Origin of the sequence: Alteromonas halophila (assembly GCF_014651815.1) — a bacterium.
GTDB classification, from domain to species: domain Bacteria; phylum Pseudomonadota; class Gammaproteobacteria; order Enterobacterales; family Alteromonadaceae; genus Alteromonas; species Alteromonas halophila.
Map to the genome: position 1 here is coordinate 57672 of NZ_BMXP01000002.1, position 115343 is coordinate 173014.

103 protein-coding genes and 1 pseudogene (2 of these 104 cut by a window edge) are annotated in these 115343 nt (G+C 51.4%); 55 read left to right on the top strand and 49 right to left on the bottom strand.

All coding sequences use genetic code 11. The annotated features are described in order from the left end of the window. From IE054_RS04280 to IE054_RS04335, 12 genes are all read left to right on the top strand, one after another. Window positions 1–1118, top strand: the 3' portion of a protein-coding gene (locus IE054_RS04280; RefSeq protein ID WP_189403851.1) for a tryptophan halogenase family protein. It extends 457 nt beyond the left edge of the window; 1118 of the gene's 1575 nt are visible here — the last part of the coding sequence; the start codon falls outside the window, past its left edge; it ends in the stop codon at window positions 1116–1118. A gap of 11 nt (window positions 1119–1129) precedes the next feature. Next, window positions 1130–1840, top strand: coding sequence for a SapC family protein (locus IE054_RS04285; RefSeq protein WP_189403852.1), 711 nt, complete (start codon window positions 1130–1132; stop codon window positions 1838–1840). Between the two features lies 1 nt (window position 1841). Continuing rightward, window positions 1842–2849 (top strand): cupin-like domain-containing protein, encoded by a 1008-nt coding sequence (locus IE054_RS04290; protein ID WP_189403853.1) that lies wholly within the window; start codon window positions 1842–1844, stop codon window positions 2847–2849. Between the two features lie 15 nt (window positions 2850–2864). Then, window positions 2865–4349 carry a tryptophan halogenase family protein gene (locus IE054_RS04295; protein ID WP_189403854.1) on the top strand — a complete coding sequence of 495 codons (1485 nt, stop codon included), beginning with the start codon at window positions 2865–2867 and terminating at the stop codon, window positions 4347–4349. Window positions 4350–4768: 419 nt separating this feature from the next. Continuing rightward, on the top strand, window positions 4769–6106 hold the full coding sequence (locus IE054_RS04300; protein ID WP_189403855.1) for a GH1 family beta-glucosidase: 1338 nt from the start codon (window positions 4769–4771) through the stop codon (window positions 6104–6106). Between the two features lie 24 nt (window positions 6107–6130). Continuing rightward, entirely contained in the window at window positions 6131–7465 is a 1335-nt protein-coding gene (locus tag IE054_RS04305; RefSeq protein WP_189403856.1) for a glycoside-pentoside-hexuronide (GPH):cation symporter, read from the top strand. Between the two features lie 48 nt (window positions 7466–7513). After that, on the top strand, window positions 7514–8515 hold the full coding sequence (locus tag IE054_RS04310; protein WP_189403857.1) for a LacI family DNA-binding transcriptional regulator: 1002 nt from the start codon (window positions 7514–7516) through the stop codon (window positions 8513–8515). 72 nt (window positions 8516–8587) lie between these two features. Next, window positions 8588–9679 carry a methyl-accepting chemotaxis protein gene (locus tag IE054_RS04315; protein WP_189403858.1) on the top strand — a complete coding sequence of 364 codons (1092 nt, stop codon included), beginning with the start codon at window positions 8588–8590 and terminating at the stop codon, window positions 9677–9679. Between the two features lie 170 nt (window positions 9680–9849). Beyond that, on the top strand, window positions 9850–11436 hold the full coding sequence (locus IE054_RS04320; protein ID WP_189403859.1) for a methyl-accepting chemotaxis protein: 1587 nt from the start codon (window positions 9850–9852) through the stop codon (window positions 11434–11436). A gap of 354 nt (window positions 11437–11790) precedes the next feature. Next, window positions 11791–12069 (top strand): peptidylprolyl isomerase, encoded by a 279-nt coding sequence (locus tag IE054_RS04325; RefSeq protein WP_189403860.1) that lies wholly within the window; start codon window positions 11791–11793, stop codon window positions 12067–12069. 188 nt (window positions 12070–12257) lie between these two features. Continuing rightward, complete coding sequence (locus IE054_RS04330; protein WP_189403861.1) at window positions 12258–12500, top strand: type II toxin-antitoxin system ParD family antitoxin; 243 nt, start codon at window positions 12258–12260, stop codon at window positions 12498–12500. Continuing rightward, entirely contained in the window at window positions 12497–12799 is a 303-nt protein-coding gene (locus tag IE054_RS04335) for a type II toxin-antitoxin system RelE/ParE family toxin (RefSeq protein WP_189403862.1), read from the top strand. The genes IE054_RS04330 and IE054_RS04335 overlap by 4 nt, the downstream gene beginning before the upstream one ends. 116 nt (window positions 12800–12915) lie before the next feature. Here IE054_RS04335 and IE054_RS04340 read toward each other — a convergent pair whose 3' ends face one another. From IE054_RS04340 to IE054_RS04350, 3 genes are all read right to left on the bottom strand, one after another. Next, on the bottom strand, window positions 12916–14223 hold the full coding sequence (locus IE054_RS04340; protein ID WP_189403863.1) for an ABC transporter permease: 1308 nt from the start codon (window positions 14221–14223) through the stop codon (window positions 12916–12918). Further along, entirely contained in the window at window positions 14220–14906 is a 687-nt protein-coding gene (locus tag IE054_RS04345; protein ID WP_189403864.1) for an ATP-binding cassette domain-containing protein, read from the bottom strand. The genes IE054_RS04340 and IE054_RS04345 overlap by 4 nt, the downstream gene beginning before the upstream one ends. 118 nt (window positions 14907–15024) lie before the next feature. Next, window positions 15025–15312, bottom strand: coding sequence for a YebG family protein (locus IE054_RS04350; protein WP_189403865.1), 288 nt, complete (start codon window positions 15310–15312; stop codon window positions 15025–15027). Window positions 15313–15416: 104 nt separating this feature from the next. Here IE054_RS04350 and IE054_RS04355 point away from each other — a divergent pair, with 104 nt between their 5' ends. The 4 genes from IE054_RS04355 (at window position 15417) to IE054_RS04370 (ending at window position 21901) form a co-directional block, all read left to right on the top strand. Next, window positions 15417–15833 carry a S24 family peptidase gene (locus tag IE054_RS04355; protein ID WP_229805002.1) on the top strand — a complete coding sequence of 139 codons (417 nt, stop codon included), beginning with the start codon at window positions 15417–15419 and terminating at the stop codon, window positions 15831–15833. Further along, the gene (locus IE054_RS04360) at window positions 15821–17086 is read left to right on the top strand and encodes a Y-family DNA polymerase (RefSeq protein WP_189403866.1); all 1266 of its coding nucleotides are present in this window, start codon (window positions 15821–15823) and stop codon (window positions 17084–17086) included. The genes IE054_RS04355 and IE054_RS04360 overlap by 13 nt, the downstream gene beginning before the upstream one ends. 45 nt (window positions 17087–17131) lie before the next feature. Further along, window positions 17132–17635, top strand: a complete 504-nt coding sequence (locus tag IE054_RS04365) for an HAD family hydrolase (protein ID WP_189403867.1) — start codon at window positions 17132–17134, stop codon at window positions 17633–17635. A gap of 246 nt (window positions 17636–17881) precedes the next feature. Further along, window positions 17882–21901, top strand: a complete 4020-nt coding sequence (locus IE054_RS04370; RefSeq protein WP_189403868.1) for an ATP-binding protein — start codon at window positions 17882–17884, stop codon at window positions 21899–21901. A gap of 30 nt (window positions 21902–21931) precedes the next feature. On the opposite strand, the gene IE054_RS04375 is transcribed toward IE054_RS04370, so the two are convergent. From IE054_RS04375 to IE054_RS04385, 3 genes are read right to left on the bottom strand one after another with little or no spacing between them, the layout of a single operon-like run. Beyond that, window positions 21932–23122 carry a hypothetical protein gene (locus IE054_RS04375; RefSeq protein ID WP_189403869.1) on the bottom strand — a complete coding sequence of 397 codons (1191 nt, stop codon included), beginning with the start codon at window positions 23120–23122 and terminating at the stop codon, window positions 21932–21934. Between the two features lie 15 nt (window positions 23123–23137). Continuing rightward, complete coding sequence (locus IE054_RS04380) at window positions 23138–24301, bottom strand: hypothetical protein (protein WP_189403870.1); 1164 nt, start codon at window positions 24299–24301, stop codon at window positions 23138–23140. A 29-nt stretch (window positions 24302–24330) separates the two neighbouring features. After that, entirely contained in the window at window positions 24331–24936 is a 606-nt protein-coding gene (locus IE054_RS04385; protein ID WP_189403871.1) for a hypothetical protein, read from the bottom strand. A gap of 418 nt (window positions 24937–25354) precedes the next feature. Between IE054_RS04385 and IE054_RS04390 the strand changes: the two genes are divergently transcribed. Further along, complete coding sequence (locus tag IE054_RS04390) at window positions 25355–26107, top strand: NYN domain-containing protein (RefSeq protein ID WP_189403872.1); 753 nt, start codon at window positions 25355–25357, stop codon at window positions 26105–26107. Between the two features lie 128 nt (window positions 26108–26235). Here IE054_RS04390 and IE054_RS04395 read toward each other — a convergent pair whose 3' ends face one another. Beyond that, window positions 26236–27339: a coiled-coil domain-containing protein gene (locus tag IE054_RS04395; protein WP_189403873.1), complete on the bottom strand. Its 1104-nt coding sequence runs from the start codon at window positions 27337–27339 to the stop codon at window positions 26236–26238. Between the two features lie 282 nt (window positions 27340–27621). Here IE054_RS04395 and IE054_RS04400 point away from each other — a divergent pair, with 282 nt between their 5' ends. Further along, the gene (locus IE054_RS04400) at window positions 27622–28380 is read left to right on the top strand and encodes a CBM9 family sugar-binding protein (protein ID WP_189403874.1); all 759 of its coding nucleotides are present in this window, start codon (window positions 27622–27624) and stop codon (window positions 28378–28380) included. A gap of 8 nt (window positions 28381–28388) precedes the next feature. Here the strand turns inward: IE054_RS04400 and IE054_RS04405 are convergent, their stop codons facing one another. Both IE054_RS04405 and IE054_RS04410 read right to left on the bottom strand, forming a co-directional pair. Continuing rightward, on the bottom strand, window positions 28389–29942 hold the full coding sequence (locus IE054_RS04405) for a GGDEF domain-containing protein (protein WP_189403875.1): 1554 nt from the start codon (window positions 29940–29942) through the stop codon (window positions 28389–28391). A gap of 6 nt (window positions 29943–29948) precedes the next feature. Beyond that, the gene (locus tag IE054_RS04410) at window positions 29949–32096 is read right to left on the bottom strand and encodes a GspE/PulE family protein (RefSeq protein ID WP_229805030.1); all 2148 of its coding nucleotides are present in this window, start codon (window positions 32094–32096) and stop codon (window positions 29949–29951) included. A 404-nt stretch (window positions 32097–32500) separates the two neighbouring features. Here IE054_RS04410 and IE054_RS04415 point away from each other — a divergent pair, with 404 nt between their 5' ends. The 15 genes from IE054_RS04415 (at window position 32501) to IE054_RS04485 (ending at window position 42664) form a co-directional block, all read left to right on the top strand. Beyond that, entirely contained in the window at window positions 32501–32962 is a 462-nt protein-coding gene (locus IE054_RS04415) for a MarR family winged helix-turn-helix transcriptional regulator (protein ID WP_189403877.1), read from the top strand. A 264-nt stretch (window positions 32963–33226) separates the two neighbouring features. Continuing rightward, window positions 33227–33652 carry an organic hydroperoxide resistance protein gene (locus IE054_RS04420; protein WP_189403878.1) on the top strand — a complete coding sequence of 142 codons (426 nt, stop codon included), beginning with the start codon at window positions 33227–33229 and terminating at the stop codon, window positions 33650–33652. A gap of 1038 nt (window positions 33653–34690) precedes the next feature. After that, the gene (gene rpsJ, locus IE054_RS04425) at window positions 34691–35002 is read left to right on the top strand and encodes a 30S ribosomal protein S10 (RefSeq protein ID WP_008845776.1); all 312 of its coding nucleotides are present in this window, start codon (window positions 34691–34693) and stop codon (window positions 35000–35002) included. A gap of 18 nt (window positions 35003–35020) precedes the next feature. Further along, window positions 35021–35659 (top strand): 50S ribosomal protein L3, encoded by a 639-nt coding sequence (rplC, locus tag IE054_RS04430; protein ID WP_189403879.1) that lies wholly within the window; start codon window positions 35021–35023, stop codon window positions 35657–35659. An 18-nt stretch (window positions 35660–35677) separates the two neighbouring features. Further along, window positions 35678–36283: a 50S ribosomal protein L4 gene (gene rplD / locus IE054_RS04435; RefSeq protein WP_189403880.1), complete on the top strand. Its 606-nt coding sequence runs from the start codon at window positions 35678–35680 to the stop codon at window positions 36281–36283. Further along, complete coding sequence (gene rplW, locus IE054_RS04440; protein ID WP_189403881.1) at window positions 36280–36579, top strand: 50S ribosomal protein L23; 300 nt, start codon at window positions 36280–36282, stop codon at window positions 36577–36579. The genes rplD and rplW overlap by 4 nt, the downstream gene beginning before the upstream one ends. 14 nt (window positions 36580–36593) lie before the next feature. Then, on the top strand, window positions 36594–37418 hold the full coding sequence (gene rplB / locus IE054_RS04445) for a 50S ribosomal protein L2 (RefSeq protein WP_189403882.1): 825 nt from the start codon (window positions 36594–36596) through the stop codon (window positions 37416–37418). Between the two features lie 15 nt (window positions 37419–37433). Further along, complete coding sequence (gene rpsS / locus IE054_RS04450) at window positions 37434–37709, top strand: 30S ribosomal protein S19 (protein WP_189403883.1); 276 nt, start codon at window positions 37434–37436, stop codon at window positions 37707–37709. An 11-nt stretch (window positions 37710–37720) separates the two neighbouring features. Continuing rightward, window positions 37721–38053, top strand: a complete 333-nt coding sequence (gene rplV / locus IE054_RS04455) for a 50S ribosomal protein L22 (protein WP_189403884.1) — start codon at window positions 37721–37723, stop codon at window positions 38051–38053. Window positions 38054–38062: 9 nt separating this feature from the next. After that, window positions 38063–38764: a 30S ribosomal protein S3 gene (gene rpsC / locus IE054_RS04460; RefSeq protein ID WP_189403885.1), complete on the top strand. Its 702-nt coding sequence runs from the start codon at window positions 38063–38065 to the stop codon at window positions 38762–38764. A gap of 3 nt (window positions 38765–38767) precedes the next feature. After that, window positions 38768–39181: a 50S ribosomal protein L16 gene (gene rplP / locus IE054_RS04465; protein ID WP_189403886.1), complete on the top strand. Its 414-nt coding sequence runs from the start codon at window positions 38768–38770 to the stop codon at window positions 39179–39181. Next, window positions 39181–39372 carry a 50S ribosomal protein L29 gene (rpmC, locus tag IE054_RS04470; RefSeq protein ID WP_189403887.1) on the top strand — a complete coding sequence of 64 codons (192 nt, stop codon included), beginning with the start codon at window positions 39181–39183 and terminating at the stop codon, window positions 39370–39372. The genes rplP and rpmC overlap by 1 nt, the downstream gene beginning before the upstream one ends. Continuing rightward, window positions 39372–39629: a 30S ribosomal protein S17 gene (gene rpsQ, locus IE054_RS04475; protein WP_189403888.1), complete on the top strand. Its 258-nt coding sequence runs from the start codon at window positions 39372–39374 to the stop codon at window positions 39627–39629. Before rpmC ends, rpsQ begins: the two co-directional genes overlap by 1 nt. Window positions 39630–39866: 237 nt before the next feature. Beyond that, the gene (locus tag IE054_RS04480; protein WP_189403889.1) at window positions 39867–41315 is read left to right on the top strand and encodes a capsule assembly Wzi family protein; all 1449 of its coding nucleotides are present in this window, start codon (window positions 39867–39869) and stop codon (window positions 41313–41315) included. Window positions 41316–41338: 23 nt separating this feature from the next. Then, window positions 41339–42664: a 3-deoxy-D-manno-octulosonic acid transferase gene (locus IE054_RS04485; RefSeq protein ID WP_189403890.1), complete on the top strand. Its 1326-nt coding sequence runs from the start codon at window positions 41339–41341 to the stop codon at window positions 42662–42664. A 329-nt stretch (window positions 42665–42993) separates the two neighbouring features. Here the strand turns inward: IE054_RS04485 and IE054_RS04490 are convergent, their stop codons facing one another. Continuing rightward, entirely contained in the window at window positions 42994–44799 is a 1806-nt protein-coding gene (locus IE054_RS04490; RefSeq protein ID WP_189403891.1) for a cation:proton antiporter, read from the bottom strand. Window positions 44800–45012: 213 nt separating this feature from the next. Between IE054_RS04490 and IE054_RS04495 the strand changes: the two genes are divergently transcribed. Beyond that, window positions 45013–45885 carry an SdiA-regulated/phytase-like domain-containing protein gene (locus tag IE054_RS04495; protein ID WP_189403892.1) on the top strand — a complete coding sequence of 291 codons (873 nt, stop codon included), beginning with the start codon at window positions 45013–45015 and terminating at the stop codon, window positions 45883–45885. Between the two features lie 124 nt (window positions 45886–46009). Further along, window positions 46010–46597, top strand: a complete 588-nt coding sequence (locus IE054_RS04500; protein WP_189403893.1) for a hypothetical protein — start codon at window positions 46010–46012, stop codon at window positions 46595–46597. Between the two features lie 61 nt (window positions 46598–46658). On the opposite strand, the gene IE054_RS04505 is transcribed toward IE054_RS04500, so the two are convergent. Further along, complete coding sequence (locus IE054_RS04505) at window positions 46659–48578, bottom strand: methyl-accepting chemotaxis protein (RefSeq protein ID WP_189403894.1); 1920 nt, start codon at window positions 48576–48578, stop codon at window positions 46659–46661. 204 nt (window positions 48579–48782) lie between these two features. Beyond that, on the bottom strand, window positions 48783–50978 hold the full coding sequence (locus IE054_RS04510) for a M3 family metallopeptidase (protein ID WP_189403895.1): 2196 nt from the start codon (window positions 50976–50978) through the stop codon (window positions 48783–48785). Window positions 50979–51291: 313 nt separating this feature from the next. Between IE054_RS04510 and IE054_RS04515 the strand changes: the two genes are divergently transcribed. Next, window positions 51292–51810: a YgjV family protein gene (locus IE054_RS04515; RefSeq protein ID WP_189403896.1), complete on the top strand. Its 519-nt coding sequence runs from the start codon at window positions 51292–51294 to the stop codon at window positions 51808–51810. 74 nt (window positions 51811–51884) lie between these two features. Here the strand turns inward: IE054_RS04515 and IE054_RS04520 are convergent, their stop codons facing one another. The 3 genes from IE054_RS04520 to thpR form a co-directional block, all read right to left on the bottom strand. Continuing rightward, window positions 51885–52121, bottom strand: a complete 237-nt coding sequence (locus IE054_RS04520) for a hypothetical protein (protein ID WP_189403897.1) — start codon at window positions 52119–52121, stop codon at window positions 51885–51887. A gap of 98 nt (window positions 52122–52219) precedes the next feature. Then, a complete protein-coding gene (gene purU / locus IE054_RS04525; protein ID WP_189403898.1) occupies window positions 52220–53074 on the bottom strand; it encodes a formyltetrahydrofolate deformylase in 855 nt (284 codons plus the stop codon). Between the two features lie 315 nt (window positions 53075–53389). Continuing rightward, window positions 53390–54031 carry an RNA 2',3'-cyclic phosphodiesterase gene (gene thpR, locus IE054_RS04530; protein ID WP_189403899.1) on the bottom strand — a complete coding sequence of 214 codons (642 nt, stop codon included), beginning with the start codon at window positions 54029–54031 and terminating at the stop codon, window positions 53390–53392. A 153-nt stretch (window positions 54032–54184) separates the two neighbouring features. On the opposite strand from thpR, the gene hrpB reads away from it, so the two are divergent. Both hrpB and phbB read left to right on the top strand, forming a co-directional pair. Next, window positions 54185–56773, top strand: a complete 2589-nt coding sequence (gene hrpB / locus IE054_RS04535) for an ATP-dependent helicase HrpB (protein WP_229805003.1) — start codon at window positions 54185–54187, stop codon at window positions 56771–56773. A 175-nt stretch (window positions 56774–56948) separates the two neighbouring features. Beyond that, window positions 56949–57671: an acetoacetyl-CoA reductase gene (gene phbB / locus IE054_RS04540; protein ID WP_189403900.1), complete on the top strand. Its 723-nt coding sequence runs from the start codon at window positions 56949–56951 to the stop codon at window positions 57669–57671. Here the strand turns inward: phbB and IE054_RS04545 are convergent. The 7 genes from IE054_RS04545 to IE054_RS04575 all read right to left on the bottom strand — a co-directional run bounded on the left by IE054_RS04545 (window position 57668) and on the right by IE054_RS04575 (window position 64328). Beyond that, entirely contained in the window at window positions 57668–58930 is a 1263-nt protein-coding gene (locus IE054_RS04545; RefSeq protein ID WP_229805004.1) for a lytic murein transglycosylase, read from the bottom strand. The two genes, phbB and IE054_RS04545, sit on opposite strands and share 4 nt — an antisense overlap. Window positions 58931–59219: 289 nt before the next feature. Continuing rightward, window positions 59220–60437 (bottom strand): polyhydroxyalkanoate depolymerase, encoded by a 1218-nt coding sequence (locus IE054_RS04550; RefSeq protein ID WP_189403902.1) that lies wholly within the window; start codon window positions 60435–60437, stop codon window positions 59220–59222. A gap of 102 nt (window positions 60438–60539) precedes the next feature. Then, window positions 60540–60875, bottom strand: a complete 336-nt coding sequence (locus IE054_RS04555) for a phasin family protein (RefSeq protein WP_189403903.1) — start codon at window positions 60873–60875, stop codon at window positions 60540–60542. Window positions 60876–60905: 30 nt separating this feature from the next. Further along, a complete protein-coding gene (gene phaP, locus IE054_RS04560; RefSeq protein ID WP_189403904.1) occupies window positions 60906–61535 on the bottom strand; it encodes a TIGR01841 family phasin in 630 nt (209 codons plus the stop codon). Between the two features lie 184 nt (window positions 61536–61719). Next, entirely contained in the window at window positions 61720–62154 is a 435-nt protein-coding gene (gene phaR, locus IE054_RS04565) for a polyhydroxyalkanoate synthesis repressor PhaR (protein WP_189403905.1), read from the bottom strand. A 132-nt stretch (window positions 62155–62286) separates the two neighbouring features. Next, on the bottom strand, window positions 62287–64059 hold the full coding sequence (locus tag IE054_RS04570) for a PHA/PHB synthase family protein (protein WP_229805005.1): 1773 nt from the start codon (window positions 64057–64059) through the stop codon (window positions 62287–62289). A gap of 23 nt (window positions 64060–64082) precedes the next feature. Then, window positions 64083–64328, bottom strand: a complete 246-nt coding sequence (locus IE054_RS04575) for a DUF6489 family protein (protein WP_189403906.1) — start codon at window positions 64326–64328, stop codon at window positions 64083–64085. 255 nt (window positions 64329–64583) lie between these two features. Between IE054_RS04575 and mrcB the strand changes: the two genes are divergently transcribed. After that, window positions 64584–66893 carry a penicillin-binding protein 1B gene (gene mrcB, locus IE054_RS04580; RefSeq protein ID WP_189403907.1) on the top strand — a complete coding sequence of 770 codons (2310 nt, stop codon included), beginning with the start codon at window positions 64584–64586 and terminating at the stop codon, window positions 66891–66893. An 82-nt stretch (window positions 66894–66975) separates the two neighbouring features. Beyond that, complete coding sequence (locus IE054_RS04585; RefSeq protein WP_189403908.1) at window positions 66976–67596, top strand: flavin reductase family protein; 621 nt, start codon at window positions 66976–66978, stop codon at window positions 67594–67596. A 205-nt stretch (window positions 67597–67801) separates the two neighbouring features. Here the strand turns inward: IE054_RS04585 and IE054_RS17890 are convergent, their stop codons facing one another. From IE054_RS17890 to IE054_RS04595, 3 genes are all read right to left on the bottom strand, one after another. Next, the gene (locus IE054_RS17890; RefSeq protein WP_268245050.1) at window positions 67802–67933 is read right to left on the bottom strand and encodes a hypothetical protein; all 132 of its coding nucleotides are present in this window, start codon (window positions 67931–67933) and stop codon (window positions 67802–67804) included. A 5-nt stretch (window positions 67934–67938) separates the two neighbouring features. Continuing rightward, a complete protein-coding gene (locus IE054_RS04590) occupies window positions 67939–68220 on the bottom strand; it encodes a hypothetical protein (protein ID WP_189403909.1) in 282 nt (93 codons plus the stop codon). 246 nt (window positions 68221–68466) lie between these two features. Next, window positions 68467–69366: a DUF808 domain-containing protein gene (locus tag IE054_RS04595; RefSeq protein ID WP_189403910.1), complete on the bottom strand. Its 900-nt coding sequence runs from the start codon at window positions 69364–69366 to the stop codon at window positions 68467–68469. Window positions 69367–69575: 209 nt separating this feature from the next. Here IE054_RS04595 and IE054_RS04600 point away from each other — a divergent pair, with 209 nt between their 5' ends. Continuing rightward, window positions 69576–69914 carry a tRNA-binding protein gene (locus IE054_RS04600; protein ID WP_189403911.1) on the top strand — a complete coding sequence of 113 codons (339 nt, stop codon included), beginning with the start codon at window positions 69576–69578 and terminating at the stop codon, window positions 69912–69914. Here IE054_RS04600 and IE054_RS04605 read toward each other — a convergent pair. Both IE054_RS04605 and IE054_RS04610 read right to left on the bottom strand, forming a co-directional pair. Further along, complete coding sequence (locus IE054_RS04605) at window positions 69911–71044, bottom strand: serine hydrolase domain-containing protein (RefSeq protein WP_189403912.1); 1134 nt, start codon at window positions 71042–71044, stop codon at window positions 69911–69913. The genes IE054_RS04600 and IE054_RS04605 overlap by 4 nt on opposite strands. 132 nt (window positions 71045–71176) lie before the next feature. After that, window positions 71177–71914 (bottom strand): hypothetical protein, encoded by a 738-nt coding sequence (locus tag IE054_RS04610; RefSeq protein WP_189403913.1) that lies wholly within the window; start codon window positions 71912–71914, stop codon window positions 71177–71179. A 255-nt stretch (window positions 71915–72169) separates the two neighbouring features. On the opposite strand from IE054_RS04610, the gene glnK reads away from it, so the two are divergent. The 4 genes from glnK (at window position 72170) to IE054_RS04630 (ending at window position 76840) form a co-directional block, all read left to right on the top strand. Beyond that, window positions 72170–72508 carry a P-II family nitrogen regulator gene (gene glnK, locus IE054_RS04615; protein ID WP_189403914.1) on the top strand — a complete coding sequence of 113 codons (339 nt, stop codon included), beginning with the start codon at window positions 72170–72172 and terminating at the stop codon, window positions 72506–72508. 33 nt (window positions 72509–72541) lie between these two features. Continuing rightward, window positions 72542–73789, top strand: coding sequence for an ammonium transporter AmtB (gene amtB / locus IE054_RS04620; protein WP_189403915.1), 1248 nt, complete (start codon window positions 72542–72544; stop codon window positions 73787–73789). A gap of 274 nt (window positions 73790–74063) precedes the next feature. Further along, window positions 74064–75752 (top strand): gamma-glutamyltransferase, encoded by a 1689-nt coding sequence (gene ggt / locus IE054_RS04625; RefSeq protein ID WP_189403916.1) that lies wholly within the window; start codon window positions 74064–74066, stop codon window positions 75750–75752. A 170-nt stretch (window positions 75753–75922) separates the two neighbouring features. After that, on the top strand, window positions 75923–76840 hold the full coding sequence (locus tag IE054_RS04630; protein ID WP_189403917.1) for a Dyp-type peroxidase: 918 nt from the start codon (window positions 75923–75925) through the stop codon (window positions 76838–76840). Here IE054_RS04630 and IE054_RS04635 read toward each other — a convergent pair. The 4 genes from IE054_RS04635 to IE054_RS04650 all read right to left on the bottom strand — a co-directional run bounded on the left by IE054_RS04635 (window position 76822) and on the right by IE054_RS04650 (window position 80989). Further along, on the bottom strand, window positions 76822–77907 hold the full coding sequence (locus IE054_RS04635) for an adenylate/guanylate cyclase domain-containing protein (protein ID WP_189403918.1): 1086 nt from the start codon (window positions 77905–77907) through the stop codon (window positions 76822–76824). The genes IE054_RS04630 and IE054_RS04635 overlap by 19 nt on opposite strands. A gap of 24 nt (window positions 77908–77931) precedes the next feature. Further along, window positions 77932–79212 carry a glutamate-1-semialdehyde 2,1-aminomutase gene (hemL, locus tag IE054_RS04640; protein ID WP_189403919.1) on the bottom strand — a complete coding sequence of 427 codons (1281 nt, stop codon included), beginning with the start codon at window positions 79210–79212 and terminating at the stop codon, window positions 77932–77934. A 5-nt stretch (window positions 79213–79217) separates the two neighbouring features. After that, entirely contained in the window at window positions 79218–80231 is a 1014-nt protein-coding gene (locus tag IE054_RS04645) for an aspartate carbamoyltransferase (RefSeq protein ID WP_189403920.1), read from the bottom strand. A gap of 95 nt (window positions 80232–80326) precedes the next feature. Then, window positions 80327–80989 carry a TetR/AcrR family transcriptional regulator gene (locus IE054_RS04650; RefSeq protein ID WP_229805006.1) on the bottom strand — a complete coding sequence of 221 codons (663 nt, stop codon included), beginning with the start codon at window positions 80987–80989 and terminating at the stop codon, window positions 80327–80329. A 112-nt stretch (window positions 80990–81101) separates the two neighbouring features. Between IE054_RS04650 and IE054_RS04655 the strand changes: the two genes are divergently transcribed. The 3 genes from IE054_RS04655 to IE054_RS04665 all read left to right on the top strand — a co-directional run bounded on the left by IE054_RS04655 (window position 81102) and on the right by IE054_RS04665 (window position 86270). Continuing rightward, entirely contained in the window at window positions 81102–82268 is a 1167-nt protein-coding gene (locus tag IE054_RS04655; RefSeq protein ID WP_189403921.1) for an efflux RND transporter periplasmic adaptor subunit, read from the top strand. Further along, on the top strand, window positions 82268–85408 hold the full coding sequence (locus tag IE054_RS04660; RefSeq protein ID WP_189403922.1) for an efflux RND transporter permease subunit: 3141 nt from the start codon (window positions 82268–82270) through the stop codon (window positions 85406–85408). The genes IE054_RS04655 and IE054_RS04660 overlap by 1 nt, the downstream gene beginning before the upstream one ends. A 157-nt stretch (window positions 85409–85565) precedes the next feature. Continuing rightward, window positions 85566–86270 (top strand): DUF2982 domain-containing protein, encoded by a 705-nt coding sequence (locus tag IE054_RS04665; protein WP_189403923.1) that lies wholly within the window; start codon window positions 85566–85568, stop codon window positions 86268–86270. Here the strand turns inward: IE054_RS04665 and IE054_RS04670 are convergent. Beyond that, window positions 86259–89396 carry a hybrid sensor histidine kinase/response regulator gene (locus tag IE054_RS04670; RefSeq protein WP_373293828.1) on the bottom strand — a complete coding sequence of 1046 codons (3138 nt, stop codon included), beginning with the start codon at window positions 89394–89396 and terminating at the stop codon, window positions 86259–86261. The genes IE054_RS04665 and IE054_RS04670 overlap by 12 nt on opposite strands. Window positions 89397–89664: 268 nt before the next feature. Between IE054_RS04670 and parC the strand changes: the two genes are divergently transcribed. Both parC and IE054_RS04680 read left to right on the top strand, forming a co-directional pair. Beyond that, a complete protein-coding gene (parC, locus tag IE054_RS04675; protein WP_189403925.1) occupies window positions 89665–91968 on the top strand; it encodes a DNA topoisomerase IV subunit A in 2304 nt (767 codons plus the stop codon). Between the two features lie 21 nt (window positions 91969–91989). Beyond that, window positions 91990–92529 carry a heme NO-binding domain-containing protein gene (locus IE054_RS04680; RefSeq protein ID WP_189403926.1) on the top strand — a complete coding sequence of 180 codons (540 nt, stop codon included), beginning with the start codon at window positions 91990–91992 and terminating at the stop codon, window positions 92527–92529. A 94-nt stretch (window positions 92530–92623) separates the two neighbouring features. On the opposite strand, the gene IE054_RS04685 is transcribed toward IE054_RS04680, so the two are convergent. From IE054_RS04685 to rpe, 7 genes and pseudogenes are all read right to left on the bottom strand, one after another. Further along, window positions 92624–93430 (bottom strand): DUF1338 domain-containing protein, encoded by an 807-nt coding sequence (locus tag IE054_RS04685; protein ID WP_189403927.1) that lies wholly within the window; start codon window positions 93428–93430, stop codon window positions 92624–92626. A 21-nt stretch (window positions 93431–93451) separates the two neighbouring features. Continuing rightward, window positions 93452–94921, bottom strand: a complete 1470-nt coding sequence (astD, locus tag IE054_RS04690; protein ID WP_189403928.1) for a succinylglutamate-semialdehyde dehydrogenase — start codon at window positions 94919–94921, stop codon at window positions 93452–93454. Between the two features lie 14 nt (window positions 94922–94935). Next, window positions 94936–95973: an arginine N-succinyltransferase gene (gene astA / locus IE054_RS04695; protein ID WP_189403929.1), complete on the bottom strand. Its 1038-nt coding sequence runs from the start codon at window positions 95971–95973 to the stop codon at window positions 94936–94938. Window positions 95974–96001: 28 nt separating this feature from the next. Then, window positions 96002–97207 carry an aspartate aminotransferase family protein gene (locus IE054_RS04700; RefSeq protein WP_189403930.1) on the bottom strand — a complete coding sequence of 402 codons (1206 nt, stop codon included), beginning with the start codon at window positions 97205–97207 and terminating at the stop codon, window positions 96002–96004. Between the two features lie 449 nt (window positions 97208–97656). Then, on the bottom strand, window positions 97657–98253 hold the full coding sequence (locus IE054_RS04705; protein ID WP_189403931.1) for an anthranilate synthase component II: 597 nt from the start codon (window positions 98251–98253) through the stop codon (window positions 97657–97659). A gap of 29 nt (window positions 98254–98282) precedes the next feature. Further along, window positions 98283–99258, bottom strand: a pseudogene (gene trpS / locus IE054_RS04710) (tryptophan--tRNA ligase). 36 nt (window positions 99259–99294) lie between these two features. Continuing rightward, on the bottom strand, window positions 99295–99972 hold the full coding sequence (rpe, locus tag IE054_RS04715; RefSeq protein WP_189403932.1) for a ribulose-phosphate 3-epimerase: 678 nt from the start codon (window positions 99970–99972) through the stop codon (window positions 99295–99297). 351 nt (window positions 99973–100323) lie between these two features. Between rpe and IE054_RS04720 the strand changes: the two genes are divergently transcribed. The 3 genes from IE054_RS04720 (at window position 100324) to IE054_RS04730 (ending at window position 101745) form a co-directional block, all read left to right on the top strand. Continuing rightward, entirely contained in the window at window positions 100324–101055 is a 732-nt protein-coding gene (locus IE054_RS04720) for a TorF family putative porin (protein ID WP_189403933.1), read from the top strand. Window positions 101056–101243: 188 nt separating this feature from the next. Continuing rightward, window positions 101244–101546: a hypothetical protein gene (locus tag IE054_RS04725; RefSeq protein WP_189403934.1), complete on the top strand. Its 303-nt coding sequence runs from the start codon at window positions 101244–101246 to the stop codon at window positions 101544–101546. Beyond that, a complete protein-coding gene (locus IE054_RS04730; protein ID WP_229805007.1) occupies window positions 101524–101745 on the top strand; it encodes a DUF2970 domain-containing protein in 222 nt (73 codons plus the stop codon). The genes IE054_RS04725 and IE054_RS04730 overlap by 23 nt, the downstream gene beginning before the upstream one ends. Here the strand turns inward: IE054_RS04730 and IE054_RS04735 are convergent. From IE054_RS04735 to pilM, 10 genes are all read right to left on the bottom strand, one after another. Next, window positions 101732–102646 (bottom strand): Dam family site-specific DNA-(adenine-N6)-methyltransferase, encoded by a 915-nt coding sequence (locus IE054_RS04735; protein WP_189403935.1) that lies wholly within the window; start codon window positions 102644–102646, stop codon window positions 101732–101734. The genes IE054_RS04730 and IE054_RS04735 overlap by 14 nt on opposite strands. 273 nt (window positions 102647–102919) lie before the next feature. After that, complete coding sequence (gene gloA, locus IE054_RS04740; RefSeq protein ID WP_189403936.1) at window positions 102920–103468, bottom strand: lactoylglutathione lyase; 549 nt, start codon at window positions 103466–103468, stop codon at window positions 102920–102922. A 303-nt stretch (window positions 103469–103771) separates the two neighbouring features. Beyond that, window positions 103772–105241 (bottom strand): SPOR domain-containing protein, encoded by a 1470-nt coding sequence (locus tag IE054_RS04745; protein WP_189403937.1) that lies wholly within the window; start codon window positions 105239–105241, stop codon window positions 103772–103774. Window positions 105242–105267: 26 nt separating this feature from the next. Continuing rightward, window positions 105268–106341, bottom strand: a complete 1074-nt coding sequence (gene aroB / locus IE054_RS04750) for a 3-dehydroquinate synthase (RefSeq protein WP_189403938.1) — start codon at window positions 106339–106341, stop codon at window positions 105268–105270. 19 nt (window positions 106342–106360) lie between these two features. Then, window positions 106361–106879, bottom strand: a complete 519-nt coding sequence (aroK, locus tag IE054_RS04755; protein WP_189403939.1) for a shikimate kinase AroK — start codon at window positions 106877–106879, stop codon at window positions 106361–106363. A gap of 469 nt (window positions 106880–107348) precedes the next feature. Continuing rightward, window positions 107349–109121: a type IV pilus secretin PilQ gene (locus tag IE054_RS04760; RefSeq protein ID WP_189403940.1), complete on the bottom strand. Its 1773-nt coding sequence runs from the start codon at window positions 109119–109121 to the stop codon at window positions 107349–107351. Then, a complete protein-coding gene (locus IE054_RS04765) occupies window positions 109114–109659 on the bottom strand; it encodes a pilus assembly protein PilP (protein ID WP_189403941.1) in 546 nt (181 codons plus the stop codon). Before IE054_RS04765 ends, IE054_RS04760 begins: the two co-directional genes overlap by 8 nt. Further along, entirely contained in the window at window positions 109656–110273 is a 618-nt protein-coding gene (locus IE054_RS04770) for a type IV pilus inner membrane component PilO (protein ID WP_189403942.1), read from the bottom strand. Before IE054_RS04770 ends, IE054_RS04765 begins: the two co-directional genes overlap by 4 nt. Further along, the gene (locus tag IE054_RS04775; protein WP_189403943.1) at window positions 110270–110857 is read right to left on the bottom strand and encodes a PilN domain-containing protein; all 588 of its coding nucleotides are present in this window, start codon (window positions 110855–110857) and stop codon (window positions 110270–110272) included. The genes IE054_RS04770 and IE054_RS04775 overlap by 4 nt, the downstream gene beginning before the upstream one ends. Continuing rightward, window positions 110845–111909, bottom strand: coding sequence for a type IV pilus assembly protein PilM (gene pilM, locus IE054_RS04780; RefSeq protein WP_189403944.1), 1065 nt, complete (start codon window positions 111907–111909; stop codon window positions 110845–110847). The genes IE054_RS04775 and pilM overlap by 13 nt, the downstream gene beginning before the upstream one ends. 143 nt (window positions 111910–112052) lie before the next feature. Here pilM and IE054_RS04785 point away from each other — a divergent pair, with 143 nt between their 5' ends. Together IE054_RS04785 and IE054_RS04790 are read left to right on the top strand one after the other, a co-directional pair. Continuing rightward, the gene (locus tag IE054_RS04785) at window positions 112053–114707 is read left to right on the top strand and encodes a penicillin-binding protein 1A (RefSeq protein ID WP_189403945.1); all 2655 of its coding nucleotides are present in this window, start codon (window positions 112053–112055) and stop codon (window positions 114705–114707) included. An 87-nt stretch (window positions 114708–114794) separates the two neighbouring features. Beyond that, on the top strand, window positions 114795–115343 hold the start of the coding sequence (locus tag IE054_RS04790) for an NAD-dependent malic enzyme (protein ID WP_189403946.1). It continues 1143 nt past the right edge of the window; the window shows 549 of its 1692 coding nt (coding positions 1–549); its start codon is at window positions 114795–114797; its stop codon lies off the right edge, out of view.

The window sequence follows — 115343 nt, forward strand, 5'->3', positions numbered from 1 at the left end:
AACCCCATACGCCAGGATATGCGGCTGTAGCCAATTATGGCTATCATCTGGATGCCAATAAATTTGCTGATTTACTCAAACGTCACTGCACTGAAAACCTGGGCGTCAGGCATATTCGTGAGCACATTGACGCGATTGAGACCGATGAGGCTGACAATATTACGGCGCTGGTGGGTAAACATCAGCGTATCGACGGTGAGTTGTTTGTTGACTGTACCGGCTTTGCCGCCCGTCTCATAGGTCAGCACTATGGTATTGAGCAAACCCCTGTCGAGCAAAGCCTTTGCAATAACTGCGCACTGGCGGTGCAGGCGCCGTATGTATCTGATGAGGTGCCTATTGCTTCGGCCACACTTTCAACGGCGCAGTCGTGCGGCTGGATCTGGGATATTGGCTTACCACACCGCAAAGGCGTGGGGTATGTACACAGTGCAGCACATTGCGACACGGATGAAGCGGCAAAGACCCTGCTTGCTTATCTGAATGCCGATGAGAAGACCGCGTCAGTCCGGGAAGACGCCATTCGTGAAATCCGGTTCACACCGGGTTACCGGCAGAAAACCTGGGTTAATAACTGCGTGGCCGTGGGCACCTCGGCCGGCTTCTTTGAGCCACTGGAAGCCTCAGCGCTGGTGATGATAGAACTGTCGGCAAGCCATATTGCCAGGCAACTGCCCAGCACAATGACAGCCATGGCGGCTACGTCCCGGCACTTTAATCAGGTATTTAATGCCAAATGGCAGCGCATAATTGATTTTCTGAAACTTCATTATGTGCTCAGCAGGCGTGAAGACAGTCAGTACTGGCGCGATATGCGAGACCTGTCATCGGCCTCGTTGCAGTTACAGGACTGGCTGACACAATGGCGCGAGCGCCCAGCATCTCTGAACGATTTTATGTATAACGATGAAATCTTCCCGCTTGCCAGCTATCAGTACATTCTCTACGGTATGCAGTTTACCGGTACACTGCGCCAGCCTGCCTCACGCACAGATGCACAAACAGAACACTTTCTGAAACTTAACGAACAACGAAAACAACAGCAGCGGAGTGGCCTGCCGGAAAACAGAGCCTTTATCAACGCGCTTCACAACGGTGAAGCACTGACAATCCGCTAACAGGAGTCGATATGGCAAACCACGTGTTGCTTAACAATGTTGATCACAAAGCCCTCAGAGTCCGTGATGCCCACGGACCGGATTATGGCGATAACCTGATGTGTGTACCGGTGTTTCCGGTTGAGGCAAGACACGCGCAGGCACACTATCCGCTGATGTTTGCAAAGAACCCGGACGGCGACTATCAGCTGGTAGCCTTGCTGGGCTTTAAGAAGGACGAAAACCTGTTTATTGAAAATGAGCAATGGCTGGCCGATTACAGACCGCTGGTGGTCGAGAAGGGCCCGTTTCTGATTGGCCGTAATCAGCAGGATGAGAGCAAGCTGTCGATTCATATCGATCTGGATGATGCCCGGGTGAATGAGAATGAAGGGCAGGCGATATTTCTGCCACACGGCGGCAACAGCGATTACATCGATAATATTGCCAATGTACTCAGTACCCTGCACCAGAGTCAGGACAAACACCGTGAATTTATTGCGCGCTGCAATGCGTTGTCGCTGATTGAGTCGTTTGTGCTGGATATTGATCTGGAGGATACAGGCACGCACCGGCTGTCTGGGTTTTACACCATTAATGAGGAAGTACTGCGAGGCTTAAACGGCGAGCAAATGGCAGAGTTGCAACAGCATGGCGATCTGGAAGTGATTTACATGATCCTGGCGTCCATGTCGCAGATGCGAAACCTGGTGAAAATGAAAAAAGCCCGTCTGGCGGACTGATATGGTACAGAATGTCCAGCAAGTGACACCACTGCCCGACGACAGCGCGCTGCTATCTTCGCTGCGCAGCTGGCAGTCGCCGCGCGTCCTGCGCGGTCTGGTTGCTGACTGGCCAGTGGTGCAGGCCGCAACCACGTCTAATCAGGCGCTGGTTGATTACCTGGCGCAGTTTGATCAGGGCAAAACGGTGGATTGTCTGGCGTTGCCGCATCAATGTGATGGCAGAATGTTTTATAACGAGGATATGTCAGGCTTTAATTTCAGCCGCCATCGTATGCCCTTTTTGCAGGCACTCAACACATTGCTGGCGCGCGCAGACCAGCCTCAGGCCGACTCACTGTATGTCGGCTCAACCAGTGTGGATGCCTGTCTGCCCGGGTTTACCGGCGACAACCCGATTGCACTGGTTGGCGCCGACCCGCTTGCTACTCTGTGGGTGGGTAACAAAAGCCGTATCGCCGCGCACTATGACGCGCCGGACAACCTTATCTGTGTGGCAGCGGGGAAGCGAAAAGTCACTCTGTTTCCGCCTGAGCAGGTGGACAATCTGTATGTCGGCCCGCTGCATGTGACGCCAGCCGGACAACCGGTCAGTATGGTCGATTTTGCGGCCCCGGACTTTGAGAAATATCCCCGCTTTGCGCAGGCGCTGGAGGCAGCTCTGACGGTAGAGCTTGTGCCTGGTGATGCCTTATATATTCCTTCTATGTGGTGGCACCATATTGAAGGGCAGCACAGCATTAACCTGCTGATTAACTTCTGGTGGCAGGATGCGCCGGGTTACCTGGGTCGCTCTGAAAATGCGCTTTATCATGCGCTGGTGACGATTAATCAGTTGCCACAGCAGCAGCGCATGGCCTGGAAGGCCATGTTTAATCACTATGTGTTTGGCGAGGACAGCGAGCGCTTCAGTCATATTCCAGAAAACCGGCGTGGACCGCTCGGGGATCTCAGTGAAGATACAGTGCGCCAGTTTAAAGCCTGGCTGGTCAATCATTTAAAGCATTAATACGGGGGGTGAAGCATGGCCCAGCAAAACAAACAGAGACAACGCATTGTCATTGCCGGTGGCGGCACCGCAGGCTGGATGGCGGCCGCGGCATTTACCCGTATTTTGGGCCGTCAGGTTGAGGTTACGCTGATTGAAAGCTCAGAGATTGGCACCGTCGGAGTAGGTGAGGCCACCATCCCTACTCTGGTGTTCTTTCATAAACTGCTGAAAGTCAACGAGCAGGAGTTTATGAAAGCCACCAATGCCACCTTTAAACTGGGCATCAATTTTGAAGACTGGAAAGAACTCAATCACGCGTATTTACATGCCTTTGGTGTGACCGGCAAAGACTGCTGGGCCGCGGGCTTTCAGGATTTCTGGTTGCGTGGTCTGAACGAAGGGCTAAGTACTGACTTTGGTGATTACTGTCTGGAACGCAAGGCTGCTGAGGCAGGACGTTTCGCGCATCTGCCCAAAAACGGTCTGAACTACGCCTATCACATAGATGCGACTCGCTACGCGGATTTTTTACGTTCTCTGGCAGAGCACGAGGGACTGCGCCGGATTGACGCTAAAATTACCGACGTATCACTGCGCGAAGCGGATGGCTTTATCGAGAGTCTGACGCTGGATGACGGGCAGGTGATTGAAGGCGATATGTTTATCGACTGCACCGGATTCAGAGGGCTGTTGATTGAAAAAGCGCTGCACACCGGGTACGAGGACTGGTCGCACTGGCTACCCTGCGATAGCGCGGTGGCAGTACAGACCGCATCGACGGGTGATCCTCTGCCATATACCCGATGCACAGCGCATGATGCCGGCTGGCAGTGGCGAATTCCGTTGCAGAACCGGGTGGGCAACGGCATGGTCTTCTGCAGCAACTATAAGTCGGACGACGACGTGATAAATACGCTGCTGCAGCGTGTTGACGGTGAACCACTCAACGACCCGCGGGTTATTCACTTTCGGACCGGTCGCCGGCGCAAGCAGTGGAACCGTAACTGCGTGGCGCTTGGCCTTTCAAGCGGCTTTCTTGAGCCGCTGGAGTCGACCAGCATTCATTTAATTCAGCAGGGAATTGTGCGGTTTTTGCGTATGTTCCCTACAAATGGTGTGGTGCCGGAGGACGTGGCCGAATATAACCGTCAGGTTGATTTTGATATCGAACATATTCGTGACTTCATCATTCTGCACTACCATGTGACTAACCGAAATGACTCACCGTTCTGGCGTCACTGCCGGCAGATGGATGTGCCCGACTCGCTGCGCCACCGCATTGACCTGTTTACCAAGAGCGGACGGGTATTCAGAGAAGGCAGTGAACTGTTTGATGATTCCTGGCAACAGGTGATGATTGGTCAGGGACTGATGCCAGGCAGCTATCATCCTATTGTGGATACCATGAGTCGTCAGGAGCTGGAAATACTGTTAGGGCAGATCCGCGAACAGATTGATCGTACGGTAGACAAACTGCCGCCGCATCAGGACTACCTGAACCGCTTTTGTGGCAGGTAGCGTGGAAACAGGCAGTAGGCTTTGAGCCTGAGTGGCAATAGACTTGTTCGCCCCTTCGCCTGGCAATCATCGAGTGAAAACACCCTTCGCGGTACCAGCGATTAGTGACTGCGTTTGCTGCGTTGAATAAAGGGCAGCAGAGTGTGCCTCAATACGTGTGTGCCCCTTAAGAACACAGTGTAACTGTACGAAAACCCGGCTGCAGCAGGTACGAAAGCGAGCATCTGTGATGCTGCCGGGTAGTTTCTCATGCACACCTGTAAATGTAATGTAAAAAATAAATGAAAGCGCTTACAGGGCGTGATAATATTGCATCCATTATCAGAACCGGTCTTTGTAGGATTGATTTTGTCAGCACGCTGTTTCAGGCGCGATGGCAGGTCCCCGAAAAGATCGTTAAAAGCAGGAATGCGATAGTCATGGAGTTAACCGCTAAACATGATTCCCCGTTCGCCGACCCGTCTTTTACGATGGGGGTCGCGACATCTTCTTTTCAGATTGAAGGCGGTGCAGAGCACCGGGAACCGAGTATCTGGGACACATTCTGTAAAACGCCCGGTAAGATTGCCGATGGCAGCAATGGGCTGGTGGCTTGTGATCATGTGAATCGCTGGTCGCAGGATATCGACATGGTCGTGGCGATGAATGTGGATGCCTACCGATTCTCTGTAAGCTGGCCTCGCGTGATGCGTCGTGATGGTTCGGTTAACCAGCAGGGCCTGGATTTTTATATTGCGCTGTTAGACAAACTTAATGCGAACAATATTAAACCCTATGTCACGCTGTACCACTGGGACCTGCCGCAATATCTTGAGGATGAGGGCGGCTGGCTAAACCGTGATACAGCCTTCGCCTTTGAGCGGTATGTAAATGTTGTGGTGGAGGCCTTTGGTGACCGGGTGGCGAGTTACGCAACGCTTAACGAACCCTATTGCAGCGCCTATCTTGGCTATGAAGTGGGAGTTCATGCCCCCGGCAAAGCCGGTAAGGAGTATGGCAAGAAAGCCATTCATAACCTGCTTCTGGCACACGGGCTGGGAATGCGGGTATTACGAAATAAGGTGCCGCACATTGAAAGCGGCATCGTACTTAACTTTACGCCCTTTTATCCGGCCAGTGACGCGCCTGCGGATGTCGCGGCCACTCAACTGGCGCACATTCATTTTAATGACTGGTATATCCGCCCTATTCTTCACGGGCAATATCCGGCGTTACTGGCAGAATTGCCTGATGCCCACAAACCAGAAATACATGGCGAAGACATGGCCATCATCGCCGCACCGATTGATTTTCTGGGCGTGAATTACTATACCCGCGCACGGGTTAAAGACGACGGCAGCGAGGACCCCTGTCTGTTACCGCCCCCTGACGACTGTGAAAAAACCGCGATGGGCTGGGAAGTCTATCCAAATGGCCTGGAAGATTTGCTTTTACAGCTGCACAGGGATTATACCCTGCCGCCGTTGATCATTACTGAAAATGGTCTGGCCAGTGATGATCATCTGATTGACGGACACGTGGATGACACCGATCGGATCCGCTATTTGCAGTCACATATGGATGCAGTGACCCGTGCGGTAAAACAGGGGGTGCATATCACTGGCTACTTCGTCTGGAGCCTGATGGATAATTTTGAATGGGCGCTGGGCTATGAAAAACGATTCGGTATCGTGTATGTTGATTATAAAACCCAGCAGCGAACGCTAAAGGCAAGTGCGCTGGCACTGACCGACATGCTGGCAAAACGACAACAATAATACGATTACGTACGGGTGAACCCGATGGTGAGCGCACGCGAGAAAATGGCATACGGGCTGGGAGATACCGCCAGTAATTTCATTTTCCAGACAGTCATGCTTTTTTTGACCTTTTACTACACGGACGTGGTTGGCCTGCCCGCCGCAGCCGTTGGCAGTATGTTTTTGGTGGTCAGGATTTTTGATGCGGTGACCGATCCATTGATGGGATCACTGGCTGACCGCACCCGCACCCGCTGGGGCGCATACCGGCCTTACCTGCTGTGGCTGGCGTTACCGTTCGCCTTGTGCAGCATACTGGCATTCACGTCCCCGCCCTCGTTATCTGACGATGGCAAGCTTATCTATGCCTTTGCCACCTACGCGCTGCTTATGCTGATGTACACCGCCATCAACATTCCGTATTCAGCCTTGGGTGGCGTGATGAGCGCCGATGCAGCAGAGCGCGTCTCTATTCAGTCATACCGGTTTGTCTTTGCCATGGGCGGCGGGCTGATTGTGACCCTGTTTATGCTGCCGCTGGTGGAGTATTTCGGTAACGGTGACGAGGCGCTGGGCTATCAGCGCACCATGATGGTCATGAGTGCGATAGGTATGCTGCTGTTCTTATTATGTTTTGCTGGCACCAGAGAGCGGGTCAAGCCCTCCAACGAAACGCCCCGCCCCTATAAACAGCAGCTTCAGGCATTGTGGCAGAACGATCAGTGCCGGGTGCTGTGTGTGGTTGCCATTGTTCTGCTCACAGGCATGGTGCTGCGCAATACGCTGGCGCTGTACTATGTGAAATACGTCCTGCAGCGACCTGAAGACGCAACGCTGTTTGTTACAGCGGGCATGGTGGGCAGTATCATTGGCTGCGCCCTGGCCAACCCGGTGGCCCGCCGGTATTGCAAAATACGCGTTTATACCTTTTTGCAGCTGGCCAGTGCGCTGGTGTGCGTACTCAATTACTTTGTTCCCGCAGATGCCTGGCTGCCTGCTATTTCACTGCACTTTCTGTGGGGCTTGCTGTTACAAATGGCAACACCTTTGCTGTGGGCAAAAATTGCCGATGTGGTAGATTACGGCGAGTTTAAAACCGGTTTGCGTATGACGGGCGTGACCTATTCCACGGTCGTCTTCTTTATCAAGGTAGGGCTTGCCGTTGGAGGGGCGCTGGCAGGCTGGTTGCTGGCTCTGCACGGCTACGAAGCCGGTGTGTACAGTCAGGATGTCGCCTCTGGTATTGTTGCATCCTTTTGTTTTGGGCCAGCCATCGCATCCACAGCTGTTGCGCTTATCATGCGCTGGTATATTCTGGACACCCACACAGTCGATCACATCCAGCAACAGCTGACGCTGGAGAAAAAAGCAGAATAAATGGCAGCGACTGCGTGTAAACGAGCAGTCTGCCAGGGAAATAGAGTAATGGTGACAATAAAACAGGTCAGTGAGCTTGCCGGGGTATCCTCTGCCACGGTGTCGCGCGTGATCAATAATACCGATACGGTAAAAGAAAAGACCCGTCAGCAGGTTTTGCAGGCAATGGCCAAGTTAGGCTACCGGCATAATGTTATCGCTGCCTCACTGGCTTCAAACAAAACCAATACTGTCGGCTATGTGGTGCCCGAACTGCATGGCTCATTTTTCGGCGCTATGATGGCAGGCTCGGAGAAGGTTCTGCGCGATGCCAATAAGCACATGTTTGTGGTTACCGGGCACAGTGATGAGAAGCAGGAGAAAAAAGAAATCGAAGCGCTGCTCAGTCGTCGCTGTGATGCCCTTATCCTGCACGTTGAAGCGGTCAGTGATGAATACCTGATTGATCTTGCCAGCCAGGATGTGCCGTTAGTGGTGGTGAACCGCTATATCGAAAAAATCGGTGCCAACTGTATCAGCCTGGATAACCTGACAGGCGGTTACCTGGCCACCTGCCACCTGCTTGAGCAGGGGCACCGTGACATTGCCTATTTAGCCGGTGCGCTGTTTAAAGCCGATGGTAAAAACCGGCTGGCAGGCCATAAAAAGGCGCTGGCAGAGTACGGGCTTAACTACAATGAAGACCTGATGGTTGAAGGAAACTTTCAGGCGCATTCCGGTGAAGACGGAATTAATACCCTGCACCAACGCGGCATGCACTACACCGCAGTGGCCTGCGCCAACGACGAAATGGCATCAGGTGCAATAAATGCGTTGCGTAACCTGGGCAAGCAGGTGCCTGAAGATGTGTCTGTTATTGGCTTCGATAACATTGACTACGCCAGCTATCTGACCCCCAAACTGACAACCGTCAACTACCCGGTGCGTGATATTGGTGCAATGGCTGCGCGCTGGATCTTGAATCAGGTTTATGGCGATCACCAGATGACTATGAAGCACATTTTAATGCCCGAACTCATCGTGCGAGGCTCGTCGCGGGCGTTAAAATAATTGTGTTGATTATCGAAATGCGGCCGATAAGATTGCTACCGGGTTATTTCAATTAACGAAACTGGAAGTAGTATGTTTGTTACTCGCTCTGCATTTAACGCCAAAGCCAACGCCTATCAGGAGCTTGATAGCCGATTCAAAAGCAGTGAAGAGAGGCTGATCGCACTGGAAGAAGAAATGCGTCTTCTTCAGGAAGAAAATGCCTCACTTAAAGACCAGTTGGCGGCTACCAGCAACGATGCTGTGTTGCAAACAATGCTGGATTCACTGCAGCAGGTGGCGGGTGTGCGCCAAACCGTTGAACAGTTTTATCAGAAAATTGACAACGAAAGTCAGGCCATTACTAACATCAATGAACTCTTCACTCGTTCGGGCGCGGTGCTGCAGTCTATTATTGGTGATATGGAGCGGCTCAATCATCAGATGAGCAATATGAGTGAGCGGATCGGTGGCTTGTCTGACACCGCTGATGACATCAATAAGTTCGTGAATACTATTACCAGCATTTCTGATCAAACTAACCTGCTGGCACTGAATGCCGCAATAGAAGCTGCCAGGGCCGGTGATGCCGGACGGGGGTTCAGTGTGGTTGCCGATGAGGTCCGTTCGCTGGCAACCGAAACCAATCGTTCGGCCAGTGAAGTGGCAGAGCTGGTGCAGGGCATTATTCAGTCCACTCGTTCAGCGGTCGATGTGGTGAGCGACCTGCAAAGCAATAATGAAAAATTATCTGAAGGCGTGGATGAGCTTAACAGCGGGTTCGACCAAATGGTGTCACACAGTAACAGCATGAAGCGCACCATTGAGGCAGGCTCGATGGACATGTTTATTCAGACCGTGAAGCTGGATCATGTTGTCTGGAAGAGCGATGTGTATGCCGTGTTATGTGGGCTGAGTGATAAATCGCCATCGTCGTTCGCCGATCATACCAGTTGCCGTCTGGGCCAGTGGTATCAGAGCAGTCAGGGCGATGCGATCAGCAAGGCCCGGGCGTTTGCCGATATTGAAGCACCGCATAAGCAGGTTCATCAACTGGGTGTAGAAGCAATGCAGGCGGCACAGTCGAAGAATATGGCTGAACGCGATAAACTGCTGCGCCAAATGGAGGAGGCCAGCCATCGTGTGATGGCGGCGCTGGACCGTGTTGCTGAAGAAGCAGCGTAATAATTAATTGTGCGGGTGGGTTACGCACACCCGCATATTGTTGTTCTGTAGCGTAAATCGTCCTCCTCTTGCTTTAAATTCGTAAAATTTCAGCTACCTTTTAAGTTGGTCCCGCGGCTCTGGAGTGCGGCGGGACGTATTGGTATTTATTCAATGGAATGGTCACATCAATGCGAAATAATCAACCTGTAACGCAGCGCGAATATCAATTCCCACCGGAATATCGACTCATCTCCTCTACCGACAGACGAGGCGTGCTTCAGCATTGTAATGATGAGTTTGAGGAAGTCAGTGGCTTTACACGTGACGAACTGATCGGCAAAAACCACAACATTATCCGCCATCCGGATATGCCACCGGCGGTATTTAAAGAAATGTGGTCGACGCTGCAAAGCGGTAAAACCTGGATGGGTCTGGTGAAAAACCGCCGTAAAAATGGGGATCATTACTGGGTATCGGCGTTTGTGACCCCGGTTTTCGAGAATAAAGAAATTATCGGCTTCGAGTCTGTGCGCGTGCCGGCCATGGAAAATTCCAAGAAGCGTGCAGAGGACGTCTACGCCCGCCTGCGGGACGGCAAATCGCCGGTGGCATTATCACGCCGAATGCTGCATACGGCAAAACGGTTACTACCATTCTGGGCTGGTGGTATTCCATTGGTTGCGCTAATTGGTTTTACCGGCGGCAGTGTAGCCGCACTGATTGCTGCAGCCGGACTTGCTGGTATCGCTGGGTGGCAGTTAGTAAACTACAACGCATCATGGTCCTCATTTCTGGAGATTAACCCGGACAGCTACAGTAATCCGGTTGTCGCCGTGACCTATTCCTCTGAACTTGGACCCCGTGCCCAGGCTAAACTGGCGTTTATGAGTGAGCTGGCGAAAACCCGTACCGCGCTGGCCCGCATCAGCGACTCATCAGGGGCGTTATCGCGAATAGCGGTGACTACCCACGAACAGGCCGAGTTCACCAGTGCGGCCATCGTGCAGCAAAATGATGCCACACAGCAAATTGCCTCTGCAGTGACACAAATGTCGCAGGCCATTCAGGAAGTGGCAGAGCGGGTTGAAAGTAACGCTGCCAGCGCCAAAGAAGCGTCGAACAATGTTAAAACCGGTAACCGCAAAGCCAAGCAGGCAATGGTTGCCATTGTTGAGTTAAAAGAAGCGGTTGAATCCATCTCCGAGACCGTGACTGAACTGGCACAATCGACCAATGATATTGGAGAGGCGGCAAGCCTGATCTCGACTATCGCTGAGCAAACCAATCTGCTGGCACTGAATGCCGCCATTGAGGCAGCCCGTGCCGGGGAACAGGGCCGCGGTTTTGCGGTGGTTGCCGATGAGGTTCGCTCGCTGGCATCGAAAACCCGTGAATCAACCGACCGTATCCACCATATTATTCAGGTGCTGGCAGAGCGTTCTGACCGTGCTGTTAAAGTCTCGAGCAGTGGTCTGGAGTCAGCCCGCAAAGGCACAGAAATTGTGGAAGAAACACGCACTGTACTCAATGAAATTGACGATTCAGTTGAAGGTATAGCAGACGCGACGGTAGAGATGTCGTCATCGGTTGAAGAGCAAAGCTCAGTGGCGGAACACATAAACCAGCAAATTGTTGAAATAGCCGACAGCGCCAACGAGACTAAGCGATCGTCTGAGGCATCACTCACCGCCAGTCAGTCACTGCGTGACACAGTGAAAGAACTTCACTCGCTGATAACCCGCTTCAATACCACCAAGCGTATAGGTGACGATTAACAGTGCAGCCCCTGCGCTTATACCTATATGGCCGCGCTGTTAACATTGATGGGCACGATTCTCGGTGGATGGCGATGAACGACTGTACGACAAGGAGAGCTTCCTTTTAACGAGAAGTCGTACAGGCGATTTCCAGGCCGTCTGTACCCCACAGACAAACTCTGTCGTTATCTTCGAATAATCAAAGCACGCCTTTAGTTAAACGTGAGTCAGTCATAATGATTCAACTTAACCGTAGGTAGCGGCCCAGGTAGTTTAATTAACTGACGCCGACGCCTCTCTTACGGTTGTAGTGCTTTGGTGTCGCCGTCGCTTCATTTATACTCTTTAAAACCACAGTCAAAAGAGAATCTCATGCCGCGAGCCAGCGCCTACCACATTCTGGTAAAGACAAAAGAAGAAGCCGAAAACCTTAAGCAACGCTTGGCCAGAGGCGCTAACTTTCAGCAGTTAGCCAAAAAGCATTCTATCTGCCCCTCCCGCAAACGCGGAGGGGATTTAGGAGAATTTAACCGTGGAGATATGGTTAAAGCCTTTGACAATGTTGTATTCAAAAAAGCGCTATTTGAGGTGCATGGCCCGGTAAAAACCAAATTTGGTTATCATTTGATTAAGACTGTTTATCGAACCTAGGTTGTTGAAGTCTATTAAATTCGACGGGCAGCAATAGACAAGGAGCAAACGTTCAACACCCGCATAACGGGCAAAATGCGTAGGCTATAATACCGAGCGAACCGAGTGTTAATGCGTTTGTTATGCGCTATTGACTTAGAATGCGCAAATACCATAATTAGGTATATATTGGTACTTGGAGAAAGTAAATGGCTAAAAATACCAGCATTACCCTTGGTGACCATTTTGATGACTTTATTGCTAGCCAAATTCAAACTGGCCGATATGGTTCAGCTAGCGAAGTAATTCGCTCAGCTCTTCGCTTGCTAGAAACACAGGAGACCAAATTAAACACTTTGCGTCAATTACTAGTAGCAGGTGAAGAAAGCGGTGAGGCTGAATACAACCTTGAGCACCTGATATCAGAACTAGATGGTGAATTAAAAGAGTGAAACCATTTAAGTTAACTGTACTCGCAAAATCCGATTTAAAAGATATCGCGTTATTTACGCAACAGAAATGGGGCCGAGAACAGCGTAATGTATATCTAAAACAGTTCGACGATTCATTTTGGATGCTGTCTGAAAATCCTGATAGCGGCAAAAGCTGCGATGAAATATTAGACGGATACAGAAAATTTCCGCAAGGTAGTCACGTTATTTTCTACAAGCAAACGGGTAGCCAGGAAATTCTGATTATAAGAATTCTTCATAAAAGTATGGATGTAAATCCTTTACGCTTTGGCGCATAACATTTAAATGATGCGGACCCTAAGAACCGCATATTAATGTTTATCATACCGGGCCACCTACCGGCATCCCTTGCTGTGACTGCGTTGGGCAGCAGTAGATGAAGCTGCTAACTTTCCTAAGGGTGCTGTAATCCGCTGTGTAATGCCCGCCGGTAGGCTGCCAGCGCCGGAATAAAGCTTACCAGCCAGGTCGCCAGGATCACGCTGACCACTACGATGGCGGTGGCCGGGGTAAACAGTGTTCCTGACACAAACAGGCCGTAGGTACTGCTTAGCCAGTCAGCGCTCAGGTACAGCGTGGCCGATACTGCAATAAACGCAATCACACAGCCGGCACTGCTGATAAGCAAGGCTTCTGCCTGGATAAGCCATAAAACGGTGCCCGGCCCCGCGCCAATCGCACGCAATACGGCAATTTCCTGTCGGCGCTCCCGCATCGACGCCAGTAACATGGTGGTCAGTCCGACAAGCGATGACAGCAAAATTAACGCAGAAATGCCCAGCAGCAGCTTTTCAACATTACCCATCAACTCCCAAAGCTGCGCCAGTGCTACGCCCGGCAATATAGCCATAAGCGGCTCTTGTTTATACTGGTTTACCTGGTGCTGAAGCTGTAGCGCGGCGACCCGGTTATTTAAACCCAGCATGACTGCACTGATTTTGTCAGGGGGGACGTCCGATAATGTGTGAGTATCGGTGTCTGTGTGGTGGTCGTCGTGTTCCGCGTGGTCGCTGTCGTGCTGTATTGAATGCTTGCGGCTAATGGGTTTTCGCAGCGCCTGCTGACCAGATTCCTCATGTACGCTTTCCAGCCCCTGCAGTGTGACATACACCGCCTGATCCACCGGCGTACCGGTTGCGGCGAGTATGCCGCTAATGGTAAAGGGATGGCTGTCATGTTTTTTAAAGCTGACATCACCAAGCCCATGCGCAACGACAATGTCATCACCAATGCTATAGCCAAGTTCACGAGCTACGTCAGCGCCGATGACGGCTGATTTATCATGAGAAAAAGCACCGCCATGCGCAAACGTGAGTGATTGCTTACTGCCATATTTAAAGTGATCGAAATAACGGTTGTCTGTGCCCACCACGCGAAAGCCTTTATGGGCATCGCCCAGTGCGATGGGAATCATCCAGGCCACACTGGGGTTATTTTGCAGGTGCTCGACACTTTGCCAAGCAATACCCGTAGTAGGGTTGCCAATACGAAATACAGAGTACAGCAACAGATTAAGCTGGCCGGTACGACCGCCGACGATAAGATCGACCCCCGACACAGTACGGGTAAAGCTTTCCTTTACCTGTCCGCGGATATACTCAACGCTCAGCAACAGCGAGACGCTGATAACAATAGAAAATACAGTCAGCAATACTGATCCCCGGCGATTTTTTAAGCTCGCTGTGGCAAGAGAAAGGATCATGATTGGCGCTCCTTGTCAGCTTCATTCAGCGAACGCATCGTCAGTGTTTTCTTAAAGTTGTCGGCCAGTCCGGGGTCGTGGCTGACAAACAGCATGGCACTGTTTGTTGCCACCGATGTCAGCACCTCCATAAAGGCATCGCGAGCGCGGGTGTCCAGTGCCGAGGTTGGCTCATCGACCAGCAGTAACTCAGGCTTGTTAATCAGCGCGCGCGCAATCGAAACGCGCTGTTGCTGCCCTACGCTCAGGCTGTCGGCGCGGACATTCAGGGTGTTTGCTGGCAAATGCAGGTTGTCGAGCAGTTCAATAATGTCGCCGTCTATATGGCGGTAGTTGCGGCCTGCAAAATACGCGGCAGCGGCAATATTTTGCTTTACGCTTAAATAGCTAATTAAATTGAACTGCTGAAACACCACGCCAATGTGCGTGGCGCGCGCCGCATCACGTTTTCGTGCGGGCAACGATGAAAATGCTTCGCCCAGCAATGTAATGTTTCCGGATGACGGCGTTAACGTGCCACCCAGCAGGTTAAGCAGAGTGCTCTTGCCACTGCCAGAGTCACCGGACAGGAAGATATGCTCGCCGCGCGGAATGGACCAGTCCGGGATTGCTAACACCGGCGGGCCTGACTGGTCGTAGGCGAACGTAACCTCGGATAACCTGACGGCGGGAGAGTCTGACATGGTATTTCCTGATAACCTGTAAATTCTGGCACTCGTGCAATAGTACCAAAGGTTATACCAGCCCGATCACCTGCTTAGCAATGCCGTGAGGTGTAATCGCTCCGCCGCCGGTAACTGTTCAGCCGTTGGCTTTTAATTTCACCACTTCGGCAGACTCATCTTCCAGTACGGTGTCGGCTGACGCGCCTTTAAAGATTTTGCCCACTTTATCTTTGTTCTTCGCCAGCAGAATAGACAGCTCTTCAGCCGTGTTTTCATCCAGTGCGATGCCCTTGGCTTCAATAAACGTGGCAAGGTTGTCAGCAGCATCCAGCATTTTATCGTACTGATCGGCCTCTTTTTTATCGGTAGTCACCAATTTCTCTACCCCTTTGTGTGTAACAACATACTGTGTGGTAATTGCCATGGTTGTGCTCCGTTTTTGGGTGTTTGTTGTTTATCAACACTGTCACTGTAGTATAAAATACTGTATAAATAAACAGGTATTTTAACGCGAAAACTGAGGCCGTTATGCTGAATGTTATTCCTGTCGCCGCACAGGCCGGTATCAGCGGGTTTGAGTCGCCCGCCGCTGAGTACCGACAATTAGAACTGGACTTAGATGAGCTGCTTATTGAACATCCCACAGCCACATTTATCGGTCAGGCACAGGGTGACTCAATGACAGGAGTGGGCATTTTCGATGGCGACTTGCTGATCGTTGATCGCGCGGCGGCCCCCACCTCACTGGATGTCATTGTTGCCAATTTAAATGGCAGTTTTGTGTGTAAACTGTTTGATCGTAAAGCCAACGTGCTGCTTTCTCCCGGACAGGACACCAGCTCTTACGTTATTGGCGAAGGTGATGTGTTTGAAGAAGAAGGCGTGGTAGTGCGCTCGGTGCGTATGCACCGGTTTGTCAGGTACTTAAGCTCATGTATGCGTTAGTCGATGCCAACAGTTTTTATGCCTCTGCCGAAAAGGTGTTCGATCCTGCCATTCGCGACAAGCCGGTAGTGGTGTTAACCAATAACGACGGTTGTATTTGTGCCCTGTGCGATCGGGCCAAGCAACTGGGCGTAGGCAAGTTCGGCCCCTATTATAAAGCGAAGGCGGTGCTTGCCCGAAACGGCGCAGTGATACGATCGTCAAACTACGAACTGTACGATGATCTGTCGAACAAGATGATGAAGGTAATCGGGCAGTTTGCGCCGGACCAGCATGTGTACAGCATAGACGAGAGCTTTCTGCATTTTGAAAGCTGGCAGCCTGATGAAGGCTGGGCTGCGTACGCGAATCGTATTAAACAGGCAGTATGGCAGCAGCTACGGCTGCCGGTGGGAGTGGGAATAGGCCCAACTCCTACCCTGGCCAAAGCAGCCAGCTATGCCGGAAAGCGCCTTGGCGCTCAGGACGGCATTGCAATACTGGACACCCAACCGGCAATTGCATCGGCGTTACAGCAAATGAGCACAACCGATGTGTGGGGCGTGGGGAAGCGTATAGCCGCGCGGTTGGAAAAAATGGGCATTCACACTGCCTGGCAACTGGCATGCGCCTGCCCCAAAAACCTGCGGGCCGAATTTTCTATCGACATTGCCCGTACGGTCACTGAACTAAACGGCACGCCCTGCATAAAGTGGGATACCCACAGGGCGAACAAACAGCAGGTGTATTCAACCCGGGCCTTCGGCCGCCCCGTCACCGACAGACAGGACATTGCACAGGCGCTGGCCTGGCACGCCGAGAAAGTGGCTGAGAAACTACGGGTCCAGCAGTCTGGCGTAAAAACCCTGACCCTGTTTGCACATGCCAACCCGTTCGCCAGCAGTGGCCATTATCACAAAGCCATCCAGCATCAGTTTGACGCGCCCACCAGTGATTTAAGAGCACTGGTTCAGGTTGCATCCCGGGCAGCAGATACGCTGTTTAAAGCGGGGGTGGTGTTTCACAAGTGCGGCGTTGGCGCCATAGAGCTTATTGACGACGCAGAGCGGCAACCGGAGCTGTTTGTTACCAACGCCTATAACCCCAAACTGATGCAATGCTTAGATAAAATAAATGGCAAGTATGGGCGCCAGACAATTGGAACGGGCGCAAAGGGCACGCATCAGAACTGGGCAATGAAGCGTGAGTTTCTGTCACCGCAGTACACCACCAACTGGCGACACTTACCTAAAATTAACTGTGATATGGGCTAATATCATGACACCCTTACAGCAGATGATGAGTAGTGGGGAACCAGCATGAACCTGGACGGTGTACACGGCGTGATATTTGATTTGGACGGTACACTGGTCGAGTCGCGTCTGGACTTTGTGAAGATGCGTGCAGATGTGGGCTGTCCGCCTGACGATGACATTCTTGGCTTTGTTGAAGGGCTAACGTGCTTAACAACGCAGGCACAGGCCCGCCAGGTAATTTTGCAGCATGAGTTAGACGATGCACAGACTTCCCGCTGGCTGACCAACGGTAAAGCAATGGTAGAAAAAGCCCAAGATGCAGGTTTGCCCATGGCCATTGTCACGCGAAACTGTCAGCAGGCCACACGCATTAAAATACACAATAATCAGATCCCCATCGACACCATACTTACCCGTGAAGATGCGCCACCCAAACCCGATCCCACCGCACTGCTAATGGTGGCAAAACAATGGAACCTGCATCCCCGCCACTGCCTGTACGTCGGGGACTTTATTTATGACCGCCACGCTGCGGAGAATGCAGGGATGCAGTGGTTAATGGTTTGATTGTCTAAGTGTCTGTTTTTGGCTTAGGGTGCTTTGGCTTAGTGCAAATATTGGAAAAGTGAGGACTAAATATAATCAGATCAGAAATTTGACCCATAGCGCTACCATGTACTTCGGTACAGTCTTCCTCAGACAACTCCTCTATCCTGTATTTTTGTTCTATATTCATAAGTGATCTCCATATCAATTGATGCTTTTCAGAAATATTCTGAATTATTAATAATAATCTTCATCAGGAACAGCGCTATGAACACAAGGACATGTGGTTGTAAATTTGAGACGCTTTCATTAAGTATCGTCTCACTACTGGTCCTCTGTGTTGCAAATATCCCGTACCTCAATGCTCAAACTGTCCCTTTGGACATCAACGAATCTCTAAGCAAAGAGCCGACTGGTATCGTAAGAGATATGGAGATAATTGATGATTCAATCTATCTCGCTGCGGAAAACGGCTTTTATAAAATCAATGGAAACATAACAGAAAAAATACAGCTTCCTGTTTCTTCTGCTGCGAAGCGAGGAATTATTTCTGATATCAGCTTGGGGAAAGAAAATACTCTTTACATCAGTGAATTCGGAGTGGGAGTTTTTGAATACAACTATAAAACAGGCTCGATACGTCAAATAAAAATCCCGTCTAGCTTAATCAGTCTAGCGTGGCAAACATCGTACTCTGAAAATCACCTTTTCATTGCTTCTATAACAGGTTTCATCGTATTCGACCTGTCTGCACAAGTGATTGTTGAAGAACTTAAGGCGGTTAACAATATAGCCATAGATGAGCTGTATTCAGTTTCCACATTAGCGCCAGGTATAGTGCTTTTTGCAGAGAAAAATAGGGTTATTAAATACAACACAAAAAGCTTGGACTACGAGGCCACATCAATCAGTAAACTTTATCCAAAGTTGTCATCAATAACATCTTTATACTCGAAAGGACTGTTATATATAGGTGGGCCAGAGGGTATTTATGTAGAAGCTGATGAGTCAGCGGAGGTTAAATTTTATGCATTTTCAGAAAAGCCTGTTGAGCAGCGAAGTGTAACGAATATATTTGCACAAAAAGATGGCAAAGTATGGGTGGCTGCCGAAGAGTTGTATCAGCTCTCTGAAAGAAAAGAGGAACTCATTGCCGCAACCTCTTTGACACCAATGCTAAATTCGTATGCTATCAATACGGTAACGGGAATTGCAGAGACTTCTGCCGGAGAAATATTAGTTAATTCGACTCAGCAGGGGTTAATCGTACTCCCTCCCGGTCATGAGGGAATACACTTTTTACATAAAAAAGATAACTACTTTCATCACGACGATATCGATATCGCCAGAAAAGAGATTTTTAGTATTGATGAGCCACCCATAGTTCTCACAAGAGAACGTGCTTTTCAATTACAGGAGGATTCCGGCTTATTAAGGGAAGTAAAAATTTCTTCACCGGTTGGAATACCCCGCCAGCGAAAGTGCTGGCTTAAGCTTAATAGTGTCTTCACAAACAATGAAGTCCGGAAACTCTGTTGGCAGAAAGGCGCCCATATCGTCAATTACAGTCAAGACAAGTTACTGGTGTATGGGCAGAATGAGAGCGAGGGAAAATATCATGTACTGAGTGGTGGCAAGATTGTCGATGAAATGACAGCTCCACTTAATGTAACCCTGACAAAGCAACTAGATTCGGGAGAACTGATTTCATTAGATGAAAACGGTCAGGTACATATTCAAATTAGCCGCTTTAACTGGAAACTTATCCCAGCAGAAGAGATTGGTTCATATGTTATCAACTGTATTGTTGAGTGGAAGGCTGATGTACTTTGGCTCTGTACATCGGGTAATGGCGTTATTGAACTAAATCTTAAAGAGAATACTGTTCAACCCCTTGTTGATAAAGAGTTGGAGCGGTTCAGGTTTGTAAGATCTGGAACTAAAGACTCCGAAGGAAATATTTGGCTAGCAACTAATATGGGACTGGTCGTTTACAGAAATACAGATAAAAAAGTATTTAGATTAGGCGCCGAAGATGGAATTGTTGACAAGGATTTTCATTATGACGGCATGTACCTGGTTGACGACAAGTTAATTCTAATGGGGGATAAGTACTCGTATCTCCTTGATACAAAGATAATGATGGACGCACTTGCGCATCAGTCCACTGCCAAATATTCGGTTAAATTCCTTTCCTTTACCACAAGCAACGAGTCAGAAGATGAGCTAAGTTTTGCAGAAGCCGGAGATCGTTATCGAGTCAATGTCGAGCCTGGTGTAGAGACTATGTCGGTAGTGATTTCCCCTACCAATTACACATTCAGACATCATCAACGAATAGAGTATCGTGTAAAGGGCATGATCAACGACTGGCAGCGAAGTGACAAGGCGACTGCAACGCTAACCTTTTCAGACTTAAAGACCAACTACTTCATTATCGAAGCGCGGGTAGTGGATACCCGAAGCCAGGCCGAGCAGCCTGTCTCATCACTTTATGTGTATATTCGACCGCCTTTTTACCTTTCTTGGCAAGCCTATCTTTTATACAGTGCACTGGTACTGGCATTCGGATTTTATGTTCATAAAAGGTATCAAAACGAACTACGTGAACAAGTATCGCAATACAGTGCTGAGGTATTTGAACAGAAAGAAGAACTGGCGAAAAGTCAGCAGTCAATCCGCCATCTGGTAGACGCTAAACAACGTTTGTTTACCAATATTTCCCATGAGCTAAAAACACCGCTGGCACTTATCGTTGGCGTGCTCAGAAAAGTCAGCTTTGATAAAGAGGATGAAAAACAACGCTCTCAACGTGACATTCTGTTCAGGAACGCCGAACGGGTAGAAAGCCTGGTCCAGCAGTTGGTTGAGGTTGAAAAGCTGGATTCAATTCGGCAACTGCCAAAGCGCGAATACAACGTGAATAACACCGTGTACGCCATTGTGCAGAGTTTTGCTGGTTTAACTGAGCAGCGAGAACTTACGGTCGATATTAAGATCCATGGCAAGGTAAAAGCGCGCTTGCTTGAAGACACGCTCGAACAGGTGCTCAGCAACCTGTTAGGTAATGCAATTAAGTACACGCCTGATAAAGGGCGTATTGTGATCAGTGCTGCGCAAAAAGGTACCGATCTCAGACTGCAGGTAAAAGACAATGGTGTCGGTATCGATGATAAGTACAAAAAGACGATTTTCGAGCGATTTACGCGTATTGAAGAAGTTGACGGCGTTAAAGGTGTGGGTGTCGGGCTTGCGCTGATTAACGAAATAGTCAAAGCCAATAAAGGCTGGATTGAGTTAAAAAGTGAGCATGGTGAAGGGAGTTGCTTCAGTGTTTTCTTCCCTCAGGCGGGCTTCGACATTCCAGGATATACTGACAGCGAAAAGTCGGAACTCAAGCCGAACACAGATTTACCAAAACAGGCTGAAGCACTACAGGAAGAGGGCTCTGAAGATACCCTGAGCGTGCCAGACTTCATTGATGAAAGTGGCCTGTATAAAGTATTAATCGTAGAAGATGACCGAGATTTCCGTTCCTACGTCTACAATATGTTGATTTCTCGCTATGCCTGTTTCACAGCCAGAACCGGAAAGGCGGCGATAGACGTATTTAAAACGGTTAAGCCTCATATTGTTCTCACGGACTGCCGTATGCCGGATATGGACGGGCTGGCATTTGCCCGCTACATTCGAACGCAATCTGACCATCCCCAGACCCCGATTATCCTGCTGACAGCCTATAACAGCCAGGAAATACAGGAACAGCGCTTTGCGTCAGTGGTCGATTGCATGCTGAGCAAGTCATTGATGGAGCACGAGCTGATTTCGCATATTAATAATCTGATTAGTCTGCGTGAGCTGACAGAGCAACATTTGGCGCAGCAGCTTGGCGCCTCGGTATCCGCTGGACAGATTAACGAGCCAATCCCGTACTTCACGAATGAGAAGGATCAGGTGTTTTACACCAGCTTGCTGGCCACACTGGAAAAGAACTACACCAATGTCGATTTTAACCGGGCTGCAGCCGCTAAGGCGCTGAATATGAGCGAGAGACAGCTCAACAGACGAATGGCGGTATTGTTTGAATACAACTTTGCTGAGTACTTAAAGCGCTTTAGGATCAAAAAAGCAAAAATTATGCTGTGCGAAGGCCGTCAGATCACCGCGACCGCGATGGATGTTGGCTTTTGTACCGCGTCGTATTTTAGCAACTGCTTCAAAGATGTGACCGGACTCTCCCCCAGAGCCTATCAGGAGGCAAACCGTAACGCTGAAGCGACCAGTTAACTTACCTGACGGAGTTACCCTGAGCGTCGGCTAGCCACCCTCCACCGGGCAGGCAAAGGGAATGAGCGGTTTACGTTTAGGCAACAGGGCGTTTTTTTGTTGTTCAAGCGCTGCCTGCTCTTCTGTCAGTCTGGCTTTAATGCGCTTAAACTCTTCCAGTCGCTGCTGACGGGTATTGTCCCGGGCAAACCGGGCCTGACACAATTTCTGAAGAGGGGCGGTGCGCGCGGCAATGGTTGCTGAATCAGTCACGTCCTGCCAGTCGCGCAGAGACTCATCAAAGCGGGTGGTGGCTTCGGTGATACAGGCCTGATAAGCCTCTAAAATAATGCCTGCCTGTACACTGGTTAAGGTATCTTTGTTCACCATCATTGAGGTGATAAGCGCCCCGTCGAGCGGCAGGTTAGAGCCGGGGAAATAAATTTTTCCTGGCCGGTGCTGGGCAAAGTCATGTTGCATCTGGCGTGCAAAAAGGCGTGCTGACGGATCATTGGCTACGGCGGCGACAAGTGCATCGATGCTGGGAAGGTTGGCGTGCTTATAGCCGTCGTAGAGCGCCACACACTGCTGCGTTGCTGCCTGTGCGCGGGCTTCACCCTGAAGCGCGGTTTCGGGGCGGGTTTGCTGGCTGGCAAAGGTAATAGATGTACATTGCTGCGGGTTAAAAATCTGATTTTCCTGTTGCCACCGTGTGAAGTCCGGGTTGGTCTGGCTGAAATTACGGATATTAGTACTGACCGTGCGTAGCTGAACCTGCAGTGCGGCTTTTTCGCCTTCAAGTGCTGCGACTTTCGCCCATTCGGGATAATAAAAACCACTGCTCGATTCGTCCAGCCTGGCAATTCTCACAGGAATGGGGCGCTGTCCAATGGCCAGACGCAGGCAAACCGGCCCTGACGGTGAGAAATTCAGGGCATCTTTAAGCGGCAGTTTCACCCCATTTATACCACTGCGAACTGTTGTGGATGCCAGTATCTCGTTAGTGACAGGTCCGTACTGTGTGTCGTACTGCGCCAGCACGTTTACTTGTGTGCCTGGCTGCAGATTTCTGGCCAGCGGGCCCTGGTTACTCCAGCTCAACAGAACGGTATCCTCTGCTGCTTCAAGGCCAATGCCGGGGAGCGGATTGCCGGGCCGTAAATCCGGGCCTGATGCACATCCGGTGAGGAGCATGATAACCAGAATTACCCTGTAGAATCGAGATTGCTGTTTACGTAACATGCTAAGTGGCATCCTTTATTCGTATCCGTACATATTGTGGTAGCCAAGGGATCTGGCGGTATGCGGCTCCAGCTGACAGGAGCTCTGGATCTGGCAGGTACGCATGGCGTCGTACATCTTTATGGCGTCGGTTGCCGCCAGACCAAGATCAATGTTGTTGTCGCGAATATAATCGGTAATCTGGGTTTTTAGGCTCAGCTCACTGTCGGTGAGCATGGTTTGCCAGACGGCAAAGCTCTGGCTGATGTCTCCCGACACCTGCGCGAGAGACGCCATGTCTTTATCTAACGATCGGTAATAGCTGTCCGAAGTCTTAAGTGCATAGATGTTTGTAGGCACTAACTGCCGCTTAATCTGCTGGTACGCCGAGGCCTTGGTATAACTGGCTTTGCCATCCAGCAACATGGTTTGAAAGTAATGCAGCAGGTCCAGTTCGCTTTGCAGGGAGCTGCGCATTTCTATACTAATGGCGGCCTGAGTTAACGATTTATTCAGGCCGATAATCTGCGTGAGCTGAGAATTTGCAATAATGATATTGTCGGCATAACGTGACTTACTGGTATCAAAGAACACGCATTTGGTATTTAACTTATGCACATCCTGTGGTGTGGCGCAGGCTACTTTATTGTAAAGGTCCAGCTTTTCAAATACCCCCCGTAATTGCTGGCAATACGACGCAATCCACGGTGTGTCGCATTTATAAAAGGCAAAATTGCTGAACTTCAGACCGGCATCACTGAATTTCACGCCAAACGACATGGCACCTGAGCTGGCATGCGTTACAAACCGGGCGTTTTTATCAATGATGCGCGCATAGCCACCCATAAAGGCAATGGTACAGGCGCTTGCACAAAAGAAGTTATCAGGCACCCTGGCTGTGGAGCGCGCGCGGTTTAACGCTTTGCCAATAGCAATGCCCCCTTTAACTGCACCGCCTCCGGAGCACAGCCACACCTCCTGATAGGCGCGCGTATTACGAATCGCGGCGCCAACAACCTCCCCCGAATTGGCTTCGATGCCCCCGGCAAGTAGCAAAATGCGCCTGTCACCGGCCTGATGGAACGTAGCTTTCATAGGGGCAGACAGGGCCTGCTGATTACATAGCGAAGTTTGTGCCTGCACAGGTAAACTGGTAGCCAGAAACACAAACAAGCCTAACGCAAACAGTTTTACGGGCATGATGGTACTCACTGTCAACGCGCTGTAGTTCAGACTTCTACTGCTTCGTAAGAACCATCGCTGTTTTTACACACCGGAATGTATTGTTCGGCAGTGCCAGCGTCAGACGTAATGTAGTTTTTACGTGTCGCACACTCTCGCCCATCATCTGTCGACACCGGGTTCACAATTTCGACCGTGCCGGCGTGCGTTTCGGTTTGCCAGGCCTGAGGCGTTCTGGTGTTTTGCGCTTTCGATTGTTGCTGCGCTTTTTCCCATGCCGCTTCCTGCGCGCGTTTGCTTTCTTCATCCATGTTTTTAACGATGTTCAGGGCCACTTTGCCACCAATAACACAGCCTAGCCCTGCAATCACCATGGTCGCTTTTTTTACTTCTTCGTCGGTGTAGTTATAGCCTTTGTCTCGTAATTTATCGCCAACGTATTTACTGCCATAATAGGCCACCGCGCCGCCCACGGCACAGCCTGAAATGCCCGCCAGAATTTTTTTACCGGTGCTGGCATCGTCATTTTGGTTGGGCACAGGTAGCCCGTAATCCTGTAAGGTTTGCGACAGTCCGGTTGATTCGCAACCGCTTAATACGAGTGAAAGACACAGGGAGAGACTACTTACAGCAAGTGCACGGCGCTTACTCATGGCTAATCCTTTAGTAATTTAATAAAAGGGGGGAATTAATAAACTAGCACTAATATTTTGGGCGTGTCAAAAAAACGTCGGTGGGTGACATGATTTTGACGATCCAGGCCTGGTTGGAGAAGAGAAAGCCCGGTATATAACCCAGTCACGCAGTGCTCTGCGGTGCGCTGAACTAATAACCACGGCTAAACACAGTAGGTTTGGCCTGGCAGTAAGCGAAGTGAACAACCAGCATGTCACCGGTGAAAAGCAAACATCCCTGAGACCAGATGAGGCCTCAGTAACTTCAATTATGACTTCTGCTTTGTATTGCAGATATTTGACTTTTCGCATGAAATTACAAAATTTATATTTTCAGTAGAAACGGGTGTTACTATAAAGACTCGGTAGTAAGCTGTTAGGTTGCAAGGAGGCATCCGTGAAAGATAAAGAAAAAATAGCAGTATTCATCGATGCTGATAATGCACCGGCTCAAAAGATTGATAAAGTTCTTTCTGAGTTGGCTCGTTATGGTGTAGTTAATATTCGAAAGGCGTACGGAAACTGGAAAAACCAGAATTTGAAACCTTGGGAAGATTTACTACATGAGTTTGCAATTCAGCCAATACAGCAATTTGACTTAACCAAAGGGAAAAATGCCACAGACATGGCACTGGTCATTGATGTAATGGATGTATTGTATACAAAAGATATTGATATCATTTGTCTTGTATCGTCGGATTGTGATTTTACTCCGCTAGTAACTCGCTCACTGGCAGATGGCAAGTTTGTGATTGGTTTTGGTGAGCGTAAGGCGCCATTAGCTTTCGTGAATAGTTGCTCTCGTTTCCTTTATCTTGACGAAGAATGCGAAACAGAACTTCCTATCCAAAAGCAAACGAAGAGCATTAAAAGTGATACTAAGTTAATAAACTTGTTGCGACAGGCTATTGAAGCTGTAGAAGAAAATGACGGTTGGGCGATGTTAGGCCCTATTGGTACGCACATTTCTAATCATGCATCCTTTGACCAACGCAATTATGGTTTTAAGAAGCTCAGTGATTTGTTTCAGGCGATTGATCTTTTTGAAATGAAGAAGACAAATGGCTCCGTCTTGTGGGTTAGAGATAAAAAGAAAGCAAAGCAACTTAAAAAGTCAATCCAGCCGTCGGCTAATGCGGTTGCTGAGTGAAGCGTTAAACGTCTGTTATTTGTCTGATGCCCAACTTCTCAATGTCTGCTACTCCCTCAACGCCGCCTGCCAAGGCAAGCCCTGAAATAGCCGGGCAGCATTTTAGTTCAGCGGCAAGCCACAGAATCTTAACTCACCTGATCGATAAAGTTGCCCAGTCGTGCCGATGTGGGCTGGTTGTTCTGCAACCGCCGTGCGCGCTGCTCCACCTCGTCGCGTAAGGAACTTCTGACTTCATCGAGTTCGGCATCCAGTTGCTGGTCTGGCAAAACTGCGTCAGCCATTTGCTGACGCAGTATGGTTTCGATAACCGTGGCTTCTTCGCGCAATATGGTAATAAGTTCGTCGGAAGTATCCGTAGTCTGCTGTGTGTCAGATGCCTGAATAAGACGCTCTGTCTGCGGTGAATAACTATCGTCGCCGGTTTGTACATCACTGGCTGGCGTGGTATCGGTGGCTCCTTCTGTACTGGCTTGTGCTTCGGTTTCATTTGCCTGTGTAGCCGAACCTGCTGTCAGGTTGTCCTCCTCTAGCTGCTCCTCGCGGCGAATCTCCTGCTGGCGCTGGGCGGTAAGTGCCTCCTCCTGAAGCTGACGGGCCTGCTCTATGGCCTCACGAATATCCTGCTGTGTGGCTTGTTGTTGCTGGGTTTCACGCGCCTGCACCGATTGCTCGGTATTTTCACGCTGACGTGTTTCGCGCGCTTCTACGCTTTCGCGAATGCGGCTGGCACGCTGTTGCTCAATGGTTTCAGCACGTTCTGCCGCCCGCGCCTGACGCTGCTCACGCTGGTCAACCTGTTGCAGAATGCGTTGCTGTTCACGAAAATCCTGCTGTTCCTGCTGCGCGGTATTGTTCACAGGGGCGCGTTCAGTCTGACGTTGCTGCTGTTGCGCCTGAGTGAGCTGCTGCTCAGTTCGCTCACTGGCAGGCTCGCGCTCTGGCGCACGGGGTTGCGTCCGCACATCGTCACCGGCAGCGCGCTGTTCTAAGCGCTGCTGCGCTTCTTCACGGGCCTGCTCCTGTGCACGTCGCTGCTGGCGAAGATTGTCCAGACGCAATTCAAGATCCGCAGTGCGCGCTGACTGCGCGGCATTCTGTGGCTGTGTATTTTGGTTGTCACGCAGGGCTGGAGTCTCAGTGTTTCGCTCTGCTTCCCTGGTACTGCGCGACTCAATGGCGCGCGCCTGTAGCCGGGCTGCTGCGTCGTCTGGTAATCGCGTTACCGTCATCGTATCCTCCCGGTCATATAACACGCATTGCACCCGGGTCATCCAATGACGTGGGCGGTGGTGTTACCTCATACCTCTGGGTATACAAGCACCAGCAATGCCAGTAGTGTCTGGTAAGCAGCGTCGTGCTGGGATTATTAGAAAAACTACCGGCAAATTATGGGTATAGCGAAACAATGACGAGGCTGGAATAAAATCCAGCGATACGGTGCTGACGTAACAACTCAATATTTCTGGCAATATTGTGTAATTATTACGCAACAACCTTGAAGGGCGGTCACAGTGAAAAAATCTATTGCAACAGCGTGTCTGAGTGCAGCGGTGTGTGTTGCGCAACCAGCCGGCGCTGAAGTGCTTTCGGCGCCATTCACCCCTAAACCTGTTCAGATTGATGGCAGCCCCTCTGAGGCGGCCTGGCAAAACGCCCAGTGGCACAAACTGGATAAACATATTCTCGGCGATATGCCGGCCCCCGGCGACTTTTCAGGACGGTATAAGCTGCTGTGGGATGAAAAGCAGATTTATCTGTTAGCCGAAATCATTGACGATGTGCTTATAGACACTCACCCCAATCCACGCAAGCGTTACTGGGATGACGATACACTGGAAGTGTTTATTGATGCAGATGCCTCTGGCGGAACACATACTTACTCTCACAATGCGTTTGCTTACCATATTGCGCTTGACGGTAATGTTGCAGACATCGGCAACGCCGAAGATGACAACAAACGGGTGATTCTGCTCAACGAACATATCGACAGCGCCTGGTCGCGCGCTGATACATCGCCCTATGCCACTACCTGGGAAGTGGCGATGCGTGTTTACCCCGACACGTTCTCGACAGCCAGTCCGAGTGATCCCCTGGTACTTAAGCCTGGCATGACGCTGGGCTTCATGCTGGCCTATTGCGATAACGACGGTAGCGAGGAACGGGAGCACTTCATTGGCTCGCATGACATCGAACCGGTTAACGGCGATAAAAACCTGGGTTACATCGATGCCTCTGTGTTTGGCGAGCTTGTGCTTAAAAAAGGGGAGTAACCCGGTCGTCAGGCCTGTATATCGGCTGATACTTCAGGGCTTCGGCGTGTTCGCTTAATCTCGTACATTGCCATATCTGCCGCGTGCAACAGCGCTGCTAAGTCGGTTTGCGGCGCCTTTACTATCTGGCTGCCAATGCTTGCCTCAATGGGAATGGAGAGTGTGTCCACGTTGATGGTAAGCGAAGAAAAACGCCGGTTGATTCGGGCTAATAAGCGCTCAGCCTGACGCTCGGTATGACACAGCGCAAGCACGACAAATTCATCACCGCCATAGCGACCGACCAAATCCTGCTGGCGGCAGAGATGATTCAGAATTTGTGCAACAATCGCCAGCGTCTGGTCTCCTGTCGCATGGCCGAGCGTGTCATTTATCTGCTTAAACTTGTCGAGATCGATAAAGATCAGGCAAAGATAGCCACCGTCAGTTCGGTGTGTGTCCAATACGCTCTGCGCGGCGGTTTCCCAGCCCCGGCGGTTTAATACGGGGCAGAGCGGATCCATACTGGCGCGCCGGTATGCACGGTTTTTATCTTCATCAAGACGCTTCACTTTCTCGGCGGCGGCTACGGCCAGAATCAATGCCTCTATAGCGACCGCGATGATAAGGGCGTAGCGATGCAGAAACGGACTTAATTCGTGTAAATAAACACGCAGGACCATGGCCACGAACATGATACACAACGCCAGCAATACTAACCTTGCACAATGCACCTGTTGTTTCACCGCTAGCACAGTGGCAAGTATGATCCCGACAATAATCATCAGGGTTAGCGTGCCCATAATTTGGCTTAACACAATGGAAAAGGTAAACGGCACAATCAGTTGCACAACTGCGAGCATAAGTACGCCCAGTGCGCTCACATTCAGGAGGTTTCTTGGCCAGGGCTTAAGCAGTGTCGGAAAATCCAGTAACCGGTCAATAAAGCGCTGGGCGGTAACGACGGTCAGGCCTGCAAACAATAGCTTGTTTTCAATACTGTTGAGGAGCACTGAGTAAGGCAGTACAGCATTGAGCACACCTTCCTGTAAAACAAAGAAGGTGGCGGCACAGGTTATATAGGCGCTGTACGCGTAAAACCCGGTGTTTTTGATACTGCGTCCAAGCATACCTACATAGAGCGCAAGTGCCACGCAAAAACCGGTAAACAGACTCATCATTATCAGATGAATACTATTTCTGAACTGCGCAGTCGCGGCAGTATCGACCTGAGGGGAAAGATAACGGGCACGCGACGCTGTAATATCCAGAAAAACGGTGTAATTGCCAATAGGTAGCACAAACGATTTCCGGGCGCCGCGAAGAGGAGCGAACACCTGGCCCGTTTCATCAACCAGAGCAGCCTGACTGACAATATCCATGGGGAAGTGCAGCACTGAGACCTCTTCAATGTTGCATTGCAGTGTCAGGCGCTGCTCACCCAGTTTTAGCTTAACTGGCTGTCCGGCTTCTATCTGAACGGGCTCGGCAATAGTGCAGGTAGCAAGGCTGTGTGCGCTGAAGACGGCACAAAACGTGAAAATAAGTAGCAAGCGCCAGAACGTACCGCCTGTACTACCCATACGCGTCTATTCGCCACCAACTATCTGAACCTGGGCAATGTCCGTATCACCCTGAATCACTTTAAAGATGGCATCCTGAACCAGGGTACGCATGCCGTCATCCATGGCCTGCGCTTTCATATCCGACACGCTGGCTTCTTTATAAACCAGTGAGCGCAGTTCAGGGGTCATACCAAGCAGCTCGTGTACACCGGTTCGTCCTTTGTAGCCGGTATCACCACACTCGTCACAGCCTTTGGCACGATAGAGCTCAAGCGGTTCGTCAATGTTCAGTTCCGCCAGAAAGTCCTCGCCGTACTGACGCTTGATAAAGGCCAGATCGGTATCGGTGGCCTGGTACTTCTCCTTACAGTTGCCGCACAGTGTGCGAATCAGACGCTGCGCCAGTATGCCCACACAGGCATCTGAAAAGTTGACCGGGTCGAGGCCTAAATCCAGCAGCCGGGTAATGGTTTCCGGCGCTGAGTTAGTGTGCAGTGTCGACAACACAAGGTGACCTGTCAGCGAGGCCTCAATACCAGCATGCGCCGTTTCTTTATCCCGCATCTCACCAATCAGAATAATGTCTGGGTCGGCGCGCAAAAAGGCGCGTAGCGCATTGGCAAAGGTAAAACCAATTTTAGGGCTGACCTGAACCTGCTGCAGACCGGCCTGGGTGATCTCGACCGGATCTTCGGCTGTCCAGATTTTCTTTTCCGGGGTGTTCAGATAGCCAAGAATGGCATGCAGTGTTGTAGTTTTACCGGAACCGGTCGGCCCGACGACCAGCAAGATACCGTGTGGCTTTTTAATCATCTCCTCAAGCCGGGTACGATTAGTGGGGGCCATGTTCATCTTGTCCATGGGCATAGCACCGCCAGAGGCCAGGATCCGCATAACGACGCCTTCACCCGCCACCGTTGGGATGGTGGCGACCCGCACCTCTACCAGCTGGCCGTTCATTTTAAACGCCAGCTTGCCATCCTGGGGTACCCGCTTTTCCGCAATGTTCAGGTTGCTCATGATTTTTATCCGCGCAATCACCGCGCTGTGGTGCGAGTTTGGCACCTGACTCATGTCACGACATACGCCATCAACCCGCATACGCACCCGGGTCGGGCCGTTCTTTTCAGGGTCAATATGGATATCCGAGGCATTAAGGCGTTTGGCATCATGGAGAACCCGGCTAACCAGACGCACAACCGCAGGTGCATCGTCCGACAGTTCGTCTATCTGCTCTTCTTTCTCTTCGGATGAGGTGCCGATTTCATCCAGAATTTCACTCATTTCTCCGGGCGCACCACCTCCGGTTCCTTCGCCCAGATACTGTAAGATCTGATTAGGCAGGCCTACCGCGATGTCGTAGCTTTCAATGCCCATCGCACTTTCAATTTCCATTAGCAACGCGGCATTATTAGGCTCTGCCATGAGTACTATGGGATTTTCGCGCACATCGGCAATCACCGCGACATAGTTACGTTTGAGGTATGACAGGTTCAGCCGGCTTTCACCCTCGTATAAATGGTACTTGTCAGGCTGATACGCAATAAAGGGCACCTGATAGTGAATCGACAGTGAATTGCCAATCTGCTGCTCTGCAATACGCTGCTCGGAGATCAGGCGCTGAACAATCTGGCGCATGTCGTTAGACGACTCGGTAATGTCTGCCAGTGCTTTGTCACTGATGGCATTGCGGTGAATAAGCAAATCGAAGGGATTGTTTGTGCCACCCAGTTCGTAGCGGAATTTCGCGCCCAGCAACTCCGCCAGTTCTTTTGCTGTCTCGAGATCAGCATCATTGAAGGAGCCGGACTGCTTATTGATGATCTGCATGACACCCATCAGCACGCCGGCGTTTAAGATGGGCACACACAGGATATTGTTGGTTTTAAAGTCACTGCCTTTATCGAATTTGTCTGCAAAACGCAGTCTGGGATGAATTTCGCGAAGTTCTTCTGCGTTATACGGGTCATCAATTATGAGTGGCAACTGTGATAACGCCACGTAGCCCGCAATCGACATAGGGCTGATTGGTACTTTGATTTCCAGGGTTTCTTTGCCTGTTTTGAAGCGCGCGACCAGATCCTGATGCTGGCGCCGGCGCTGAAAAATACTCATACGCTGGGCACCAAACAAATTGAGGATGATAGGTTCCAGGCGCTGGTAGGCGTCCATGAGCGATGAATGCTCGGCCAGAATGGCGTTGATTTGATCAAGAGTTTGCTGCTGACTGCTGTCGGAATACATAGTTATTCGGGTTCTGCTCTGCTTTATCTCGGGCAAGTACGCGCGATATCAGTAATATAGATTCATTGTAAGCCACAATATACCTATCTATCCGCATCAGCAATATTCCTACACCCCACTCCTGCCTGTAAATACACCTTTTGGCTAGCCAATAAGTCTGTTGCCACTGGGCGGCTCATGAATTGTATAGTCGCAAGCCCGGCTTTGCAGGCAGTGGCCAACCTTATAACGCGCTCCTCTCAGGTGTAGAGAGCGCGTCTGCTGATTGCTTATGGGAGCCGGGCTGGTAAACTTCGTGGTGATATTGTGCTGAGCATAGGGAGTACTGGGTTATGTCATCAGATAGGCTGTTACTGGATAATCAGCTCTGCTTTTCGCTTTACGCCACTTCCCTGGCCATGACACAGCTTTATAAACCCCACCTTAAGCAGCTTGGCCTGACTTACACACAGTATACAATCATGCTGATCCTGTGGGAGCAGGACGCACTCAGCCTGAAGGCCATTTGTGAGCAACTTGGCCAGAAGCCGGGCGCGCTGGCACCTGTGATTAAACGCATGGAGTCGCAAGGCTTGCTTGTCCGCGCGCGCGGCGTTGATGATGATCGCGCGCTCACTATTCGGTTAACAGATAATGGCCGCGCACTGCGGGAGCAGGGGCTAAAGGTAAATCAGTGTGTCTTTGAAGCCTGTGGCTTGCCGGGCGACAAGCTGCGCGACCTGAAACATTCCCTTGATCACCTGCGCGCCCGGATAACAGGGTCAGAGAGTGATAACACTCCGCCAGACAGATAGAACCAACCGCGCAAGACAACCACTATTCTTATCGCCACACAACACCTGAAAAGTTAAAAAGTTAAAAAGTGGACACCCACCGTATTAGCGCTAAGTTTATTTAACGTGCTTTGCTTATTTACTGGGAGGCATGACTGTGTGATTAGGATGTATTGCCACAGTAACGGTTGAAAAGACCAATTAAATCGCAATAATAGTTATTGCGATAACTATGTGGTCATGCATATTGAAAACGATGTGCATAAACAAACAACGAGGTGAATCATGAAAGCAATTTATACCGCAACCGCGACAGCAACGGGCGGACGCGACGGGCGCGCCGTTTCTTCTGATGACAAGCTGGACGTTGGGTTAAGCGTACCCAAAGAGATGGGCGGAAACGGCGGCGATGGCACCAACCCCGAGCAGTTGTTCGCAGCGGGTTACTCAGCCTGCTTTATCGGTGCAATGCAATTTGTCGCCGGCCAGAAAAAGCTAAGCCTGCCCGATGATTTAAATGTGACCGCAGATGTCGGTATTGGTGAAAACACCCGCGGCGAGGGCTTCGCTATCAGTGTTGATATGACAGTTTCACTGCCCGGTATGGATGAGCAATCCGCTAAAGAGCTGGTGGATGCCGCGCACCAGGTATGCCCCTATTCAAATGCAACGCGCGGAAACATTGACGCGTCTACGACAATTAATAACTAGCCACTAAGCCGCATAATACAAATTAAAGGGGGGAGTCATTATTAATGGTCCCCCAAGCTATGCGTATCAGATCGAACAAATACTCAGTGGGCTTTCTAAGTCTTAATGCACTCTTGTGCATTGATTCTGGTATGTACAATCTGAATAGCTACCATTAGTAAGAAAACCAGCAAAAGCCCGGAACGTGGCACCGCATCCAGGGCAATACACAGCGTACATGCAAGTGCACTAAGCCCGACAGACGTGCCTGCCAGTTGGAGGTAAACATTCATCACAGTTGTCTCCAGTAGACATTGCAGATTAAAACATCATGTCTTGCGAGGCAGTTTTATTCAGACGCATAGTAAATGGCCATGCCCGAGCTAAATATAGATGCGCCAAGCATTACGCCCAATCCAATCGGCGTAAGCATTGATGCAGCAGCAATGCCCATGGCGAGGAAACCGCCCGCGCTACCAAGCGATGCACCCTATGCTGTGTCATTTGATATTGCACCACTAACCACCTGTATCTCTGTTTCTGAAAGATTATCCATAATCAACTATCCTTAATAACATTGAACCACCAATAAATTATTGGTTTATCAAGCATAACGAAATACACTCATAGTGGGTACTGCACGCAAGATCTGATTTACGCATGACACCGGTGATGTGCACGTGACTTAAATCACCCGATGCCCAGTCGTTCCGCCTACAAAAAATGTGTGTTGCATGAGGCAACGCGAGGAATAATTACAGTAATCAATACTCACGCCCGCAGATGCCGAATTAATTGCCCAATAATCACACTTTCCCCTTGCGTTACCCTCTGGCATCTGTATAATTCGCGCCCACTGCCCATTACGGGCAACAAATTTTAGCCGCGACCTCACTGCTTTTAGGGTGGTTGCCAACGTGACGGACAACTGTTACTGGCGTGCTAGAAGAAGAACAGGGTTCCGATTGGGAACCATCGGTTTACGCACATCTTTTCTTCCCGGCAAATGATGGGAGAGAAAAGGTGAATTTTTTTGTTCTTTCGATTGGAGCTTAATCGATGCCAAATCAAAGAATTCGCATTCGTTTGAAAGCGTTTGATCACAAGTTGATCGATCAGTCTACGGCTGAAATCGTTGAAACGGCGAAACGCACTGGTGCTCAGGTCAGCGGTCCAATTCCTCTGCCTACTCGCAAAGAACGCTACACAGTTCTGGTTTCTCCGCACGTCAACAAGGACGCGCGTGATCAATACGAAATCCGCACTCACAAGCGTTTGGTAGACATCATCGAACCAACTGACAAAACAGTTGACGCGTTGATGCGTTTGGACTTGGCTGCCGGCGTTGATGTTCAAATCAGCCTGGGCTAACAAGAGAGGGTTATAACAATGGCGATTGGTCTAGTCGGTCGTAAAGTGGGTATGACTCGCATCTTCACTGAAGATGGTCAGTCTATCCCTGTGACTGTTATCGAAGCGACCCCAAACCGTATCACTCAGTTACGCACTGAGGACACAGACGGTTATCGCGCTCTTCAGGTTACTGCTGGAACCAAGAAAGCGAACCGCGTGAACAAAGCTGAAGCAGGTCACTTTGCTAAAGCTGGCGTTGAAGCGGGCCGTGGTCTTGTTGAATTCCGCCTGGAAGACAACGAAGGTGCCGATTTTGAAGTAGGCAGTGAAATCACTGTAGAAATCTTCAACGACACTAAGAAAATTGATGTGACTGGCACATCTAAAGGTAAAGGTTTTGCCGGAGCAATCAAACGTTGGAACTTCAGTTCACAGCGTATGACTCACGGTAACTCTCTGTCACACCGTGCACCTGGTTCAATTGGTCAGAACCAATCACCAGGTAAAGTCTTCAAAGGCAAGAAAATGGCTGGTCAGCTTGGTAACAAGCAAATCACCACACAGTCTTTGGAAGTTGTACGTGTTGACGTAGAAAACAACCTGATCCTGGTTAAAGGTGCCGTACCTGGCGCAACAGGCGGCGACGTAATCGTTAAGCCAGCTGTTAAAGCGTAACGTCTGGGGAGTGAACTGATGGAATTAACATTGAAAGACGCGAACAGCGCTCTTGAAGTATCCGAAGCCACCTTTGGACGTGAATTCAACGAAGCCCTGGTACACCAGGTCGTTGTAGCTTACGGTGCAGGTGCTCGTCAGGGTACAAAAGCGCAGAAAACTCGCGCGGAAGTTCGTGGTGGCGGTAAGAAGCCATGGCGTCAGAAGGGTACTGGTCGTGCCCGTGCCGGTACAATCCGCAGCCCAATCTGGGTTGGTGGTGGCCGTGCATTCGCAGCCAAGCCTCGTGACTTCGAGCAAAAAGTTAACAAGAAAATGTATCGCGGTGCGATCAAGAGCATCTTGTCTGAACTGATTCGCCAGGACCGTCTGGTTGTGGTTGAGAAGTTTGGTGTAGACACACCTAAGACTAAAGAGCTCGTTTCAAAGCTGAATGATCTGGAACTGAAAGACGTTCTGGTTGTAACACCTGAAGTTGATGAGAACCTGTTCTTGTCTTCACGCAACCTGTACAAGGTTGACGTACGTGATGTTGCAGGCGTTGACCCGGTCAGCCTGATTGCATTTGAAAAAGTGCTTATCACTGCCGATGCAGTGAAACAACTTGAGGAGGCGTTAGCATGAAGGAAGAACGTCTACTGAAGGTGCTTAAAGCACCACACGTTTCAGAAAAGTCTACAATGGCTGCTGAAGTTAGCAACACGGTTGTATTCAAAGTAGCGAAAGACGCGAACAAAGCTGAAATCAAAGCGGCAGTTGAGAAGCTGTTCGAAGTTGAAGTTGAAGGTGTTCGTACTGTGAACGTGAAGGGTAAAACCAAGCGTCACGGCATGTCATTCGGTAAACGCAGCGACTGGAAGAAGGCCTACGTGGTTCTTAAAGAAGGTCAGGACATCGACTTTGTCGGTGGCGCTGAGTAAGAAGGGGATTAGAAATGCCATTAATGAAAGCTAAGCCAACTTCTGCCGGTCGTCGTCACGTCGTTAAGGTTGTAAATCATGACCTGCACAAAGGCGCGCCGTATGCACCACTGTTGGAAAAAAACAGCAAGTCTGGTGGTCGTAACAACAATGGTCGTATTACAACACGTCACATTGGCGGTGGTCACAAGCATCACTACCGTGTAATTGACTTTAAACGCAACAAAGACGGCATTCCTGCCAAAGTTGAGCGTTTAGAATATGATCCAAACCGCTCTGCAAACATTGCTCTGGTACTGTATGCAGACGGTGAGCGTCGTTACATCCTGGCGCCTAAGGGAATGAAAGCGGGTGATACAGTACAGTCTGGTACTCAATCACCAATTAAAGCAGGTAACACCCTGCCGCTGCGCAACATCCCGGTTGGTACCGTTGTACACGCTGTAGAAATGAAGCCTGGCAAAGGTGCACAACTTGCACGTTCTGCTGGTGCTTACGTTCAGATCCTGGCACGTGACGGTAACTACGTTACGCTGCGTATGCGTTCTGGCGAAATGCGTAAAGTATTGTCTGATTGCCGCGCCACTATTGGTGAAGTAGGTAATGCAGAACATATGCTGCGTTCACTGGGTAAAGCGGGTGCAACTCGCTGGCGCGGTGTTCGTCCTACTGTTCGTGGTGTTGCCATGAACCCAATCGACCACCCACACGGTGGTGGTGAAGGACGTACATCTGGTGGCCGTCACCCAGTTTCACCTTGGGGTACTCCTACTAAAGGTAAGAAGACCCGAAGCAACAAGCGTACTGATAAACTTATCGTACGTCGTCGTAACAAGTAAAAGCGAGGATTCACCATGCCACGTTCTCTCAAGAAAGGTCCTTTTATTGACCTTCACTTGCTGAAGAAGGTAGAGGCTGCAGTGGAAAAGAACGAGCGTAAACCAATTAAAACCTGGTCTCGCCGTTCCATGATCATCCCAGATATGATTGGGTTGACCATTGCGGTCCATAACGGTCGACAGCACGTTCCAGTTCTGGTCAACGAAGAAATGGTCGGCCATAAGTTGGGCGAATTCGCGCCAACGCGTACTTACCGCGGTCATATCGCGGATAAGAAAAGCAAACGTTAAGGGGTAGGAAGATGGAAGCATTAGCTAAACACCGTTTTGCCCGCACGTCGGCTCAAAAAGCACGCTTGGTTGCGGATCAGGTTCGCGGAATGCACGTAGAAAAAGCCCTGGAGCTTTTAGCGTACAGCCCGAAAAAGAGCGCAGCGCTGATCAAGAAAGTTTTAGAATCTGCGATTGCAAACGCTGAACACAACGAAGGCGCGGACATCGACGAACTACGCGTCGCCAAAGTTTTCGTTGATGAAGGCCCAACAATGAAACGTATCAAGCCACGTGCCAAAGGACGTGCAGATCGTATCTTTAAGCGTAGCAGTCACATCACTGTGGTTGTAGCGGATAACTAGGAGTAGATAATGGGACAGAAGGTACATCCTACGGGCATACGCCTGGGTATCAGCAAACCATGGACTTCTACCTGGTTCGCCAATACCGCAGACTATGCAGATAATCTGTATAACGATCATCAGGTACGTCAGTATCTGACGAAACAACTTAAAAATGCGTCGCTTTCTCGTATCGTAATCGAGCGTCCTGCGAAGAGCATCCGTGTGACTATTCACACAGCTCGTCCAGGTGTGGTTATCGGTAAGAAAGGTGAAGACGTAGAAAAGCTGCGTAACTATGTGTCTAAGCTGGCCGGCGTGCCTGCTCAGATCAACATTGCTGAAGTACGTAAACCAGAGCTGGATGGCCAACTGGTTGCGGACAGCATCTCTAGCCAGCTTGAGCGTCGTGTAATGTTCCGTCGTGCCATGAAGCGCGCGGTACAAAACGCAATGCGTCTTGGTGCTAAAGGTATCAAAGTTGAAGTTAGCGGCCGTTTGGGCGGTGCAGAGATTGCACGTACTGAATGGTACCGTGAAGGTCGCGTACCGCTGCACACATTCCGTGCAGATATCGATTATGCGACATCTGAAGCGTCAACTACCTACGGTATCATCGGCGTGAAAGTATGGATCTTCAAAGGCGAGATTCTGGGCGGACTGCCTACAAATCAGGAGCCAACTCCTGAGAAGCCTAAGAAGAAAGGCCGCAGCGCTAAGCGAGAGGGCTAAATCATGTTACAACCAAAACGCATGAAATTTCGTAAAATGCATAAAGGTCGTAACCGTGGTCTTGCTGTTGCAGGTAGCAAAGTAAGCTTCGGTACCTATGGCCTTAAAGCAACTGGCCGTGGTCGTATGACTGCACGCCAAATCGAAGCCGCGCGTCGTGCTATGACTCGTCACGTTAAGCGTCAGGGTAAAATCTGGATCCGGGTATTCCCTGATAAGCCAATTACCGAGAAGCCTCTAGAGGTTCGTCAAGGTAAGGGTAAAGGTAACGTTGAATACTGGGTATGCCAGATTCAACCAGGTCGTGTCTTGTACGAGATGGAAGGTGTTCCTGAAGACCTGGCACGCGAGGCGTTTGAACTGGCAGCCGCTAAGCTGCCATTTAAAACAACCTTTGTAACTCGGACGGTGATGTAATGAAAGCGGCAGAACTGAAAGACAAAAGCGTAGAAGAGCTGAACGGCGAGCTGCTTGAGCTGCTTCGCGAACAGTTCAACCTGCGCATGCAGCACACAACAGGTCAGCTTGAAAAAACCGACCAGTTGAAAAAAGTGCGTCGTAACATCGCGCGTGTTAAAACCATTCTGACTCAAAAGGCTGATGCGTAATGACTGAACAAAAAATTCGTACAGTACAAGGTCGTGTGGTTAGCAACAAAATGGATAAAACCATTACTGTTGTGGTTGAACGATTCGTTAAGCACCCAATCTATGGGAAGTTCATGAAGCGTTCGACTAAACTTCACGCCCACGACGAAGAAAACGTAGCCAACCAAGGCGATACTGTCACTCTGCGTGAGTGTCGTCCTCTGTCTAAGAACAAATCTTGGATGCTGGTAGACGTTGTAGAGAAAGCAGGCGTTTAATTACTCCTTCTTTCTTTTAGAAAAAGCCACTCTTCGGAGTGGCTTTTTTGTTTCTTCCTGTCTGATCGGCAGCAGGTTAAAGCCGATTATCGTGTTAAGGATGAAAAATCCCCCAAGGCGGTGTATCTTAGCGCCTTTACCGAATAGCCAGTGCGAACTGCGCTGACGCTTTCATCTTCAGTAATCCGTTGATTAAGCATTTCCGGCAAAACCGGTAATGCGTATAAGGATAAGTTTATGCATTCAGGCATGCGTCAGGGAGTCTCTGTATTGTGGATGGCTGTCCTGCTTGCTGGTTCGTTTATGACGCTTAGCAGTAAGGCGTCAGGGGTTTCAAACTATCTGCCGCTAAATCAGTCGGTGCGGGCTGAGGCAGAAATCGACAGGGTCATTGCGCTGACAAACGGCAATGCACTGATAAAGCCGTACAAAGTGGCCGATATTCAGGCACGCGTTGCCCAGATAAAAACAACCTATCCAACTCTGTATAAGCGTGTGACTTCGTATCTTAAGCGTTATCAGACTCCCCTGGGGATCACCCACGCCGGTGCCGAAGTGGCTGCCACCAGTGATGCGAAAGGCAACTTACCTAACGCCCATGGCAAATCCATGGATACCAATTACGAAGTGGCGCTGGCGGGCTATTATCAACCCTCCGATTATTTGTTGTTCTCAGCCGGCGGTGTCTATAACGACACGGATAAGTGGCGGCATACAGGTTCGTTTGTCGGCATGGGCTTTGAGTACGCGCAGCTTGATATTGGCTATCGTGAACACTGGTATTCGCCCTTCAAACATGCTGCCATGCTGATGAGCACACACGCTGAAGCAGCGCCGTCTGTCACTTTAAGTAATGTACAGCCAATTACCGGCTGGGATATTCGCTACGAACTCTTTTACAGCGAGCTTGCTGAGGTGGATGAGATCCGCCTGGGCGATGAGGTGTATCCAGGTCGACCGCGCCATGCAGGTCTGCACTTAAGCTTTTCACCGCTGGAAAACTGGACGTTCGGCGTTAACCGCACCCTGCAATTTGGTGGTGGTGCCCGCGATGCAGGTTTTTCCGACTTTTTCGAAGCACTGTTTAATCCTGCCGGGAAAGACAACATTGAAGATCGCAGCGGCGATCCGAATTATGAATTTGGTAATCAGCAGGCGTCGGTGACTGCGCGTTATCACGCGAACTGGGGGATGCCCCTGGAGTTCTACGGTGAGTATGGCGGTGAAGACACCGAAGGCGAGAAGAATTACAAGCTGGGGAACATTACGGCGGGCTTAGGCGTGTTTGCGCCATATGTGACAGATAATCTGGCGCTACGCTTTGAATACAACCATTGGTCACACCTTTGGTACGTGCATCATATTTACCGTGACGGCTACGTGAATGACGGTGTGATCATGGGGCACTGGGCAGCGGAACTGCGCGGCGACGAGCGTCGCGCGCCAGGCGGCGCTGTACACACTCTCAGTGCACACTGGGAAATCTCCAGTTCACGCTTTGTTGATACCCGGGTGTCAGTGATACGCAATGATGAGAATACGCAACGTGACTATGAAACCGGCTATCAGCTGAAAACCACCTACAGTGAAGTTATCGGTGACGGCATACTGGGCGTGACGCTGTTTTTGCAGCGTGACACCTTTGGTGACAGTCAGTCGCGGCTGGCTCTTAGCTACCAGTGGTAGCCCTAATTTGCCACGGTCTGTAAATGAAATCCGTTAGCCCTGCTTCGTATACGCCAACACTTAGTCAGTCTGTCGCCAGACATGCGTATTCGCTGCTGCTGGTACTGCTGGTATGGCCGGTTATGCTGATTCGGCTGCTCGTTAGCCGCTTTCGGAGTCAGGCGGCGTATGCACGGTTACGTCAGCGTCTCGGCATGACCAGCGCCGATGTGCCGCAGGAAGGCGGCTATCTTTTTCATTGTGTGTCTGTCGGTGAGGTGGTGGCTGCTTCGGTAGTGATAAAAGCCCTGCAAGCGCGGCCAAACGCGCCGCCCATCACCATCAGCACCACGACGGCGACGGGCGCAGAGCGGGTCCGGGCTATTTTCGGCGATTCCGTTAGTCACTGCTACCTTCCTTATGACTTCCCCTTACTTATTGGCAGTTGGTTGAAACGGCAAAGCCCTAAGGCCGTGGTGATCACCGAAGTTGAGTTATGGCCAAACCTTATCCATGCCTGCTGGGCACAGTCGCGCCCAGTTGTTGTGATTAACGCGCGGATGACCGATAAGTCTGCGCGCAGTTACCGTAAAATTCCGGCACTGTTTACGCCCATGCTACACAAGCTGACCCATGTGTGCGCGCAGGGCGAGCGGGATCACCGAAACTACCTGTCGCTGGGGCTGCCTGCGCACAACCTGACCCTCACCAATAATATTAAATTTGATCAGGTTGCTGCACTGACCAACGATAATCACGCCGGGTTTTTAAATCTGGCACGTGGTGACAGACCAGTCATCATCGGTGGCAGCACCCACGAACCAGAAGAAGACGCGTTACTGGATATGCTGGAAGCGCTGCTGCCTGACCACCCTAATCTGTTGCTTGTGCTTGTACCGCGTCACCCAGAGCGCTTTGCGGTTGTACAGCGTCTTATTGAGCAGCGCAGCCTGCCTTTCATATCAACCTCAGCGAACAGCCACATCGATGCGTCTTGTAACCTGGTATTAGTGGATGAAATGGGCAGACTGAATCAGGCCTATCAGGTGGCAACTATCGCGTTTGTCGGCGGCTCACTTGCCGATCGCGGCGGGCACAATGCCCTGGAGCCTGCAGCGGTAAGTGTGCCGGTGATTATGGGGCCGAATACTTACAATAACCCGGTTATCTGTGAGTACCTCGCGCAGCAGGGCGCGTTATATCTGGCTGAAGATGCAAAGCAGGTGACGGCACAATGCGGTGACTGGCTACGCAACCCGGACGCCGCCCGGTTAGCCGGCGAAGCAGGCCGGGCGGTACTGGAGGCTAATCGTGGCGCGCTGTCGAAAACGCTGGACGTGCTGAGCATGGTCAGGGCGCAGAGCCAGTAATCCCACACACAGATGTATCTACGTAGTATTGCTGGCAGTCTTTATGGGCAGGTTTGATAATCAGTGTCGCTGATTAAAAAGTGAACCCTGCGCTGGTGCAGGAAAAACGGCGATTTGCACATAACTGGTTCAACCAGTTAGAGCTTTATACCCGTTTATATCCATAAGTCACTGAATATAAAAAATAAATAAATGTTGGCAAGTGCTTTGCTAACATAGTGGTGACGTTGTACTGCAAGTAAAACAACAATACAAACGCAGTGAATACATTGCACTTGCTTACACGTTTTCCAGGGAGAGGCACCCTGCCAGTAAAGGCAGGGTGCATTTTACGCTTCGCTGCTCTTTTTCTCCGGATCGATAAGACTAATCACCCGCCAGCCAGGCTCAGGCAACAGATCGCGGCCATTGATGAAGGTATAAATATGATCTTCTGCATCAAGGGCAATCAGCGGCGTGACCCGAACACCATATTTCTCAAGATAGTCTCCAAAATCAAACTCTTCACTTAAGCGAGTGGTTTTTACGATGCCTCCGCGTGCCGCCGATGAGGCGAGTACACCGTATGTCACACCCTCATCAAATAAGGTGAGTTTTTTCGCATAGTGGTCACTGACCTGATGACTTGGTCGGGTAGACTGTTCGTTACTGGTCAGTGCCCACACCTTGTCTTTGCCCATGGTGTACTCAAAATGATAGGCAATCATGGGGTTGAGCTGTTTGTAGGGTGACATGATCAGCACCGTGCCAAAAGTACTCATCTCAAGGTGGCGTGACGCATGATCCGACATAGGATTGCCGAAATAAACCGGAATATCCATCATTCTGGCCTCGCGAATAGCATCCCAGTTGGTGTCTGCAATGCACACGTTGATCCCCTGATTTTGCATCTCTTCGGCCATTAGCCGGTTGAACTTGGCACCACCGAATATAAGAAAGCCGGTGGGCGGTGGTGAGCGTACCTTGAGCAGGCTGGCTACGGGACGCGCTGTCAGGCTCTGAACCACCACCGTTGCAATGATCACCAGAAACACAATGGGCACAATGATATTAGCACCCTCGTAACCCATCTCTTCCAGTTTGAGTGAAAACAGGGCTGAAATCGCAGCCGCAACTATCCCGCGTGGGGCAACCCACGAGAGTAGTGCGATTTCCCGTAGATTGAGACCAGCACCGACAGAAGAAACCAGCACTGCCAGGGGACGGGCGATAAACATAATGGCTGCAAGTACCACTACGACACCCCAGCCAAGATCAGTGACCTCGGTCAGGTTCAGGCGGGTGGCCAGCAATATAAACAAGCCGGAAATAAGCAGTACGCTCAGTGTTTCCTTAAATTCCAGGATGTCTTCTACATCCACATTTTTCATATTCGCCAGCATAATGCCGCAGATGGTCACAGCCAGCAGGCCTGATTCATGAGCGACATAATTAGATGCGGCGAAGATCCCCAGAATAATGCACAGTACCGCGGTATTTTGCAGATAATGAGGGATCAAATCTTTACGCAGGGCAATACCAAGTAAGTAACCACCCGCTAACCCTAAAAAGCTTCCTATACCAATAGTTTTGCCAAAGGTCATCAGTGTATGGGTAATGGCCGTTTCCTGAGATGCGATAATGAACTCGAACACCAGTACCGCGAGCAATGCGCCGATAGGATCGATAATAATGCCTTCCCAGCGCAGAATATTCGCCAGATTGGTCTTGGGCCTGACGGTACGGAGCATGGGTACGATGACCGTAGGGCCGGTGACGGTCACAATGGCACCGAAAAGAAATGACAGCTGCCAGGTCAGCCCAAGCGTGTAATGTGCAGCCACCGCCGCGACAATCCAGGTAACGGCCACCCCGATAGTGCAGAGATTCCGAACCATATTGCCATGTCCGGCAATATCAGAGAACTTGAGTGTCAGAGAGCCTTCGAACAGGATAATGGCGACAGAAAGCGATACAACCGGAAATAACAGGTCGCCAAACAGCGCATCGGCATTCAGTACGCCGGTTACCGGGCCCACAAGGATCCCAACGATAAGCAAAGGTAAAATGGCGGGCAGCCGGACCTTGTACGCAAAATACTGGCAACTGATTGACAGCAGGCCAACCATTACCAACGAAACCAGTGGATCTGACAAGGTGATATCCTTCTTAGTATTTGATTTCCATCAGTCTGAGGCATCAAGCCCCGTTATTATCATGTTTTGAACAAGTAAACCCACAGATAGGATCAAAAACATCTGTGAGAAACAAATTTTAATTTAATGCAATACTGGGTAAACTTTAAGCACAGATTGCTGCACGTACGGTTTTACCGTGCGATGTCATGGTTAACTCTACCAGGAACCAGTGTGATGCAGGGAAGGCAGAAAACGTTTACAAGTATCAGCCAGGTGGTGCTGATGTGTATCACGCTACTTGCATGCGCCTCCCCTGACTACCCGCCTGCGGTCACACTAAAGAAAGTAAGCCAGGTTACGCTGCCGCCTGGCCTTGCTGAGACGTCAGGACTTTACTGTCGGGAAGACAGCCTTCTGACTATCAATGACTCAGGGAATCTGCCCCTAATCCACACCATCGACTATCAGGGAAATATACAGTCTGCCACGCGGGTCGCTGCGCCTAATAACGACTGGGAAGCAATAACGCTGACCGGTGATACGCTGGTTGTTGCTGATATTGGTAATAATCGTGGTAACCGAACCGATCTGTCGCTTATCACAATCAACAGTAAAAGCGGCGAAACGCGAAGGCGTCTGCCACTGGCATATAAGGCCAACCCGGTGTCGGCCAATCAGGCCTATGCGCATGACTTCGATGCAGAAGCGATAACAGCTGTCCAAAATACGGTGTATTTATTCTCCAAAAGCTGGGCCACGCAGATTGCCAATGTTTATCGCTTTACCCTTGATGATGATCTGACCGCATTACGCCCACAAAAGACGATTCAAGGGCTACCGGGTGTGATCACCGGTGCAGACTGGGATAGCGGACGACACCAATTTGTACTGATTGGCTATCTCAGCGATCCTTTTGGTAACTTTGATGCGTTTATTTCGCGCCTTGACCGCAATTTACGGGTACTGGATACATGGCCACTGACTGATTTCAAACAGGTAGAGGGCATATGCGTTAGCGCTAATGGCGACTACTGGATTTCACAGGAAGCAGGCAGTGGCAGTCAGGCGGTACTGGCGCAGTTTCGGCTTCAAAACGAACGCTAAGTGCCCGGCTAATACTATCCATACGCATCAGTCTTAATACGTAAAGCGATTAAACATTAACCTATACTGCAAACGTCGATAACGGCAATGGCCGTTGAAGCAACGCCAATCAGGCGGAGGCAGTATGAATACCGTTAAAGTTTTTTGTAGTTATGCACTGGCGATCACCACGCTGTTGGTCAGTGCGGCGCACGCTAATACGCTTTCACCGGCTAAATGGCTTGCATCTGCTGTCGGCGAGACAGTAGAAATCGACATGCAGGTAGATAAACATAAACTGTCTTTTAAAGGCTGCAAGCAGACCCGTTACTCGCTGACCATGTCACGACAGCTAGCCCCGGACTGGCAGGTTGAAGCCATTGCGCATTACGGCCGTGGTGCACTGAGTTTTGGTACCTTAACCCAGACAGTGAAAACACAGGCACTGGAGCTGGTAGCCTGGCATGAATTTAATGATGATATGCGGGTAGGTGTCATGCACAAGGCGCAGCCCGGTCATGAGATTGTCTTATTAATGGGCGATGACCTGGACTTACCGACCAGTAAAACGCTGGGACTGTATGTCGATATGGAGATTGGCATATCGACCGAACAGTCCGTGCGTATTACGCTTTTGCGGGAAACCTGGAATGCTGATTCGGCCTCGGTACCACTGGCGTGGCGACGTAGTCAGGACAGCCAGGTGCAGCTTAGTTACTCCATGGCGTTCTGAGTATTCACTGAAACCGCCCGGTCAAACCGGGCTTTTTTATCAAGCGGTACAGCACGCATCCTTACAACTTGAACCGACCAACCTGTGAAGCCAGTTCTGAAGACAGCGCATCGAGTTTTTCACTCAGCCTGACCAGCGAGGTCATGGCACTTAAATTTTCCTCACTGCCGCTACTGATATCATTAATACTGCGGCTCACATCTTCAATGACAATGGATTGTTGCTCCGTTGCTGCGGCCACCTGAGTATTAAGATCATTGATGGCTTCAATTTCCTGTGAGATTTCCGACAGCAGATTATCAATATTGGTCGTCGCCTCGACCACATGACCGGTCTGCGATTTACTGGTCTCCATTTTAGCGACGGCGGCCTGAGAGTCGGCCTGAAACTTATCAATTTTGGTCTGGATTTCATCGGTTGCATCAGAAGCGCGCTGTGCCAGACCGCGCACTTCATCGGCTACCACCGAAAAACCGCGACCGTGATCGCCGGCGCGCGCGGCTTCAATAGCGGCATTAAGCGCCAGCAAATTGGTCTGCTCAGAAATACCACGAATGGTGTCGAGGATCCCGCCAATGGCGCTGGTATGTTCATCCAAAGACGCGATGACCTGCGCCACATCTTCTACCTGAGAAGACAGAGTATGGATATCTTCAACGGCCTGACGGGTAATATCGCGCCCTGCAAGAACGTTGTTTGTGGCGGTGTTGGCACTGCTGGCTGCGCGGTTGGCAGACTCTGCAATTTCACCCACGGTGCTGCCCATTTGTGTCAGTGCCGAGGCTACCTGCATCGTGTGATCGCGCTGCACCTTGGTGATGTCCTCACTCAGGTGTGACTGATGCGCAACGTCAGAGGCATCCTCTGTCAGGGAACGCCCGGTTTTTGCCACTGCAGAAATGGTAGTGTGCAGATGCGAGATAAAATTGTTGAAGCCTTCAACCAGTCTGGCGGTTTCGGTTTGCCGGGGCACCTTAATGCGGGTGGTCAGATCCCCTTCGCCACGGCCCAGTTCGTGGAATGTATCGGCAAGGTGAATGATGGGGCGGCTTAAGCTGCCGGCAAGCAAAATGCCCAGCACGGCGAAAACCGCTGCAATGACCACGGACCAGAAAATAATTAACTGGCCGCTTTCATCCAGCGACGCATACAACTCATGCTTAGGCACCTGCGCAACCACATACCAGCCTGCTCTGTCCACGTAGGTACTGGCAAACAGCATAGTTTCATCATCAATCACGGTTTCGGCCATGGCATACGATTCGCCATTGGTCAGTTGGGACGCCACGTATCCGTCACTTAACTCACTCAGTGTACTGCTGCCAAGTATTGAGGTATCAGGGTGTGCGATGACGGTGCCGCTACCATCAATCAGGAACAAAAAACCGGACTCTGCAATTTTTACGTCATTCATAATTCTCAGCAGGCCATCTACTGAACGGGCTACCCCGGACATGCCGCGGCCATTGAGCTGCTGAAAATTAGCGAACAACCGGTAGCCAGCACCAGGTTCATTGTAAAGACTCAGCGATACAGCCTCGCCGCTGTCTTTATAGGCGAAAAACCAGCCGTCATACTCATCATTTTTCAGCTCACGCAGAAAGCCGTCCTGATTCCAGTAGCGATAGGTCTGGCGATCGGCAAATGAGGCCACGGTGAGATCATTAAACGCGACAACATTGTTCAGGTATTCTACCAGCTTGCGTTCGCCGTCTTTGTCTGCGCCGCTGGCACTCCACTGCGTGATCATAGGGTTGGTGGCAATACTTTGTGCTACTGACAACATAACACTGGCTTCGCGATCCACCTGATTGCCCACCTGTCTGAGCTGTGAGGGCAGCTCAACCTGCTCAACTTTTTCTGTGACCAAATCCCGGGAAATCCACTGACTTACCGAGCCAACCAGTACCGACGCTGCTAATACGGCGGTCAGCAGAGAGAAGATAAGTTTTTGCTTAATACTGAAAGTTTTTGACGTCATTACTTTCGATCACGTTGCCTGAACAAAGATTATTTTCTGCTATTGCCGACAGGAAGCGCATGCAGCAATAGTGATGAGTGTCTCACCTTCTTTAATAGTAAGTCAGAATGCTGACATTGTCTTTAACGGCTGAAAGTAACAATACTGAAGGTATAAACAAAAACGCCGCGTATCTACGCGGCGTTTTTTTATTCACAGCACTTATTAATTATCGCTGTCAGATTCTCCGGGTACCGGGAACCCTCGGTCGCGCATCAGTGCATCCACTTTTGCATCACGGCCGCGGAACTTACGGTACGCCTCAGCCGGATCCATAGCGTTACGAACGGAGAACAGATATTTCACCAGTCGCTCGCTCAGCTCTTCGTCGTAGAAACCGCCAGGTGCATTCTGGAAGGCTTCTGACGCATCAGCGGTAAGCACTTCTGCCCACATATAACCGTAGTAGGCCGCTGCATAACCTTCACCCGAGAACACGTGACCGAAGTGTGGCGTACGATGACGCATCACAATTTCTTCAGGCATATCCAGCTTTTGAAGTTCTTCACGCTCAAAGGTATCCGGCTCAATGTTCTCAGGATCGGTGGTGTGATATTTCAGATCCATGATCGCTGAGGCCATATACTCGGTGGTCTTGAAGCCTTCATTGAAGGTCGAGGCTTTCTTGATTTTTCCGACCAGCTCATCTGGAATGGGTTCGCCGGTTTCATAGTGGACCAGATAGTTATCAATCACCTCGTCGGTGGTCAGCCAGCGCTCCAGCAACTGAGACTGGAACTCGGTGTAATCACGTACCCCAGAGTGAGAGGTAGGATATTCTACATCGGCTGACAGGAAGTGCAGCGCGTGACCGAACTCGTGGAAATAGGTCTCTGCATCATCCCAGGAGATAAGCGTCGGCTCGCCTTCTGGCCCCTCTACAAAGTTAGAGTTATTTGACGCCAACACCGTTTCTTTACCATCAAACGTAGTGAACGAGCGATAGGTAGTGGCCCACGCTCCAGAACGCTTACCTTTACGCGCAAACGGATCCAAATACCACAGGCCAATATGCTCACCGGTGTCTTTGTCAGTGACTTCCCAGACTTTCACATCAGGATGGAAGACAGGCACTTTGCCTTCTTCAACCGGCGTAAAGTCAAAGTTAAATAAGCGGCCGGCAACGTAGAACATGGCATTACGCAGCTTATCCAGTTGCAGGTATTCTTTTACTTCGTTGGAATTAAGGTCGTACTTAGCCTGACGTACCTTTTCTGCGTAGAAGCGGTAGTCCCACGGCTCGATAGTAATATCTGCGCCTTCTTCATTCGCAATTTCCTGCATGTCCTCGACTTCCTGCTCTACGCGGGCAATGGCGGCAGGCCAGACTTTCATCATCAGATCCATGGCATTGTCGGGATTTTTCGCCATGCGGGTTTCCAGACGCCAGTCGGCATAGTTGTCGTAGCCAAGCAATTCAACGCGTTCGTCACGCAGGGTCAGGATCTGTTTGATAATCTCGTTGTTATCATACTCGTCACCGTTATCACCGCGGTTATAATAAGTGCGCCATACCTGCTCGCGCAATTCACGGTTGGTGGAGTAGGTCAGAAACGGATCCATCGATGAACGGGTATTGGTGATGGCGTACATGTCTGGCTTGCCGCGTTCAGTGGCGGCCGACTTTGCCGCTTTCACGAACGAGTCAGGCAGGCCGTCCAGCTGATCTTCGCTGATATAGGTGACATAGTTTTCTTCGTCAGCCAGTACATTGTTTGAAAACTTGGTATACAGTGACGCCAGTTCCTGATTGATTTCGGCATAGCGCTTCTTCGCTTCGCCTTCCAGCGTGGCACCATTGTGCGCGAATTCGTTGTAAATCAGCCAGGTAATGCGCTGTTCTTCGTCAGTGAGGCTGTCTAACTCGTCAGATTCATACACCGCCTTCACACGCTCAAACAGTTTCTCGTTCTGGGTGATTTTTGAGAAAAATGCAGACAGTTTTGGAGACATTTCGGCCTGAATTTCGCGGAACTCCGGGCTGGATTTGTTGGAACTCCAGATCCCGTAGTAAGTAAACACGCGACCCAGTTCGTCACCCGCTTTTTCCATGGCAACAATGACATTTTCAAAGGTCGGCTCGGCCGGGTTGTTGGCAATGGCCTCGATTTCTTCAAGGTTTAATGCCATGGCTTTTTCAAGCGCAGGTTTGAGGTCGCTCAGCTGCATACTTTCAAATGCAGGGACGCCGCCGTATGGCCCGTCAAATTCCTGCAAAAGCACGTTGTCGAACTCAGCCTGAGCTGTTGCGGCAGGCATTTGTGAATCACCTTCTGTCTTGTCTGGAGCGTTCTGATTCGAGCATGCACCTAATGCAGCTACTACGGCAAGTGCCGTCACAGATGTTTTAAATTTTCCCATGAAATATCCTGTCTTAGTTATGATTATAGGGCCAGCAGACCCGAGGAACGATGCACGCGGGTTGAAGAGATCTAAGGCTTCTTTCCAATCCCATTTTACACCTTCCCTAGTATGACCAATCCATACTAGAGGAACAGGCATTTAAGTTAAATGCCTTTTACCTCATTAACATGTTGTATACCGCGTGTAGCCTGCACTTTACAGCATTTCACTATTCAACAAACTGTCATCAAAAAACCATTGAGAGTCAGCGTTACAGCGATTAGACTCTGCGCAAATTTCCAGCTGCTATAACACGATAAGGACACGCCTGATGGGTGAACTGATTCTTCATACCCTACCTGTGGTATTCGCGATTGCGTCGTTCTGGTCCAATACCGAGCGCAAATTGTTGCTGCTCAATCTTGGCCTGTGCGTGTCTATTGCCTCGCTTTTGTTGCTGCAACAGGCCTGGGGTGGCGCCCTGGTCATTACAGTTGCAGGACTGAGTACCACTTACCGGCTGGTCACTCAGCGCTTACTGGGCAAAGCTGCGACCTATGTCACCATTGTGATCATGTCGTCGCTGGTGGGAGTCATCAATAACCTGACCGGTCAGACAGGCATCCTTGAACTAATGCCAGTCATGACCTTTATTTTTTACCGCTATGGTGAGCTGCACTGCAGAGAGGCGGGTCTGAGACTATGTATGGTGATCGGTTCAGGGCTGTTTACGGTGTACGGTGTGCTGACAGAAACCTGGGGGCTGGCGCTGACTGAGTTGCTGTTTGCCTTCTCTAACAGCTGGTTCTATCTCAGGCTACGCCGCAATGCGGCCCAGTCAGCGGCCTGACCTGGTGACATTGGCCGCACGCAGTTGTGTGCGGCATCCGGCGTTCGCCTGATTAATGGACAGGCTTCTGCAGATCATGAGGCGCGTCGCCGCGTATTCTCCCGTTTCACAAAAACAAAGGTCAGGTACATTTTAGTCGGAAGAGACAGGGCTAGACCAATAGCCATCATGGATGCGCCAAGCAGCAAGCCTTTTATGCCCCACAGTTCCGGCAGGGGGGAGTAGCTGACGATATAGTGCCCGCCTGTGATGAGCAGTATACCCAGTACCATTACTCCTTTTAACAGACGCAGTGTTTGCTGATTGTTCATTACCCCCTCCCAGACAGTGCCCGGTGCACTCACCTATAGGTAGAGAATAGTCGGGGGGTGACCAACGTGAGTTGATGTAAATCAGCAAATCCCGATTGTTATGCAAATACTACGGTTTTATTGCGGTGAATAATCACACGGTCTTCCAGGTGATAGCGCACGCCGTGGGCAAGTGCGGTGACCTCACAGTCCTTGCCCTTGCGCACCATGTCTGCGGCCGAATCACTGTGACTGATACGTTTCACGCTTTGTTCAATGATAGGGCCCTCATCCAGATCCTGGGTCACATAATGGCAGGTGGCGCCGATCAGCTTCACGCCGCGGTCATACGCCTGCTGATACGGGCGGGCACCCGCGAAGCTGGGCAGAAAGCTGTGATGAATATTGATGGCTTTGCCATTGATTGTCTGACACAACCAGTCAGGCAGAATCTGCATAAAGCGCGCAAGCACGGTGAGATCGACGTTATAGTCACTCAGCAGCGTTGCGATTTGTTCAAAGGCCCGGTCTTTACCTAACGTTTTAAAGTCCACCCAGTGAAAGGGCACATCATACCATTTGGCAAACTGCTCCATTTGCGGGTGATTGGCGATAATGCAGGGAATATCGCAATGCAGTTCGCCGGTATGCCAGCGGTGCAGCAGATCAACCAGACAGTGAGACTCCACACTACCCAGCAAGGCCACCCGTCGCTTGTGGTTTGAGTCATTAAGCGACCACTGCATCTGGTACTCATTGGCAATGGGGGCGAACTCATTCACAAAGCTGGCATAGTCTAGCTTGATGGAACTGGCACCAATTTCGTGGCGCATGAAAAAACGTTTTGTTTGCAAATCAGTATGATGGCTGGCTTCAACGATAGTAGCACCATGATCGGCAAGGAACTGGGCAACACTGGCGACCAGGCCCACCTGATCAGGACAATCTATGACAAGACGATAGGTTTGCTGCATGACGAAAAAAGATTGTGAGACAGAGCGCTAGTTTCTGCGTAATGAGCCTAAATGTAAAGGTTGCAACAGCGCAGCCGCTGTTTCTGGTATCCACGCACGTCGCGAGTGAAGCCTATGTCTGTTCCCAGTTATGTGTTGAGGGCTTAGGGAAGATAAACACCGCGCTTATCAGTCCCGGCAGATTGCCAGGCAAATTGTTAAAAACTCAGGCCTTGCCGAACAAAATGTGCAAAGCTACCTTCAGTAACCCGGCAAGCTGAAGGTGTATTTGTTTTATGCGTGGCGGCGTCTATGCCCTGGCTGGCATTGTCTCGTTCACAGCAGTCCCCGCTTTAGTTTCTCGCGCACCGATAAGTTTTCGCGCAGCGCCCAGCTATGACGGATCGGGTAAGTCACGCCTGAAGGTGTCGACACAGATTCAAACAGATGAAAGCCCTGAATCTGCATCAGTACGTCCGGTGCAAACAGCGGCACTGGCGTGGTGGCAGAGGCTTTGCGGATGAGCGTGACATGCGGCTTATAATCACGGCCTTCCACGTCGATGCCTGCCTGTCTGGCCGCTTTGCGGGTGTATTTCGCTAAATCAAACAGAGTTTGTGGCGGTGTCTGCGGGGCCGCAAACAAAATTTTTGGACCACTCCAGATACCGCTGGCGTCGAGGTGTACATCGAATGGCTCACACACGATATCATTCAGTGTCTGGCACAGCGCTTCGTGCTGACGATCGCTGATATGACCCAGAAAACACAGTGTCATATGGTAATTGGCCGCTGGCACGGCATAGGGTGATGCCGGAGCCACACCGGCTACGCGCTGCTTGCCGCGCACCTTTTTGGTTTTCGGGGATGACGTGGAGGTATCGGGCCGCGGCATGATCTCTGGCAGGGCCTGCTGACGCCATGTGTCCAGCGCCATCTTCTCTGCCGGCGCAAGATCAAGTCCAATAAAAGTTCGCATCTGAATCCTCCCGATATGGCCTGAGCACGCTGGCGCCAGATGATACCGGCTTGCAGCGCCGCCCGCCAGGACTGTCGTCTGCCAGTGCGCACGCACAGAAGGCCGGACACATCTGATTACGGCCACCCTGCATGCTGTGATCAGCGCAGCGGCATGGCCGGGGAACCGGAACCCTGTGCTGAGCGTTCAGATCCCAGCACACACTGGTATAATGCCGGTCTCTTTGCCCGCAGCCATCAGGTAAGTATGACGCAGGAAAATGCCCAATTGCCAGCGCAGTCGTTGATTGCGCCACTCGCCCAGGCCATCGCCGACAAAAATGTGATAATTGGCGCGCCGCCGGGAGCCGGGAAATCGACAGTGTTACCGCAGGCGCTGCTGCCCCACGTTGACGGAAAAATTCTGGTCATGCAGCCACGTCGGGTCGTGGTGCGCAGTCTGGCTGGGTACCTGGCGCAATTACTGGGCGAGAAAGTGGGGGCAACCATTGGCTACCGGATCCGCGGCGAAGCAAAGTCGGGTCCGGATACGCGCATAGAGATTATCACCGAAGGGATCCTTGCCCGGCTTATCCAGAGCGATCCCGAGTTGCACGGTATTGGTGCCATTGTATTTGACGAGTTTCACGAGCGCAGTATACACAGCGACTTCGGGCTGGCGCTGGCACTGGATGTTCAGGCAGGCCTGCGTGACGATCTGCGCCTGGTGGTAATGTCAGCGACACTCGACACCGGCGCCTTGCAGGCATTGCTGCCAGATGCCGCCCTGCTAACCACCGAAGGCCGGGCGTATCCGGTCAGTGTGGTGTATGGCAAGGATGTGCCAGGTGCACACATTGTTTCGCAGGTTATCGCTACGCTGCGTTATGCATTGCATACCCATGAGGGAGATGTGCTGGTATTTCTGCCCGGACAGGGGGCAATAAACCACATTGCCGGTCAGCTCAATACGTTGCCTGGTGCGATCGGCAGTGTAATTCACAGACTCTACGGTGCACTGCCGAAAGCGCAGCAGGATGCGGCACTGAAGCCTGATGCGATGGGACGTCGCAAAGTTATTCTGGCCACCAACATTGCCGAAACCAGCCTCACCATTGACGGCATAGAAGTCGTGATCGACAGCGGTCTGGAGAACATTGCCAGTTTTAACCCCTCAAGCGGCCTGACAACACTCAGACAACAGCGTATTTCTCAGGCATCAGCCAGGCAGCGCGCCGGACGTGCTGGCCGGGTGCAGGCTGGCCATTGCTACCGGCTCTGGTCGCAGGCCAGCCACGAACGCCTGTCTGAGCATACTGCGCCACAAATTAAGCGTGTGGATATTGCCCCGTTGTTGCTCGATACACTGAACTGGGGGTGCAACTTAGACGAACTGGCCATGTTGTCACGCCCCGATGCCGCGCAGGTAGATGTCGCCCGGGCGTTACTTGTGCAGATAGGCGCGCTGGATGAAAGTTACAAGCTGACAGCGATGGGCCGCGACATTGCCGCTATTCCCTGTCACCCGCGTCTGGCCGCCATGCTACTGCGCGTAAAAAACATGGACACCCACACATCGGCAAACCTGGACACCCGACTTTTACGACAGGCTGCGCCCTGGGTGGTAGCACTGGCAGAAGACAGTGCGCGCTCTGATCAGACGCATATTTCAGAGGCACTGATGAAGCTTGATGCGAGCGCCCGCAGACGTATGGAAAATCAGGCCAGACGGTTTGCCCGTTATTGTGGTGCCGATGTGAATGCGCTGAGTCCTGCGCATCTGGACAGTGAGGCCATCGCCGCCTGTGTTGCGCTGGCTTATTCCGATCGCGTTGCCTATCGGCGCAATAATCGCTACAAACTGGCGTCTGGCAAAGGTGCCAGCTACAACGCCGCGTCACAACCACAATGGTTGTCAGTGTTGCACGCCCAGGATCAGGGAACAGAGGTTGCGCTGCGAATGATTCAGCCGGTATCCCAGGAAACACTGAACGCGCTGTTTCCCGGTGCCTTCGTGCAGCGTGATGTTGTGCGTTTTAATGCCGACCGACAGGCCATGGAGGCGCGCAGGGTCACTGGGTTTGGTGAGATTGACCTTACTTATGAACCGATTGGCAAAATTGCCTCAAGCCAGTGGGTCGACGCCTGGCTACGCTTTCTGAGTGAACGGCAGATACAGGACTGGCCGCTAGGCGAAGAGGCCTGGCAATGGTGGCGACGGCTTAGCCTGGCTGCCAGCCTTGCACTGCCAATTGACGATCACGGACAAGGACTTACCTGGCCAGGTTCGCTGACAACGCTGGTTGAGGGGGCACGAGACAGCCTGGCGTCATACCTTAAAAAATGCCGTAGTCTGCGCGAACTTAGTGCAATACCCTGGGCCACAGTGCTTCACCAAAGCCTGCCCTGGCCTTTACAGCAGGCACTGTCCAGCCAGTTACCAACGCAGCTACCCGTCCCCAGTGGCCGGAAACATGCGCTTCGCTATGACGACAACCAGCAGGTGGTGCTGGCAGTGCGAATGCAGGAAATGTACGGACAGACACAACCGCTGAGTATCGCCGGAGGCCGGATTACGGTGACACTAGAACTGTTGTCGCCCGCCGGCAGGCCAATACAAACAACGGCAGATCTGGCCAACTTCTGGCAGGGCAGCTACCTGGATATTCAAAAGGAAATGAAAGGGCGTTACCCCAAACACTTCTGGCCCGACGATCCGACCACTGCCCAGGCCACAACCCGCACCAAAAATGCAATGAACTGAATTTCAAGGGTTTAATGGTTGCTAAGAGAGAATCAGAGAGCGCTTAAAAAATGAACTGAGACCAAGGTCGTATTTTGCCATTGCCAACATTCGTTTATCCATGCTTTTATAGATTAAGTTGTACAAAAATAGACCAGTAGTAGCTGGGTGAACAACGTAACCAGAGGAATGTAGCATGGACAGAGTAGCATTAGTCACAGGTGGGACCAGAGGTATTGGTGAAGCGATATGTACGGCGCTGAAAGAGGCCGGCTACACTGTTGTAGCGAACTATGGTGGGAATGAGAAAGCAGCGGAAGCATTCAGTCAGAAAACCGGGATCCCGGCAATTAAATTTGATGTGTCTGACTTTGAGCAAACACGAGAAGCGATTAATCAGATAGAAAACGATTTTGGACCGATTGATGTGCTGGTAAACAATGCCGGGATCACCCGGGATGGCACCATGCACCGAATGAATTTTGAAAACTGGGATGCGGTTATTCAGACTAACCTCGCCTCCTGTTTTAATACGTCAAAGGCCGTTATTGAAGGAATGCGGCAACGCGGCTTTGGCCGAATTGTGAATATTGGCTCGGTCAATGGCCAGGCCGGCCAGTATGGACAGGTGAACTATGCGGCAGCGAAATCCGGGATCCATGGCTTTACCAAAGCGCTGGCTCTGGAAAACGCGGCGAAAGGGATCACCGTGAACGCCGTTGCGCCGGGGTATGTGGATACGGATATGGTGCGCGCGGTCCCGCCGGAAGTCCTTGAGAAAATTATCTCAACGATTCCGGTTGGACGTTTGGGTAAACCCGAAGACATTGCTAACAGCGTATTGTTTTTGGTGAAGGATAACGCCAGCTTTATTACGGGCTCCACCATTTCAATCAACGGTGGTCAGCACATGTATTAGGCGTCAGCCTTTTTCTGACCCTGACGATTGTCAGGGTCGTCATTCTGCGACTCGGAAGGCGTGGATTTAACCCCAATTTTTTGCATCAGAGTCATGCCCGGAAAGCCATCGGCCACCATCTTATGGTCTTTTTGATAAGCACGGATCCCCTGACGGGTTGCCGGTCCGATAATGCCGTCGGCGATGCCCACATCATAGCCCTTTTCATTCAGATGCTGTTGCAGCGCAATGATATCGTCGCGGCTGTACGCGGGCAGATCCGGAAGTGATGCTTCAAGTCCTGATGCACCGGCAATACGATCGGCCAGGTGGCCTACGGCAATGGCGTAGAATTCAGAGTTGTTCCAGCGCATGATTACACGAAAGTTGTGGTAGGCCATAAACGCCGGACCGGTGTGACCGGCGGGCACCACAATATAGGCACTGATATCACTGTCGCCCAGTGGCGAGCCATCCGCTTTGGTCACCCCCTGTTCCTGCCACGCACTTAGCGGGCGGCGGTTGTCATAACCGGACAGCTGGTAATTAAAGTTATCTGGCAGTTGTATTTCACGCCCCCAGCGAAAACCAGGCTGCCAGCCGAGGTTAGCCAGAAAATTGGCCGCGGAGGTCAGCGCATCTTCTTCACTGTCCCACAGATTCACCTGACCATCCCCATTGCCGTCGATAGCATAGCTGGCATAGGCCGACGGCATAAACTGAGTATGTCCCATTGCACCGGCCCAGGAGCCGACCATCGCAGTGGGTGTCAGAGATTCACGTTCAAGCAATTCCAGAGCGACCATTAGCTCGCCGGTGAAATACTCACTTCTGCGTTCATCGCAGGCCAGCGTGGCGAGTGAGTCGAGGACTGGCATCTTACCTTTATAGGTGCCGAAATTGGTTTCCAGCCCCCAGAAAGCCAGCAGGTAGTGTGGCGGTATTCCGTATTTATCACTTAGCTGTTCAAGCAAATCACGGTGTTCATCAAAAAGACTCTGACCTTTACTGACCCGCCAGTCAGTCACCCGCTTACTGAAATACCCGGGGAAGGTTTGCACAAATTCTGGCTGGCTGCGATCCAGTTCAATGACCCGCGCCTGATAACGAAGATCGCCAATGACGTCCTCAGCGGTTGCACGGCTAAGCCCCCTGGCTTTGGCTTTTTCAGTCAGTGTTGTCTTGCAGGCGGCGAAGTCAGCGTCTGTCGCCGTCACGGAAAAAGAGGCGGTGCTGGTGGCAGAGGCAAGCAGCATTGCCCGAAGAAGAAAACGAATCATATAAGATACCCTTATTGCCGAAGGCTTCATGCTATCGCAACCACAACGGCAAAAGCGAGAGAAAAAGTCAGGCCATCTGCCTGATACCGGTTGGAAAAAGTAACGCTGGATATTTACAGCACCATCAGGTGTGGCCATAACGGCGCACAAACGCAGTTAAGACTGAGAGATTATGGGCAGTCATATGAATAGTGTGCGCGTGGGCGGGCGATGTTGTCTGGTGATGTGGCTTAATTCCTCAATACCAGAATGCGCTGCCCGAGACCCGTTAGCCCGCCTGGTCCCGCTTTCAGGCGTATTTATGAATAAAGTCTGTTATGACCGGACGTACCTGTTTTCTGAACTTTGAGCCGCTGAATATCCCGTAGTGTCCGGCACCCTGCTGCACATGATGGCAGCGCATCGAACGGGGAATGTTTTTACACAGATTCTGCGCCGCTTCGGTCTGGCCCAGCCCGCAAATATCGTCATCGGCACCCTCAACGGTCAGTAGTGCGGTATTCTCAATAGCCTCAAAATTGACCGGCGCTCCTTGATAGGTAATCGCTCCGCGCGCGACTTCGTTATTCTTAAAGATCCGCTCAATTGTCTCGAGGTAGAATTCAGCAGGCATATCCAGCACGGCGAGGTATTCATCGTAAAACGCCCGGAAACGATCGGCGTCTTCCTCTTCCCCAAACACCAGGTTCTGGTAAAAGTTAATATACTTCTTAATATGCGATTGCTGGTTCATACTGATAAAGCCCCCCAGTTGCATAAAGCCGGGGTATACCTCCCGCCCTTCACCCGGGTAGCCGTGTGGTACTTTCATGATAGCCACGTTACGAAACCAGGCCATTGAGCGTTCTTTGGAAAACTCGTTGACACGGGTGGGGTTTTTGCTGGTATCAATGGGGCCTGCCATCAGTGTCAGTGACTTAGGCACACAGTTATTTTTTTGTTCAGCCATAACAGCCGTCGCAATCAGCGCCTGAACGGTGGGCTGACAAATCGCCATTAAGTGTGTACCCGGGCCGAGGTACTCCAGAAATTCAATCAGGTAAGACACATAGCAGTCGAAGGAAAACGGTCCCTCGTCAAGCGGCACTTCACGCGCATCGCCCCAGTCTGTTACATAGATTTCGTGATCCGGCAACAGGGCTTCAACGGTGCCCCGTAACAAAGTAGCGTGATGCCCGGAAAGTGGCGCAACCAGCAACACTTTATGATCGTCGTGCAGCCCTTTGCGATTAAAGTGGATTAGGTCACAAAATGGCTTACTCATTACCACATCTTCATGCACCGCATAGGTTTTACTCTCGACGGTGATTTCATCGATATTGAAGCCCAGCTTCTCGTAGCGCTGGGTAAGGCGCATGGCTGTTTCTAAACCGGCTTTCGTAAAACGCCCCGCAATGGTATGTGTAAACGGGTTTGCCGGATGTGCAGACATATCATGAAGCAAGCTCAACCCTTCGTGCACAATATGCGCAGAACGGGTGAAGTAGTCGTATGCCTGATAGTTCATGACAGGTCTCCTGGCGGGGTGTTACGGCAAAAATACACGATGTGAGAAGCGTGGCAGACGCGACGCAGCACGCCGCTAAAACTAGCGGCGTACCCGAATCACTTACTTCTTAGCGGCTGCCGTGAAGTCACTGGTAAAGCCTTTCATCAGCTCACCGGCTTTCTGTTGCGCATCATTTAAAATGGCATAGTTACTTTTGGCGGCGTCAGAGACACTGGTTTGTACTGTTTCCATGTACGATTTTTGTGTTTCTGCCAGTGCCATCAGATCTTTTTGCTGTGACGCTTTTTCAAAGTAGGCCATGCCTTCAGACAGCAGTGAGGAATACAGTGCATTCTGCTTCTCAGCCAGTTCCTGCATGGTGCTCATATTCAGCGTAGCCAGATCGGTCATTGGCTTCATCGCGTTTTTAAATTGCTCGTTAAATTGTTCAAACATAGTGGTTCTCCCGAGGGGTTAAGTAGTTAACTAACTGGATTTGGTTGTGCCTGATTTTTTTGCCGCCGTGCGTTTGGCACGACTCGCCGGTTTTTTGGTACCAGTGGTCGTGGCGTCACCGCTGCTGGCAGTTGACGCAGACTTCGCAGCGGTTGTGGTGGCTTTTGCTGTCTCACTGGTGCTGGTGTCCGCCGCTTTTACTGCTGTCTGCGTAGTTCTTTTGGTTGTCGCTGTGGCCGACTTCGTGGCGCCTGATGCGGCTTTGCTCGCCGTATTACTGGCAGCACTGCTCACCGACTGCGCCGACTTTACTGTTTCTTTCACCTGCTTCTGGGCTGATGTTGCCGCCTGATTAAGCGACGTGCGTACTACTTCGGTGGTCTCATCGCGAAGCTGGTTCAGCGTGTGATAGGTGTCTTTTGTGGTTGTTGCCAGACGATCACGCATAGACTCTGCACATTCTGACTGCGCAGCCAGCATGTGATTAATATCAGACGCATCGCTCAGTGTTTTCAGATAGGTTGTGCTGTCATCCAGTAACCCGGTAAATAAGCTTGTTTGATACCCTGACAGCGTTTCCAGCGTCTTCGCATTGAGCGCCATCAGACTGTTCAGGGGTGCTGCAGACTTCTTCAGTTGTTCTGAGAATGTGCCAAACATGATTTTCTCCGCCTGATTTTAATACCGTGTGCTGCGGTGCAGCAAGATGTGGTTAAATAATAGGCAGTGAGGGGCGGCAACGTCAAGCGAAATATGCTGCGCTGCAACAAAATAGTTATACTAAGTTGGAATAATGGTAGATAGCTTTATGCTGTGGTGCAGCAAGCTATTGTCTGGGCTGGTATTATTTCTTGTTGTCTTTACTGTCGCTGTGCTGTGACCACATATCCATATTTTGTTCCATCATCTTACTGAACAGTGAAAACGGGCTCGACGCCGCCATGGTTTTCATCATGCCCTGCATTTTATCCTGTTGCTCCATCAGCGTGACCAGGCTCTGCTCCAGGTAGTCGCGCACGAAATACTGCATGTCTGTGTCGTAATAGCGGATCAGCTGTTTAAGCAGTGAATTGGTCAGCAGTGACTGATTGTCATTTGTTTCTGACTCACTGATGATCTGCAGCAGCAGTGACTTGGTAATATCGTCACCTGTCTTGGAGTCGACAACCTGAAACTCTTTGCTGTCATTGATCAGGGCCTTGATGTACTCAAGGTTGACGTAGCGACTCTGGGTTGTGTCATAGAGCCGGCGGTTTGGGTATTTTTTAATTATAATCATGACAGATCCAATACGCTGTTATTCTCTGAGGGTAGCGTACTGGACCTGTTTAGGGAAGGTGTGACCAGGTTGAATGCGATGCTGCGGGTCCTGAAACACCCTTTAGCAAAACCGGTTTAGCAGGTAATCGCGCTAGCCCAGCCTTTTTTTAACATAGCTGCCCGGGGCAGCCTCCAGGCTTGGGAAGTCAGGATGTTTTCCGGGGACTGGGGCAGTGGTTTTCGTCGCATCCTGCGATTTTAACCAATGATACCAGTCCGGCCACCAGGAGCCTTCGTGTTTGCTGGCGCCATCAAACCAGGCACTGGCTGTTTCAGGCAGGTCCTGATTGATCCAGTGCGGGTACTTTCCTCCTTGCGGCGGATTAATGACCCCGGCCAGGTGCCCTGAACCGGCCAGCACAAAGCGCGTGTCGCCGCTGACATGGCGGGTACCTTCGTATGCGCCCTGCCACAGCACAATATGGTCGGCCAGCGTTGACAGAAAATACACCGGCATATCAATGTTACTCAGATCTATGGGTACATCGTCAATTACCACCGCACCGGGCTCTATCAGCTTATTCTGCCAGTAGGTGGTGCGCACATACTGTTTAAAACAGGCCGCAGTAATGTTGGTCGCATCACTGTTCCAGTAAAGGATATCAAAGGCGGCCGGGTCCTTTCCTTTAAGGTAATTATTGATAAAGTACGACCAGAACAGGTTATTTTCGCGCAAGAGGCTAAAACTCAGGCCCAGAATCCGACCATCGTAGACGCCTTTGATTTCAGCATTTTTCTCCATGATCGGCAGCGCATCGTCTGACAAATAGTTACCAATTTCGCCGGGCATACTGAAATCGAGCAATGTGGTGAGCAGGGTCAGTGAGGCAATACGTTCGTCACCGCGCCCACGCAGGTAGGCCGCAGTCATGGCAGACAGGGTGCCGCCAACACAAAACCCAACCAGGTTCACCTTCGGTGTGCCGGTGATGGTGTTTACCACATCCATCGCCGCAAGAGGGCCCTTATGCATATAGCTGATAAAGTCATAGTCAGCAAGCTCGGCCCCCGGGTTTACCCAGGAGATCATAAACACACTGAAGCCATCCTCTAGCAATCCGCGCACCGCAGATTTCTGCTCACCTAAATCCAGAATGTAGTACTTATTGATAAACGGCGGCACAAACAGTACCGGCGTTTTAATGGCCTGCTTTTTGGCGGGGGTGTAGTGAATGAGCTGAAACAGTTCGTTCTGAAACACAACCTCGCCGGGTGTGGCAGCTAAATCCTTGCCCAGCTCAAAGGCATTGATATCGGTTTGTGTGATCTTAAATGCCTCAAGGGGGCTTTGTTCAAGATCGCGCATAAAATTCTCGATGCCCTTCACCATATTTTGCCCGTTGGTACGCAGGATCTCTTCACAGACTTCCGGGTTTGATAACAGGTAGTTGGTAGGAGACACCGAGTTGATATACTGCCGGGTATAAAATTTGACCTGCTCTTCGCTTTTGGGGTCGTCAAAATGCATGGATTCGATCATCCCCTGCAGCATCTGTGAGTTAATCAGGTAAGCCTGCTTAAGATAATTGAACACCGGATTCTCGCGCCAGTCACTATGCGCAAAGCGGCTGTCGCGAGCGTCTTCTTTTACGACATCCTCAAACTTTTCGCCCATCATAGCGCGGGTCGCCTGTTGCCAGAGTTCGGTTTGCTTGCGCATAAAATCCATCTGGTTTTTCACCAGGCGCGCCGTGTCCACTTCAACATTGCCTGACAACAGTGCCTGTAGCTTTTCAGGATCAAACATGTTGGCTGTGTCATCACCGCCACGGCGCTTGGATAAAACATCCTGCGCCATTGCATTAAACTGACTCGCATACTGATTTAACAACGACAACACATCGTTGGTGCCCTGTGCATCCACATCGCGCTCCTTAACAGTACTTTTTACTTTTTCGCTGAGTGACCGCCGTCGGCCATGCCCTGCATCATTTTCTGGTAAAACGTGAACGCCTGCTGACTACTGTCAAGATAAGGCTTCAGCATCGACATCATCACTTCCTGGTTGCCACTTTTTAACTGCTCGTTAAGCGACGCGATGGATGCTTCGTGCAGTTTGCTCATATCTGGCCAACCCATCAGTTCACGGGCTTCCTGTGGCGACATGTCTATATCAATGGAAATTTTCATCATTACGTCCTGTGCCTGGAGGGGTGAGCGTTGTATACCAGTGCCCCGGTCATACGGGCACTGATAACGCTGCTGGTCGTCACACCTTCCTTTTAGCCTAAGCGGTCGGTTAAAATCTGTCCATACGACCTCGGTAGCAGAGCTCCGAGACTGGCTTTTCAAAGAAGAAACCCGCAGAATCGGGCTTTTCCGGGAAGGCGCTACGGCGTTTCATCACACGCATATTCTTGCCTTCCGTAATTCATCATGGCACGGCAGATGGCGAAAAAACAAACAAAAGCGAAAAATAAATCATCCCCCTGGTGGCGGATCTTCTGGAAACTGATGCTGGCCGCGCTGGTAGTACTTATCGCGTACATGCTGTATCTCGACGCGCAGATAAAACATGGCTTTTCCGGCAATAAGTGGGAAGTACCGGCACAAATCTTTGCGCGCCCACTGATGATAGAAAAAGGACAGGAAATCAGCCAGAAGGAAGTCCTTGAAGAGCTGGATTTACTGGGCTACCGGCGCGTTGCATCGGCTGACAGCAGCGGCGAATTCAGTGTCTCAGGCAATACCATTGACGTGCAGCGCCGGGCGTTTCATTTTCCTGATGGTCGCGAACCGCTCCGCCATGTCGCAATCCGCTGGCAGGGCGCACGTATAGACAGCCTGTATGATCGCAGTGCGGCCAAATCGCTGGGTATGATGCGCCTCGAGCCCTGGCTGGTCACCCGCATGGTAAGTGCCAGTCGCGAGGATAGAATGCTGGTGTCGCTGGACAAAGTACCTGCAATGCTGCCCAAGACTCTGACACTGGTGGAAGATCGCGACTTCTACGACCATCACGGCGTTGCACCGCTTTCTATTGTGCGTGCCCTGATGGCGAATATTGCTGCGGGCCGCACTGTGCAGGGAGGCAGTACCCTGACCCAGCAACTGGTTAAAAACATGTTTTTAAGCCGCGAGCGATCGTTGGTTCGTAAGGCCAAAGAAGCCCTGATGGCCGTGATTATTGATGCTCGCTATAGTAAGACAGAAATTCTGCAGGCTTATTTGAATGAAGTTTTCCTTGGGCAAAACGGCGATATGGCCGTGCACGGCTTTGGCCTGGCAAGTTACTTTTATTTCGACCGGCCCGCAAATGAGCTGAATACCCCTGAAATTGCCACTCTGGTAGCGATGATCAAGGGTCCGTCCTATTACAATCCGCGCCGTCATCCAGAGCGGGTGAAAGAACGGCGGGATCTGGTGTTGCGCCTGTTGTTTGAAGAAAATGAAATCGACCGTGATGCGTACCAGCGCTACATTAATCAGCCGCTGCATCTGGCCAGCGGTGCGAGTCTCGCCAGTGGCAAGCACCCGGCCTTTATGGATCGGGTTCGCCGTGAGCTGACGGACATTCTGGCCGAACCCAGTCTTCGTGATTCCGGAGTGAAAGTGTTCACCACACTGGATATCGTTGCACAGCGTCGCGCCGAGCGAGCGCTGGCACAAACGCTTGATGGCCTGCAAACCGATCGTGACGCGGCGCTGCAAGGCGCAATGGTGGTTACCGACAGCGCCAGTGGTGAAGTGCGTGCACTGGTGGGGGGCCGGGATTATGAGTATAAAGGTTTTAACCGGGCCCTGGACGCCAGACGACAGATTGGCTCACTGATCAAGCCAGCGGTTTACCTTACAGCGCTGAGCGATCCAACCCGCTATAACCTCGCCACTCCGCTGGAAGATAAGCCCATTACCCTGCAAAGTACTGGCGGGAAACAATGGTCACCGAAAAATGCGGATAAGAAGTTTCGTGGCAGTGTACCGCTGATTACAGCACTGACAGAGTCGCTGAATGTGCCCACGGTGAACCTTGGCATGCAGCTGGGTCTGGGTAACGTAGTGGATACCATTCACGATCTGGGGGTGGAACGGCAGATGCGGGAGAATCCGTCGCTGACGCTGGGGGCACTATCGCTTACGCCCTTTGAAACCAACCAGATGTATCAGACATTGTCGAATGAAGGGCGCTATATTCCCCTGCATACCGTTACTAATGTCACCACAGCCAGCAATAATCTGTTATGGCAAAAAGCCGAGTTTTTCTCTCAGCGTGCTGATGCACAGGCCACGTACCTGCTTAGCTATGCACTCTACAAAGTGGCCAGAGAAGGTACAGCCAGACGTGTCGGGCAGGCCTTCCCCTCAATTAATATGGCAGGAAAAACCGGTACCACTGACGACTACCGGGATAGCTGGTTCAGTGGCTTTGACCGCAATAATGTGATCACCATATGGGTGGGCAACGACGACAACCAGCCAGTCAATCTTACGGGAGCCGGGGGCGGTTTGCCGGTATTTGTTAATTATCAGAAGACACAGTCACCCAAATCATTATCGCGGCGCTTCCCGCAGGGGCTGGGGATTGCGCATTTCGAACCGGCGACCGGCAGTGTTGTGGCACCAGGGTGTCCGGGCAGCCTGAGTGTACCGGCAATACTCGATGTATTGCCTAAACCCTCTGACTGCGAAGGGTTACGCTCAGACCAGGTGCCGGAAGAACAAGAGAAAAGCTGGTGGCAACGCTTGTTTGGTGGTTGACGGTGAGCATTATTGATTGTTTTCACATAGTGATACCATGGCGACCTGATTGCACAGCTACGACAGAGGCATACATTATTTTATGAGTACATCCCGTCATTTCTATACCCCGTCAGAGGGGCATAATCTTCCGCACGATCCGTTTAACGCCATTATTGCGCCGCGGCCAATTGGCTGGATCTCCTCAATGGGTGAAGCCGGCGATGTTAATCTTGCGCCGTACAGCTTTTTCAATGCGTTTAATTACGTGCCGCCTATTGTTGGCTTCTCCAGCGTGGGTTACAAAGATACGGTCAGAAATATCTCAGAAACCGGTGAGTTTTGCTGGAATCTGGTTGATGAGTCACTGGCCACACAGATGAATGAAAGCTGCCGGCCGCTTGATGCCGATGTGGATGAGTTCGAAGTGGCTGGCCTTGAAAAAGGGCAGTCCCGACACATCAGCGTGCCCCATGTTGCGGCCAGCCAGGTGATCATGGAATGTAAGAAAACCCAGATTGTGCAGTTGAATACCGCCAGTGGTGATGACGTCGATACCTGGATGGTGTTTGGTGAAGTGGTGGGTGTTCACATCGATAAAGCACTGCTTAAAGATGGGGTGTATCAGACTGCGGCAGGGAAACCAATGCTGCGTGCGGGCGGCCCGGGCGATTACTTTACGATTCGGCCAGAAAACAAAGTGGTCATGCCTCGGCCCAAATAACCCCGGCGTTGTGAAAAAAAACCTGCAGAAATGGTTGGCGGTACGATATTAACAAAGAAACCAGTAAACGCGTCGATGCCGCGTTCCATTTCTGCAGGAAGTGCCCCAGGGGAGGTGCGAATAAGCCCGAGGTTTGTCAGATCTATTCGCACCTGCTCTGATACGCGTACTTCTCGCTGCAGGGAAACCACTTCGTTCCCTGCAGTTAACGTCGGGACGCAGAGACGTGATGCTGCAATACAACCTGTATTCCCGAGAAAATCAGTGCACCGGCCAGGTAAGACAGCACCGGGCCAAGTGCGACAATCAATAGCGCCAGCGGCGATAACATAGCCATAATAATCAGGCGTCGTTATTGTCATCGACGGGCAGTGCAGCGGGCGCGGCAGAGACATCGGCGACCAGTTCTGCATTTACCTCATCCGATTCCACACGATGGCTTGCGACCATGACATCAAAATCAATGTCCATCTGCAGTGCCTGACGTGTAGCTTGTGCTGTACTTGCGACCAGTGCATCTGTTTGTGTAGTCAGCTCATCGCTTGTAGGGTCCGCTGCCAGCGCAGCACCGGAAAATGAAGCCGACAGTACCAGTGCAGTTAGTGTGTGACGAAAAGCTCGCATAATATTCTCCTGAAAAAGTAGGGTGTAAACTGCATCTTTGAGTACTGCGTGGCAGTTATCAGTTAAGTCGTGTTAAGGACGCTAAAGGTTTAGCTAGCAACGTGCCAAACTTTAAATAAATTTTAAGGTTATGATTTTGAAGGAAAATTTAAGATACTTTGAGTAAGGCAGGATTGGGGGAGTTGATAAGGTTACCAATCGGTAGTGGTTTTCACACGGAAAGTGGTGGATTTGACCACTTGAAGCTCAACGCCGTCGCAGACGTTGCACCAGCGTGACAACCGCGACAATGATCGCGCCCGCCATAAACCCAATAACAGCGTCTGCCAGCAAAGCGAGCACGATGTTGTCGCTCACAGGTGCTAATGCATGATGAATCATATCGATATTGTGGGTAAGGATCCCTCCGCCAACCAGAAACATGGCAATGGTGCCAGCCAGTGCCAGCACTTTCATCAGGGCCGGTGCCGCGACCAGCAGTGTGCGGCCAGCCATGCGAAGTACCCGTCGCGAGGGGCTGTTAATTGACCGCTTTAGCAGATAAAGGCCAGCATCATCCAGTTTCACCAGTCCAGCCACCAGGCCATAGACGCCAGCTGTAAAGACCAGACTTAAGGCACTGAGCACACCAAGTTGTGTTAAAAGTCCGGCGCTGGCCACACTGCCAAGAGATATCACGATGATCTCTGCCGAAAGAATAAAATCTGTTCGAATGGCCCCTTTTATTTTCTCTTTCTCCATCGCAACGATATCCACATCACCATCGGCCAGTTTTTTAAGCTGTGCCTGGCGTTCTTCATCGCTATGATGGGGGAGTAGCCGGTGTAACACTTTCTCGGCACCTTCGAAGCACAGATAGAGGCCACCGATCACCAGCAGTACTACGATCATGACAGGCATAAAGGCGCTGATAAGCAATGCTGAGGGCACCAGGATCACTTTATTGAGCAGCGAGCCCTTTGCGACGGCCCAGACCACCGGTAATTCGCGATCTGCACTGACCCCACTGACCTGGTTGGCATTAAGCGCCAGATCATCGCCCAGTACGCCGGCCGTCTTTTTGGCGGCCACTTTCGACATGGTGGCAATGTCATCCATCATCATTGCGATGTCGTCGAGCAACGTCAGCAGGTTAGCAGCAGCCACGGCAGTTCCTTAGTCTTTTCAGTGTTAACTCAGCATAGCGCTTTGCATAATGGCGTCGCAACAACAAAGACAGGCTTACGCCTGCTGTGACTCTGTGGGGGCTGGCATATGCAGAGGCGGGGATCGTAACGATACAAGCCAAAAGCGCTTCACTGAAGAAGCCGGTGTTTGCTATAAACGTGACAGTGATAATTAAGAAGAGTAATACAATGAGTACCATCAGTTGGAATGATTTTGAGAAAGTCGATATGCGAGCGGGCACCATTATCGATGTGCAACTGTTCCCCGAAGCCCGGCGGCCGGCCTATAAGCTGGTGGTCGACTTCGGGGAGACGCTGGGCACACGCAAGTCCAGTGCTCAGATCACCGATTTGTACACGCCAGAGGAATTGCTGGGCAAGCAGATCCTTGCGGTAGTCAATTTTCCACCTAAGCAGATTGGGCCATTTATGTCGGAATGCCTGGTGACAGGCTTTTATAACAACGACAATCAGGTTGTGCTGTTACACCCTAGTCAGCAGGTACAAAATGGCGCAAAACTGGGTTAATGTCGGTCTGGCACCTCAGCTGTCACGAAAGTTTCCAGAAACTTCGCAACCAATGGGTTTTTCTCGACTTCTGCGCCTGTGAGCGTGTTGATGTCGGTGCGGATCCCATCGGTGTTTCCCAGTGCTACGAGGGTCCAGCCATCATCCGGCGCTTTAACCAAAAAGCCGGCATAGGCATCAGGCCACCAACCGCTGTGCCAGACCAGACGATGGCCCTGAAAGTTCTGCACAAACCAGCCATGCGCATACGGTGCCGGTGATCCGTCTGCATCAATAGGCGGCGTCCACATCTTCTCACGTAAGGTGTCAGACAGGATTTCGCCTCTATCTAACGCCATGGAATAGTGCGCTAAGTCGCGCACGCTGGCAATGATACCTGAACTGGCGTTTAGTTCTGGATTAGGGAGTGCAGAGGGCGCCAGATTGTCTGACTGTTCCGGTGCATGGCGAAACGGCGGTGCCAGATTAGTCAGCGCAGTGGCGCCCTCATGGTCACGCCAGCCTGCCGCGATATTGTTGAGTTTTGCAGGCTCAATCACATAATGTCGCATCCAGTCCCGCCATGATCGCTCTGTGTTTTCTTCGACCCAGTTAGATAGCCGCCCGTATACCACCGGGTTATAGAAAAAGGCGCTGCCGGGTTTACCCTGAACACGGTGTTGCAAAACCTGCCGTAATGAAATGGGAGTATCACATTTCACCGGTGCCACTTCCGTGCCGTTATCCAGCGTTCCGCCGCCAAATATAATGCCGCTGCGCGCGAGCCACTGACAGCGCGACTGCCAGTCGCTCAGGGTGGTAAAGTCGGCATCCAGACTGATGTGGCCGTCTGCCTCCATGGCCAGTAATGTGGCAGCGGTAAACGTTTTGGTAATGGAGGCTACAAGATAAGACGTATCGGCGGTGGTGGGCTCTTCTGCATCATGGTCCTGCCAGCCCAGGCTTTCGGAAAGTACGATTTCATCGTCTTTTACCACAGCGACAGAAAAGCTCAGAATACTGTTCTGTTTACGAAATTCTTCTAAAAACGTGCGAAAGGACGCGCGCTGTGCGTCGCTGACCTGCGCCACAGCACTGACACTTAAAAACGTGGCGGCGATCGCCAGTGAAATGATCCTTTGTTTCATCATTCTCTCCTGAGTGGCGTTCTTGTATATATTTTAATAAACCAGGTATGACCGATGAAGACTAAGGTAGTCGCAAACGCATGGACAAGGCAACGTATTCACTCAATGGGTTTGTTACGAAGTGTGACGCGAAGGCTATTTCGTGGTGTGCGCTTTGATCCGTTTTTCAATATGCGGGGCAATATCCCCCAGTTCGCTGCAGCGCAGGGTACCTCCGGCGAAACCACTGAGTAAGGCCAGGGTTGCATTCAATTCAGAGGCACAGTTAACACGGAGAGGCGCAGGCGTTGCTGACTGTGGATCCTGCTGCGCTCCTTTACGCGGATCGCTGATAACCACCGTACGCTTTGACTGCCGGAACGCGGTGGCCGCATCTACACTGTCCTGATGCAGAGCACGCTGGTGATGTGATGACATGTAGGCGTCCAGAGCCTGACGGGTATCAATGGACGGCGTGATGAGGGCGGCGTCACTGTTTTTAGGTATGTCTGTAGCAGCCCGCTTGCTGTCTGAAACGGGCTCTGTGCGTACAGGCTTGGACGCTGCCTGGGTTGTGGGTTCATCCTTCTCTGCATTGCGCGGTTCGAGCTGACTGGCAGAGACTTGCGCCGTTTGGTCGGAGGGGGAGTCGTCGGGGACGGTTTTAACAGTGGCGGGTGTCGGCGGGATGACCGCCACTGGCGCCATCAGCCGGGCAGACATGACCGGCGCGGATGCTGGTTTGTGTGACGGCAGTGAAAACGAGATGTGCCCGAGAAGCAGTGCATGCGCCCCCACAGATAACGCCAGGATCAGCCAACCACGCCAGTGCCCACCGCGTGTTGGCGGTGATGCAAATCGAAGCGGCGAGGAAGCACAAAACGTATTTGTCATAACCCATGACAGACCCTGAACAGGGACGGGAAGTTCCCTAACCCACTGAATAAACGCATGACCTCATTCGCCCTGCGCAAAAACCGTGCAGCAATACCCCGTTGCACCATTATGGTGCTTAAAATGTGCATTGTGTCGCTCTGCTATTTCATAAGTTATTGAATAATATTGATTATAATTTGTGGCATAGCTTTTGTGTTACTTCCTGCAAACACATGAAATGCATAAAACCATTACATACTGGGAGCAACACACATGAAACTAGTCACAGCAATCATCAAGCCGTTCAAGCTGGATGATGTTCGTGAAGCCATTTCAGAAATCGGAATTGACGGGCTGACCGTCACCGAAGTGAAAGGTTTCGGACGTCAGAAAGGCCACACTGAACTCTACCGCGGCGCGGAGTATCAGGTAGATTTTCTGCCAAAGGTCAAACTGGAAATTGCAGTCCAGGATGATCAGGTAGAGCGCCTTGTCGAAGCGATCGTTGACGCTGCCAAAACCGGAAAGATTGGCGATGGCAAAGTCTTTGTTTATGACCTCGAACACGCTGTCCGTATCCGTACGGGCGAGTCAGATGGCGATGCGCTTTAACGCCATCCAGGTTTACTTGCGGAGAGAATAACAATGGAAATCACATTTGAACTTGGGTATGCACTCGATACCTTTTACTTTTTGATTTGTGGCGCATTAGTCATGTGGATGGCAGCGGGCTTTGCCATGCTGGAAGCCGGACTGGTTCGTGCTAAAAATACGACTGAGATTCTGACCAAAAACATTTCACTGTTTGCTATTGCCTGCACCATGTACATGGTGTGCGGTTACGGCATCATGTATGGCGGTGACGACTGGGGACTGTTCCTGAGTGGCATCCTGGGTGATGGCGCGACCGGCGTAAGCGAAGATCCGGCAACCTATGCCCCGTCTGCCGACTTTTACTTCCAGGTAGTGTTTGTCGCAACGGCGATGTCGATTGTGTCAGGCGCGGTGGCTGAGCGTATGAAACTGTGGGCATTTTTGGCCTTTGCCGTGGTAATGACCGGGTTTATCTATCCAATGGAAGGTGCATGGACTTGGGGCGGTGCGTCCGTATTTGGTATGTATACCTTAGGCGACCTGGGCTTCTCTGACTTCGCCGGTTCGGGTATCGTCCATATGGCGGGTGCAGCAGCAGCGCTGGCGGGCGTACTGGTACTCGGCGCCCGTAAAGGCAAATATATGGCTGACGGCAAGATCAATGCAATCCCTGGGGCCAACCTGCCACTGGCTACGCTCGGTACATTCATTCTGTGGATGGGCTGGTTTGGTTTCAATGGTGGTTCCGTACTGGCCACGGCCACGGTAGAAAGCGCTAATGCTGTTGCCATTGTATTTATGAACACCAACGCGGCTGCCGCCGGCGGTACTATCGCCGCACTTATTCTGGCCCGCGTCATGTTTGGTAAAGCAGATCTGACCATGGCACTGAACGGTGCACTGGCTGGTCTGGTTGCTATTACTGCTGAGCCATCAACGCCAACGCCGCTTCAGGCGACAATTTTCGGTGCGCTGGGTGGTATTCTGGTGGTATTCAGCATTGTTGCGCTGGATAAAGCGAAAATTGATGATCCGGTGGGTGCAATCTCTGTGCACGGTGTGGTTGGCCTGCTGGGTCTGTTGCTGGTGCCAGTGACTAACGATGGCTCAAGCTTCAGTGGACAGATCATCGGTGCCCTGACCATTTTTGTCTGGGTATTTGTCACCAGCCTGATTGTATGGTTAATCATTAAAGCCGTGATTGGTGTTCGCGTCAGCGAAGAAGAAGAGTTTGACGGTGTAGACGTCAGCGAGTGTGGCCTTGAAGCCTACCCTGACTTTACCGGCAGTCGCTCTTAATACGGCCCGAAGTCCGAGCAGGTGACCCGCAGGGGCGATATAATAAATAAAAACACCTGACTTACCAGGCTTAAGCCCCGCAGATGCGGGGCTTTTTTATTGGTGGGCGTAGAGTGTGCCGGCGCATACGGTATAAGTCAGCGCCACAACGGGCAGCGTGGGCAAGTGTCTTGTATTTTTATAAAACTGGATGCGTTATACATTTCATACTAATTTCAATAGTATAGACTTATTCGCATCATCCTTTGTACGAACCTGAATACTGAGAACACCTATGTATTGTCTGCGCCTGCTTGCTCTTATCCTGTTACTGGGGATCTCGCCCGCCCATGCCTATGACCGGATCACCGGCAAGCCTTTTGCCTCACGCTCTGAAGTACTTGCCCAGTCAGGTATGGCAGCAACCAGTCAGCCACTGGCCACGCAGGCAGCTCTGGATATCCTTAAACAGGGCGGTAATGCAGTGGATGCGGCGATTGCTGCGAATGCGGTGCTGGGACTGGTAGAGCCAACGGGCAGTGGGATTGGTGGTGATCTGTTTGCCATTGTCTGGGACGCAAAAAACAGCGAACTGGTAGGCCTGAATGGCTCCGGACGCTCACCCAAAAGTCTGAAAAAATCGGAGTTCAGCGCCCGCGGTCATAACAAGATACCGTCGTTCGGCGCGTTGCCGGTGTCTGTGCCGGGCGCAGTTGATGGCTGGTTTATGCTGCATGAACGTTTTGGCTCACTGCCTATGACGACCGTACTTACCCCTGCAATAACCTACGCGAAAAAAGGTTACCCTGTAACTGAGCTGGTGGCCTATTACTGGCAAATGAATGTCGATCGCATTGGTGACTATGACGGCTTCAGCGATATTTTTATGCCGCATGGCCGAGCCCCGCGTGAAGGCGAAATTTTTAAGAACCCGGCGCTTGCCGCTACCTATGAGAAAATCGCTACCGGCGGACGTGATGCGTTCTATAAGGGCGATATCGCCCGAACCATTGATGCCTACATGCAGGAGCAGGATGGCTTTTTATCGTATGAGGACATGGCTGCGCACAAAGGCGAATGGGTGACGCCGGTGTCGACCAATTACCGTGGCTATGATGTGTGGGAATTACCGCCGAATGGTCAGGGCATTGCTGCGCTGCAAATTCTCAACATTCTCGAGCGCTATGATATTGAGGGGATGGGATTCGGGTCGGCCGACTATATCCATACCTTTGTAGAGGCCAAAAAACTGGCCTTCGAAGACCGGGCCAAATTTTACGCCGATATGGACTTCGCGGATGTGCCTGTTGAAACTCTGATTTCAAAAGACTATGCCAAGCAGCGCCAGGCATTGATTGATCCGCGTAAGGCGGCGAAACGCGTAGATGCCGGGGTGATTGACGGCGATACCGTGTACCTGACGGTCGCAGACAAAGAGGGCAATATGGTGTCGCTGATTCAGAGCAATTACCGGGGCATGGGCTCGGGTATGACCCCGCCAGGGCTGGGTTTTGTGCTGCAAAACCGCGGTGAACTGTTTACCCTGCAGGAGGGGCATCGTAATGAGTATGCCCCTGGCAAACGCCCTTTTCACACAATTATTCCAGCCTTTGTGACCCGCAGTGGCGAACCCTTCTTAAGCTTTGGCGTCATGGGCGGCGCCACGCAGCCACAAATGCATGCGCAGATCCTCGTGAATGTCATTGATTTTGGCATGAACCTGCAGGAAGCCGGTGATGCGCCACGGATCCTACACTCCGGCTCAAGCAGCCCGACCGGCGCGCTGATGCGAAGCGGCGGTTATGTCAGCCTGGAAAGCGGCATCGCACAGGAAGTCAGGCGCGAATTAATGGAGCGAGGGCATACGTTGCAATCGGTGCTGGGCGCCTATGGCGGCTACCAGGCGATTGGCTGGGACAAGCGTGAGCAGGTATACAGCGGCGCCTCTGAGAGCCGAAAAGATGGACAAGCCGCTGGCTATTAAGACACACTGGGAATTAGTTTTGCACGTCGCCTGTTATGCCAACGGCACAAAAGAAAACGTGACAGGGTATGCATCGTACCAGGCAGCACACAGACAGCGTAGAATAACAATGTAATATGCGGCGCCTCACAGCCGTGGGGCCATTCACCAGGACTTGTATAAGAATAAACATGGCACAACCGCAAAAGGGCATTTGTGCAGAGCCTAACCTGCACGCACAGTATTTATTGCTAAATGTTGTTGATGATGACAGTCAGGCTGTGCGGGCGAAGCTTGCCAGGGTTCTGGACGTGTTCGAACACTATGAAAATGAACATTATGAGGCCATGCTGACGGGTCTTATTGCCATTGGCACAGGGTACTGGCATGAGCTTTATCCCGGCCCTATCCCAACCGAACTGTCCCCCTTTCCGGATATGCAGTGTGAGGATCGCAGTGCGCCGACTATGCCCTGCGATCTGTTTATACAAATCCGGGCCGATCGTCTGGATATTTGTCACGCCATTGGCATTGAGGTGATGGAACTACTGCGCCTGCATGTTGAACTTGTTGAGCAGGTACGAGGCTTCCGGTATCTCGACGGACGCGATTTAAATGGGTACATGTATGGGACTGATAATCCCCGGGGGCTGAAACGCCGTGAAGTTGCCATTATCGGTGAAAATGATGCCGAATTTGGCGGAGGAAGTTATATCCATGTTCAGCGATACCGTCACGATCTGCGGCGCTGGGCGGCATTGTCGCCGCGTCAGCAGGAGCAGGTGATGGGTACCACTCAGGAGCACAACCTGGCTAGCAAAGAGCAGTCTGAGTCGTCGCATTGTGTGCGCGCCAGCAGTGCGGTGTTCGGTGACGGCGCTCCGGCTTTACTTAAACAAGGTATGCCGTATGGCGACATGGCGTCACAGGGCCTGTTTTTCGTTAGTTGCAGTGCCAGCTCAGCCCCGTTTAAAGCCATGCTGCACAGTCAGATAGTCGGTAATGGTGACGGGGATTACGATCGCTGGCTGGACTTCACCAGCGCTGAAACCGGTGCCGCATTTTTCGCCCCGTCGGTCACCTTGATTCGTCAGATGTCACGTGTCTGACTGCGTAATGGTAACGCGCCGTCCCATTGGTCATCCAGTGGCTGCCCGCGGTAGCGTTCACATACACGCAGGTGATGGTGGACAACCGGGTCATCCGGTGCCATGTGTTGAGCCTGACTAAACGCAGCCTGTGCTGCTTCCCAGCGCCCTGCTTTGCGATGAGTGATGCCTGAGGCGACATGATCGTTTATCGCCAGTCTCGCCTGGCGAACCGGTTCGGGTAAATGTGACAACACCTCGTAAATTTCAATGGGGGTCTGGCGTCCTTTCACGCGCACCCAGTCCAGTAGTCGTGTCGGCGGCGCGTCTTCTTGCAGCGTTTCCAGCGTCTGTGCGCTGACAATTATATCAGCCTCGTAGACCGGTGCCAGAGACTCCAGGCGATACGCAATATTCACACTGTCGCCAATCACCGTGGTATCCATACGATCATCCGAGCCCACTGTACCGAGGATCACCGGGCCATAATGAATGCCAATACCGACGTTAATGGCGGTGTAGCCACTATTGCGCCGGTGCTGATTATAGAGATCCAGTGCCTGACGGAGATCATGCGCCGCCTTCAGCGCATCGCTGGCTTTATCTTTTGCCGTGCCGCCGGGATGATCAAACAAGGCCATAATGGCATCGCCGATAAACTTATCAATAAACCCCTGATGCTGGTGGATAGGTGCATTCATGCGCAAGAAATAGGAGTTAAGAAAACTCATCAGTTCCTGCGGGCGCATGTGCTCAGACAGCCCGGTGAAACCGCGGATATCGCAAAACAGAATGGCAACATCGTCCTCATCGGCACGACCCAGCTCAAGTGCATCAGTACCATGCCGGGCAAAGTGCTCGACAAACTGCCGTGGCACAAATTTCTGAAAAGTCTGGATCAGGCGTTTGGCTTCATCGGCCCGCTGCCGGTAATGCCGCTCGTTGTCGGCGTTATCATCAGGGCGCTCGCGCACGGCGGACAGCGTTCCCTCTGCCTGAGCGCGGCGCACATACAACCGGGTTATGATACCAGCGTAACCAGTAACGACGGTCAGCAAGACCGCCAGTACCAGATTAAGTAATGACACAGTATGCGTTACCTGCGTGTCTGCTTATAACTGCGCAAAGACCTTATCGACGGCGTCCAGCGTCTTATCGATAATTGCTTTGTCGTGGGCCTTTGACATAAAGCCCCCTTCGTATGACGCTGGTGCCAGATAAACGCCCTGTTCCAGCATGCCGTGATAGAAGGCTTTAAAGCGTTCCTGATTACAGCTAATTGCCTGTTTATATGACGTGACCTTTTCATCGTCGGTGAAGAAAAAGCCAAACATGCTGCCTGCCACATTGGTGGTGAGCGCAATACCATGCTTTTTCGCCAGCGCTTCCATTCCGTCGGCCAGCGCCTGGGTATTCTCAAAAATCGACGGGTACATATCGTCCGCCTCCAGCTGACTTAAGGTCGCCAGACCGGCCGCCATGGCCACCGGGTTGCCCGATAAGGTACCGGCCTGATAAACCGGGCCGGTAGGCGAAATGTGGGTGATAATTTCGCGCTTGCCTCCAAAGGCCCCCACCGGCATTCCGCCGCCGATCACTTTGCCCAGACAGGTAAGGTCAGGTTTAACCTGATAACGTTCCTGCGCGCCGCCGCGAGACACCCTAAAGCCAGTCATGACTTCATCGAAAATCAGTACGCTGCCGGCCTCATCGCAAATTTCACGCAATCCTTCAAGGAAGCCGTCAACCGGCGGAATACAATTCATGTTACCTGCGACGGGTTCGACGATAATACAGGCGATGTCATCGCCATGTTCGGCAAATGCTTCACGTACACTGTCTAAGTTATTGAACTCGACCGTCAGCGTGTGCTGCGCCACATCCGCCGGTACGCCCGGTGAACTGGGCACACCCAGCGTCAGTGCACCTGAGCCTGCTTTAACCAGTAGTGAGTCAGCGTGGCCGTGATAACAGCCTTCAAACTTCACAATTTTATTGCGTCCGGTATAGCCGCGCGATAAACGAATGGCTGACATCGTCGCTTCCGTACCGGAGTTAACCATACGCACCATTTCCATTGACGGCACCATGGCACTGACTTTTTCAGCCATCAGGACTTCGGCTTCGGTGGGCGCGCCAAACGACAGGCCTTCCTGCGCGGCCGCAACTACGGCCTCACGTACTGCGGCGTTGTTGTGTCCCAGCACCATAGGGCCCCAGGACTGTACGTAATCGATATATTGTTTGCCATCGGCGTCCCAGATATAAGGGCCATCCGCCTTAGTGATAAAACGCGGCGTTCCGCCGACGGCCTTAAAGGCGCGAACCGGCGAGTTGACGCCACCGGGAATGGTTTTTTGGGCGCGGGTAAATAGGGCTTCAGATTTTTGCATGTCGGTTAACTGCTCTTTTTGGTGGTCCAGATAACGTCACGTTCATACTGGCTGACCAAGTTTTCTACGCCCAGTGTGAGCGCGAAAAGGGCCATGCGTACCAGCACGCCGTTATCGGTTTGACGAAAGATGGCAAGGTTCGGGTTCAGATTGAGATCATTATCCAGTTCGTTGGCCTCCATACGCGAGTCGCGCGGCAGCGGATGCATGATCACCGTTTTTGACTGAAAATGGCGCGTGTAGATGGCCTGGTTAAGCCGAAACTTGCCCCGGTATTTGTTGGCTTCATCCTGTGACGGAAAACGCTCTTCCTGAATGCGGGTCTGATAACAGATATCGGCATCCATATTTCCTTCAAGCTGCTCGGTAATGGTCAGCCGGTGACCGGCATTCTCAATAGCATCGACAATGGGCTGTGGCATGGCCAGTTCTCTGGGGGATATCAGCGTAAAGTGCACATTGTCATATAAGCAAAGCAGCCGCGACAGCGAGTGCACCGTGCGTCCGTAGCGCAAATCACCGATCATCGCGATATGCAGGCCATCAATGCCCTTATTGTTATATTCCAGCTCGCGTTTAATGGTGTACAGGTCCAGCAAGGCCTGAGTGGGGTGTTCGTTAGCACCATCACCGCCGTTGATGACCGGCACCCGGCTGCCCTCGGCAAATTCACCTACCGAACCGGCGGCTGGATGACGCATGGCAATAATATCAGAATAGCCGCTCAGCACCCGGGCTGTATCAAACAGCGATTCGCCTTTCGCCAGCGCCGAATTGTCCATGCCGGTGGTTTCTCTAACCTCGCCACCCAGCAGATTAAACGCTGTACCAAAACTCACCCGGGTCCGGGTACTGGGCTCAAAAAAAAGATTTCCAAGAATAGCACCATTCAGCACCGTGGTGCGTTTTTGGCGGCGGGCGTAGGGCAGCATAGAGTGGGCGACGGAGAAGACACGTTCAATCGCGTCACGGTCAAACTGGCTTACTGAAAGAATATGATTACCGGTAAACTCTGACATAACTGGCTCTGCGGATACCAAACTGCGCGTAGTTTAGCAAAAAGCCACCAGACTGTAGAGTCTTCATAGCAATTCACACAGATAAGTTATACAAGTCAGGTCTGGCTGGTTTTGCGGGCCAGCAAAACGCCAATCTGGTCGACAACGCGTGCAACGTGACGGTCGATTTGCGCATCGTCCAGTGGGGCAGCTAAATCACACAATAGCATGAGCAGCCGGTCACTCTTGAGCAGGCTGAGAAAGTCAGTGGCAACCGCCAGCGCCTGCTGTTGTGAGAGCCGGTGCTGGCTGTATCGTAAAAACAGGGTTGCCAGTCCATCGAGGCTCGCTTTCAGTCCTGCCTGATAGAAGAGTTCAGCGATGCGCCGGTTATTTTTTGCCTCGCTGATAACGGTGCGGTACATGGCAATAACATCAGGATCCTGAATCAGACGCATGAACTGCCTGCCAATGATGGTCAGACATTGCGCCATGGGAAGTTCGCACTGGTCATGACCGGAAAGCTGCGTTGGATCAAGCTCATAAGACTGGCATTTTTGTAAAATTGCAGCCTGAAACAGCGTGTCCTTACTATCGAAGTGTGAGTAGACGGTTTGCTTTGATACCCCGGAACTTTTGGCGATTTTGTCCATGGACGTGTTGGCAAAGCCCTGTGCCAGAAATTCATCACTGGCCGCTTTTAAAATCTGCTGGCGCTTTTCTTCGCTTTTCGGGCGGCCGGCTTTGGTCTGTATGGTATCGGTAGAATCGTTAGACAAAGTGCACTCACTAGGTTATTTAATTATCAAACTAGACGGTCTAGTATTTATAAACTAGCATGAAGCCATTATCGTTACCATTTTACGTTTTGCGTCGTTAAAAGGACAAATTATGTCATCGATGAATCCACTGCAGACGTCTCGCGAGTCTGGCCGTCACTCTCTGCTGGTGGCACTTGGTCTGTTCTTTTTATTACTGGTTGTGCTGCTATGGAGTGCCGGTAACGGTCAGGCGCAATCGGCGGTTGCCGACGCCATACCTGAGACGGTGGTAACGGATGTCGTGCATATCCAGTCAGGGTTTGAGGTACCAGTTCGTTTACACGGGCTGGTGGAGTCTGCCCAGAGCACCGACGTGGGCTTTGATGTGGGCGGTATTTTGTCGTCACTTACGGTTGATGAGGGGGATAGTGTCACTCGAGGACAGGTGCTGGCGCGGCTTAACACAGACCGGCTGCAGGCACAGACACAGGAGCTCAATGCAGCGCTTGCACGTGCCGAGGCAAATGCAGAGCTGGCAAGAATCAGTAAAGACAGGGTGGATGAGCTGGCTGACAGGAAACTTGAATCAGGCCAGCGCCGGGACGAAGTCCGGGCGCAGCTGGACGCGGCCAATGCACAGGTAAGGGAAATACAGGCGGCCATTGCGCGTGTAGCCGTCGAGACTGATAAGTCAGTACTTACTGCGCCTTTTAGCGGTACAATAGCAAGACGCTATGTAGACGAAGGTGCGACAATGACACCACCGGCGGCGGTATTTCGGGTCACCAATAATCAGCAGTTACAGGTACGCTTTGCTGTACCCGCAGATGACATTGCCTATTTTGACGAGGACCAGCGTCTGGAGGTGCAGGTTGGCGGGCGTGCCTATACCGGACGCGTATTGCGCAAATTACCGCTGCGCAGCACGCAGACCCGAACTGTGGATTTGCTGGTGACGTTTGTCTCGTCCCCCGCGCTGTTTCCGGGAGATATGGCGACCATTACGGTGACGCGTGACCGGCCCGAACAAGGAGCCTGGTTGCCGGTGTCAGCGCTAAGTAACGGCTTGCGCGGTCTGTGGACTGTGTTTGTGGTCAATGATGACCCAGCCAATGCGCAAAAAGCAAAGATCAGTGCCCGCAGTGTTGAGATTCTCTATACCGATGGTCAGCGCGCCTTTGTGCGCGGTGCGCTGCAAGATAATGAGCAGTATGTTACCGGTGGCACGCACAAACTGAGTCCCGGTCAGTTAGTCAGTACGACACAACGTGAATCACAGCCAGAGGCGCTCCAGTGATGCGTGCCAGCGAACACAACTATCCGTGGTATACCGCGTTTTTCCGTCACGGCCATCTACTGGCTTTAAGCATCATAATTGTTCTGGTAGCCGGTCTGTCGGCGCTTGGGACCTTGCCGCGACTGGAAGATCCACGTATTGATACCCGCAATGCGCTGGTTATTACTGCGTATCCTGGCGCATCAGCGCAGCGGGTAGAGGCGCTGGTCAGCGATGTACTGGAAGACCGGTTGCGCGAAATTTATGAGATAAAAGAGATTCGCTCAACATCCCGGGCGGGCATTTCAATGCTGAGTATTGAAATGCAGGATTGGGTAGATAACAGCAATAACGAGCAGTTATTCAGTGAAATTCGTGACACCATTGGCGCAGCGGCAAACAGCTTTCCTGACGGGGTGGCGGCGCCGGTATTTGACGAAAAACGCGGTGCCACTGCATTTACATTGCTGCTTGGTGTTAAGCCGGTGGTATCCGAAAATACCAGTTTGTCGATGACCGGGCGGTTGGCCACGGAGCTGGCGGACCGCCTGAGAAATGTGGCAGGCACCGAGCTGGTCAGACTGTACGGTGAGCCTGATGAGGAAATTATTGTCGCGGTCTCACCAACGCGTCTGGCGGCCACCGGTTTATCGCTCAGCGAGGTGAGTCGTCAGATCCGGGCTGCCGACCCGAAATTGCCCGCCGGCAGTCTGCATACCGATGCCAGCACCTTGCGTTTTACCCTTAACGATACCCTTGATGGCGTCGCCATGCTCAGCGCTATCCCGCTTCGCAATGCGGACGGGCGGTATTTACGGGTGGATGATATTGCGGATGTTTATCGTGGCTGGCAGCAACCCGTTGCCGACATTGGCCTGGTTGACGGTGAGCAGGTCGTATTTGTTGCCGCGCGAATGCAAACCACGGTCAGGGCTGACCGCTGGACCGCAGCAGCGATTAAGGCAGTTGAAGCGTTCAACGATGAGTTTGACGGCAGCGTCAGTGCTGATGTGGTGTTTCAGCAAAATGACTATACGGAAGCCCGGCTAAGTGAGCTGAGTGGCAATCTGTTACTCGGCAGCACTGTAGTGATGCTGGTGATTTTACTGTTTATGGGGTTGCGGGCTGCCTGGATTGTGGGTCTGGCGCTACCGCTTTGTGCGGCGTTTGCGTTATTTTCACTGAGCTTTTTTGGCGAGCAAATTCATCAGATGTCGATATTCGGCATGATCATCGCCATCGGCTTGCTGATTGATAATGCCATAGTCATCACCGATGAAATCCGTATTAATTTACAAAATTCGTCACTGACCCGGGTTGGGGCGATGTCAAAAAGTGTCTCGCACCTGTTTGTACCGCTGCTGTCATCTACCCTGACCACGATTCTTGGCTTTATGCCCATCTTTTTGCTGAACGGCAATATTGGTGACTTTATTGGCCCTATTGCCATCAGCGTGGTGATGGCGCTAATTGGCTCACTGTTTATCTCGCTGACAATAATTGCTGCGCTGGCCGCGCGTTTTTTACCGCGACATGGAGAGACGCAGGCCCGCTGGTGGCGACAGGGCCTGCAGACACCGAACTTAAGTCAGGCGTTCCGCCGTCAGCTGGGAGGCTGGATCAAGCGTCCACTGCTCGTGCTGCCACTGGTATTTATTTTTTGCAGCAGCGGTTTCATGCTGTCGGGTCAGTTACCCAATGTTTTCTTTCCCAGTGCCGACCGTAACCAGTTTGAGCTGTATTTGTGGACCAAAGAAGGCAGCAATATTTCGCAAACCCAGAATTATGCCCGGCAGGTTGGCACGGTGATCCGTGAACAGCCAGGCGTTGCGCAGGTCAGCTGGCTGGTCGGTGGCTCAGCGCCTTCTGTGTACTACAACCAGGTGATGTTGCGTGACAATGCGCCTAATTTTGCTAACGCCGTAATTACCACTGAGACCGTGAAACAGGCATCGGATTTGATTGATGATCTGCAGCAGACCCTTAGCCAGCAGTTTCCGGATACGCAGATCATTGTAAGGGCTTTCGGTCAGGGGCCGCCTATTGCTGCGCCCGTAGAAGTCGAAATCATAGGGCCTGACCTTGCCACACTGAATCAGCTGGGACAGCAGGTAAGGCAGGTAATGTCCACGGTGCCCGGCATCAGTCAGTCAACGGCAAGTATTACTATGGGCGAGCCGGAGCTTAGCGTTAACGCTGACAGTGATACGGTGTCGTATCTGGGGCTGACGCTGTCCGACCTGGCCAACCAGTTGCAGGTGAATTTTAGCGGTATGCTTGGCGGGTCGGTACTGGAAAGCACCGAAGAGATCCCGGTGCGGGTGCGCTTCGGTGATGAGGCGCGCGGCGACCTCGGGCAAGTAGGCAGTGCACCGCTTACCTCACCGGCCCTCAACCAGCAAACACCCTGGGTGGCCTTAAATGCGGTGTCAGATATTGCCCTTGTGCCCAGCATTAGCGGTATTACCCGTCTTTCAGGTGAGCGTTTAAACCGGGTTCAGGCGTTTCTCTATCCGGGGGTACCTGCCGTGGACGCAAGTAACCTGCTGCGGGAGAAACTCGCCGCAGAGCTAAGCTTGCCTGACGGGTATCGTCTGCACCTGGCCGGCGATGCCGATGAGCAGCAGCAGGCACTTGGTCAGCTCGCTACCTACGCCCCCGTGTTACTGGTGTTAATGATCACCACACTTATTCTTACATTTTTAAGCCTGCGTATGGCAGCGGTGATTATTCTGGTCGCTGGCTTATCGGTTGGTTTGGGCATGTTTAGTCTGTGGATCTCGGGTCTGCCGCTGGGCTTTAATCCGTTACTTGGCAGTGCAGGTCTGATTGGCGTTGCGATTAACGGCTCAATCGTAGTGATCGCCGCTATTTGTGCAAACCCGGACGCCCGCAAGGGCGATACCCGCAGTATTGTTCAGGAAACCATGGGCTGTAGCCGACATATCCTGTCTACTACCTTTACTACCGTAGGCGGGCTGATACCATTGCTTTTGTTTAGTGAAGGGACATTCTGGCCACCGCTGGCCGTGGTACTTGCCGGTGGTGTAGGATTCTCCGTGATTTTATCGCTGGTCTTCACGCCAACACTGGTAGCGCTTTTTATGCGCCGCGCACATGCCGCTGGCACTGACGATGAACGCCGAACTGCGTTAAACTAACCATCAGGGGTCAACGTATAACCAATTATGCGATCGACTAATTCTGAAACCAGAGCGGCCAAACCACGTTTTCGCTGGTGGCATAGTGACTGCGCCGTGTGCAGGCGCTGGCGGCTATATGTTATTTGGGCGCTGCTTATGCTGGTGGTGTATTTGTATGTCTTCTGACGCGTCTCAACCTATTCTTATTCGTGCAACGTCCAAACGCAACGGGATCACCAGTGTTATCATCGGTTTGGCTGGTGTACTGCTTTCCATGCTGTGGTTTGCACTTACACCGGACTGGCTGTTTCTGGCCGGAGTGTTCTTAACCAGTGCGTCCATTGTGGCCTTGCTGATTGGGTATTTTAAACTGCGCGAGCCCGAACACAGCATCGAAATATCGCCCGACGTCATCCATTATCAGCACCGGCTGGGGAACTGGATGATCGACTGGGAAAATGTGCAACGGGTAGATTGTCCGCGCGTACGCCATGGTATCGAGCATGTTGACCTGGAAACCATCGGTATTCGCATCAAAGAGTATGGGCCGTTTTTGAAAAGTGTATCACCGAGGCTGGCCACACACCTGTTAATGGAACAGCGCCCGCTGCTTTTTCAGAACAAAGATGAAAACTGTCCCTCTGGCAGCTGTTACGAGCAGTCAATGTTCGACGATAAACACTTTACCCTGCCTGATGGTGAGGTATTCACCGGTATAAAAGCAATGCTCGCCAACCGCATGATGCAGTTGCGCGAGCGCCTTGGCTTTGATGTGTATGTCTCTGCCTCAGAGCTTGATCGTACACCCGGCGAGTTTGTCAGTCTGCTGCGTGACTGTCAGCAGGCGCGTATTCAGAGTACCGTTAAATCAGGTACCTGACGATTGGTGCTTGTCCAGGTAGCCCTGGCCTTCGGCAAGAATAATCTCAGCCTCAAGAATAAGCGCTGGCATATGTTCGGCCACCAGAAAGTGCTGACCGAGTTTTAGCGCTGATTCCAGGTCTCTGGCCAGATCCTGTAGTTTGGGTACTCCGGTATAGCAACAGGCACCATGCAACCGGTGGATTTCTGACTTCAGCGTATCGTAGTTGCGCTTATCCCACTGTTGTCTGATGTTTTCTATTGAGCCGGGCAGCAATGTCAAAAAGTCATTTAGCAATTCTTCGGTGGCGGCTTGGTTGTGGTTGGTACGCTGCATCGCAAGCTGCCAGTCAAGGGTGGGTAACGCCATCTTGACCGGCTCAATGTTCTGACACCAGCGCCGGACAAGATCGAGCAGATTGGCAAGATCAATCGGTTTGGGCAGGTAATCGTCCATGCCCGATGCCAGCAGTCTCTCCTGCTCTTCCTTAAAGGCATGTGCAGTGACAGCGATAATTGGCGTACCCATATTCAGCGGTGTCTGACGGATCCCCCGCGAAGCCTGCAGACCATCCATCCCCGGCATCTGAACATCCATTAATATCAGATCAAACTCAGCTGTCTGGCAGCGGTTAACGGCATCCTGGCCACTCATGGATGTCGTGAGCATAACGGGTGAGTTGTCCAGCCAGGTATGCAACAGCTTGAGGTTCATATCCATGTCATCCACTGCCAGGATGCGCGCTTTTGGCAGGCTGTCGAGCTTGTCCTGCATGGGATTACGGTTAACCTTTTCGCGCTGATGAACGATGCTGTCCAGCTTGGAAATGGTCAGTGGCATGCGTAGCTGACTGATAAAGTGATTCTGCAGGCTGGGGTACTGTGAGAAAGGCTCAGGGCCGGAGTAGCAGAGTATTCGCTTTTGCGCCGGGATTTCGACCAGCTCTGCCAGTAACGCGTCGCGCTGCGCAATTTTGCTTACTGGTACCGTTGCCAGTAAATAATCTGACGTGACATTAAGCCGTCGTAAAAACTCGACGGATTCCACAGCATAGACATCGGCGCCCATACAGGCCAGTAAGTGAGCACTGGCGCGACGTGTATCGGGGACTGGATCAAATACGACGACTTTTTTGCCTTGCCAGTCTTCATTCGGTGTGAGCGCAAATTTCTGGCTGAGCTGATTGGTTTTTAAGGTGACGGTAAAGGTACTGCCTACATTCGGCACACTTTTCAGCGTGATATTCCCTCGCATCAGGCGCACCAGCTCGCGGCAGATAACCAGGCCCAGTCCGGTGCCCTGATAACTGCGGTTTATCGCATCCTCAACCTGCGAAAACGCATTGAACAGTTTCTTTTTATCTTTACGGCTGATGCCAATCCCAGAGTCTTCAACCTTAAATTCCAGTTCGTGGATGCCGTGCGCCAGAGGTTTGGCCCGTGCGCTTAGCGTAACCATGCCGCTGGACGTAAATTTTATAGCATTACTGAGCAGGTTATTGAGAATTTGCTTGATGCGAAATACATCGCCAATCAGCTTCTCAGGCAGCGGGCCCAATTCAAATACAAATTCCAGTCGCTTGGTATGGGCGGATTTAGACATAATAGTGACCATTTCTTCCAGCAACTGGTTAGGCGAAAAAGGCTGGTTGTTAATGGTCAGTTTGCCTGCCTCAATTTTAGAAAAGTCGAGCACATCGTTAACGATACTGAGCAGGTTGTCAGCGGCCGTATTGATAATGCGTACCTGTTCCTGCTGGTCTGATGGCAGCGCGGCTTGTGTCAGTTCACGACTGAACCCCAAAATAGCATTAAGGGGGGTACGAATTTCATGGCTCATGTTGGCCAGGAACTGCGACTTGACATTGCTGGCTTTTATCGCATCTTTGCGGGCAATATCCAGCCGCGCGTTCTGTTCCTCGATCAGCTCCATGTTATTGCGCAAATCATTGGTGGCTTGCTCCACCTCACTTTCAAGCTGACTGCGACTCTTTTCCATTAGCGCCAGTGAAAACAGACCTGACTCTAAAAACACGCCGACCTGAAAACAGTAAGTAGTAAAGTCGTTAGACGGCAGAATTCCCACCAGGCTGAGCATCCCGACGATGGCGCCGGTGGCCAGCATGGTCCAGGCAAAAATAAAATAACGGGCAGGCTGAAAACGTTTATAAAAGGCTTCAAATCCGGCAAAAATATAACTGCATATGGCCAGCATACCGATCCCGTAGACCAGATTGTTTTTCCAGATATGCGGGAGCAGGTCAGGCAGGCATATCAGGCCTATAAGGGCCTGTGTTATTAGTAAAAATTTGACGAACGGGTGCGCAAAACTGGCATTTTTGCGGGTTTCCAGAAACGTCAGAGTGAAAATACCGGAGCTTATTCCAATCAACACGAAAATAAGCTCGGTATGGCTGATAAGCCAGTCTGGTAGTTGCCCGGAGGTAAAGAGGTGCACGTGTCCGCCCCATACCAGTTGCCATAACACTACCGCACTAAGATAACCCACATACGCCAGCAGACTGGGCTCACGCACTTCAAAGTAGAGCACCAGATTGTAAATCGCCAGAATAATCAGGCCACCGTAAAAGAGCCCCCACAGCAAACTGTCGATCTGAAACCCGACGTTGTGCAGCTTGCGCGGTTCAACCTGAAGGGGGACGATCAGGCTGGAGGACTCGCTCTCAACCCGCATATACAGTTCTACGGCTTCAGCGTACGGCAGATTGACACCAAACGTCGGCATGCGAAAAGTCTGGTCCGGCTGTGCCTTACCCTGGTGACTGAATGCTTTCACCTCGCCGTTCTGTACCAGATAAAAATCGACTTTATCAAGCTGGCTGAAGTTAACTGAGAACACCCATTCCCGCAGGTTACTCACATTGCTTATGGAAACCTGTAGCCACATGCCGCGATCATGAAAGCCAAAATTTGGGTTACCGTCGACATAGCGCTGAAACTCACCCCGGCGACGGATGATGTCATCAATAGTTAGCGGCGTTGTGGATTCATACAGATACGACAACGAGTCAGCCAGTTCCAGTTCGGCCTCTTCATCGAATAACTGTACAGTCTGCTGGGCATTGGCATGCGTGCAGATTGCCAGCAACATCAACAATATAAAGAAGGGGAAGTACGTTCTCACAGTGTGCGTTATTATTCTGATCTTAATGGTCATTAAACCATTACTGCTAGCTTTGTACAAAGGCGGTGACAACTTTTGGCTCAGGCATGCCGCCTTTTGGCGTATTGCACTGCCATGGGCTTTAGCCCACAATAGCTTTAGAAAGGTGTAACTGTGGCATCAGGCCTGTAAACATTTATTACCTTGCTGAGTTCGTTGCGCAGAGTCCCGGATGGTGGCCGCTTTGCAAAGCGCTGTAGTCACTAAAATAAAAAACTGAACAAATTGCATGAGCGATCAGATTACGATTAATCAAGACGGCATAGAACAACTGCCGCTCAGGACCTTCACCGAAGATGCGTACCTGAATTATTCCATGTATGTGATTATGGATCGGGCACTGCCGCATATTGCTGATGGCCTCAAGCCGGTCCAGCGTCGCATTATTTATGCGATGTCAGATCTTGGCCTGAGTAATAATGCCAAGTATAAAAAGTCCGCGCGCACCGTGGGCGACGTGCTGGGTAAGTTCCATCCTCATGGCGACTCAGCCTGCTACGAAGCCATGGTGCTAATGGCACAGCCCTTTACTTACCGGTATCCACTGGTCGATGGCCAGGGCAACTGGGGCGCACCGGATGATCCCAAGTCATTCGCGGCAATGCGTTATACCGAAGCCCGTTTATCGCGCTTTAGTGAGGTATTACTCAGCGAACTGGGACAAGGTACGGTTGACTGGGTACCTAATTTTGACGGCACCCTGAAAGAACCCAGCATGTTGCCGGCACGTCTGCCGCATATTCTGCTAAATGGCGTAACGGGAATTGCGGTCGGTATGGCCACCGATATTCCGCCCCATAATGCGCGTGAAACCGCCAACGCCTGCGCCCTGTTACTGGACAACAGCCGCGCGACGTTAGAAGACGTCATGGACATTGTGCAGGCGCCGGATTATCCCACCGATGCGGAGATTATTACGCCGCGTGCGGATATCCGGAAAATTTACGAAACCGGTCGCGGTAGTATAAAAATGCGTGCCATATTCCGGGAAGAAGCCGGTGACATCGTCATCACAGCCTTGCCTCATCAGGCATCGGGCGCGAAAATTCTTGAGCAGATTGCCGCACAGATGCAGGCCAAAAAGCTACCGATGGTCAGCGATCTGCGCGACGACTCTGATCATGAGAACCCCACCCGTCTTATCATAACGCCGCGCTCAAACCGGGTAGATACGGCGCAACTGATGCAGCATCTGTTCGCCACTACCGATTTGGAGAAAAACTATCGGGTAAATCTGAACATGATAGGCCTGGACGGACGTCCACAGGTTAAAGATTTACGCACGATCTTGTCTGAGTGGCTAAGCTACCGTAAAGACGTGGTGACCCGCCGGCTTCAGTACCGGCTGGATAAGGTACTGGCACGGCTGCATATTCTGGAAGGTCTGTTGGTCGCCTTTCTGAATATCGATGAAGTCATAGAAATTATCCGTACCTTTGATGAGCCGAAGCCCGAGCTGATGTCGCGCTTCGGTCTGACTGACAAACAGGCAGAAGCGATCCTTGAGCTGAAGCTGCGCCATCTTGCCAAACTTGAAGAGATGAAAATTCGCGGTGAGCAGGAGGAACTGGAGCAGGAACGTGACAAACTGCAGACGCTGTTGGGTTCAGACCGCCGCCTGAAAACGCTGATCAAAAAAGAGATTCTGGAAGCTGCAGAGAAGTATGGTGATGACCGTCGCTCGCCGCTTGTTGAACGTGGTGAAGCCAAGGCGTTGTCGGAAAAAGAACTGGTACCGGCAGAGTCGGTAACGGTAGTGCTGTCAGAAAAAGGCTGGGCACGATGTGCCAAAGGCCACGACGTTGATGCGGCGGCGCTAAACTATAAGGCCGGTGATAATTACCTCTCCAGTGCGATAGGTAAGAGCAATCAGCCAGCAGTCTTTCTTGATACTTCGGGCCGCGCCTTTGCCTGTGATGCGCACAGTCTGCCATCAGCGCGCAGTCAGGGAGAGCCTATGACCGGGCGTTTCTCGATTGTGGCCGGAGAAACACTGGCCCACGTATTAATGGGGCGTGACGATGATCGGTATCTGATGGCCTCTGACGGCGGTTATGGCTTTGTCGGAGCGTTTGCAGGCATGGTCAGCAAAAACAAAGCCGGTAAAGCGTACCTCAGTGTGCCGACCGGGGCCAAGGTGCTTACTCCGCGGCGTGTGCACAATCCTGATACAGACTGGTGTCTGGCGATCTCTACCGAAGGCCGGATGCTGCTGTTTCCGATGCGCGATTTGCCAAGTTTAGGCAAAGGTAAGGGGAATAAAATTATTAATATTCCGTCTGCCAAAGCGCAGTCCCGGGAAGAATACGTAAAACTGGTTGATGTTGTGCCTGATGGTGCCGCAGTCAAAATTACCGCCGGTAAACGCAGCATGACGTTAAGTGCAGCGGATCTGGAGCACTACCGTGGCGAGCGCGGTCGCAGAGGGAATAAGCTGCCCCGGGGCCTGCAGCGGGTCGACAGCATTACTATTGAACAGGCTGCGCAGACGCCCACGTCTGATGACCTTAACCCCGGAGAACCGCAGGTTTAATCCACAATAAGGAAAACGCTGATGCTGGGTATTGTCTTTACGTCACTGGTGGAGATGCTTGAAGAAAAAGCCTCGCCGGAGTTCGCTGATGAAGTGATTAACGAAGCGCAGCTTGAAAATGACGGCGCCTTTACAGCGGTCGGTTATTATCCGTTTTCAGAAATGAAAAAGTTGCTGGACGTGCTGATGGAGAAAACCGGGAAGTCTGCTGACGAATTGCTGCATGAGTTTGGCGTGTATCTGTTTGGGCGTTTATCACAGAGCCATGGTCAGGTGCTGGCAGGCAAAGAAAGTCTGCTGGACATGCTGCAGTACCTGGATGGTGATATTCATGTACAGGTCAGAAAGCTCTACCCTGATGCAGATTTACCGCGATTTACGGTGAAATCACGCACTGATAAAGCCATGCGTATGCGCTATTACTCAGAGCGAGATTTATATGCTCTGGCTGAGGGGCTGCTGGATGGCGCGGCAGCGTTTTATAACTGCAATATCACACGGGAAACCATCAAAACCGGCGAGCCGCATACCTATGAGTTCAGCATACAGGTAACCGGATAACGCCGAATGTCCCCCAGATGAACGCGTGTGTAGGCCGACGGGTATAAAAAAAGGCTCCTGAATAAGGAGCCTTTTGGGTCAGATAAGCGGTCTGTTATTTAGCGTTTGTGCTCTCAAAGATCTTATCGGCCGAGGCCGCAACAAAGCCTTTGTACAGCTTGCCATCAGGCATTTCATAACGCTGTGCAAATTCATAGAAACAGCTTGGGATAGCTGTGGTTTCATCGCTGAAGCTGATCTCAGCACGGTCCGCCATGGTTGACGACTGTGCCAGGTACACATCTGGTCCGCCTTTGATTTCACCACCAGACGTATTAAGCACAAAACCGGCCTCTTTCAGCAAGCTGTTTACCTCTGCCAGCTCGTTGGTCTGGCCGAGGTAATTTACACTCACTGTAAAGTGGTTCGCACGAAAGCCCCATGCAGACATCCAGGCTGCATACTCTGACTCTTCCAGCAGAATATCGTACTCTTCTTTGCTGACTTCCCAGTGGCGACCTGAATACAGGAAGTTTTCCGCTGTGACGGCATCAGCATCCATTTGTGCAACCAGTTTATGAATAATTGCCTGAGACTGTTCTGTCAGTTCTTCCACCCGCAATTCACTGATAAAGACTTTCGGCTTGGTGTCGTCAGGATGCTCAAAGTGCTTGGCGGTCAGCTTTTTGGCTTCAAAGTCATAATCGCCTTTCTCTTCGTAGCCCAGGGCCAGGAAATGTGCCGCCAGTTTGTCCAGTGACGTCTTATCCAGATTAAAGGTACGAAACGCCACATGGTCATTGACGATTTCATCACTGCTTTCTTCACCCAGTAACAGCTTGTGTACCTTGTGGGCAGACGGCGTGATAGCAACGTAGTCGTCCCACAGGTGGTTAAACAGCGTATCAATATTGTTGTGCATGTAGGGTGTGTCCTTCTTCGCTTACATTGAAAGACCAGGGCTTAGCTTGCCTGGTAAGGTAACTTTATCCAGCTCTACTGATGCAACGGGGTACGCACAATAGTCAGCGGCGTAGTAGGCGCTGGCACGATGGTTACCACTATCACCAATACCACCAAATGGCGCGGCGCTGCTGGCACCGGTAATGGGACGGTTCCAGTTTACAATGCCTGCCCGGATGCGCTGGAAGAAGTAACGGTAGTCATCTTCATTATCACCCAAAAAGCCTGCCGACAGCCCGAAGCGGGTGTTGTTGGCCTCTGCAATTGCTGCGTCAAAGTCGCTGTAACGGATCACTTTCAACAGCGGGCCGAAGTGTTCTTCATCGGGCAGTGTGTCGAGCATGTCAGTTACGTCAATAATACCGGGTGTGACAAAGCCTTTGTCTTTGTCGGCCTGTTCAAGGCGCAACAGCACGTTGCCACCGGCATTTTCCAGTTCGCTTTGTGCGTCAACCATCATGCTGGCTGCTTTGGCTGAAATCATAGCGCCCATAAACGGCTGGTCTTCAGCGTCATATTCACCTACTTTAATGGCCTTGCTGACTTCAATCAGACGCGCCATGATCTTATCGCCTGTCTCGCCAGCTGGCAGGAACAGACGACGGGCACAGGTGCAACGCTGACCGGTGGTAATGAATGCCGAATGCACAATGTCGTGAACCACGGCATCGAGATCGTCCGCGTCCTTAACGATAAGCGGGTTGTTGCCCCCCATCTCCAGCGCCAGAATTTTACCCGGATGGCCGGCAAACTGCTCATGCAGGATTTGCCCTGTGCGAGAACTTCCTGTGAAGAACAGGCCGTCAATACCTGGGTGTGAAGCCAGTGCCTTGCCGGTCTCTACTTCGCCCTGAACCAGGTTAAGCACGCCTTTTGGCAGGCCAGCCTTTTCCCACAGCTTAACCATCTCTTCGGCGACCATCGGCGTCAGATCGCTGGGCTTGAAGATGACGGTATTACCCGCCAGCAGTGCAGGAATGATATGGCCGTTTGGCAGGTGACAGGGCAGATTGTAGGGACCGAAAACCGCGACCACGCCATGTGGCTTGTGTCGAATAAAGGCTTTACCTACCGGCACCTCGTTTTCAACCACGCCAGTACGTTCATTGTAGGCACGTTCAGAAATGCCAATTTTTCCCATCATGGCGCCGACTTCTGTGGCCGTTTCCCACTCAGGCTTACCCGTTTCACGGGCCAGCGCTTTGGTCATTTGATCTTTTGCTTCAGCCAGGACTTCGCCGTATACCTTGATAGCAGCAAGGCGTTGCTCGGCCGTTTTCGCTGCCCATTCGGGCGCTGCGGCACGCGCCGCGCTGACTGCTGCATCAACCTGTTGTGCGGTTGCGGATTTGCCTTGCCAGATCACGGCATTTTTGGCGGGATCGACAGAGGCGATGTCGTGGCCTTCACCCGCCACCCATTCACCGTTGATAAAATGTGTCATTTGCATGTGAGTTCCTGTCGTTAGTCTCTGAATTTAACCGGTGCGAATCGAACCGATTCCCCCTCACTGATATTCAGTGCTGCGGCGGCCTGGCGTGACAGCACAGCGACCTGCTGCTCTTCACTGACCGCCATTTCTGTTGCTACCGCTCTGAAATCTTCAATTGAGGTATTGATGATGTAGTGTCCCTGACCCTGCGCTGCAGTCTGATCGTCAATCACCACCGGCAGCTTGCGACTAGCGTGCGCCGTGCGGATATGACTCAGGTTTGCCTCTACCGTTGGGCCGGCATCGAAGATATCGACATAGCCACGACAGCTGAAACCCTCTTCCTGCAGTAACTGCAGAGCTGGTCTGGTCTTCTGATGGACCTGGCCGATTACTGCCTGCGCTTTTTCACTCAGCAGGTTCACGTAGATCGGGTATTTCGGCATCAGTTCGGCAATAAACACTTTATTGCCAATGCCTGTCAGATAGTCCGCCGTTGGGAAGTCCATGGAGAAAAAGTGTTCCTCCAGCCATTCCCAGAACGGTGAGCTGCCATCTTCGTTACTGACACCGCGCATCTCTGCGATCACGGTTTCAGAGAAACGTTCACGGTGCTCCATCATAAACAGGAAGCGCACTTTGGATAAAAAGCGCCCGTTGATGCCACCGCGTGCGGCTTCTCTTAAAAACAACGTGCAGATTTCTGTAACCCCGGTGTAGTCGTTACAGAACGTCAGAATTTCTACCGTATTGTGAATATCCAGCTCGCGGGACGCATGCACAACTTTACCAATATGATAGTGATAAAATGCATCGTCTAATCCCACCGCAGCTTCAATGCCACTGGTACCGACAACCTGACCGGTGGCGGTGTCTTCCATCACAAACAGGTATGACTCATCGCCAGGGCCGGTCACATTCTTTTTAGTAAACGACGCTTCGGCGCGGTTTATCTTCTTACGAAGTAACTCTTCGTTGACCGGCAACGACGTAAAGCCGATGCCGGATTCTTCTGCGATATCGTGCAATGACGCATAATCCGCAGCAGTGATTGGGCGAATAACATTCATAATCGCTTACTCGACAAGTTGGGGAGTGTTATGCGTTCGCTATTTTCGCAACAGCGCGTTCAAAGCGTGCCAGGCCTTCTTTAATGTCCTCATCGGGGATCACCAGTGACGGCGCAAAACGAATGACATTAGCACCGGCGACCAGACACATCAGGTTTTCTTCGGTGGCAGCAGCCATAAATTCTTTGGCACGACCCTCGTAATCGTCATTCAGGGCACAACCCAGCAGCATACCTTTGCCGCGAACTTCACTGAATACCTTGTACTTCGCGTTAATTTGTTCCAGATGCTCGCGGAACAGCGCTTCTTTGTTAAGTACGCCTTCCAGCACTTCCGGCGTGTTAACAATGTCCAGAACCCGCTCAGCGATGGCACAGGCCAGCGGATTACCGCCGTATGTACTGCCGTGTGTTCCCGGCTTAAGGTGCTGCGCAATGTCTGTGGTCGTCAGCATAGCGCCTACCGGGAAGCCGCCGCCCAGAGATTTCGCGGTGGTCAGGATGTCAGGAGTAACGCCCAGCCCCATGTACGCGTACAGGTGACCAGTACGGCCAACGCCTGACTGCACTTCATCAAAAATAAGCAGTGCGTTGTGCTTGTCGCACAGCTCACGTACGCCACGCACAAAGTCTGCATCAGGTGGAATAATGCCACCCTCGCCCTGCAGCGGTTCCATCATGACCGCACAGGTTTTATCAGAAATCATGGCTTCAAACGCTGCCAGGTCGTTGTAATCACAATGCTCAACCGCACCAGGCTTAGGACCAAAGCCATCAGAATAAGCTGCCTGGCCACCCACGGTTACGGTAAAGAAGGTACGACCATGGAAACCACGGTTAAAGGCGATGATCTGATTTTTTTGCTCGCCATGCTCGTCCAGTGCCCAGCGACGGGCCAGTTTAAGTGCTGCCTCATTGGCTTCTGCACCGGAGTTGGCGAAGTAAACACGATCAGCAAAGGTGGCGCTGGTCAGCTTCGATGCCAGGCGCATAGCAGGTTCATTGGTGAACACATTACTTAAGTGCCACAGCTTGCTGCCCTGCTCATTCAGCGCTTTTACCAGCTCCGGGTGACAATGCCCCAGCGCGTTAACAGCGATACCGCCAGCGAAATCGATGTATTCAGCACCGTCCTGATCCCAGACGCGCGATCCTTCTCCACGGACAGGAACCATCTTGGCCGGGTTGTAATTCGGGACCATTACGTCATCAAATGTAGAGCGGTCGACATTCATCTTTTTTACCTCTGGTTAGGCGCTGTTTTAACCTCTTGCGATACGCAAGCCAGCGCGGATTTGATTCAAAACTGCCCAACATTATGCCATTTTTACAACGCAATGTCTTGTCGATGTGTCGCCGCAGCCCTTTATATACGCGGTCTGTGGCATATTTTGCAGTTTTAGTGAATAACTATCTATTTACTGCTCAGATTGCATCGGAAGGTACCTGCTGACCCGTCGCTGAGTAACAGGAAAACCCTCACCACTGACAAAAAATAAATTGAGTGAATGATTATCCACAACAAATTTCAGGACGCTGAAGGGAATATGCGTGGCGTGGTTCAGGGCGGTCGCTGTTGTGCGTTTAACCGCTGAGTAAATCCTAACAATGCCCGGCAGAGGCACGGGCATATTCGCATCTTCCCTGAACGTCGGTTATTGGCACATTGGCAAGGACGTTGAGGCTATGGTTGACGAAAAGCGCTGGCGGCCTGCAGAAAGTTGTCCAGCAGGGCATGTCCATGAGCCGTCAATAATGACTCAGGGTGAAACTGAACACCCCACACAGGCAACGTTTTGTGCCGGATCGCCATGACTTCAGCGTCGCCGAATTTATCGGTATGCCAGGCATCAACTGCCAGGCAGTCGGGAATGCTGTCAGCGTCAAGCAGCAATGAATGATATCGGGTAGCGGTAAAGGGGGTTGGCAGTTCTGCAAACAAACCTTGCCTGCTGTGGGAAATGGCTGAGGTTTTACCGTGCAGAATTTCCTTCGCCCTGACCACGTTTGCACCAAAGGCCTGCCCAATGGCCTGATGGCCCAGACACACACCTAAAATAGGGATATTGCCGGCAAAGCGGGCAATAGCAGACAGGGTGATCCCTGCCTGGTCAGGCGCGCAGGGGCCGGGCGAGAAAACCAGGTACGCGGGATCACATGCCGCTATCTCATCCAGACTTATGGCATTATTGCGGACTACCTTCACATCCTGCCCTAACTCAATAAAATAGCGGGCAAGATTGTGTGTGAATGAGTCGACGTTGTCTATCAGTAACAGCACGGCTTAATCCTGCGCTGACGGCACGCTTATCACGGCCGAGCAACAAACCCCACAGCATCATACACGCTGCGCAATGTTTTGGCCGCCCGTTCTGAGGCGCGCTCGGCGCCAGCTTTCATTACGCTGTCGAGATACGCACGGTCGTCGCGCAGCGTGTGAAATTTTTGCTGAATAGGTTCAATCAGCGCGACCACGGCATCGGCAACATCGCCCTTAAGATGGCCGTACATTTTGTCTTCATATTCCGGCACCAGTGCATCAACAGATTTACCGGTTGCCAGTGACAGCAGGGTCAACAGATTGGAGACGCCTGGTTTTTCGTTGCGGTCAAAATAAATCCGTGCCTGCTCGTCAGAGTCTGTCACCGCACGTTTTATTTTCTTCGCCACCTTTTTCGGCTCCTCTAACAGGCCGATAAAGTTATTGGGGTTGGTATCCGATTTTGACATCTTTTTTTCCGGCTCCTGCAGACTCATAATGCGGGCGCCGAATTCGGGGATAAACGGATCCGGCAAATGAAATACATCGCCGTACAGGTTGTTCATGCGGGTGGCAATGTCGCGGGTCAGTTCCAGATGTCGCCTGATAAATCAGAATATCGGCTGCCTGCAGCACCGGATAGGCGTACAGTCCGACATTCACGTTGTTGGTATTATTGCCGGACTTATCTTTAAACTGCGTCATCCGGTTCAGTTCACCCATTTGCGCATAGCAGTTCAGGACCCAGGCCAGTTGGGCATGCTCGGGTACATGAGATTGAACAAATAAGGTGCTCTTGTCAGGGTCAATGCCACAGGCAAGATACAGGGCAAGGCCATTGAGACAGGCCTCGCGTAATTTCTCTGGCTGCTGCCGTACGGTAATCGCGTGCAGGTCAACCAGCATGTACAAGCAGTCGTGATCATCCTGCATGGAAACCCATTGCTTCAGCGCACCCATATAGTTACCAAGGGTGAGTTGTCCTGAAGGCTGACAGCCACTTAATACAACGGGTTTCTTGCTCATGTTATTTTACCTGTGAATTCACGTTAGTCGTTAAGGTTATGCCTGGTGAAGCGATGCCAGTTGCTGACGCATGGCAGTAATCACCTGCTGATAATTAGGTTGTCCGAAGATCGCAGAACCGGCCACGAACATATCTGCCCCCGCCTCAGCAACCTCGCGGATATTATCGACTTTTACACCGCCGTCAATCTCTATGCGGATATCGTAGCCCGATTGAAGGATACGCTGACGCACCTGACGGATCTTATCGATTGTTGACGGAATGAAAGACTGACCGCCAAAACCCGGGTTTACCGACATCAGCAGTATATGGTGCAGTTTGTCCATCACGTGATCGAGACAATTAAGTGGTGTTGCCGGGTTCAGGACCAGGCCCGGCTTACAGCCTGCGTCTATGATCAGCTGCAATGAGCGATCTATGTGGTCTGAGGCTTCCGGGTGAAAGCTAATGTAGGAGGCACCGGCCTTCGCGAAAGCATCAATCAAATCATCAACCGGCTTTACCATCAGGTGCACATCGATGGGCGCCGTAATGCCATAGTTACGCAATGACTCACATACCATAGGGCCGAACGTCAGGTTGGGCACAAAATGATTGTCCATGACATCAAAATGAATGATGTCGGCGCCAGCCTGCAAAACTGCATCAACTTCCTCGCCCAGCCTGGCAAAGTCGGCTGCCAGAATAGAGGGCGCAATCAAGTGTTTTCCCATGAAATTGTCCTTACGTTGCCTGGGCTGCCGCCGGGGCAGAATGGGTGGACACGCAGTGTACCGAAATCTCCCGCAGTTAAAAAGCACCGTTATCAGCCTTTGACTGCGCCAAAAAGGGGAAAGCGCCTGTTTTTGGTGCAACTTCACCGGGCGGTTAAAGGGCGAGCTGCGAAACCGGCGGCCGCAGAAAAATTAAAAGTGTTTGAAAAACAGCCAGATAAACGATTTTTGAAATTTTTTCACAATGTGGCAGAGGTGGGCATCAAGCTTGCGTATAGCTATTCACAAATAATAAGAACAGACAGAAAAACTTCACAAGAAACAACAAGTTTGAACAATTGGAGAACACACATGAAAAGCACGTTTAAGAAAGCCCTTGTGGCACTGGCGTTAGGTTCGTCTGGCCTGATGATAACTGCTCCTGCAAGTGCCGAATTATCGGCCAATGTCAGCGTGACCAATAACTATATCTGGCGTGGACTGACGCAGACGACTAACGAAGCCGCGGTACAGGGTGGTATTGATTACGCGCACGAGAGCGGTTTTTACGCCGGAACGTGGGCTTCTAATGTTCAGTATGGTGCAGACGATGTCTATTCCTATGAACATGATCTGTACTTTGGTTACAGTGGCTCTGCAGGTGACTTTACCTATGATGTCGGGTATCTGTACTACAACTATGACAAAGAAGCAGAGTTCGACTTCTCAGAAATCTATGGTTCGATTGGCTACATGAACTTTAGTGCGACTTTGTTCCTGCTGGCGGATACCGAAGCGGATGAAGGCCCCGGTCAGGACTTTGGTTTCGCCGAAGCGTCGTATATTTCACTGGATTATGCGATTCCGCTTGAAAGTGGTGTGGAAATTGGCCTGCATGTGGGTCACCACGAAGGCGACTTTGCAGAGGCGTTTAATGGTTTGACCGACAGCTACAATGACTGGGCGGTATCAGTAGCGAAAGATGGTTTTACCTTTGCTGTGACCGGCACCGATATGGACAGCGACATGCCAGCCGCAATGGGTGGCTACGACAACGACGAAATTAAGTTTGTCGTATCCTATGGCGTCGATTTCGACCTGTAACAGGGCGCGTAACACATAAACTAAACCACGTTCTTGCTGAGTCGTTGCCTGGCAAGACGTGGTTTTTTTAGGAATGCACAAAAGAACAGGCATTTTTTCTGATCCTGAATTGTATGCTTAGTACTTGTGGTCACGCGATTTTAGGTTATTATGTATGCCTAGTTTTTAACCGGCGGTGGAGACTCAGGATGAGAAAAAACATCAGGCTTTCAGTAGCGGGAGGCGTGATTGCAGCTGCGTTCATGGTTGTGACCGTACCGCAGACCACGTCGGAATGTCACTGGCAGGCACAAATGGATGTGCAAACCAGCACCTCAATTCAGATCCGCGATGAACAGCCGCAGTGTAACGGTGACGTGACAGGCGTAAGCTGGTATTCATGGCTGGCCGGTAAATCAGTTTCCTACCAATTTCATTTCCTGGATTTGCTGGAGTTGCTATATAGCAACGACGACAAACGGGGGCATTTTGGCGCCTCGGCGAATCAGTAACCAGCACGACTCATCACCCGGTATACTGGACGTCATCCGAAGCGTCCTTGCCAGTGCGTTTGGTGTGCAGAGTCAAAAAAATTACAAGCGAGACTTCACTCAGGTATCTGCTGTCAGATATGTTGTGGTGGGTGTGGTGTTCGTTATTCTGTTTGTCATTGGCCTGATGCTGCTGGTCAGCGCCATTATACCCGGGTAAGCGTCGCTTGCATCTTCTCAAGGCGTGCCAGTTGCCTATCGCGCTTTTGCTTTTTCCGCTGATTTAAAATGTGCTCACTGATCGGCGGAAAAAAGGCCAGGATCTCATCAACCGGCTGGCGCTTAGCACCGTTCTGACTAATCGACCGCTTCACCGACAGCATGCTGAAGTCTGCCCCCTTGTAGAGTGAGCGGGTGAGCGGCAGATCGTGGTTTGAAATGAGTACCGGAATACCACGCTGTCTCGCTGCCCGCCCTGCCAGTTCTGCCAGCTTTTCCTGAGCAGGCTGACCAAATCCTTTCGCCGCATAACTGGTAAACGCCGCAGTTTTACTGATGGGAGCGTAGGGCGGGTCGCAGTAGATAACGTTTCCGCGACGGGCCCGGCTGAAGACCTTTTCAAACGGCAGGCAGGTAAACGTGGCGCGCTGGGCTTTTTCTGCAAAGGTATACATTTCCTGTTCAGGAAAATAGGGGCGGCGGTAACGCCCAAACGGTACATTGAACCGCCCGCTAAGGCTGTAACGGCAAAGCCCGTTGTAGCCGTGACGATTAAGGTATACAAACAGCACCGCCCGGTAAAAGCTGTCGCTGGTTTGATTAAACTCTTCACGTAACGCGTAGTAGCGTGCCTCGTCATTGTTCGCTTCACAAAACAGTTTGCCGGTTTCGCTGATAACGGCATCAGGCTGCGCTTTTAGCAGTGAGTAGAGGCTAATCAGGTCGGGATTAATGTCATTGAGCAGGTAGCGTTTAAAGTGCGTGTTCAAAAATACCGAACCCGCGCCAACAAAAGGTTCGATGAGTTTGTTGGCCTGCGGAAGCCGCGCCTGGATTTGCTCTACTAAACTGTACTTGCCACCGGCCCACTTCAAAAAGGCCCGGTTTTTTTTCTGCATCATGCCTGTTTACTGTCCGTACAGAATGAAAGCGGCAAAGACCTTTGCTGGGCGGATTGTATTAATCCACAAGGGTGTGCTGTATCACGTATCACTGCGCGCTAAATTCGCTGATCTTAAACTCAAAGCTCGATTGTATCTGCCAAGGCCGATCGCGACAACCGCCAATAACGGCGTTAGGGAAGAATGCCGGACAGGCAGCCACTTACCTTCGGGCAAAGCAGGTACGCACAATCGTACCTGCACGGCCTGAAGCTGTCCGGTAATGCACGTGGCTTATGATTTAAGGTGGGGCTCACACACGGCACTGACCTGTGCAGCATCGAATATTTCTATCCAGTAGCCATCCGGATCTTTGATAAACGCTATCCCTTTCATTGCACCGTCGTCCGGCTTTTTCTGAAATGGGACATCTAAGCGCTCAAATCGCTGGCACGCAGCATCAAGATCGGGCACGTGAAAACCGATATGACCAAAGCCCTTAGGCTCACTGTTACCATTGTGGTAGACAGCATTGTCCGCCGTATCATCCCAGTTATGGGTGAGTTCAAGCATTGCCGGGCGACCAAACGTCTGGCGGATACGTTGTTGAGGCTCGTCAGCAATATCGGAAAAATCTTCGCCAGCAGTGAGGAAATAAAGGCTAAACCGCATTTCGGCGAAATCCAGGCGTTTTAGCAATGTCATGCCCATTACGCGGGTGTAAAAGTCCAGAGACCGTGTCGGATCAGCAATCCGCAGCATGGTCTGATTAAAAACGAACCCGTCTGTCGCACTGTCCTTTTCTTCACAGAGACCCTCGGCCTTATCGAAATGTCGGCTCACTATTTTACTCCTCGTTTTAAATACCAGTGTGTTGTTACGTACCATGGGGGCGATCGGCACATAGTGCAACCGCGTCAGGCATGACAACGTTGGCGAACCGCAAGCACAAACGATGGCTGAACACCCTCAGGCATAGACAAAGGAAGACGCGCCACATGCCGGGTTAACCGCCACATGGACAAGACGGGTCAAACACGTGCGCATGTCAGTGTTCAATTAAATTCAAACGAAGCCCCGTTCCACTGCCATAAAGGCGCGTGAAAACCGCCGTACCGGTGCTTTCGGTGAAGCCTGAAAGCAGCATTAGCGCAGGGTATTCAGCTCCTCCAGAATTTGCGTGCCGGCCTTGACGAATGCCTTGTCGCGCCCCTGATAATCTGGCAACTGCCGCATCGCAGCCCTGGCTTGTTGCGCATTGCCAAAGGGTTGATGAAAAAGCACCACGAACCAGTCGCCACCGTAGCGATACGTGCGATACACATGGGTAAGTTCGGTGAGCTGATTGTCGCGGATAAACTGCGCCAACAGCGCCCTGTCTGACAGCCCTGCCATCTGGATAAAGAAATCTTCTGCCTGCACCTTATCGAGCAACATTTCAGGCTCACTCGCCCGTGACGTTCGGCTCGTCTCATTCACCGGCTGACTGGGTGTGGCGGGATTTTCGACCACTGTTTCTGGCACTGGCGGTGTCACCGCTTCACTCTCAGAAACAGTATTGAGATCACGTGGCGCATCCTTACTGGCGAGCGTCACTGCGCCGTCGTTATCTTTTTTAGCCTCGACTGTCTCTGACACGGGGGGTACCGACGACTGAAGATCTTCCTCTCGTTGCTGTGATTGCGGTGAGGCAGCCTTACCTTCAGCCGCGGTGTGGGTCTGTGTTTCCTCACTCGCAGAGCTGGGCCAGCTGGCGACCAGTGCATCAGGTTGGGCGGCGAGGGCATCGGCAGTGCGGTTATTTTCACCCGTTCCCTCAGGCGTAACGTCGGACGCTTCATCTAACAGTTCTGAATACGCATCGCCGGGCGCGACGCTGTTATCCTGCCCGGCGGGCGTTTTAATGGGTGCAAAAAGCTGACGGATCTCCGGACCATACTGCCAGTTTACCAGCGCACCGAACACGACCAGTAATATCACGGCCATTAGTGCAATAAACCAGCGTGATGATACCCGGTTCAATGTCGGTAAGGAGGATTGCGATGCACGGTTTGCCAGGTGCGCCTGAAATTCCTCTCTGCGCCTGGCAATCAGACGATCAAGCTCAGACCCGCCTGGCTCAGTGTGTACGGACTGACTGGAGATGAGCAGGGGGGTATCGGTATTCTTGGAAGGCAACCATTGCTTGGCGCGTTCAGCCCAGGCCGACTCCCCAAACAGCAACACATTCAGGTGTTGTTTGTTGCCGGCAAAGCGACTTTGTAATACCAGATCCCACAATTCCTGTAACAGCGCGTCAGGCATGTGCTGTGCCTGAGTGAGCGCAATCATCACTGGCCCTTCATGGGTATTGAGTTCTGACAGTAACTCATTCAGCGGGCGCACAAAGCTGCCGACAACCTGACCGAGCAGTTGCCGACAGAGCTGACGGCGGTAATCGGAAATGTCCATTTCCGCGTCAGCCGTCAGGTATGCAATTTCGGTATCGTCATGTTGTTGATAAACGAAGGTTTCCAGCGTGCGCTGCTGATTGGCAATAGAATCCCCGCTGACAAAAATCAGTTGGGAGGAATAGTTAACCAAATACTCCAGTCTGTCATGCAGTTCGTTTTGCATGGGCCCTCGCGGAACACGTTATGCGGTTACTGTGGGGATAGCACCGCGGTGAGGGTCTCGTCATTCACGCTGTCAGTGACGATGGCCTTCCCAATTCGCTCTGGGATCACAAAGCGTATGCGCCCGCCAGCAACTTTTTTGTCGTGCTTCATATGTTTGACGTAGTCGTCTTTGGTCATGGTCGAAGGTCCGTCAACAGGCAATGAGAACGCCTGCAACAGCGCACGGACCTGACGGGTTTCTGACGCTGACAACATAGAGAGTTGCTCAGCGGTTTTACACGCAAATACCATGCCTGCGGACACGGCCTCGCCATGCAGCCAGTTTCCGTAGCCCTGCTCAGCTTCAATGGCGTGACCGAACGTATGGCCCAGATTCAGTATGGCGCGCAGCCCGCCTTCCCGCTCATCCACAGCCACCACTTCGGCTTTAATTTCGCAGCAGCGCTGAATCGTTGCGGTAATGGCTGAGGGTGCGAGTTCACGCAGTGCATCGCTGTTGTTCTGTAGCCAGGAAAAAAACGCTGCATCGTAAATGATGCCGTATTTGATCACTTCGGCCATGCCGGCAGCAAATTCGCGTGCGGGTAATGTAGAAAGTGTTGCTGTATCTATAATGACGGCTTGCGGTTGATAAAACGCACCAATCATATTTTTGCCCAGTGGATGGTTCACCGCAGTTTTACCACCAACCGAACTGTCGACCTGAGAAAGCAAAGTCGTGGGTACCTGGATAAAAGGAATCCCACGCTGAAAGGTCGCCGCAGCAAAGCCACATAAATCGCCAATCACGCCGCCGCCCAGTGCAATCAGGGTGGTGTCGCGTGCCGCGTTCATTTCCAGCAGGCGCGTCATTATTGTTTCAAAACTGTCGAGTGACTTGTACTGTTCTCCGTCATCAATTTCAATGACTTCAACCTGGCAGTCACCGCATGCGGCAATGGCGTCATCAAGGTAGTGGCTGGCCACAGTCGGATTAGTCACGATGACAGCCAGCGGCCCCTTTATGTAGGGCGAAAAAAAGCCGGGCTGCGAAAGCAGTCCGGCTTCTATGTAAATGGGATAACTACGCTCTTGAAGTTGCACAGTAACGTTGGCCATTCGCGTAGCTCCTTAAATACTAAAAAATTCCGATTTTACTGACGATTTGGTTCGCGACAGCGCGTGCCGACTGATCATCCGTATCGATGATATAGTCAGCCACCTCTTCGTACATAGGATTGCGTTCATCCGCAAGATCACGCAGTACCTGTTCCGGGTTATCAGATTGCAGAAGTGGACGGCGTTTATCCCGCTGAGTTCGCGCAACCTGCTTGTCGATAGTGGTTTGCAGGTAAACAACAATGCCACGTGCAGACAAGCGATTACGTACCGCTTTATTCACGACACTGCCGCCACCGGTGGCCAGTACAATGCCTTGCTTGTCTGTCAGCTCATTGATGATATTTTCTTCGCGTTTGCGGAAACCGTCTTCACCTTCTAAATCAAAAATCCAGGCGATATCAGCGCCGGTACGGCGTTCGATTTCCTGATCGGAGTCAAAAAACTCAAGGTGAAGTTCATCTGCCAGATGTCTGCCAATGGTGCTTTTGCCAGCCCCCATAGGTCCAACCAAAAAGATATTACGTTTTTCAGCCATATTCGCTTAAATCACAACTTTATAATGTTAGGGGTAGTGTTCGTTGTATTACCCGTCTACCCATGTATTTGTGCCTATTTTCTTTCCAATAAGCACCACTCCTTAAACCTCGCTAAAATTTCGAGAGCGGGATTATCTCAGTTTACTGTAATCTGATGCAAGTTTTGTTGAAAGAATCGCTTTATACCCGTTTATTTGCGGATCTGATCGCCTCAGCGTAAAAACAGTGTTATCGACATGGGAAACGTGCAGGCGACGCGTCGGGGTGTGTGAAAAGCCGACTGCGACAAACGAAAACGGCAAACCATCTGTATTTCTGGTTTGCCGTTGTTTCGTGTGTGAATGTGCAATTTATATAGTTAAACACCAAACAGGATGCGTACAGGTCTACCATTACTCAGCGAATCCTGACGTGCGTAGTCGCAAGGCAGGTTTCGCGGGCTAATCCCCAGGCACTTAAGCGATTGCGCTACAGCTTTTCGGTTACCACTTTCGGCGTGACAAAAATCAGTAACTCACGCTTTTGCTGTAATTGACCTGTCGAGCGAAACAAGGCACCGACCACAGGGAGGTCGCCGAACAGCGGCACCTTAGTGACATCATCAGAACTGGTTTGCTGGAATATACCGCCTAACACCACAGTTTCACCATTTTCAACGAGCACCTGGGTTTTAATTTCCTGGGTATCAATGGCCACCGCGTCACCGGTAGAGGTACTTACGGTCTCACCGCGGGTATCCTGAGTCACTACCAGATCAAGAATGATGCGGTTATCCGGGGTGATATGCGGTGTTACTTTAAGGCTTAATACAGCCTTTTTAAATTCTACCGACGTGGCGCCACTGGATGTCGCCTGAACATAGGGAATTTCTGTACCCTGCTCAATATAGGCTTCCTGTTGGTTGGCGACGGTGATCCGTGGGCTGGCAATGATCTCACCCTTATTCTCAGACTCCAGCGCCGACAGTTCTAAATCCAGAATCGTACCGTCGACCAGAGAAGCGACCTGAAAGCCAATCGATCCGGCTGCAGACTGAACAGGCAGGTTTACATTAAGACGGTCGCCAATCTCCGGAAGCACACCACCGGCGATACTGTCCGCACCTTCAAGCGAACCAGACACGCCATCATTGTCCTGACGGTCACTGAAGCCCCAGCGTACGCCGAGCTGTTCATCCACATTATCCAGTACCGTTACCATGCGGCTCTCAATCAGCACCTGTTTTACCGGCACATCCAGGGCTTCAATCATATCGCGCGCTTCGTCTATCGACTCCAGGTTATCGCGGACAAGCAATGTATTGGTTCGTTCATCCACCGTGACTGAACCACGATCAGACAGAATGCCGCCTTCCTGTGACTTTAGAATCGAGGCCAGTTCTGCCGCTTTCGCATAGTTAACAGTGATGTTTACAGTGCGCAGCGGGGCCAGGTCGGCCACCTGCTTTTTAGACTGCAGCTGTTGTGTTTCACGCTCGGCCAGTTCATCGGCTGGGGCGACCAGCAGAATATTGCCGTCCAGGCGCTTGTCCAGACCTTTAACTTTCAGGATCATATCCAGCGCCTGATCCCAGGGTACGCCGGTCAGGCTGATGGTGACATTGCCACTTACCGTGTCAGTAGTGACCAGGTTAAAACCATTCACCTGTGCGATAATTTGCAGAACCTGACGGACCGGCACATCCTGGAAGTCCAGTGAGATAGGATCGCCGGTATACTTTGATTGTTCTTCCAGTTGTGCTTCTTCATCCTTGCTCATTGGCTCTACTTCAATGCGCAGAATGTTGTCCTGCAGGTTATGACGCGCATAAACCTGCCCTTCATAACGCAGCACAATACGCGTGGCCTTTTCATCCTGAAAGGTTTCAATCGATGATACGGGGGTTGCAAACTGCACTACATCCAGCTCTACAAGCTGATCATCATCGAGGCGGGTATCGGGCAACGTTACCGTTAATTCGCCCTGCGACTCAATTAGCTGAGGATCCACACTGTCATTGTCCAGCGAGATGAGGGTGACGGCGGTATCATTGGCCTCTCGGGTGAAGTCAATATTGGTCAGGGTTGTGGCGAAGGCGGTTTCACTGTCAGCCGGATCATACAGCGCGGCTTCGTCGGATTGTGCTGACACCGGGGTCGCCACAACATTGAACAAAACCAGTGCCAGCAATGTGCCGCCCAGCCAGTACCATTTGCGTCCGTTTTTATTCAGTTTCTTATTGAATATAAATCGCTCAGACATTCTCGTTTTCTCCTGTCGACGAGGCAACCGTCAACGTAGTTTCCTTGCGTTGCCAGCAACCTGCCCCGTCCGGAAGAAGTTGCTCTATTGTCACCGACGTATCACCAATCGCAATAATTTTGCCGTAAAACAAACCGATTCTGCTTCCCATCGTGGCCTTGTGCAGTTGTCCGTCATTCGATCTAAACAGCACATACCGTGTGCCTCTGGTCTCAAAACTGCCGTTAAGTCGCAGTGCATCCAATCCATAGCCCTCCAGTTTTTGCTTCTGCCTGTTGTAGTCTGGTTGCAGACAATTGGCCTGAGCCTGCACATTAACAGGCGCAGTTTTTTCTTTCGGGCGCACAAACGGGCTACGTAAATCCGATGCGGTATATGCAAACGCTGGTTGCTGCTCAAACTCAGGATAGGGTTCGATATTGACCTGGGTTTGTTGTTTAATCTGGTCAGTATACGCCCGCAGATCACTTAACTGTGGCGAACACGCCATTATCGCACCTGTCATGGCGATAACGGCCACGTGACGAAGTAAACTCATTGGTCGTCCTCCGCCGTTTGCACATTACCACTGCCAGCAGCGCGATAGGTTTTTGCCTGAAGCTGCAACTGCAGACTACCTTTTTCTCCCTCAATTGAAAAATCATGGAGAGTCACAATGCGAGGTAAATCAGCCACTTTAGACATGAACTCACCAACATTATGGTAGCCACCGGCGACCTCCATCTCAATGGGCAGTTCGGTATAGAATTCCTTTGGCACTTCTTTTTGCCAGTTAAGCATTTTGAAGTTCAGCCCGGAAGACGTCCCCACGTAGGTAATGTCATCGAGCAGTCCAGGTGTTTCATTGCTGGTGGGCAGACTTTTTAGCATCGACGAGAAATCTTTTTCAATCCGCGCCAGTTGCTCTTCATACGCAGTGAGGTTCACGGCAATGCGGTATTTCGCTTCAAACTGACGTTTAAGTTCCTGCTCCTGTGCTTCAGCTTTTTCCAAAACGGGCAGCTTGGGACTGACTATAAAGTAATAGCTAAGCGCCCCCACCAATATGGCAACAAAGGCACCCACAACAATTTTAACTTCGTGCGGCCATACCGCAACCTGCTCAAAATCCAGTTCATTGAGTTCTTTGAGTTTGGCAACATCAAACTTCATTGCTGCTCCCCCTCTTGCTGGCTACCAGCGCTTAACGGTGCGACCTTTGGACTGATTCTAAACGTAATGGTGTACTCGCTGATTGCCTGGTCACCGTCCGGGTCGGCGACAATTGACGACAAATCACCACTGGTAAACACGTCGGAAGACTCCAGTTTGCGCATAAAGTCTGACAGACGGTTATTTGAATCACTTATCCCTTCTACTTCAATGATGTTGCCAGTCCGGCGCATAGAGCGGAATGAGACACCTGGCGGAACGATCTTCGCCAGTTCGTCAAAGATAACGGGCGACACATTGCGGCTGGCCTGAAGTTGTTCAATCAGGGCCATTCGTTGCTCAATGGCGCTCTTGTTTTCCTTTATTTTCTGAATTTCAGCGATTTGTGCATCCAGCGTGACAATCTCTGAATCCAGGTAGGCGTTTCTTGATTTCTGGTTGCTGATACGCTGATCGATAGCCTGTCCGATAAACCAGAAAATCAGGCCAACGATAGCCGCCACCGCGGCCAGTCCGCCCAGATATTGTTTTTTATCGAACTGGCGTTGCTGTTCCCGCCAGGGCAGCAGGTTTATATGTGCCATGAGACAAAACTCCTGCTTGCCAGACCCGCAGCAATGGCCAGTTGCGGCGCTAATTCGTTCACGCGTTGTTGGTCCAGTTTGGGATTAATTTCCATGTTGCTGAAAGGGTTTAGCACTTCGATCTCAGTGTTCAGGTCCTGTCGCAGAATATCAACCAGAGGTGCGATAGTGGCAGCACCGCCACTCAGCAATAATTTCTTGGGTTGTTCGGCATGGTTGGACGTCATAAACATTTGCAGTGCCCGGTTGATATGCTGTTGCAGATTCGCTGCAAAAATAGGCAGCGTGTCATCAACCCAGTTGCTGGGGAGTTCATTGTTCAGTAACTGACGCTCGGCATCTTCAACATCGACCATATGTATTGCAGCCAAATCACTGATAAGTGCATTAAGGCCAAACGCGTGTTCTTTGGTATACACGACCTTGCCGTTTTCCCATACGCACACCTGCAACAACGATGCACCGATATTCAGACAGCAAACCCGTTCTTCCTGCTGGTGCTCATGAAAGAAATCTATGGCATTGCCCAGTGCATAACCTTCGACATCGACAATTTTAGGCTCGAAGTTCGCTTCGCGTGCCAGCAGCAGCCGCCCGTCTACCATATCTTTGTGTGCCGCGGTCAGCAACACATCAACTTTGCCGGTGTGTGTGGCGCTTTCGCCCAGCTCTTCAAAATCAAGGTAAACCTCTTCCAGCGGGTAGGGGATCAGGCTGTCTGCTTCAATTTCTATCTGGCTTTCAAGCTCAAAGTCATTTTGATCGGGGTCCATATAAACCACTTTACTGATAACAGACGTACCAGCTACAGCAACGTTCACAAGCTTAAGCTTGGTCTTGAGCACATTGCGAATTTTCTTTAGGGCGAGACTAATGGCTTCATAGTCTTTAATTTCCCGCTCAGAGAATGCAGTCTTATTGATGGACTCACAGGCAATGCCCTGGAGCACATACTTGTCTCCAGACTGTTCAAGCCACACGGCTTTTATTTGACGCGTGCCTATGTCTAAGCCCACAATAGTCGGCAGCTTTTTTGCGAACAGCGACTTCATTTGCTGGTGTCCAGGTTAATTGGTTGCTTTATATCTACCATAAGATGTTACAAAACTTTTTGCCTTAATAGGGTTCCACTAAAAACACATACGTATGAAAATATACGTCATAATCGGCAATGTTGCCTTGGTAATCTGATTCCGTGAAGTACTTTAAACCCCTCATTTTGTTAATTTTACTCGGTGCCGTGCTTGGAAGCGCGACGCTGGTAGGTATTTATTTTTATATCAAACCCGAGCTGCCCAGTGTCACTGTCCTGAAGGATGTACGCTTGCAAACACCCATGCGTATTTATACGCAGGACGGAAAACTGATCTCTCAGTATGGAGTTAAACGGCGGATCCCGGTAAAACTTGAGGACGTGCCGGTCGAGCTTATCCAGGCGGTGCTGGCGACGGAGGACAGCCGGTTCTATGAACACAATGGTATCGACCCGATTGGTATTGGACGTGCAGCCCTGAGTTTACTGGTGACCGGTGAAAAGCGACAGGGCGCCAGCACGCTGACCATGCAACTGGCGCGAGGCTTTTTCCTTACCCGCGAAAAAACCTATATCCGCAAAATTAAAGAAATTTTTATCGCCTGGCACATGGAGCAGGTACTGACAAAAGACGAGATCCTTGAACTTTACCTGAATAAAATAGAACTGGGACATCGGTCATTTGGCTTTGGCGCGGCCGCGCAGGTTTATTATGGCACCACGCTGAACGACCTGACACTGGCGCAAATTGCCACCATTTCCGGATTGCCAAAAGCGCCCTCAGTGCTTAACCCGATCAGTGGACCTGAGGCCTCTGTTGAGCGTCGTAAAGTGGTGTTACTGCGCATGCGAGATGAAGGTTACATCACCGCTGAACAACAGCAGCAGGCCGCGTCCGCGCCGGTGACGGCGCGCAAACACGGTGCGGAAATTGAGGTGGATGCGCCGTATCTGGCCGATCTAATTTACAGTGAGATGGTCGAAATCTACGGCAAGGAAGAGGCGGAAACCGGTGGCTACCAGGTGTATGCCACGGCGACCTCAGAACGTCAGCTCGCTGCACAGGACGCCGTTGTCCGGAATCTTCATGATTATGATGAGCGCCACGGATATCGCGGGCCGTTGGGTTATCTGTGGAATCAGCCCGAGGCTGACGAGGAACAAACTGAAGAAAGCGCTGCGACACAGCAACAAGCGCAAAGTGACGACGCGTTGCAACGCGACGAAGCAGACACAATACCGGCAACGCAGGATATCATTGACGCACTGGCCGACGTACCAGCGTACTCACCGCTGGTGCCCGTGGTGGTAACCGCTGTGGCACAGAAGCAAATATCCGTGCTGGATGCAACTGGCAGGACGCGAGACATTCCCTGGGAAGGGCTGGACTGGGCGCGCGCTTATATCACCGATAACCGCCAGGGCGAAGAGCCTGAGGTGGCCAGCGATATTGTCAGTGAAGGCGCGATTGTTTACATCCGCGAACAGGACGGTCAGTGGCGCCTGGCACAGTTGCCGCAGGTCAGTGGTGCGCTTATCTCCCTTAATCCGCAAAACGGCGCAGTCGAGGCTGTGGTGGGAGGATACAGCTTCTATGAAAGCCAGTTTAACCGAGCGACTCAGGCAAAACGTCAGGTCGGATCAAATATCAAACCGTTTGTGTATTCCGCTGCGCTGGAAAACGGCTATACCCTGGCCTCTATCGTTAACGACGCACCCATAAATCACTGGGATGAGGCGTCCGGTACTGCCTGGCGACCCCAGAACTCACCACCGGAATACGATGGGCCCATTCGTATGCGCAAAGCACTGGGTAAATCAAAAAACGTGGTTTCGGTCAGGCTCCTGCGGGGGGTTGGACTGGAACAAACGGTCGAGCACATCGCTAAGTTTGGATTTAACCGCGAAGATATTCCACTCGATGAAACGGTATCGCTGGGATCCAGTTCCCATACACCACTGGAGGTCGTGCGTGGCTTTTCAGTGATCGCCAATGGTGGCTATCTGGTTACGCCACATTACATCGATAAGGTGTTAAACGAGAATAATGAAGTGCTGTGGGAAACAGAGCCAGTGTGGGCCTGCAATCCCTGTAATGACGATGACGAATCTGATGCCGATGCGGATATAGAACGCCTGCTGGCCGAACAACTGGATGAAAATGGCAGTGGTTTGCCGAGCGAACCTGAAGTTAAGCGGTCGGCACCACAGGTGATAACGTCGCAAAATGCGTTTTTAGTCGCTGAAATGATGCGCACAGCGGTAAGGGCGAATGGCAGCTGGAATAATAAAACCTATTGGCTCGGCACCGGCTGGCGTGCCAGAAACCTGTTACAGCGGACTGATATTCACGGCAAAACCGGAACCACTAATGATTCCCGTGATACCTGGTTTAGCGGCTTTCATCGGGACCTGGTCACCACGGCCTGGGTAGGTTTTGACGACATGGGCCGACAGTTAGGCAGGGCAACGCGCAATCAGAACCTGATTAACCGTAACCCGGAAAAATTCAACTGGATTGGTAATGCCATGATTGGTGGTGAAGATGGCGCGAAAGCGGCGGGACCGGCGTGGATCCGGTTTATGCAGGACGCGCTGGACGGCAAGCCTCATTCACCTGTCGCCGTGCCTGACGATATTGTGCGGGTCCGAATTGATCGTACCAGTGGTAAGTTGACCCGGCGTACAGACCATACGACACTATTTGAATATTTCCTGCAAGGCACGGAGCCGACGGTCTATGTGCGTGACGATGAGGTTGTTGATCCGGCTTCGCAGGACGATACTACTACCCCAGAGCCAGAAGAAATATTTTAACCGTGACGGGCGGCTTTGCCGCCTGTTGCAGTCACACTCCACTGGCTACGGGCTTTATTTGTCTAAATTACAATAATCGGAAACCTAATGTCTGACGATTCAAACCGGTATCTTTACATCCCGCACTCAGGACCATCATTGCTGGAAACGCCGCTTCTCAACAAGGGCAGTGCGTTTACAGCCAGAGAGCGCACCGCGTTTAATTTAACCGGCTTGCTTCCGCCACGCTATGAGACCATTGAAGAACAGGTAGAGCGGGCGTACATGCAATACAGCAGTTTTGGTGATGCGCTGAATAAGCATATCTATCTGCGAGCAATTCAGGATAACAACGAAACGTTGTTCTACCGTCTTGTGCAAAAGCATATCGATGAAATGATGCCGATTATTTATACGCCCACGGTAGGTGATGCCTGTGAGCAGTTTTCAGACATTTATCGCAGTTCACGAGGACTGTTCGTGTCCTGGGAAGAGCGACACCAGCTTGATGATATCGTGCGTAATGCGACGAAACGCAAGGTCAAGGTGATTGTCGTTACCGACGGCGAGCGCATCCTTGGACTGGGCGATCAGGGCATCGGTGGCATGGGCATCCCGATTGGTAAGTTGTCACTGTATACCGCATGTGGTGGTATC

Excerpts from the sequence above, each read along its gene's own strand:
- IE054_RS04285 (WP_189403852.1), top strand. The coding sequence starts at position 1,130 with ATGGCAAACCACGTGTTGCTTAACAATGTTGATCACAAAGCCCTCAGA.
- IE054_RS04290 (WP_189403853.1), top strand. The coding sequence starts at position 1,842 with ATGGTACAGAATGTCCAGCAAGTGACACCACTGCCCGACGACAGCGCG.
- IE054_RS04295 (WP_189403854.1), top strand. The coding sequence starts at position 2,865 with ATGGCCCAGCAAAACAAACAGAGACAACGCATTGTCATTGCCGGTGGC.
- IE054_RS04300 (WP_189403855.1), top strand. The coding sequence starts at position 4,769 with ATGGAGTTAACCGCTAAACATGATTCCCCGTTCGCCGACCCGTCTTTT.
- IE054_RS04305 (WP_189403856.1), top strand. The coding sequence starts at position 6,131 with ATGGTGAGCGCACGCGAGAAAATGGCATACGGGCTGGGAGATACCGCC.
- IE054_RS04310 (WP_189403857.1), top strand. The coding sequence starts at position 7,514 with ATGGTGACAATAAAACAGGTCAGTGAGCTTGCCGGGGTATCCTCTGCC.
- IE054_RS04315 (WP_189403858.1), top strand. The coding sequence starts at position 8,588 with ATGTTTGTTACTCGCTCTGCATTTAACGCCAAAGCCAACGCCTATCAG.
- IE054_RS04320 (WP_189403859.1), top strand. The coding sequence starts at position 9,850 with ATGCGAAATAATCAACCTGTAACGCAGCGCGAATATCAATTCCCACCG.
- IE054_RS04325 (WP_189403860.1), top strand. The coding sequence starts at position 11,791 with ATGCCGCGAGCCAGCGCCTACCACATTCTGGTAAAGACAAAAGAAGAA.
- IE054_RS04330 (WP_189403861.1), top strand. The coding sequence starts at position 12,258 with ATGGCTAAAAATACCAGCATTACCCTTGGTGACCATTTTGATGACTTT.
- IE054_RS04340 (WP_189403863.1), bottom strand. The coding sequence starts at position 14,223 with ATGATCCTTTCTCTTGCCACAGCGAGCTTAAAAAATCGCCGGGGATCA.
- IE054_RS04345 (WP_189403864.1), bottom strand. The coding sequence starts at position 14,906 with ATGTCAGACTCTCCCGCCGTCAGGTTATCCGAGGTTACGTTCGCCTAC.
- IE054_RS04350 (WP_189403865.1), bottom strand. The coding sequence starts at position 15,312 with ATGGCAATTACCACACAGTATGTTGTTACACACAAAGGGGTAGAGAAA.
- IE054_RS04355 (WP_229805002.1), top strand. The coding sequence starts at position 15,417 with ATGCTGAATGTTATTCCTGTCGCCGCACAGGCCGGTATCAGCGGGTTT.
- IE054_RS04360 (WP_189403866.1), top strand. The coding sequence starts at position 15,821 with ATGTATGCGTTAGTCGATGCCAACAGTTTTTATGCCTCTGCCGAAAAG.
- IE054_RS04365 (WP_189403867.1), top strand. The coding sequence starts at position 17,132 with ATGAACCTGGACGGTGTACACGGCGTGATATTTGATTTGGACGGTACA.
- IE054_RS04370 (WP_189403868.1), top strand. The coding sequence starts at position 17,882 with ATGAACACAAGGACATGTGGTTGTAAATTTGAGACGCTTTCATTAAGT.
- IE054_RS04375 (WP_189403869.1), bottom strand. The coding sequence starts at position 23,122 with ATGTTACGTAAACAGCAATCTCGATTCTACAGGGTAATTCTGGTTATC.
- IE054_RS04380 (WP_189403870.1), bottom strand. The coding sequence starts at position 24,301 with ATGCCCGTAAAACTGTTTGCGTTAGGCTTGTTTGTGTTTCTGGCTACC.
- IE054_RS04385 (WP_189403871.1), bottom strand. The coding sequence starts at position 24,936 with ATGAGTAAGCGCCGTGCACTTGCTGTAAGTAGTCTCTCCCTGTGTCTT.
- IE054_RS04395 (WP_189403873.1), bottom strand. The coding sequence starts at position 27,339 with ATGACGGTAACGCGATTACCAGACGACGCAGCAGCCCGGCTACAGGCG.
- IE054_RS04405 (WP_189403875.1), bottom strand. The coding sequence starts at position 29,942 with ATGGGTAGTACAGGCGGTACGTTCTGGCGCTTGCTACTTATTTTCACG.
- IE054_RS04410 (WP_229805030.1), bottom strand. The coding sequence starts at position 32,096 with ATGGACGCCTACCAGCGCCTGGAACCTATCATCCTCAATTTGTTTGGT.
- IE054_RS04415 (WP_189403877.1), top strand. The coding sequence starts at position 32,501 with ATGTCATCAGATAGGCTGTTACTGGATAATCAGCTCTGCTTTTCGCTT.
- IE054_RS04420 (WP_189403878.1), top strand. The coding sequence starts at position 33,227 with ATGAAAGCAATTTATACCGCAACCGCGACAGCAACGGGCGGACGCGAC.
- rpsJ (WP_008845776.1), top strand. The coding sequence starts at position 34,691 with ATGCCAAATCAAAGAATTCGCATTCGTTTGAAAGCGTTTGATCACAAG.
- rplC (WP_189403879.1), top strand. The coding sequence starts at position 35,021 with ATGGCGATTGGTCTAGTCGGTCGTAAAGTGGGTATGACTCGCATCTTC.
- rplD (WP_189403880.1), top strand. The coding sequence starts at position 35,678 with ATGGAATTAACATTGAAAGACGCGAACAGCGCTCTTGAAGTATCCGAA.
- rplW (WP_189403881.1), top strand. The coding sequence starts at position 36,280 with ATGAAGGAAGAACGTCTACTGAAGGTGCTTAAAGCACCACACGTTTCA.
- rplB (WP_189403882.1), top strand. The coding sequence starts at position 36,594 with ATGCCATTAATGAAAGCTAAGCCAACTTCTGCCGGTCGTCGTCACGTC.
- rpsS (WP_189403883.1), top strand. The coding sequence starts at position 37,434 with ATGCCACGTTCTCTCAAGAAAGGTCCTTTTATTGACCTTCACTTGCTG.
- rplV (WP_189403884.1), top strand. The coding sequence starts at position 37,721 with ATGGAAGCATTAGCTAAACACCGTTTTGCCCGCACGTCGGCTCAAAAA.
- rpsC (WP_189403885.1), top strand. The coding sequence starts at position 38,063 with ATGGGACAGAAGGTACATCCTACGGGCATACGCCTGGGTATCAGCAAA.
- rplP (WP_189403886.1), top strand. The coding sequence starts at position 38,768 with ATGTTACAACCAAAACGCATGAAATTTCGTAAAATGCATAAAGGTCGT.
- rpmC (WP_189403887.1), top strand. The coding sequence starts at position 39,181 with ATGAAAGCGGCAGAACTGAAAGACAAAAGCGTAGAAGAGCTGAACGGC.
- rpsQ (WP_189403888.1), top strand. The coding sequence starts at position 39,372 with ATGACTGAACAAAAAATTCGTACAGTACAAGGTCGTGTGGTTAGCAAC.
- IE054_RS04480 (WP_189403889.1), top strand. The coding sequence starts at position 39,867 with ATGCATTCAGGCATGCGTCAGGGAGTCTCTGTATTGTGGATGGCTGTC.
- IE054_RS04485 (WP_189403890.1), top strand. The coding sequence starts at position 41,339 with ATGAAATCCGTTAGCCCTGCTTCGTATACGCCAACACTTAGTCAGTCT.
- IE054_RS04500 (WP_189403893.1), top strand. The coding sequence starts at position 46,010 with ATGAATACCGTTAAAGTTTTTTGTAGTTATGCACTGGCGATCACCACG.
- IE054_RS04505 (WP_189403894.1), bottom strand. The coding sequence starts at position 48,578 with ATGACGTCAAAAACTTTCAGTATTAAGCAAAAACTTATCTTCTCTCTG.
- IE054_RS04510 (WP_189403895.1), bottom strand. The coding sequence starts at position 50,978 with ATGGGAAAATTTAAAACATCTGTGACGGCACTTGCCGTAGTAGCTGCA.
- IE054_RS04515 (WP_189403896.1), top strand. The coding sequence starts at position 51,292 with ATGGGTGAACTGATTCTTCATACCCTACCTGTGGTATTCGCGATTGCG.
- IE054_RS04520 (WP_189403897.1), bottom strand. The coding sequence starts at position 52,121 with ATGAACAATCAGCAAACACTGCGTCTGTTAAAAGGAGTAATGGTACTG.
- purU (WP_189403898.1), bottom strand. The coding sequence starts at position 53,074 with ATGCAGCAAACCTATCGTCTTGTCATAGATTGTCCTGATCAGGTGGGC.
- thpR (WP_189403899.1), bottom strand. The coding sequence starts at position 54,031 with ATGCGAACTTTTATTGGACTTGATCTTGCGCCGGCAGAGAAGATGGCG.
- hrpB (WP_229805003.1), top strand. The coding sequence starts at position 54,185 with ATGGCCGGGGAACCGGAACCCTGTGCTGAGCGTTCAGATCCCAGCACA.
- phbB (WP_189403900.1), top strand. The coding sequence starts at position 56,949 with ATGGACAGAGTAGCATTAGTCACAGGTGGGACCAGAGGTATTGGTGAA.
- IE054_RS04545 (WP_229805004.1), bottom strand. The coding sequence starts at position 58,930 with ATGATTCGTTTTCTTCTTCGGGCAATGCTGCTTGCCTCTGCCACCAGC.
- IE054_RS04550 (WP_189403902.1), bottom strand. The coding sequence starts at position 60,437 with ATGAACTATCAGGCATACGACTACTTCACCCGTTCTGCGCATATTGTG.
- IE054_RS04555 (WP_189403903.1), bottom strand. The coding sequence starts at position 60,875 with ATGTTTGAACAATTTAACGAGCAATTTAAAAACGCGATGAAGCCAATG.
- phaP (WP_189403904.1), bottom strand. The coding sequence starts at position 61,535 with ATGTTTGGCACATTCTCAGAACAACTGAAGAAGTCTGCAGCACCCCTG.
- phaR (WP_189403905.1), bottom strand. The coding sequence starts at position 62,154 with ATGATTATAATTAAAAAATACCCAAACCGCCGGCTCTATGACACAACC.
- IE054_RS04575 (WP_189403906.1), bottom strand. The coding sequence starts at position 64,328 with ATGATGAAAATTTCCATTGATATAGACATGTCGCCACAGGAAGCCCGT.
- mrcB (WP_189403907.1), top strand. The coding sequence starts at position 64,584 with ATGGCGAAAAAACAAACAAAAGCGAAAAATAAATCATCCCCCTGGTGG.
- IE054_RS04585 (WP_189403908.1), top strand. The coding sequence starts at position 66,976 with ATGAGTACATCCCGTCATTTCTATACCCCGTCAGAGGGGCATAATCTT.
- IE054_RS17890 (WP_268245050.1), bottom strand. The coding sequence starts at position 67,933 with ATGGCTATGTTATCGCCGCTGGCGCTATTGATTGTCGCACTTGGCCCG.
- IE054_RS04590 (WP_189403909.1), bottom strand. The coding sequence starts at position 68,220 with ATGCGAGCTTTTCGTCACACACTAACTGCACTGGTACTGTCGGCTTCA.
- IE054_RS04600 (WP_189403911.1), top strand. The coding sequence starts at position 69,576 with ATGAGTACCATCAGTTGGAATGATTTTGAGAAAGTCGATATGCGAGCG.
- IE054_RS04605 (WP_189403912.1), bottom strand. The coding sequence starts at position 71,044 with ATGATGAAACAAAGGATCATTTCACTGGCGATCGCCGCCACGTTTTTA.
- IE054_RS04610 (WP_189403913.1), bottom strand. The coding sequence starts at position 71,914 with ATGACAAATACGTTTTGTGCTTCCTCGCCGCTTCGATTTGCATCACCG.
- glnK (WP_189403914.1), top strand. The coding sequence starts at position 72,170 with ATGAAACTAGTCACAGCAATCATCAAGCCGTTCAAGCTGGATGATGTT.
- amtB (WP_189403915.1), top strand. The coding sequence starts at position 72,542 with ATGGAAATCACATTTGAACTTGGGTATGCACTCGATACCTTTTACTTT.
- ggt (WP_189403916.1), top strand. The coding sequence starts at position 74,064 with ATGTATTGTCTGCGCCTGCTTGCTCTTATCCTGTTACTGGGGATCTCG.
- IE054_RS04630 (WP_189403917.1), top strand. The coding sequence starts at position 75,923 with ATGGCACAACCGCAAAAGGGCATTTGTGCAGAGCCTAACCTGCACGCA.
- hemL (WP_189403919.1), bottom strand. The coding sequence starts at position 79,212 with ATGCAAAAATCTGAAGCCCTATTTACCCGCGCCCAAAAAACCATTCCC.
- IE054_RS04645 (WP_189403920.1), bottom strand. The coding sequence starts at position 80,231 with ATGTCAGAGTTTACCGGTAATCATATTCTTTCAGTAAGCCAGTTTGAC.
- IE054_RS04655 (WP_189403921.1), top strand. The coding sequence starts at position 81,102 with ATGTCATCGATGAATCCACTGCAGACGTCTCGCGAGTCTGGCCGTCAC.
- IE054_RS04660 (WP_189403922.1), top strand. The coding sequence starts at position 82,268 with ATGCGTGCCAGCGAACACAACTATCCGTGGTATACCGCGTTTTTCCGT.
- IE054_RS04665 (WP_189403923.1), top strand. The coding sequence starts at position 85,566 with ATGTCTTCTGACGCGTCTCAACCTATTCTTATTCGTGCAACGTCCAAA.
- parC (WP_189403925.1), top strand. The coding sequence starts at position 89,665 with ATGAGCGATCAGATTACGATTAATCAAGACGGCATAGAACAACTGCCG.
- IE054_RS04680 (WP_189403926.1), top strand. The coding sequence starts at position 91,990 with ATGCTGGGTATTGTCTTTACGTCACTGGTGGAGATGCTTGAAGAAAAA.
- IE054_RS04685 (WP_189403927.1), bottom strand. The coding sequence starts at position 93,430 with ATGCACAACAATATTGATACGCTGTTTAACCACCTGTGGGACGACTAC.
- astD (WP_189403928.1), bottom strand. The coding sequence starts at position 94,921 with ATGCAAATGACACATTTTATCAACGGTGAATGGGTGGCGGGTGAAGGC.
- astA (WP_189403929.1), bottom strand. The coding sequence starts at position 95,973 with ATGAATGTTATTCGCCCAATCACTGCTGCGGATTATGCGTCATTGCAC.
- IE054_RS04700 (WP_189403930.1), bottom strand. The coding sequence starts at position 97,207 with ATGAATGTCGACCGCTCTACATTTGATGACGTAATGGTCCCGAATTAC.
- rpe (WP_189403932.1), bottom strand. The coding sequence starts at position 99,972 with ATGGGAAAACACTTGATTGCGCCCTCTATTCTGGCAGCCGACTTTGCC.
- IE054_RS04720 (WP_189403933.1), top strand. The coding sequence starts at position 100,324 with ATGAAAAGCACGTTTAAGAAAGCCCTTGTGGCACTGGCGTTAGGTTCG.
- IE054_RS04725 (WP_189403934.1), top strand. The coding sequence starts at position 101,244 with ATGAGAAAAAACATCAGGCTTTCAGTAGCGGGAGGCGTGATTGCAGCT.
- IE054_RS04735 (WP_189403935.1), bottom strand. The coding sequence starts at position 102,646 with ATGATGCAGAAAAAAAACCGGGCCTTTTTGAAGTGGGCCGGTGGCAAG.
- IE054_RS04745 (WP_189403937.1), bottom strand. The coding sequence starts at position 105,241 with ATGCAAAACGAACTGCATGACAGACTGGAGTATTTGGTTAACTATTCC.
- aroB (WP_189403938.1), bottom strand. The coding sequence starts at position 106,341 with ATGGCCAACGTTACTGTGCAACTTCAAGAGCGTAGTTATCCCATTTAC.
- aroK (WP_189403939.1), bottom strand. The coding sequence starts at position 106,879 with ATGGCTGAAAAACGTAATATCTTTTTGGTTGGACCTATGGGGGCTGGC.
- IE054_RS04760 (WP_189403940.1), bottom strand. The coding sequence starts at position 109,121 with ATGTCTGAGCGATTTATATTCAATAAGAAACTGAATAAAAACGGACGC.
- IE054_RS04765 (WP_189403941.1), bottom strand. The coding sequence starts at position 109,659 with ATGAGTTTACTTCGTCACGTGGCCGTTATCGCCATGACAGGTGCGATA.
- IE054_RS04770 (WP_189403942.1), bottom strand. The coding sequence starts at position 110,273 with ATGAAGTTTGATGTTGCCAAACTCAAAGAACTCAATGAACTGGATTTT.
- IE054_RS04775 (WP_189403943.1), bottom strand. The coding sequence starts at position 110,857 with ATGGCACATATAAACCTGCTGCCCTGGCGGGAACAGCAACGCCAGTTC.
- pilM (WP_189403944.1), bottom strand. The coding sequence starts at position 111,909 with ATGAAGTCGCTGTTCGCAAAAAAGCTGCCGACTATTGTGGGCTTAGAC.